General features: G+C 71.4%; 97 protein-coding genes, 1 tRNA gene and 1 pseudogene (2 of these 99 cut by a window edge). 29 read left to right on the top strand and 70 right to left on the bottom strand.

What is annotated here, in order from left to right:
- The 3 genes from AB0B50_RS06950 to AB0B50_RS06940 form a co-directional block, all read right to left on the bottom strand.
- On the bottom strand, positions 1–441 hold the 5' end (the start) of the coding sequence (locus tag AB0B50_RS06950) for a radical SAM protein (RefSeq protein WP_362326721.1). The gene continues 927 nt to the left of window position 1, outside the view; the window shows 441 of its 1,368 coding nt (coding positions 1–441); its start codon is at positions 439–441; the stop codon falls past the left edge of the window.
- Between the two features lie 107 nt (positions 442–548).
- Entirely contained in the window at positions 549–2,060 is a 1,512-nt protein-coding gene (locus AB0B50_RS06945; protein WP_362326718.1) for an alpha/beta fold hydrolase, read from the bottom strand.
- A complete protein-coding gene (locus AB0B50_RS06940) occupies positions 2,060–2,524 on the bottom strand; it encodes a hypothetical protein (protein WP_362326715.1) in 465 nt (154 codons plus the stop codon). Before AB0B50_RS06940 ends, AB0B50_RS06945 begins: the two co-directional genes overlap by 1 nt.
- A gap of 268 nt (positions 2,525–2,792) precedes the next feature.
- Between AB0B50_RS06940 and AB0B50_RS06935 the strand changes: the two genes are divergently transcribed.
- On the top strand, positions 2,793–3,962 hold the full coding sequence (locus tag AB0B50_RS06935; RefSeq protein WP_362326712.1) for a histidine kinase: 1,170 nt from the start codon (positions 2,793–2,795) through the stop codon (positions 3,960–3,962).
- Positions 3,959–4,639 carry a response regulator transcription factor gene (locus AB0B50_RS06930; RefSeq protein ID WP_362326709.1) on the top strand — a complete coding sequence of 227 codons (681 nt, stop codon included), beginning with the start codon at positions 3,959–3,961 and terminating at the stop codon, positions 4,637–4,639. Before AB0B50_RS06935 ends, AB0B50_RS06930 begins: the two co-directional genes overlap by 4 nt.
- Before the next feature lie 30 nt (positions 4,640–4,669).
- Here the strand turns inward: AB0B50_RS06930 and AB0B50_RS06925 are convergent, their stop codons facing one another.
- From AB0B50_RS06925 to AB0B50_RS06900, 6 genes are all read right to left on the bottom strand, one after another.
- Positions 4,670–5,692: a Gfo/Idh/MocA family oxidoreductase gene (locus tag AB0B50_RS06925; protein WP_362326706.1), complete on the bottom strand. Its 1,023-nt coding sequence runs from the start codon at positions 5,690–5,692 to the stop codon at positions 4,670–4,672.
- Positions 5,689–6,708 (bottom strand): Gfo/Idh/MocA family oxidoreductase, encoded by a 1,020-nt coding sequence (locus AB0B50_RS06920; protein ID WP_362326703.1) that lies wholly within the window; start codon positions 6,706–6,708, stop codon positions 5,689–5,691. Before AB0B50_RS06920 ends, AB0B50_RS06925 begins: the two co-directional genes overlap by 4 nt.
- 70 nt (positions 6,709–6,778) lie before the next feature.
- On the bottom strand, positions 6,779–7,615 hold the full coding sequence (locus tag AB0B50_RS06915) for a carbohydrate ABC transporter permease (protein WP_362326700.1): 837 nt from the start codon (positions 7,613–7,615) through the stop codon (positions 6,779–6,781).
- On the bottom strand, positions 7,608–8,555 hold the full coding sequence (locus AB0B50_RS06910) for a sugar ABC transporter permease (protein ID WP_362326697.1): 948 nt from the start codon (positions 8,553–8,555) through the stop codon (positions 7,608–7,610). The genes AB0B50_RS06915 and AB0B50_RS06910 overlap by 8 nt, the downstream gene beginning before the upstream one ends.
- Positions 8,552–9,808 carry a sugar ABC transporter substrate-binding protein gene (locus AB0B50_RS06905; protein ID WP_362326694.1) on the bottom strand — a complete coding sequence of 419 codons (1,257 nt, stop codon included), beginning with the start codon at positions 9,806–9,808 and terminating at the stop codon, positions 8,552–8,554. The genes AB0B50_RS06910 and AB0B50_RS06905 overlap by 4 nt, the downstream gene beginning before the upstream one ends.
- 67 nt (positions 9,809–9,875) lie before the next feature.
- On the bottom strand, positions 9,876–11,009 hold the full coding sequence (locus tag AB0B50_RS06900; RefSeq protein WP_362326691.1) for an ROK family transcriptional regulator: 1,134 nt from the start codon (positions 11,007–11,009) through the stop codon (positions 9,876–9,878).
- Between the two features lie 228 nt (positions 11,010–11,237).
- Here AB0B50_RS06900 and AB0B50_RS06895 point away from each other — a divergent pair, with 228 nt between their 5' ends.
- The 4 genes from AB0B50_RS06895 (at position 11,238) to AB0B50_RS06880 (ending at position 15,650) form a co-directional block, all read left to right on the top strand.
- Entirely contained in the window at positions 11,238–12,065 is an 828-nt protein-coding gene (locus AB0B50_RS06895; protein WP_362326688.1) for an SAM-dependent methyltransferase, read from the top strand.
- Positions 12,066–12,477: 412 nt separating this feature from the next.
- Positions 12,478–13,569 carry a mechanosensitive ion channel family protein gene (locus AB0B50_RS06890; protein ID WP_362326685.1) on the top strand — a complete coding sequence of 364 codons (1,092 nt, stop codon included), beginning with the start codon at positions 12,478–12,480 and terminating at the stop codon, positions 13,567–13,569.
- 103 nt (positions 13,570–13,672) lie between these two features.
- Positions 13,673–14,599, top strand: coding sequence for a cation diffusion facilitator family transporter (locus AB0B50_RS06885; protein ID WP_362326682.1), 927 nt, complete (start codon positions 13,673–13,675; stop codon positions 14,597–14,599).
- Between the two features lie 46 nt (positions 14,600–14,645).
- Positions 14,646–15,650 (top strand): YdcF family protein, encoded by a 1,005-nt coding sequence (locus AB0B50_RS06880; RefSeq protein ID WP_362326679.1) that lies wholly within the window; start codon positions 14,646–14,648, stop codon positions 15,648–15,650.
- Between the two features lie 9 nt (positions 15,651–15,659).
- On the opposite strand, the gene lipB is transcribed toward AB0B50_RS06880, so the two are convergent.
- Positions 15,660–16,322: a lipoyl(octanoyl) transferase LipB gene (lipB, locus tag AB0B50_RS06875; protein WP_362326676.1), complete on the bottom strand. Its 663-nt coding sequence runs from the start codon at positions 16,320–16,322 to the stop codon at positions 15,660–15,662.
- Between the two features lie 171 nt (positions 16,323–16,493).
- On the opposite strand from lipB, the gene AB0B50_RS06870 reads away from it, so the two are divergent.
- Positions 16,494–16,919 (top strand): hypothetical protein, encoded by a 426-nt coding sequence (locus tag AB0B50_RS06870; protein WP_362326673.1) that lies wholly within the window; start codon positions 16,494–16,496, stop codon positions 16,917–16,919.
- 12 nt (positions 16,920–16,931) lie between these two features.
- On the opposite strand, the gene AB0B50_RS06865 is transcribed toward AB0B50_RS06870, so the two are convergent.
- The gene (locus tag AB0B50_RS06865) at positions 16,932–17,303 is read right to left on the bottom strand and encodes a hypothetical protein (RefSeq protein ID WP_362326670.1); all 372 of its coding nucleotides are present in this window, start codon (positions 17,301–17,303) and stop codon (positions 16,932–16,934) included.
- Between the two features lie 197 nt (positions 17,304–17,500).
- On the opposite strand from AB0B50_RS06865, the gene AB0B50_RS06860 reads away from it, so the two are divergent.
- A complete protein-coding gene (locus tag AB0B50_RS06860; RefSeq protein WP_362326667.1) occupies positions 17,501–21,214 on the top strand; it encodes a BTAD domain-containing putative transcriptional regulator in 3,714 nt (1,237 codons plus the stop codon).
- Here AB0B50_RS06860 and AB0B50_RS06855 read toward each other — a convergent pair.
- On the bottom strand, positions 21,189–22,226 hold the full coding sequence (locus tag AB0B50_RS06855) for a LuxR C-terminal-related transcriptional regulator (RefSeq protein ID WP_362326664.1): 1,038 nt from the start codon (positions 22,224–22,226) through the stop codon (positions 21,189–21,191). The genes AB0B50_RS06860 and AB0B50_RS06855 overlap by 26 nt on opposite strands.
- Positions 22,227–22,491: 265 nt before the next feature.
- A complete protein-coding gene (locus AB0B50_RS06850; protein ID WP_362326662.1) occupies positions 22,492–23,148 on the bottom strand; it encodes a formylglycine-generating enzyme family protein in 657 nt (218 codons plus the stop codon).
- Positions 23,149–23,336: 188 nt separating this feature from the next.
- Here AB0B50_RS06850 and AB0B50_RS06845 point away from each other — a divergent pair, with 188 nt between their 5' ends.
- Complete coding sequence (locus tag AB0B50_RS06845; protein WP_362326659.1) at positions 23,337–25,079, top strand: ankyrin repeat domain-containing protein; 1,743 nt, start codon at positions 23,337–23,339, stop codon at positions 25,077–25,079.
- A gap of 63 nt (positions 25,080–25,142) precedes the next feature.
- On the opposite strand, the gene dctA is transcribed toward AB0B50_RS06845, so the two are convergent.
- The 4 genes from dctA to AB0B50_RS06825 all read right to left on the bottom strand — a co-directional run bounded on the left by dctA (position 25,143) and on the right by AB0B50_RS06825 (position 29,055).
- Complete coding sequence (gene dctA, locus AB0B50_RS06840) at positions 25,143–26,462, bottom strand: C4-dicarboxylate transporter DctA (RefSeq protein WP_362326656.1); 1,320 nt, start codon at positions 26,460–26,462, stop codon at positions 25,143–25,145.
- A 64-nt stretch (positions 26,463–26,526) separates the two neighbouring features.
- Positions 26,527–27,582, bottom strand: coding sequence for a tartrate dehydrogenase (locus AB0B50_RS06835; protein ID WP_362326653.1), 1,056 nt, complete (start codon positions 27,580–27,582; stop codon positions 26,527–26,529).
- Positions 27,583–27,711: 129 nt separating this feature from the next.
- Positions 27,712–28,581, bottom strand: a complete 870-nt coding sequence (locus AB0B50_RS06830; RefSeq protein WP_362326651.1) for a LysR family transcriptional regulator — start codon at positions 28,579–28,581, stop codon at positions 27,712–27,714.
- A gap of 48 nt (positions 28,582–28,629) precedes the next feature.
- A complete protein-coding gene (locus AB0B50_RS06825) occupies positions 28,630–29,055 on the bottom strand; it encodes a MerR family transcriptional regulator (RefSeq protein ID WP_362326648.1) in 426 nt (141 codons plus the stop codon).
- Between the two features lie 107 nt (positions 29,056–29,162).
- Between AB0B50_RS06825 and AB0B50_RS06820 the strand changes: the two genes are divergently transcribed.
- Positions 29,163–29,990, top strand: a complete 828-nt coding sequence (locus AB0B50_RS06820) for an oxidoreductase (protein ID WP_362326645.1) — start codon at positions 29,163–29,165, stop codon at positions 29,988–29,990.
- A gap of 165 nt (positions 29,991–30,155) precedes the next feature.
- Here the strand turns inward: AB0B50_RS06820 and AB0B50_RS06815 are convergent.
- Positions 30,156–30,229, bottom strand: a tRNA-Pro gene (locus tag AB0B50_RS06815).
- A 137-nt stretch (positions 30,230–30,366) separates the two neighbouring features.
- Between AB0B50_RS06815 and AB0B50_RS06810 the strand changes: the two genes are divergently transcribed.
- Complete coding sequence (locus AB0B50_RS06810; protein WP_362326642.1) at positions 30,367–31,089, top strand: transketolase; 723 nt, start codon at positions 30,367–30,369, stop codon at positions 31,087–31,089.
- 72 nt (positions 31,090–31,161) lie between these two features.
- On the top strand, positions 31,162–32,085 hold the full coding sequence (locus AB0B50_RS06805) for a transketolase C-terminal domain-containing protein (RefSeq protein WP_362326639.1): 924 nt from the start codon (positions 31,162–31,164) through the stop codon (positions 32,083–32,085).
- A 148-nt stretch (positions 32,086–32,233) separates the two neighbouring features.
- Here the strand turns inward: AB0B50_RS06805 and AB0B50_RS06800 are convergent, their stop codons facing one another.
- Together AB0B50_RS06800 and AB0B50_RS06795 are read right to left on the bottom strand one after the other, a co-directional pair.
- Complete coding sequence (locus tag AB0B50_RS06800; RefSeq protein WP_362326636.1) at positions 32,234–32,614, bottom strand: MmcQ/YjbR family DNA-binding protein; 381 nt, start codon at positions 32,612–32,614, stop codon at positions 32,234–32,236.
- Positions 32,615–32,707: 93 nt separating this feature from the next.
- Entirely contained in the window at positions 32,708–33,685 is a 978-nt protein-coding gene (locus tag AB0B50_RS06795; protein ID WP_362326633.1) for an alpha/beta hydrolase, read from the bottom strand.
- A gap of 422 nt (positions 33,686–34,107) precedes the next feature.
- Here AB0B50_RS06795 and AB0B50_RS06790 point away from each other — a divergent pair, with 422 nt between their 5' ends.
- On the top strand, positions 34,108–37,623 hold the full coding sequence (locus AB0B50_RS06790) for a ThuA domain-containing protein (RefSeq protein WP_362326905.1): 3,516 nt from the start codon (positions 34,108–34,110) through the stop codon (positions 37,621–37,623).
- Positions 37,624–37,762: 139 nt separating this feature from the next.
- Positions 37,763–38,581: a sugar phosphate isomerase/epimerase gene (locus AB0B50_RS06785; protein WP_362326903.1), complete on the top strand. Its 819-nt coding sequence runs from the start codon at positions 37,763–37,765 to the stop codon at positions 38,579–38,581.
- Here the strand turns inward: AB0B50_RS06785 and AB0B50_RS06780 are convergent.
- The 5 genes from AB0B50_RS06780 to AB0B50_RS06760 all read right to left on the bottom strand — a co-directional run bounded on the left by AB0B50_RS06780 (position 38,575) and on the right by AB0B50_RS06760 (position 42,628).
- Positions 38,575–39,060, bottom strand: coding sequence for a GNAT family N-acetyltransferase (locus tag AB0B50_RS06780; protein ID WP_362326901.1), 486 nt, complete (start codon positions 39,058–39,060; stop codon positions 38,575–38,577). The genes AB0B50_RS06785 and AB0B50_RS06780 overlap by 7 nt on opposite strands.
- A 68-nt stretch (positions 39,061–39,128) precedes the next feature.
- Positions 39,129–39,713: an XRE family transcriptional regulator gene (locus AB0B50_RS06775; protein ID WP_362326630.1), complete on the bottom strand. Its 585-nt coding sequence runs from the start codon at positions 39,711–39,713 to the stop codon at positions 39,129–39,131.
- Positions 39,714–39,779: 66 nt separating this feature from the next.
- On the bottom strand, positions 39,780–40,640 hold the full coding sequence (locus tag AB0B50_RS06770) for an ABC transporter ATP-binding protein (RefSeq protein ID WP_362326628.1): 861 nt from the start codon (positions 40,638–40,640) through the stop codon (positions 39,780–39,782).
- Between the two features lie 2 nt (positions 40,641–40,642).
- Positions 40,643–41,668, bottom strand: coding sequence for an ABC transporter substrate-binding protein (locus AB0B50_RS06765; RefSeq protein ID WP_362326898.1), 1,026 nt, complete (start codon positions 41,666–41,668; stop codon positions 40,643–40,645).
- 96 nt (positions 41,669–41,764) lie between these two features.
- Complete coding sequence (locus AB0B50_RS06760; RefSeq protein WP_362326625.1) at positions 41,765–42,628, bottom strand: ABC transporter permease; 864 nt, start codon at positions 42,626–42,628, stop codon at positions 41,765–41,767.
- Between the two features lie 519 nt (positions 42,629–43,147).
- Here AB0B50_RS06760 and AB0B50_RS06755 point away from each other — a divergent pair.
- Positions 43,148–43,756, top strand: a complete 609-nt coding sequence (locus tag AB0B50_RS06755; RefSeq protein ID WP_362326623.1) for a hypothetical protein — start codon at positions 43,148–43,150, stop codon at positions 43,754–43,756.
- Positions 43,757–43,776: 20 nt separating this feature from the next.
- Here the strand turns inward: AB0B50_RS06755 and AB0B50_RS06750 are convergent, their stop codons facing one another.
- Together AB0B50_RS06750 and AB0B50_RS06745 are read right to left on the bottom strand one after the other, a co-directional pair.
- Complete coding sequence (locus tag AB0B50_RS06750; RefSeq protein ID WP_362326620.1) at positions 43,777–44,913, bottom strand: PQQ-dependent sugar dehydrogenase; 1,137 nt, start codon at positions 44,911–44,913, stop codon at positions 43,777–43,779.
- A 160-nt stretch (positions 44,914–45,073) separates the two neighbouring features.
- Positions 45,074–45,739 (bottom strand): helix-turn-helix domain-containing protein, encoded by a 666-nt coding sequence (locus AB0B50_RS06745; protein ID WP_362326617.1) that lies wholly within the window; start codon positions 45,737–45,739, stop codon positions 45,074–45,076.
- Positions 45,740–45,904: 165 nt separating this feature from the next.
- On the opposite strand from AB0B50_RS06745, the gene AB0B50_RS06740 reads away from it, so the two are divergent.
- On the top strand, positions 45,905–46,693 hold the full coding sequence (locus tag AB0B50_RS06740) for an SDR family NAD(P)-dependent oxidoreductase (RefSeq protein ID WP_362326614.1): 789 nt from the start codon (positions 45,905–45,907) through the stop codon (positions 46,691–46,693).
- Here AB0B50_RS06740 and AB0B50_RS06735 read toward each other — a convergent pair.
- The 7 genes from AB0B50_RS06735 to AB0B50_RS06705 all read right to left on the bottom strand — a co-directional run bounded on the left by AB0B50_RS06735 (position 46,680) and on the right by AB0B50_RS06705 (position 56,151).
- Positions 46,680–47,588, bottom strand: a complete 909-nt coding sequence (locus AB0B50_RS06735; RefSeq protein ID WP_362326611.1) for a LysR family transcriptional regulator — start codon at positions 47,586–47,588, stop codon at positions 46,680–46,682. The genes AB0B50_RS06740 and AB0B50_RS06735 overlap by 14 nt on opposite strands.
- 120 nt (positions 47,589–47,708) lie before the next feature.
- Complete coding sequence (locus AB0B50_RS06730) at positions 47,709–48,908, bottom strand: glycine C-acetyltransferase (RefSeq protein WP_362326608.1); 1,200 nt, start codon at positions 48,906–48,908, stop codon at positions 47,709–47,711.
- A 54-nt stretch (positions 48,909–48,962) separates the two neighbouring features.
- The gene (tdh, locus tag AB0B50_RS06725) at positions 48,963–49,991 is read right to left on the bottom strand and encodes an L-threonine 3-dehydrogenase (protein ID WP_362326605.1); all 1,029 of its coding nucleotides are present in this window, start codon (positions 49,989–49,991) and stop codon (positions 48,963–48,965) included.
- Between the two features lie 123 nt (positions 49,992–50,114).
- On the bottom strand, positions 50,115–51,299 hold the full coding sequence (locus AB0B50_RS06720) for a Gfo/Idh/MocA family oxidoreductase (protein ID WP_362326602.1): 1,185 nt from the start codon (positions 51,297–51,299) through the stop codon (positions 50,115–50,117).
- Positions 51,300–51,559: 260 nt separating this feature from the next.
- Positions 51,560–52,303, bottom strand: coding sequence for a hypothetical protein (locus tag AB0B50_RS06715; protein WP_362326599.1), 744 nt, complete (start codon positions 52,301–52,303; stop codon positions 51,560–51,562).
- 168 nt (positions 52,304–52,471) lie between these two features.
- On the bottom strand, positions 52,472–54,703 hold the full coding sequence (locus tag AB0B50_RS06710) for a right-handed parallel beta-helix repeat-containing protein (protein ID WP_362326596.1): 2,232 nt from the start codon (positions 54,701–54,703) through the stop codon (positions 52,472–52,474).
- Positions 54,700–56,151, bottom strand: coding sequence for a M1 family metallopeptidase (locus tag AB0B50_RS06705; protein WP_362326593.1), 1,452 nt, complete (start codon positions 56,149–56,151; stop codon positions 54,700–54,702). Before AB0B50_RS06705 ends, AB0B50_RS06710 begins: the two co-directional genes overlap by 4 nt.
- Positions 56,152–56,405: 254 nt before the next feature.
- Here AB0B50_RS06705 and AB0B50_RS06700 point away from each other — a divergent pair, with 254 nt between their 5' ends.
- The 3 genes from AB0B50_RS06700 to AB0B50_RS06690 all read left to right on the top strand — a co-directional run bounded on the left by AB0B50_RS06700 (position 56,406) and on the right by AB0B50_RS06690 (position 62,262).
- Positions 56,406–58,898 carry a polysaccharide lyase 8 family protein gene (locus AB0B50_RS06700; protein ID WP_362326590.1) on the top strand — a complete coding sequence of 831 codons (2,493 nt, stop codon included), beginning with the start codon at positions 56,406–56,408 and terminating at the stop codon, positions 58,896–58,898.
- A 109-nt stretch (positions 58,899–59,007) separates the two neighbouring features.
- A complete protein-coding gene (locus AB0B50_RS06695) occupies positions 59,008–60,321 on the top strand; it encodes a M60 family metallopeptidase (RefSeq protein WP_362326587.1) in 1,314 nt (437 codons plus the stop codon).
- Between the two features lie 51 nt (positions 60,322–60,372).
- Positions 60,373–62,262: a DUF2264 domain-containing protein gene (locus tag AB0B50_RS06690; protein ID WP_362326584.1), complete on the top strand. Its 1,890-nt coding sequence runs from the start codon at positions 60,373–60,375 to the stop codon at positions 62,260–62,262.
- 25 nt (positions 62,263–62,287) lie between these two features.
- Here AB0B50_RS06690 and AB0B50_RS06685 read toward each other — a convergent pair whose 3' ends face one another.
- From AB0B50_RS06685 to AB0B50_RS06655, 7 genes are all read right to left on the bottom strand, one after another.
- Entirely contained in the window at positions 62,288–62,872 is a 585-nt protein-coding gene (locus AB0B50_RS06685) for a GAF domain-containing protein (RefSeq protein WP_362326581.1), read from the bottom strand.
- Positions 62,869–63,462, bottom strand: coding sequence for an ATP/GTP-binding protein (locus tag AB0B50_RS06680; RefSeq protein ID WP_362326578.1), 594 nt, complete (start codon positions 63,460–63,462; stop codon positions 62,869–62,871). The genes AB0B50_RS06685 and AB0B50_RS06680 overlap by 4 nt, the downstream gene beginning before the upstream one ends.
- Complete coding sequence (locus AB0B50_RS06675) at positions 63,440–63,811, bottom strand: DUF742 domain-containing protein (RefSeq protein ID WP_362326575.1); 372 nt, start codon at positions 63,809–63,811, stop codon at positions 63,440–63,442. Before AB0B50_RS06675 ends, AB0B50_RS06680 begins: the two co-directional genes overlap by 23 nt.
- 2 nt (positions 63,812–63,813) lie before the next feature.
- Positions 63,814–64,248, bottom strand: a complete 435-nt coding sequence (locus tag AB0B50_RS06670; protein ID WP_362326572.1) for a roadblock/LC7 domain-containing protein — start codon at positions 64,246–64,248, stop codon at positions 63,814–63,816.
- Between the two features lie 85 nt (positions 64,249–64,333).
- Positions 64,334–66,109, bottom strand: coding sequence for an ATP-binding protein (locus tag AB0B50_RS06665; protein WP_362326569.1), 1,776 nt, complete (start codon positions 66,107–66,109; stop codon positions 64,334–64,336).
- A 339-nt stretch (positions 66,110–66,448) separates the two neighbouring features.
- Positions 66,449–68,647, bottom strand: a complete 2,199-nt coding sequence (locus tag AB0B50_RS06660; RefSeq protein ID WP_362326566.1) for a hypothetical protein — start codon at positions 68,645–68,647, stop codon at positions 66,449–66,451.
- A gap of 34 nt (positions 68,648–68,681) precedes the next feature.
- Positions 68,682–69,857, bottom strand: coding sequence for an MBL fold metallo-hydrolase (locus tag AB0B50_RS06655; protein ID WP_362326563.1), 1,176 nt, complete (start codon positions 69,855–69,857; stop codon positions 68,682–68,684).
- Positions 69,858–70,024: 167 nt separating this feature from the next.
- On the opposite strand from AB0B50_RS06655, the gene AB0B50_RS06650 reads away from it, so the two are divergent.
- On the top strand, positions 70,025–70,597 hold the full coding sequence (locus AB0B50_RS06650; protein ID WP_362326561.1) for a carboxymuconolactone decarboxylase family protein: 573 nt from the start codon (positions 70,025–70,027) through the stop codon (positions 70,595–70,597).
- Here AB0B50_RS06650 and AB0B50_RS06645 read toward each other — a convergent pair.
- Positions 70,582–71,337 carry an SIMPL domain-containing protein gene (locus tag AB0B50_RS06645; protein WP_362326559.1) on the bottom strand — a complete coding sequence of 252 codons (756 nt, stop codon included), beginning with the start codon at positions 71,335–71,337 and terminating at the stop codon, positions 70,582–70,584. The two genes, AB0B50_RS06650 and AB0B50_RS06645, sit on opposite strands and share 16 nt — an antisense overlap.
- A gap of 241 nt (positions 71,338–71,578) precedes the next feature.
- Between AB0B50_RS06645 and AB0B50_RS06640 the strand changes: the two genes are divergently transcribed.
- Positions 71,579–73,477, top strand: a complete 1,899-nt coding sequence (locus AB0B50_RS06640; protein ID WP_362326557.1) for a propionyl-CoA synthetase — start codon at positions 71,579–71,581, stop codon at positions 73,475–73,477.
- A gap of 76 nt (positions 73,478–73,553) precedes the next feature.
- Here the strand turns inward: AB0B50_RS06640 and AB0B50_RS06635 are convergent, their stop codons facing one another.
- Together AB0B50_RS06635 and AB0B50_RS06630 are read right to left on the bottom strand one after the other, a co-directional pair.
- On the bottom strand, positions 73,554–74,387 hold the full coding sequence (locus AB0B50_RS06635; RefSeq protein ID WP_362326555.1) for an SGNH/GDSL hydrolase family protein: 834 nt from the start codon (positions 74,385–74,387) through the stop codon (positions 73,554–73,556).
- A gap of 85 nt (positions 74,388–74,472) precedes the next feature.
- Positions 74,473–76,281 (bottom strand): glycoside hydrolase family 36 N-terminal domain-containing protein, encoded by a 1,809-nt coding sequence (locus AB0B50_RS06630; RefSeq protein ID WP_362326553.1) that lies wholly within the window; start codon positions 76,279–76,281, stop codon positions 74,473–74,475.
- Positions 76,282–76,468: 187 nt separating this feature from the next.
- On the opposite strand from AB0B50_RS06630, the gene AB0B50_RS06625 reads away from it, so the two are divergent.
- Positions 76,469–77,266: a tyrosine-protein phosphatase gene (locus AB0B50_RS06625; protein WP_362326550.1), complete on the top strand. Its 798-nt coding sequence runs from the start codon at positions 76,469–76,471 to the stop codon at positions 77,264–77,266.
- A gap of 18 nt (positions 77,267–77,284) precedes the next feature.
- Here the strand turns inward: AB0B50_RS06625 and AB0B50_RS06620 are convergent, their stop codons facing one another.
- The 19 genes from AB0B50_RS06620 to AB0B50_RS06530 all read right to left on the bottom strand — a co-directional run bounded on the left by AB0B50_RS06620 (position 77,285) and on the right by AB0B50_RS06530 (position 98,434).
- Positions 77,285–77,401, bottom strand: coding sequence for a DUF6126 family protein (locus tag AB0B50_RS06620; RefSeq protein ID WP_362326896.1), 117 nt, complete (start codon positions 77,399–77,401; stop codon positions 77,285–77,287).
- 59 nt (positions 77,402–77,460) lie between these two features.
- Positions 77,461–78,105 carry an XRE family transcriptional regulator gene (locus AB0B50_RS06615; protein ID WP_362326547.1) on the bottom strand — a complete coding sequence of 215 codons (645 nt, stop codon included), beginning with the start codon at positions 78,103–78,105 and terminating at the stop codon, positions 77,461–77,463.
- Between the two features lie 76 nt (positions 78,106–78,181).
- A complete protein-coding gene (locus AB0B50_RS06610) occupies positions 78,182–79,567 on the bottom strand; it encodes an aspartate aminotransferase family protein (protein WP_362326544.1) in 1,386 nt (461 codons plus the stop codon).
- Complete coding sequence (dxs, locus tag AB0B50_RS06605) at positions 79,564–81,495, bottom strand: 1-deoxy-D-xylulose-5-phosphate synthase (RefSeq protein ID WP_362326542.1); 1,932 nt, start codon at positions 81,493–81,495, stop codon at positions 79,564–79,566. The genes AB0B50_RS06610 and dxs overlap by 4 nt, the downstream gene beginning before the upstream one ends.
- 25 nt (positions 81,496–81,520) lie before the next feature.
- Complete coding sequence (ispG, locus tag AB0B50_RS06600) at positions 81,521–82,687, bottom strand: flavodoxin-dependent (E)-4-hydroxy-3-methylbut-2-enyl-diphosphate synthase (RefSeq protein ID WP_362326540.1); 1,167 nt, start codon at positions 82,685–82,687, stop codon at positions 81,521–81,523.
- Between the two features lie 4 nt (positions 82,688–82,691).
- Positions 82,692–83,714: an adenosyl-hopene transferase HpnH gene (hpnH, locus tag AB0B50_RS06595; protein WP_055697310.1), complete on the bottom strand. Its 1,023-nt coding sequence runs from the start codon at positions 83,712–83,714 to the stop codon at positions 82,692–82,694.
- Positions 83,715–83,719: 5 nt separating this feature from the next.
- Entirely contained in the window at positions 83,720–84,373 is a 654-nt protein-coding gene (locus AB0B50_RS06590; RefSeq protein ID WP_362326536.1) for a 1-hydroxy-2-methyl-2-butenyl 4-diphosphate reductase, read from the bottom strand.
- Complete coding sequence (gene shc / locus AB0B50_RS06585) at positions 84,373–86,376, bottom strand: squalene--hopene cyclase (RefSeq protein WP_362326533.1); 2,004 nt, start codon at positions 86,374–86,376, stop codon at positions 84,373–84,375. Before shc ends, AB0B50_RS06590 begins: the two co-directional genes overlap by 1 nt.
- Before the next feature lie 104 nt (positions 86,377–86,480).
- On the bottom strand, positions 86,481–87,626 hold the full coding sequence (locus AB0B50_RS06580; RefSeq protein ID WP_362326531.1) for a polyprenyl synthetase family protein: 1,146 nt from the start codon (positions 87,624–87,626) through the stop codon (positions 86,481–86,483).
- On the bottom strand, positions 87,623–89,032 hold the full coding sequence (gene hpnE / locus AB0B50_RS06575; protein WP_362326894.1) for a hydroxysqualene dehydroxylase HpnE: 1,410 nt from the start codon (positions 89,030–89,032) through the stop codon (positions 87,623–87,625). The genes AB0B50_RS06580 and hpnE overlap by 4 nt, the downstream gene beginning before the upstream one ends.
- A 124-nt stretch (positions 89,033–89,156) precedes the next feature.
- Positions 89,157–90,107, bottom strand: coding sequence for a presqualene diphosphate synthase HpnD (hpnD, locus tag AB0B50_RS06570; RefSeq protein ID WP_362326529.1), 951 nt, complete (start codon positions 90,105–90,107; stop codon positions 89,157–89,159).
- A complete protein-coding gene (hpnC, locus tag AB0B50_RS06565; protein WP_362326527.1) occupies positions 90,104–91,003 on the bottom strand; it encodes a squalene synthase HpnC in 900 nt (299 codons plus the stop codon). Before hpnC ends, hpnD begins: the two co-directional genes overlap by 4 nt.
- Positions 91,004–91,350: 347 nt before the next feature.
- Positions 91,351–92,154 (bottom strand): ABC transporter ATP-binding protein, encoded by an 804-nt coding sequence (locus AB0B50_RS06560; RefSeq protein ID WP_362326525.1) that lies wholly within the window; start codon positions 92,152–92,154, stop codon positions 91,351–91,353.
- Entirely contained in the window at positions 92,147–93,085 is a 939-nt protein-coding gene (locus AB0B50_RS06555) for an ABC transporter permease (RefSeq protein WP_362326522.1), read from the bottom strand. The genes AB0B50_RS06560 and AB0B50_RS06555 overlap by 8 nt, the downstream gene beginning before the upstream one ends.
- A 95-nt stretch (positions 93,086–93,180) precedes the next feature.
- Complete coding sequence (locus AB0B50_RS06550) at positions 93,181–94,053, bottom strand: glycosyltransferase (RefSeq protein ID WP_362326891.1); 873 nt, start codon at positions 94,051–94,053, stop codon at positions 93,181–93,183.
- Between the two features lie 17 nt (positions 94,054–94,070).
- Entirely contained in the window at positions 94,071–94,850 is a 780-nt protein-coding gene (locus AB0B50_RS06545; protein ID WP_362326520.1) for a CDP-alcohol phosphatidyltransferase family protein, read from the bottom strand.
- Entirely contained in the window at positions 94,828–95,895 is a 1,068-nt protein-coding gene (locus AB0B50_RS06540; RefSeq protein WP_362326518.1) for an iron-containing alcohol dehydrogenase family protein, read from the bottom strand. The genes AB0B50_RS06545 and AB0B50_RS06540 overlap by 23 nt, the downstream gene beginning before the upstream one ends.
- Positions 95,883–96,635 carry a phosphocholine cytidylyltransferase family protein gene (locus AB0B50_RS06535; RefSeq protein ID WP_362326516.1) on the bottom strand — a complete coding sequence of 251 codons (753 nt, stop codon included), beginning with the start codon at positions 96,633–96,635 and terminating at the stop codon, positions 95,883–95,885. Before AB0B50_RS06535 ends, AB0B50_RS06540 begins: the two co-directional genes overlap by 13 nt.
- Positions 96,632–98,434, bottom strand: coding sequence for a DUF5941 domain-containing protein (locus AB0B50_RS06530; protein WP_362326888.1), 1,803 nt, complete (start codon positions 98,432–98,434; stop codon positions 96,632–96,634). Before AB0B50_RS06530 ends, AB0B50_RS06535 begins: the two co-directional genes overlap by 4 nt.
- 565 nt (positions 98,435–98,999) lie before the next feature.
- Between AB0B50_RS06530 and AB0B50_RS06525 the strand changes: the two genes are divergently transcribed.
- From AB0B50_RS06525 to idi, 3 genes are all read left to right on the top strand, one after another.
- The gene (locus AB0B50_RS06525; RefSeq protein WP_362326513.1) at positions 99,000–99,938 is read left to right on the top strand and encodes a cation diffusion facilitator family transporter; all 939 of its coding nucleotides are present in this window, start codon (positions 99,000–99,002) and stop codon (positions 99,936–99,938) included.
- Between the two features lie 268 nt (positions 99,939–100,206).
- Complete coding sequence (locus AB0B50_RS06520; protein ID WP_362326510.1) at positions 100,207–101,466, top strand: GNAT family N-acetyltransferase; 1,260 nt, start codon at positions 100,207–100,209, stop codon at positions 101,464–101,466.
- A gap of 145 nt (positions 101,467–101,611) precedes the next feature.
- Positions 101,612–102,205: an isopentenyl-diphosphate Delta-isomerase gene (gene idi / locus AB0B50_RS06515; protein WP_362326507.1), complete on the top strand. Its 594-nt coding sequence runs from the start codon at positions 101,612–101,614 to the stop codon at positions 102,203–102,205.
- A gap of 3 nt (positions 102,206–102,208) precedes the next feature.
- Here idi and AB0B50_RS06510 read toward each other — a convergent pair whose 3' ends face one another.
- Complete coding sequence (locus AB0B50_RS06510) at positions 102,209–102,685, bottom strand: ATP-binding protein (protein ID WP_362326886.1); 477 nt, start codon at positions 102,683–102,685, stop codon at positions 102,209–102,211.
- Between the two features lie 129 nt (positions 102,686–102,814).
- The gene (locus tag AB0B50_RS06505; RefSeq protein ID WP_362326504.1) at positions 102,815–103,462 is read right to left on the bottom strand and encodes an HdeD family acid-resistance protein; all 648 of its coding nucleotides are present in this window, start codon (positions 103,460–103,462) and stop codon (positions 102,815–102,817) included.
- A gap of 111 nt (positions 103,463–103,573) precedes the next feature.
- On the opposite strand from AB0B50_RS06505, the gene AB0B50_RS06500 reads away from it, so the two are divergent.
- Positions 103,574–104,326, top strand: a complete 753-nt coding sequence (locus AB0B50_RS06500; protein ID WP_362326501.1) for an enoyl-CoA hydratase-related protein — start codon at positions 103,574–103,576, stop codon at positions 104,324–104,326.
- 26 nt (positions 104,327–104,352) lie between these two features.
- On the opposite strand, the gene AB0B50_RS06495 is transcribed toward AB0B50_RS06500, so the two are convergent.
- Complete coding sequence (locus AB0B50_RS06495) at positions 104,353–104,985, bottom strand: DJ-1/PfpI family protein (protein ID WP_362326499.1); 633 nt, start codon at positions 104,983–104,985, stop codon at positions 104,353–104,355.
- A 7-nt stretch (positions 104,986–104,992) separates the two neighbouring features.
- Complete coding sequence (locus AB0B50_RS06490; protein ID WP_362326496.1) at positions 104,993–105,985, bottom strand: GlxA family transcriptional regulator; 993 nt, start codon at positions 105,983–105,985, stop codon at positions 104,993–104,995.
- Between the two features lie 125 nt (positions 105,986–106,110).
- Between AB0B50_RS06490 and AB0B50_RS06485 the strand changes: the two genes are divergently transcribed.
- The 3 genes and pseudogenes from AB0B50_RS06485 to AB0B50_RS06475 all read left to right on the top strand — a co-directional run bounded on the left by AB0B50_RS06485 (position 106,111) and on the right by AB0B50_RS06475 (position 109,746).
- Entirely contained in the window at positions 106,111–107,001 is an 891-nt protein-coding gene (locus tag AB0B50_RS06485) for a hypothetical protein (RefSeq protein WP_362326493.1), read from the top strand.
- Positions 107,002–107,097: 96 nt separating this feature from the next.
- Positions 107,098–107,226 (top strand): annotated as a pseudogene (locus tag AB0B50_RS06480) (LPFR motif small protein); the annotation flags it as partial.
- Between the two features lie 114 nt (positions 107,227–107,340).
- Positions 107,341–109,746: a Tex family protein gene (locus AB0B50_RS06475; protein WP_362326490.1), complete on the top strand. Its 2,406-nt coding sequence runs from the start codon at positions 107,341–107,343 to the stop codon at positions 109,744–109,746.
- 43 nt (positions 109,747–109,789) lie between these two features.
- On the opposite strand, the gene AB0B50_RS06470 is transcribed toward AB0B50_RS06475, so the two are convergent.
- From AB0B50_RS06470 to AB0B50_RS06460, 3 genes are all read right to left on the bottom strand, one after another.
- A complete protein-coding gene (locus AB0B50_RS06470) occupies positions 109,790–111,445 on the bottom strand; it encodes an ABC-F family ATP-binding cassette domain-containing protein (protein WP_362326487.1) in 1,656 nt (551 codons plus the stop codon).
- Positions 111,446–111,868: 423 nt separating this feature from the next.
- Positions 111,869–112,900: an oxidoreductase gene (locus tag AB0B50_RS06465; RefSeq protein ID WP_362326484.1), complete on the bottom strand. Its 1,032-nt coding sequence runs from the start codon at positions 112,898–112,900 to the stop codon at positions 111,869–111,871.
- Positions 112,901–113,104: 204 nt separating this feature from the next.
- Positions 113,105–114,559, bottom strand: the 3' portion of a protein-coding gene (locus AB0B50_RS06460) for a BCCT family transporter (protein WP_362326883.1). 228 nt of this gene lie beyond the right edge of the window; the window shows 1,455 of its 1,683 coding nt (coding positions 229–1,683); its start codon lies off the right edge, out of view; the stop codon is at positions 113,105–113,107.

The raw sequence follows: 114,559 nt of genomic DNA, 5'->3' as shown, positions 1-114,559 counted from the left end.
GCCGTTCTCCAGCGTGTGCCGGTAGTAGTCCGGCATCGGCGGCAGGCCCACGTCGGAGATGCGCACGCCGTCCAGGTAGAGGCCGAGCACGCCGTTGTCGTCGGCCGCGACCCGGTACGGAGACGACGGGTTCACGCGGACCGAGACGACGGTGCGGCGCAGCTCGTAGGGGCCGCCGGTGAGGACGATCTCCTCGGGCGGGCGGCGCAGGGCCGCGGCGCCCAGCTCGGGGAGCGTGCCGTGGTCGAAGGAGAAGATGAAGTACGACTTCGGCTTGACGTCGCCGGAAGCCTCGTTGGAGGTATCGCTGAGCGCCGACTCGTCGAAGGCGATGCCGCCGCGCAGCAGATCCTCCTTGATCACGGCTTCCCGCGGCACGTGCGGGAACCGCTCCATGAGTGACTCGATGAGTTCGGTACGGCTCTCGCTGCGGCTTGGCATGGGCCGGGCACCTCGGAATCCTGTCGGTCGATCTGTCCCGTCCACGCTAATACCCGCCCGATCCGCCGCGGATCCGACTCCGGTCGCAGGGCACATCCTCCGTAGGGCTAGGCTCCAGGTGGCGTGCCTCCTTCGATGACGGTGCCCGACTTCGGTACGTCGAGGTCCGTGAGATACCGCACGACCGTCTCCGCCTCCGCGCCGCCGTTGAAGATCTTCACGGCATGGCCCCATCCCGCGACCTCGACGAGCGTCGCCGCGTCGCCGAGCCGTTTCTTGGCCGAACGCGCCCAGTCGATCGGCGTGGCGTTGTCGTGACGGGCGCCGATGAGGAGCAGCGGCGTCTCGACCTCGGTCCGCTCGGTCGCCTTGGCGCTCGGTGCCGGGACGCCCTGGCAGAGATTGGCGTACGAGACGGTGTTCGGGGAGTGACCGAAGCGGGGCGCGGCCTCGCGGGCGGCACGCTGGTCGGCCAGATAGGCGCCGGCGTTCGGTGCGCGGAGGTTCAGGTCGGCGCAGACGGAGAGGTCGGCGCCGGGCAGCAGCTTCTCCCGCGGTGCGTCGCCCTCGTCGGTCTCCCACGCCTTGCCGCTGTCCAGGCTGTCCAGGTACTCGGCGACGGCGGGCCAGGACGGCGTGAGCAGCATCGCGTCGACCGTGCCGTCGAGCTCGGTGAGCGGGACGTCCTTGCCGCCGCCCCGCAGCTTCCCCTCGGCGGCCCGCGCCGCCAGGCGCTCGTACACCTGCCAGGGGTCCCGCTCTCCCAGCGCGCAGTCGCGGGTCCGCCCGCACCACTTGGCGAACTCGTCGAAGGCGCCTTCCAGCGCCTTCGCCCCGGTCACGCCGAAGGATCGGCGGCCGATCCCGGGGTCCATGACGCCGTCGAGCACGGCGGCCCGCACCCGGTCGCCGTGCTCGGCGGCGTACCGCTGGCCGTAGACCGTGCCGTACGAGTGGCCGTACAGGGAGATCGTGTCCTCGCCGAGCGCGGCGCGAATGACGTCCATGTCGCGGCTGACGCTGCCCGCGTCGGTGTGCCGGGCGACGGCTCCGGAGGTCTTCGCGCAGTCCGCGGCGAGCTCGGTCACACGCTTCTTCATCCGCACGAAGTCGCCGGGCGTCGCGGCGGGCCGCCTGTCCTTCAGCACGGCGGCCATCGGTCCGGCCGGGCACTGGACCGGACCGCTGAGACCGACGCCGCGCGGGTCGAAGCTCACGACGTCGAAGCGGCGCTCGGCACCGCCCCACTCCTTGGTCTGCGCGACGTTCTGGACGCCGGAGTTGCCGGGGCCGCCCGGCAGGAACATCAGCGTGCCGATGCGCCGGTCGGGGCGGGTCGCCTGCCGCCGGACCACCGCGACGTCGATCTTCTCGCCGTCCGGCGAGGACCAGTCCACGGGGACGCGGACGGTGCCGCACTCGGCGCCCTTGGGCGCCCCTTCGGTGGCGTCGGCCGGGCAGGCCTTCCACGTGATGCGCTGCCGCTCGGGGCCCGCCTTCTGGGGGCGCTCCGGTGTGCCGGAGGAGCAGGCGGCCAGCGCGAGCAGGGCGGCGCCCGTGGTCGCGGCGGTCAGCGCCCCCTTCGTACGAGGCCGCATCGGCTTCGTACGCGACCGCATCAGCCCTTCGCCTTCATCGCGACGTCGTTGTCCTGCCAGGCGTACAGCACGCCGTCCACCGTCGCGCCGGACCACGCGCCGCAGTTCGTGTCGGCCTTCGCGGCGAGGTCGGAGGGGAACCAGTCGGCCTTCAGGCGCGGCTTGCCCTGCGGGTCGCCCTTGGTGCACTGGGCGGGGAACTTCCCGTCCGGCGTCTTGAACGTGATGATCCGGTCGTCGCCGGTCGTCGACATGACGTACTTGATGCCGGACGCGTCGTCGGGCAGCCAGCGCGGCATGGACTTGCGGGCGCTCTTCGCCGCGGCGCCGTCCTGGTAGGACGCCTTCTCCTCGTGGTCGTCGAAGGGGTTCATCGAACCGCCGCAGGCCGTCAGGGAGAGGGCGAGGGCGGCGGCGCCGAGCGCGCAGAGCGTGGCGCGGACGGCTCGGGGGCGGAGCGAGGCCTGGCGGAGAGGTCGGTGCATCGTGGTCGCTTTCCTCGGAATGGGAGTGACTGGGTCGGTGCGACTGAGTCGGTGTGACTGGGGTCGGTGCGACTGAGTCGGGTGACCGAATCGGATTGATTAGGTCTGTTCGACTGAGTTGACTGAGTCGGGTGACCGAATCGGAGTGACTGCTTCCACGGTCGTCGACCCGGGTGTCCCCGCGCCTCGGCCCATCGGTCGATCGCCGACGCCCCGATCAGGCTTTCGGCTGATCCGTCCCGTACGACCTGATGCGTACATTCGGTACGTGGATGATCACCGCCCGCCGCCGGGGCCCGCCCGTACGCGCCTCGGCAGGCCCCTCCTGTTCGCCGTGCCCGCCGCGTTCCTGTGGATCGGCGACCTGGTGTCGAGCCGGCCCGACGGTCCCTGGGCGACGCTCGTCTCCGGGCCGCTGGCCGTCGCCGTGCTGCTGATGCGGCGCGGTCCGGGGATCGAAGTGCGGGCCGCCGTCGCGACCGCGGGGTCCGCGGCGCTGACGCTTGGCCTGTACCTCGCCTCCGCGACCGGCACCTGGGGGCTTCTGGAGTCCTTCGCGCTGCTCGCCCTGCTCACGGTCACCGCCCGCACGGCGCGGCTGCCCGCCGCGTACGTCCTGTGTCCGCTGCTCGCGCTGGCCGTCGCGGTCCTGCCCGTCCGGACCGGCATCCACTCCGACGCCGAGACCTTCGCGTTCATCCTCACGGTCGCGGCGGGCGGCGCCCTCGCGCTCGGCGGCTATCTGCGGTCCCTGGACAACCGGCGGGCCCTCGCGGTGACCGCCACGCAGGAGGAGGAGCGCCGCCGCATCGCCCGCGACCTGCACGACTTCGTCGCCCACCACGTGACCGGCATCGTCGTGCAGGCCCAGGCGGCCCGCGCCATCCGCGAGGTCGCCCCCGAGCAGCTCGACCCGCTGCTCGCCGGGATCGAGAAGGCCGGCGGCGAGACCCTCGACTCGATGCGGCGCCTGGTCCATGTGCTGCGCGCGGAGCCCGGCGCCACGACCAGGCCCGACGACCTGCTCGCCGAGCTGGCCTCGCTGGTCGCCGCGGCCCACGGCGGGGCGGCCACCCTGGAGGTGACCGCGCGGGCCCGCGCCGCCGCGCTCGCGCCCGAGGTCGAGACGGCCGTGCACCGCGTCGTCCAGGAGGCGCTCACCAACGTCACCCGGCACGCGCCCGGCGCCACGGACATCCGGGTGCGGATCGCCACCGAGGCCGGGGAGCTCGTCGTCGAGGTGGTCAACGGACCTGCGGGGCAGCGCCGTTCGGGAGACCGGACACCGCCCGGCGGCCACGGCGGCCTCGGTCTGATCGGGCTGCGCGAACGGGTCGCAGCGGTCGGCGGCGGCCTCGACGCGGGCCCGCTGCCGGACGGGGGCTGGCGGGTCCGCGCCACGCTTCCCGTGCTGCGCCTGCCAGAATCGGGGTCATGAGCAGCGGGACGCCGGTGAGGGTGCTGATCGCGGACGACCAGGAGATGGTGCGGACCGGGTTCCGCCTCATCCTGTCCGCGCAGCCGGACATCGAGGTGGTCGGCGAGGCCGCGGACGGCGCCGCGTGCGTGGAGCTCGCGCGGCGTCTGCGGCCCGACGTCTGCCTGGTCGACGTCCGCATGCCGAAGCTGAACGGCCTGGAGGTGACCCGCAAGCTCGCCGGGCCCGGCGCCGTCGACCCCCTGCACGTCGTGGTCGTCACCACCTTCGACCAGGACGACTACCTCGACGAGGCGCTGCGCGGCGGCGCCGTCGGCTTCCTGCTCAAGGACGCGGGTCCCGGGCTGCTCGTGGAGGCGGTGCGCGCCGCCGCCCGCGGCGACGCGCTCGTCTCCCCCGCCGTGACGCTGCGGCTCCTGGAACGCATGGCGGACCGGCACGGCCCGCAGTGCGGCGCGGCGGCCACCGTGCCCGCTCCCGGCACCCTCTCGGAACGCGAGCTGGACGTCGTCCGGCTCGTCGCGCGCGGGCGCACCAATCAGGAGATCGCCGAGGAACTGTTCATCTCCCTCGGCACCGTCAAGACCCATCTCGCGCACATCCAGACCAAGTTGGAGGTGCGCAACCGCGTGGAGGTCGCCGCGTGGGCCTGGGAGGCGGGCCAGGTCCGGCGCTGAGCGGCCGCGTACGGGGCCGCGTACGGGGGCTCAGCCTTGGCCCACCGGCACCGGGACCCCGCTGTGCGCCGAGGCGTAGCCGGCCGCCACCACCCGCAGGGTGCGCAGTCCGCCCTCGCCGTCGGCGACGTCCATGCCGCCTGCCTCCGGGCCGTACAGGAAGGCGCGGAGCATCCGTTCGTCCAGGTCGACGCCGAACGGCAGCTCGGTGCCGTGTCCTGCCCGTTCGCTGAAGCCGTGCACCTTCTGGTCGAAGGCGTCCATCTCCAGCGTGGCCCGCTCGCCGACGACGGTCATCTCCAGGCCGCCCCAGGAGTGGTGGGAGCGGGGGTGGGACCAGCTGCAGTCGATGGTGGCGACCGCGCCGTTGGCGTAGGTCACGCTGACCAGGCCGCTGGTCTCGGCGGCGACCTCGTCGGCGTAGAGGAGGTTGTTGGTCTGCGCGTAGACCTCCACGGGCGCCGCGTCCTCGCCGAAGAGGTCGTCGAGCAGGTCGGCGATGTGCACGGTGTGGTCCATCAGGGCGCCGCCGCCGGAGAGTTCGGGCTCCGCGAACCAGCGGCGGTCGCGGGTCGGCATGGCGCCGTTGTTCGCGCCGGAGACCGCGAGGACCCGTCCCGCTTCGCCCGCGGCGACGGCCGCCTTCACCGCCGTGTACGCGGGACTGAAGCGCACCGGGAAGGCGACCGCGAGCCGTACCCCGGCCGCGCGGCAGGCGGCGACCATCGCCTCACCGTCCTCGACGGACGCGGCCAGCGGCTTCTCGCACAGCACGTCCACGCCGTGCGCGGCGGCCAGTTCGACCAGGGGGCGGTGACGGACGTTCTCCGAGCAGACGATCACCGCGTCGGGGCGGGCCGCGAACGCTTCCTCGTACGTGTCCACGTACGCGACGCCCGACGCGTCGGCGAGCGCCCGTCCGCGCACCTCGCCGGGCGCCGCGAGGTCGGTGTCGGGGTCGCTGCCCAGGACCTCGACGCCGGGCATCCGGGCCAGCAGGCGCAGATAGCCCGCCGCGTGGACATGGGCGAACGACAGGACGGCGACCTTCATCGCGCTGCCTCCTCGATCTCGACGACACGGCCGGTGCGGCTGGACTCCACGGCGGCCTCGGCGATGCGCACCGCCTCGACCCCGTCCCTCGCGGTCACCCGGGGTTCGGGCCCGCCGTCCTGCCACGAAGCGGCGAACTCGCGCAGCTCCGCCAGGTAGGGGCTCTCGGACATGGGGGTGGACGGAATGCCTTCGTCGGCCGGGCGCACGCCCTGCGCGGTGATCCGGAAGCCGGGCACGGCGGTGGAGTCGTGGTGCAGCAGGCCGCCCGCTCCCGCGACCCGGAACGTCGTACGGAACTGCTGGTCGGGCAGGCCCCAGAGGCCGTTCACCTGGCTGACGGCGCCCGACGCGTGGGTGAGGACGGCGGTCGCGGTGACGACCTCGGCCGGGGTGCCGGTGGCGTGCTCGACGCCACGGGTGCGCGCATGCACACGGACCACGTCGCCCGCGAGCCAGCGGGCGATGTCGATGTCGTGCACCATCAGGTCCATGATGACGCCGCCCGACTGGGCCGGGTCGCCGAACCACGGCGCCCACTGGGGCCGCGCACTGGCACGGGTGAAGCGCAGCACGGCGGGCTCGCCGAGGTCGCCGCGGAAGACGGCCTCGCGCAGAGCCGCGTACGCGGGGAAGTAGCGCACCACATGGGCGGGGTGGAGGCGCACGCCCGCCGCGTCGGCGGCGGCCGCCATCTCCTGGGCGTGGTGGGCGGTGAGGGCGAGCGGCTTCTCGCAGACGACGTCCCGGCCCGCGGCGACGGCGGCCAGGGCGAGGTGCCGGTGGGTGGGGGTGGGGGTGCAGATGTCGACGGCGCGCACGTCCGCGAGGAGGCCGGTCAGGTCGTCGACGGCGCGGACGTCGTGGCCTCGCTCGGCGTACTCGGAGGCGAGCTTCTCCGCGGAACTGTCGACGGTGTACACGCTCACCCGGGCGCCGAGCGCCAGCCAGCCGGGCAGATGGGCGCGGGCGATGCCGCCGGCGCCGAGCAGGCCGATGTGAAGCGGTGGTGGCATGAAGGAGGCTGCCTTTCCGGAAGGAGGGGCTCAAGGGAGGGGATGCAGGGAAGGGCTCAAGGGAGAAGGCTCAGCTCTTGGAGCCGGACAGGGCGACGCTCTGGACGAAGTGCCGCTGGAGGAAGACGTAGACCAGCAGCATCGGCAGGCTCGCGATGAGCGAACCGGCCATCATCACGGGGTAGTTGGTCTCGAACTGCCCCTTCAGGGAGGTCAGTCCCGCGCTGATCGGCATCTTCGTCGGATCGGTGTTGACCACCAGGGGCCACAGCAGGTCGTTCCAGGACCACATGGCGGTGATGACGGCGAGGGCGGCCAGGGCGGGCCGGATCAGCGGAAGCATGATCGACCAGAAGATCCGGAAGGAGCCCGCGCCGTCGATGCGGGCGGCCTCCTCCAGCTCCTTGGGGAGGGTGAGGAAGAACTGGCGCAGCATGAACGTGCCGAAGGCGCTGAACATGCCGGGCAGGAACAGCGCGGGCGGGGTGTTGAGCAGGCCGAGGCCCTGGATGATGTCGTACTGCGGCAGGATCAGCAGCGAGCTCGGCACCATCAGGACGGACAGGAAGAGCGCGAACAGGACGTTGCGGCCGCGGAATCGCATGCGGGCGAACGCGTAGGCGGCGAGCGAGCAGAACACCAGTTGCCCCACGGTGCGGCCGACGGTGTTGAGCAGGCTGTTGGTGAGCATCTCCCGGAACGGCAACGCGGTGAAGACCTTCTCGAAGCTCGCCCAGTTCCAGTCGTCGGGCAGGAAGGTGGGCGGGACGCGCGAGGTCTCGGGGAGGGTCTTGAGCGCGGTGAGCAGCTGCCACAGGAAGGGGAAGACCATCACGAGCGCGCCGAGCGAGAGGGCGGTGTGGGTGGCGAGGGATCCGAGGTTCACACGCTTTCGTGTGTCAGGCATAGTGCACCCACCTCCTCTGGAGCCGGAACTGCAGATATGTGAGCGCCGCGATGATCAGCATGAGCAGGAAGGCGAGCGCGGCCGCGGCCCCTTGGGAATTCTCGATGAACGCCCATTTGTAGAAGAGCCCGACGACGGACTGCGTATCACCGATCGCGGGATTCTTCTCCGCCATCATGATGTAGATCAGGTCGAAGGTCTGCAGTGAATTGATCATGCAGATCACGGACGCGAAGAAGATGGTCGGGCTGAGCAGCGGAAGCGTGATGGTGAAGAACCGGCGCAGCGGCCCCGCGCCGTCGAGTTCCGCGGCTTCGTAGTAGTCCTGCGGAATTCCCTTGATGCCCGCCATGAAGATGACGAGGTAGTAGCCGGTGGTCGACCAGACCATCACCATGCCGATCGCGTAGACGGCGGTGGACGGGTCGGAGACCCAGTAGTGCCGGTCGATGCCGAACCATCCCAGGACTTCGTTGAGCAGGCCGAAGTCGCCGTTGTAGAGCCAGTTCCAGACCAGGCCGACGGCGACGGGCAGCGTCACGAACGGCACGAAGTACAGGGCCCGGTAGAGGGGAACGCCCCGCAGTCCGCGCCGGTTCAGGAGCGAGGCGACGACGATCGCGATCGGCAGGGCGGCGAGCCCGATGGCGCTGTATATCAGCGTGTTGCCGAGCGCCTGCCAGACGGTCACGTCCTTGACGACCCGTACGTAGTTGTCGCCGCCGATGAAGGTGTGGCCGCCGAACGCGCCGAACTCCGTGAAGCTGTAGTAAAAGGTCTGCAGCAGCGGCCAGAAGTAGAAGACGGCGAAGCCGATGCCGAGCGGCGCGATGAACCAGTAGGCGGCCCGTTGGTTTCCGGACCCGCGCCGCGCGCCGGGCACGGAGGCGCTGCCGCGTCCTGCCGCCTTCGCGGCCGCCGTGGCGGGAAAGACACTCATGAGGTGCGCTCCTCCTTCAGGACCCGGTCCATCTGCTCGCCCAGCGTGCGGGCGGCGCTCTCGATGCCGCCTTTTCCGCTGAACGCGGCGCCCAGCAGGGGGTATTGGAGGTTCTCCCAGACGGCGGTGCTCTTCGAGCTCGGGTAGGGGACCCCGTACTTCTGCATCTCGATGAAGTGCTTCAGGTCGAATTCGGGCATCGACTTGAGCCAGGCGTCCTGCGTTCCCGCGTACGAGGAGATGGTGACGCCCGCCTCGGCCTGGATCTCTGCGGCCTCGCGGCCCGCCATGAAGTGGACGAACCTCCAGGCCGCCTCCTTCTTGCGGCTCTTGGCGGAGATGACGTTCGCCAGGCCGTGGATGATGGTGGCCCTGCGGCGCCCCTTGGGCAGGACGGCGATGCCGCCGTGGTCCTTCAGCGCGGGCACGGCGTACATCTGGCCCGCCATCGCGGAGAGGTCGTAGTTCATGGCGACCTTCTCGGACCAGTAGCGCACACGTCCGATGGACTCCGTCATCGCGCTCTGCGGCGGCGACCAGCCCCGGTCGATCATGTCGGTCAGGAAGCGGAGGCCCTCGATGGAGCGCTCGTCGCCGAAGCCGGAGCGGCCGTCCTTGAGGACGTAGCCGTCGGCGCCGCACATGGCCGGATAGATCTTGATCTGCCGGTCCATCTCGGCGGCGAAGCCGTGCACTCCCTGCCGGGGATCGGTGAGTTCGGCCGCGGCGTCGCGGACGTCGTCCCAGGTCCAGCTCTCGTCCGGGTACGTGATGCCCGCCTTGTCGAAGAGCGCCTTGTTGTACCAGAGGCCGATGGTGTCGAAGTCCTTGGGGATTCCGTACTGCGTGCCGCGGTGGGAGTAAAGCTTGACCAGGGATTCCGGGTGGCGGTCCACGGGGGTGGCGTCGGCCTCGATGTGTCCGGAGAGCGGTTCGAGGACGCCGCCCGCCGCGTACAGCTGGAAGTTGACGGCGTTCATCCAGAACACGTCCGGGGCCGTGCCGCCCCGCATCGACGTCTTCAGGGTGGTCCAGTAACTGGCCCAGGGCGTCAGCTCGATCCGTACGGAGATGCGGGGGTTCCGCTTCTCGAACGCGGCGATGATCTTCTCCATGCCCGGCGCCTGCGCCGGGTCCCACATCCCGTACGAGAGCGTGGTCCCGCCCCCGCCGTCCGTGCCGCCGCCCCCGTCGGAGCAGGCGGCGAGCAACGGGGCCGCGAGCGCCCCGCCGAGCAGAGTCCTTCTGCGCATGTGCGCCTTCGCCTCCCAGGAAGTCGTCGGGCGCCGCGTCGGCACGCCACCGCGTCGGGGCGTGCGGTCACGACGCCGTGTCAGCGAGCAGTTCCTCCTCCACCCGGTCGAGCGCCTTGCGTACGGCGCCGATGGCCACGCCCCGCTCGCCGAGCGTGCTCAGGGCGATGCGCGGGACGTGCAGGGTCATGAGGCGCAGCCGCTCCTCCAGCAGCGGCACCAGGTGCCTGCCGACGGGGGTGGCCCCGCCGGTCAGGACGACCAGTTCCGGGTCGACAGCGAGGGCGAGGGCCGCGATGCCCGGCGCGATGCGGTCGGCGAAGTCCGCGACGGCGGCGAGGGCGCGGGGGTCCGCGGTGTCCGCGGCGCGGGCGAGCGCGGCCACTTCGGACTCCCCCGCGCGCCGCGCGCCCGGCCAGTTCAGGGCCTGGTGGGCGGTGTCCATGCCGAGCAGCGGAAGCATGCCGAGCTCGCCCGCGGCGCCGCGTCTGCCCCGGTGCAGGCGGCCGCCGATGGTGAGGCTGCACGCGACGCGGTGCCCGGTGAGCACGCACACCACGTCGCCCGCGAGGGCGGCCGCCCCCTGCCAGCGCTCGGCGAGGACCGCGAGGTTCACGTCGTTCTCGACGAGGGTGTGGCCCGGTTCGCCGTCCGAGAGCAGCCGCCCGAGGTCGACGCCGGACCACTCGGGCACCACCACGGAGGTGATGACCCCGCTGGTGTCGACCACTCCGGGCACGCCCACGCAGCGCGCGAGGACGGCGGCACGGCGCGGCACGTGGGCTCCGAGGAAGGCCTCCGTGCCGCGGCGCAGCAGGTCGAGGCGGTCGGCTCCGCTCAACTCCGGGTCGATGTCGGAGCGTTGGGAGGCCAGGACGGCGCCGCCCAGGTCGGCGAGGAGCAGCACCATCTTGTGCAGCCCTATGTCGGCACCGAGCACGTATCCGGCCTCGGTGCGGAAGCGGAAGCGGCGCGCGGGCCTGCCCGGCGCGCGTTCGCCACTCTCCCCGGCGGCCTCCCCGACGAGGCCCCGCTCGGAGAGCTCCTCGACGGCGGCCTCGACGGTGGGCCTGGACAGGCCGGTGCCCGCGGCGAGTTCGGCGAGGGTCTGGGGGCTGCGGCGGTGCAGCGCGCGCAGGACGACGGTGGTGTTGAGCCGCCGCAGCGCGATCAGATCGTGCCCGCGCGCCCGGTATCGCATCAGTGCTTCACCTCGAAACCGCAGGATGGCAGCCCTGTTGACAGCCCTGAACGTCCACCGGCCCCCGGAATTAGGGAGGAGACTTGCATATCCATGACGACCCGGGAAGCCCCTGGACGGCACGCGTTGGGAGGGTGGCGCGGCGAAGGCCCGGCCACGATGATCGGACGACACCCCATCAGCACCCCACAACCACCCATCAGCCGCCCATTTCAAGGGAGTTGACGCATGTCACCCGAGAGCTCACCCGATACCTCACCGGAGCCGCCGGCCGCCGTCGACACGAGCAGGCCCCACACCGCCCGGGTCTACGACTGGTACCTGGGCGGCAAGGACCACTACCCCGTGGACGTGGAGCTCGGCCTGCAGATCGTGTCGCTGGAGCCGCAGGCCAAGTACGTGGCGCGGCACAACCGTTGGTTCATGCAGCGCGCCACGCGCCACCTCGTGAAGGAGGCGGGCATACGCCAGTTCCTCGACATCGGCTCCGGTATCCCCACCGAGCCCAATCTGCACCGGATCGCCCAGTCGATCGCGGCGGACGCCCGGGTCGTGTACGTCGACCACGACCCCACCGTCCTGGCGCACGCGGGCTCACTGCTGAGCGGGACCCCCGAGGGCCGCACGGAGTTCCTCCAGGAGGACGTGCGCGAGCCCGAGAAGATCCTCGAACGCGCCGCGGCCGTCCTGGACTTCACGCGCCCGGTGGCGCTCTCGATGAACGCACTGCTGCACTTCGTCAGCGCCGAGGACGGCGCCCGCGCCCTGGTGGAGCGGCTCGTCGGCGCCCTGCCCGCGGGCAGCCACCTAGCGCTCTCGCAGGTCGCGGGCGACTACGACCCGGAGCGCACCAAGGAGGCCGTGGCGATGTACAAGGCGGGCGGCGTCACCCTCGTACCGCGCTCGCACTCCGAGGTGGCGGCCTTCTTCACCGGGCTCGACCTGCTGGACCCCGGCGTCGTATGGCTGCCGGACTGGCGCCCGGAACTCGCCGTCGACGAGGAACGGGACGGCTCGCCGGTGCCGATGTACGCGGGAGTGGCACGCAAGCGGTGACGCTTCGCGGCCACCGGCACCGCACGGTCGAGGGCGTCCTCGCGGCCGGTGAACGCCTGCGCGTGACCGTGGAGTCCGACCGGCTCGTCGCGTTCGGGGACGGCGTGGAGAGCGACGCCCTGGAGCTCGCCCGGGACAGACCGTGCGCCTCGGCGTCGCCGACACCGCGCTGCGGCTTGTCGGTTGACGGATCAGGCCAACCTGTGAAGATCCAGGTGGGGGTATGTGCGACCGCCGTGCACACATGCGGCAGGATGACGTCCGCGCCGGGCCGAGCCCTCGTCCCCGCGTGACCGCACTCCCCGGAATCGAGCAGGTATCACAAGGTGACGACACATCACATAGGCCGCGTGCGGGCGCATTCGCCCCGTCCCACGTCCCGTCCCGGCTCCCTCACGACGGGAGCGAACCGATGACCCGTGCGCTGACACTGCACGACTGGATCACGGCCGGGATCGCGGTGGTCGCCGGCATCGCGGCGGGGCTGCTGCTCCGCACCCTGCTGCGGTGGCTGGGCGAGCGCGCGAGCCGGACCCGGTGGAGCGGCGACGACGTCATCGTCGACGCGCTGCGCACCCTCGTCCCCTGCGCGGCCATCACCGCCGGGCTCGCCGCCGCCGCGGGCGCGTTGCCGCTCACACCGCGCACCGGGCGCAACGTCACCATGACGCTGACCGCGCTGCTCATCCTGGCGGCGACGCTCACGGCGGCCAGGATCGTCACCGGTCTGGTCAAGGCCCTCGCGCAGTCCCGCTCCGGAGTGGCGGGGTCGGCGACCATCTTCGTGAACATCACGCGGGTCGTGGTGCTCGCGATGGGCTTCCTCGTCGTCCTGCAGACCCTCGGCATCTCCATCGCGCCCCTGCTCACCGCGCTCGGCGTCGGCGGTCTCGCGGTCGCCCTCGCGCTGCAGGACACCCTCGCCAACCTCTTCGCGGGCGTGCACATCCTCGCGGCGAAGACGGTGCAGCCCGGCGACTACATCCAGCTCAGCAGCGGCGAGGAGGGCTACGTCGTCGACATCAACTGGCGCAACACCACGGTGCGTCAGCTCTCCAACAACCTCGTGATCATCCCCAACGCCAAGCTCGCGGGCACCAACATGACCAACTACAGCCGCCCCGAGCAGGAGCTGTCGATCATGGTGCAGGTCGGTGTCAGCTACGACAGCGACCTGGACCACGTCGAGAAGGTCACGATCGAGGTCGTGGACGACGTGATGACCGACATCACGGGCGCCGTCCCCGACCACGAGGCGGCCATCCGCTTCCACACCTTCGGCGACTCGCGGATCAGCTTCACGGTGATCCTGGGCGTCGGCGAGTTCAGCGACCAGTTCCGCATCAAGCACGAGTTCATCAAGCGCCTGCACCAGCGCTACCGCGCCGAGGGCATCCGGGTCCCGGCCCCCGCGCGCACGGTGACCGTCCAGCAGGGCGAGCTGCCCCCGCCGCTCGGCATCCCGCACCAGCGCGACGTCTCCGCCCCGCCGCGGGTGCACTGAGCCGACCGGTCGCGGATGCTGGGCCGGTCCGCCGCGGACGCACTGAGCCGACTGGCCGACCGCTCGGTGGCGACCCTCGGAGCCCCGTGTTCCACTCGCGGGCATGGGGCACGACCACGGCCCGTCCGCGGCGACGGCGGGCGGCACGCTCAGCGGCACGTACCGCAGTCGCCTGCTGTGGACCATCGGCATCAGCGGCTCGATCACCGTCATCCAGGTGATCGGCGCCCTCCTGTCCGGCAGCCTCGCGCTGCTCGCCGACGCCGCGCACAGCCTGACCGACGCGGTCGGCGTCTCGCTGGCGCTCGGCGCCATCACCCTCGCCCAGCGGGCGCCGACGCCGCGGCGCACCTTCGGCTTCTACCGGGTGGAGATCTTCTCGGCGGTCCTCAACGCCCTGCTCCTCGTCGCCATCTTCGTCTGGGTCCTGTGGTCGGCGATCGGCCGGTTCAGCGAGCCGGTGGAGGTCAAGGGCGGCCTGATGTTCGTGGTCGCGGTGGGCGGACTCCTCGCCAACCTGGTGGGCCTGTGGCTGCTGCGGGACGCCAAGGAGAAGAGCCTCAATCTGCGCGGCGCCTACCTGGAGGTCCTCGGGGACGCGCTCGGCTCGGTCGCCGTGATCGTGGGCGGCCTGATCATCCTGCTCACGGGGTGGCAGGCCGCCGACCCGATCGCCTCGATCGTCATCGGCCTGCTGATCGTGCCGCGCGCCTACGGCCTGCTCAGGGACTCCGTGCACGTCCTCATGGAGGCGACCCCGCAGGACGTCGACCTGGGCGAGGTGCGCAGGCACCTCCTGGCGGAGCCGGGCGTCGTGGCCGTGCACGACCTGCACGGCTGGACGGTCACCTCGGGGATGCCGGTCCTCACCGCCCATGTGGTGGTCACGGAAGAGGCCCTCGCGAGCGGATACGGGGAGCTCCTGGGGCGGCTGCGGGGATGCGTGGGCGACCACTTCGACGTGGCGCACTCGACGATCCAGCTGGAGCCCGAGGGCCACGAGGAGGACGGCGGGGCCCTGCACACCTAGGCGCAACCAGCCCTCGGCTCCCCTCGACCGCCCTTATTATTCGGACATGTTTGCCCATATCGGTGCCGCGCTGTTCTTCGTCCTCTTCGCCGTGGGCGTACTGCGCGACCGTCGCCGCTTCAGCAACGCCGTCTTTCTGGGCATCGCCCTCGCCTTTGTGGGCATCAGCTTCATCGGTGAGCTGAGCAGGGCCCCGATGGGCGTCGCGGAGGTGGTCATGGTGCTGGTCCTGCTGCTTCCGGCGCTCGGCACCCTCACCGTCGCCGTCTTCCTGGTGGCCAACGGCGTGAAGATGGTCCGCAAGGAGGGCAGACGCCCCACGAACCTCCTCTCCCTCCTCGCGGGGCTCGCGATCTTCGGCGTCATCGGGCTGCTCATCGCCTCGTTCAGTACCCGGTCGCGGCCGCTGATCATCGTCACCGGAACCACGCTCCTCGTGGTCTGTTACGTCTCCTTCCTCTTCCTGTGCTTCATCACGTACGCCTTCCTGTACGGCCGCATGAGGGTGCGCGGCACCGTGGACTTCGTGATCGTCCTCGGCTCGGGGCTGATCGGCGGCACGCGCGTGCCGCCGCTGCTCGCCAACCGCCTGGAGCGGGGCCGCGCGGTGTACGAGGCGCAGCGGGCGCGCGGCGGCGAGCCGCTGCTGATCACCTCGGGCGGCCAGGGGCCGGACGAAAAGCTCCCCGAGGCCGAGGCGATGGCCGACTACCTCGTCGAGCGCGGTTTCCCCGCGGACCGGATCCTGCGCGAGGACCGCTCCCGTACGACCGAGGAGAACCTGGCGTTCAGCAGGGCGCTCATGGACGAGCGGCGGCCCGGCAGCCGCTGCGTGATCGTCACGAACAATTACCACGCCTTCCGCGCCGCGCTCATGGCCCGCCGCACGGGCGTGAACGGCCAGGTCGTGGGCGCCCCCACGGCCGCGTACTTCTGGCCGAGCGCCACCATCCGCGAGTTCGCCGCCGTCTTCCTCTCCCACAAGACGGTCAACTTCGGCGTCTGTCTGATGCTCGGGGCGCTCGGCGCGGCGGCCTGGTGGAACGTCTGAGCCGCTCCGCTAGGCCGGGGATCCGGCGCGCCGCGCGCCGAAGGCCCGCGCCACCGCGTCCCGCACCACCTCGTCGCCGGGCGCCGCGACACCCCGCTCCGCGGCCATCTCGGCGAGGGAGGTCATCGCCACCTCGGGCAGCCCGCAGGCCGTGAAGCGCGTGAACTCGTCCAGGTCCGAAGCGACGTTGAGCGCGAAGCCGTGGCTCGTGACGCCGCCGCGGATGCGCATGCCGATCGAGACCAGCTTGTCGTGGCGCGGCGTCCACACGCCCACGAGGCTCTGCGCCCCGGACGGGGTGTCGCGCCGTACCGTCTCGAAGCCGAGCGAACCGACCGCGTCGATCAGCCCGTTCTCCACCCAGCGCACGATGTCGCCGGGCCCGCGCTCGCGCAGGTCGAGGATCAGATAGCCGACGAGCTGGCCCGGCCCGTGGTACGTCGCCCGGCCGCCGCGGTCGACCTCGACCAACGGGATCGGCGAATCCGCGCGCGGCAGTTCGTGCGTCGGCGTGCGGGTGCCGTACGTGATGACGGGCGGGTGCGTGAGCAGGACGAGACGGTCGCCGATCGCCCCCGCGCGGCGCTCCTCGACCCAGCCCCGCATCGCCTCCATGGCGTCGAGGTAGGGAACCTCGCCCAGATCCACACGTTCCAGCCCTTCGGCGCCCACTGCGCGGCCTCCTCGGATCGCTCGCTCGTCCGAGGGCTCCAACTGGCGCGCCGGGCGGAGCATTCCCGTAGGTCTCGTCGGCGTTCCTTTCACCCCATGCGCGTCGAATCACCACTGTTCGGGGCGTCTTGCCTATCTTGAGCCGTCACACGATCCGCACCGAAACCTTGGATGGGCACGTTGAACATGCACCGCGCGCAGTACGCCTCCCTCTCCGCACTCGCCGTCGTGGCCGCCCTCCTGGGCCCCGTGGCGGGCCTCGCGGCGGCGGCGCCGCAGTCGGCCGTGACCGCTCCCCCGGCCACGGCCGACCGCTCCCCCGTTCCCGCGCTCACCGCCAGTGCCACGGCGAGCAGTGTGCGGGCCTCTCAGCAGTTCCGTATCCAGGGCACGAGCCGGCACCTGCCGCCCGGCACCCCGATCACCCTGCAGCAGAAGCAGGGCGGACGCTGGGTGGACCTGCCCGCATCGGTGAACACCACGTCCCAAGGGACGTACACCATGCGGGTCCTGCTCGACCTCGCGGGTCGCAACGCCCTGCGCATGGTCGGCGGCGGCGCCGTCTCGCCCGTCGTGTACGTGACGGTCCGCCCCTGAGCGCCGACCGCGCTAGATGTGCGCCCGGAACAGGTATCCCCTGGCCGGTGACGTCGTCTTGACCCAGGACGTGCCCTTGGAGCTGACGCAGGTGTAGTTGTAGCGAATCGTCCTGCCCTTCTTGACGATCGTCTTGATCGGCGCGCGGCTCGACATCCCCTTGCGTATGGGGGCCTTCCGCTTCGTGTGCGCGATCTTCGTCCCCACGTACGCGCAGTCGAACCGCGGCGCCGCGTCGGCGGTCCTGTCCCCCGGGACCGCCTCCGGCGCGGCCGCCACGTCCTGATTCCGGTCCGCAAGCGCGGGACCGGAGGTGGCCGCGAACATCCCCGCCGCGATGGCGCAGACAGCGAATCCCCGCAGCGCCCTCCGCCCGTACCTCATGGATCTCCCTTCCGTTGTTCGACGGGTGCTGTCCCCTGCGCAGCACCGCTCCCCTCGTTCCTCACTAGTGTGATCCAGGCAGTTGGACGGATCACTGGTAGAAGCACTGGGCGGTTGACATGGGCGGCGGGAAGGTCGAGGGACCGTTACGGTTCTCCCTCTTGGGTCCGGTGCGGGCCCTGCGCGCAGGCGAACCCGTGGATCTCGGCGCACCGCGGCAGCGATCCGTGGCCGCGGCGCTCCTGCTTCGGGCCAACCGCCCTGTCACCCGGGGCCAGTTGATCCAGGCGGTGTGGGGAGAGCCCGCGCCCGCCTACGCGGTCAACCAGCTCCAGAAGTACGTCTCAGCGCTGCGGCGCGTCCTCGAACCCGAGAGGGAATCCCGCTCGCCCTCGGGGATCCTCAACTGGTCCGACAGCGGGTACGTCCTCGAAGTGCCGCCGGAGGCCGTCGACCTGACCGTCTTCGAACGCGGGGCGGGCCTGGCCCGGGAGGCCCGGCTGCGCGGCGACGCCGAACGCGCCGCGGACGAACTGCGCAAGGCCCTCGGTCTGTGGCAGGGCCCCGCGCTCGCCAATGTGTCGAGCGCCTTCCTGGACGCCGAACGCGGCCGTCTGGAGGAGTTGCGGGCCGCGGCCCAGGAGGAACGCGTCCAGGCCGAGCTCGACCTGGGCCGCCATCGGGACGTCGTGCCCGAACTCTCGCGCCTGGCCGCCGAGTTCCCGCTCCGCGAACGATTCACGGCCCTGCTGATGCTGGCCCTGTACCGGTCGGGCCGCCAGAGCGATGCCCTGAGCGCGTACCAGCGGACCCGCCGCAGCCTGCGCGAGGAGCTCGGTGTGGACCCGGGTCCTGAGGTCCAGGAGCTGCACGGCCGCATACTGGCGCTCGAACCGTCCTTGTCGCCCCGGCCCGCCGAGCCGCGGCAGGCACGACCTCAGGAGCAGCCGTCCGCCGCGGAAGCCGCGCAGGACCCCTTACCCACGCCGGAAGCCGTGCAGGGCCTGCATCAACTCCCCATGGACACACCCGAGTTCGTGGGCCGCGAGCGGGAACTGAGCGCGCTCCGGGAGCTGGCGGGTGACATCGGAGCCGTCGACGACCCCGGCGACAGCGGCGTGATCGTGGCCGTCGTCGAAGGCATGGCCGGGGCGGGAAAGACACGGCTCGCCGTGCACGCCGCCCACCGCCTCGTCGCCGCGGGACGCTTCACCGACGTACAACTGTGGGCCGACCTCAGGGGCTTCGCGCCGGACCGTGAACCGGCCGACCCCGCTGCCGTCCTGGAGGACTTCCTACGGCTCCTGGGCGTGCCCGGCGCCCACATCCCCGCACAGCTGGAGGCACGCGCGGCGCTGTTCCGCGACCGGCTCGCGGGCAAGCGAGCCCTGGTGGTCCTGGACGACGCGGCCGACGACGAGCAGGTACGGTTCCTGCTGCCCGGCACCGCGTCATGCCTGCTGCTCATCACAACTCGGCGTGTTCTGACCGGACTTGACGGCGCCCACACCTTCCGCCTCGGCGGCTTCGCGCCCGTCGAGGCGGTCGCGCTGATGCGGCGCGTCACCGGGCGCGAACAGCTCGGCCCCGATCCCGCCCCCTCCCTGCGCGTGGCCGAACTCTGCGGACACCTCCCGCTGGCGGTGGCACTGGCGGGACGCAGGCTCCGCAGCCGCCCCTCCTGGTCCATGGCCGATCTGGCGGCGCGCCTCGAAGCGGGCGAGCAGAGGCTGCGGCGGCTCGCCGTCGGCAGCCGGGCGGTGAACACCGCCTTCGCCCTCTCCTACCGCTCGCTTCCCGCCCGCCACCGACTGGCCTTCCGGCGCCTCGCCCTGCACCCCGGCGAGGACTGCACACCGGGGTCGGCCGCCGCGCTCCTGGACACGGACCACCGCGAGGCCGAGGACCTCCTGGAGGCGCTGCTCGACGAGCACCTGCTGGAGCAGCACACCAGCGGGCGCTACCGCCACCACTCCCTCCTGCGGCTGTACGCCCACGAGCGCCTCCGCGAGGAGGACGGCGCAGAGAGCGAGGACGGAGAGGACATAGAGGACCGGCAGGACCGGGAGGACCGGGAGGACCGGGAGCAGCAGTGCACGGCCGCCCTCCGCCGCCTCGTCCACTGGTACTGCGACACGGCCGAGGCGGCCCGGCACGCGCTCGAACCCTCGCGCAGCCCCCGGCACGAACCCTCGCGCCGCACGTGGCTCGAACCTTCACGCAGCCCCCGGCTCGAAGCGCTGGAGTGGCTGGAGCAGGAGCGCGCCAACCTCCTGGCGGTCAGCCACGAGGCCGCGCGGCGCGGCTGGCACGCCGCCACCTGGCGCCTCGCCGCGGCGGCCCATTCCTTCCTGGGGCTGCACGCGTACGGCACGGACAGCCTCACGGGCCTGCGCCTGGGCCTCGCGGCGGCCCGCGCGACCCGGGACCGGGCTCAGCAGGCACGCCTCATGTACGACCTGGGTCTCGTGTACGACGCTCTCGGCCGTCACCCGGAAGCGGAGGAGCACCATCACCACGCCCTGGAGCGGTTCGAGGAGATCGGCGACCTCCACGGCGCGGCCGACGCCCTGTACGGCCTGGGCCGTACCTCCGAGGCGTGCGGGCGGTACGAGGAGAGCGTCCAGTGGCACGAGCGTGCCCTTGCCCTGTTCCGGGAGACCGGCGACCGGCACGGCGAAGCGCGCGCCACGTCCGGCCTCGCCCTCGCCCACTGGTTCGCCCCCGCGGGACAGGACGAGTCGGAGGCGCGGCACCGCGACGCGCTCGCGCTGCTCCGGAAGACCGGGGACAAGCGGCGGCAGGCCCACGAGATCGGCAACCTGGGGCTCGCACACTGGTTCTTCGGCAACTACGCGGACTGCGCCCTTGAGCACCGCCGTGCGCTCGCGCTCTTCGAGGAGGTCGGCGACCGCAGGGGCCAGGCCGCCGCCCACCATGGACTCGGCCTGGCAGACTGGCACTTGGGCCGCCCCACAGAGGCCTGCGAGCATCACCAGTACGCCCTGGCCACCTACCGCGACCTCCGCGACGCGCGGGGCGAGGCCCGGACGCTGCAGCGCCTCGGATACGTCCACTGGACCATGGGACGGTACGCGGAGGGCGAGGCCGAACTCCGCGGGTCGCTCTCCCTCAGTCAGAGCACGGGCAACCGCAACACCGAGGCGTGGGCGCGCACTTCGCTCGGTTTCCTGTGTCAGCGGCTGCGCCGGGACCGCGAGGCCGAGGAACTGCTGCGGCAGGGGCTCGGCCTCTCCCGGCGCATCGGGGACCGGCACTCCGAGTCCAGCGCCCTGCTCGGTCTCGCCCTGGTCGCCCTGAACCAGGGCGAGTTGACGGTGTGCGAGGAGAGATCCCGGCAGTCCCTCGCCCTGACCCGGGAGATCCACAATCCGCACGGCGAGACCTGGGCCATGATCGGCCTGGGCCTCGCGCTCTGCTTCGGCGGCAGGTACGAGGAAGGCACCGCGTGGCACCTGCGGGCGGCCGCACTCGCACGGCGGATCCATGAACCCCACAGCGAGGCGATGGCACTCAACGGCCTCGGCCACGGCTGCACTCGCCTGGCGCGCCACGAAGAGGCCGAGCGCCACCTGCGCGCCGCGCTCGCGCACCGACAGCGCATCCTGGACCGCCACGGCGAGGCGGAGACGCTGACCGACCTGGCCGCCCTGCTGCGCGTCACGCACCGCCCGGAGGCGGCCCGCGTCGGGGCGGAGCGCGCGCAGGCGATCTACGAGGAGCTGCTCGCCGCCCGCCCTGACGCCCTGGGAAGTTCCCGGCAGCCCAAGGAACTTCAGGCGGACGAAGCCCCTGATACCCCTGGCCCCTCTGACGCCCTTGATACCCCCGATGCTCCTGACGCCCCTGATGTCCCTGATACCCCTAGGAGGCGGCCAGACAGGCGATGAGCTCCTCCCTGCTGGACACGCCGGTCTTGCGGTAGACCGCCTTGAAGTGGTCGTTCACCGTGTGCGGCGACAGGTCGAGGCGGCGGGCGATCTGCTTGACCGCCAGGCCTTGGAGGGCCTGCTCGACGACCGCCCGCTCCCTGCGCGAGATGCCGTACCACTGGGCGAGCGCGGGCAGCAGTTCGGCGGCCGGGGCGGGCCGCAGCGTGACCACCACCTCACCCTCCCGCGCCCCCTCCAACGGCTGCGCCTGCAGGGAGAACCACCCCTGCCCGGTGGGTGCGCGGGTGAGCGCGGGCGCGCCCGTGCGCCGTGCGGTGTACGTGATGTGCCGCAGGAAGCCGAACCGCTCCTGGTCGCCGGTGGGGTAGACCCCGGGCAGGAGCCCGCGCAGGGCGTCGCGTCCCGCCGCGGTCACGCCGGTGACCTCGTCGTTCCGGTCGACGATGACGACCCCGAGCGGGAAGTGCCCGTTCCCCGGGCGCAGCGGTTTGCCGGTCACGTACCGCTGCACGGCGAGGGCGAGCGGCTGGGCGAGCTCCGCGGCACGGACGGTCTCCGCTGGCGAGAAGGGCCGGGCCCCGCGCTCCCGCAGGAGCACCAACACGCCCCAGGTGACGCCCCGTTGATGCAGGGCGATGCACATCTCGCTGCCGTAGCTGTCGGCGGCCATGAGGGTGTGCAGCCTGCGCGCCTCGGGGCTCTCGTCACCTGCGCCGGAGCCGAGCACGGTAACGGGGCAGGGGCCTTCGATGAGGGCGGCGATGGGGCTCCGGGTCCTGCCGAGGGCGTCTTCGCTGTCCATGCGGCGCCGCGCGCTCGCGCCGTAGCTGTTCTCGCAGGCGAGGAAGCAGCGCGCGCCGGTGACGGGGTCGAAGCCGGAGAGGAGGTATCCGTCGTGCGGAACGAGGCGTTTCAGGTGGCGCGAGAGCTCTCCGCCGAGCTCCGCAACGCTGCCGGCCCGCGCCGCCGCTTCCGGCACCGAGCGGCCCACCGAGTCCACCGAGCCCACCGCGCACCCCCCTGTGGCCGCCCATGGGGTCCGACACGACCGGACGATCCAACTCCCATGATGCACCGGTTTGTTGGTCGCCATCCCTGAATTTCGGGATACCGGGGCCCGCCCGCGGCGACGTACCTTCGGTGCGACGGTTCGGGTCGACCGTCTTCACGGGGGAACAGCCCCGCGCTGGGGGAGCTCGGGCGGATCGTCGCCGCCGACGGCGGCGGTCCGCCCGGCAACGCAACGGACACGGCGCAAGCGGTACGGACGCGGCTCACAGGGAGCGCGCGACGCGGAACCCCACGTCGTCCACCCGGAAGGTCGGATGGCTGCGACGCCGCACGGAGGCCCGGCAGCTCCACCGCTCGTCGAACCAGCCGCCGCCGCGCAGCACCCGGTAACTGCCGTAGACCTCGGGGTCGTAGAAGTCCCAGCACCACTCCCACACGTTCCCGAGCATGTCGTGGAAGCCCCACGAATTGGGCCGCTTGCCGCCCACCTCGCGGATGCGCTCGTCCGAGTTGCCCCGGTGCCAGGCGATCTCGTCGAGCGGGCCGTAGCGCGGTCCGGTCGTACCCGCGCGGCAGGCGTGTTCCCACTCCGCCTCGGTCGGCAGCCGGTATCCGTCGGCCCGCGCGTCCCACTCGACGTCTTCGCCGTCGTCCTCCCCGTCGTCCCGGATGCGATAGGCGGGAGTCAGCCCTTCCTGGTCGGACAGGGCGTTGCAGAACCGGACCGCGTCCCGCCAGGAAACCCCCTCGACGGGCAGCGCGTCCCCCTCGACCGCGCTCGGTCGCTCCCCGGCGACCTTCGCGTACAGCGCCTGCGTGACCGGCTGCGCCGCGAGCCGGTGTCCCGCGAGGTCGACCGTCCAACTGCGCTGTGTCCGCCGGTCCGAGAGCGTGACCGCCCCCGGCGGGACCATGATCATGTCCAACTCCGCGTCCCCCTCGTGGCTCCCTGACTCCGTGGCTCCACGGTCCGACGATCTTAACGACGTGGATTGTCAGACCCTGCTGCCAGGATGCACGCATGGGATTTTTTGACGACTTGGTCTTACCCGAGGAACCGGCGGAACCGTGCGAGGCAGTGACACGCGAGGCAGTGACACGCGAAACAGTGACGCGCGAAACAGTGATCAGACAGGGCCCGCCGGGGCCGGACGCGGGCCAGGACCGGCCGCCCGTCGACTGGTTCGTGCCGGCGTTCGTGTCACAGATCGTGGTCGCCGGCGCCGGTCCCGCCGCCAAGGTGGTGGTGCGCGGCTGGTCCGTGTGGCCGCGTTCGGTGACGCTGCACCTGGCCGTGCACCGGCCTGTGCACCGGGGCGGCGACGAGGCGGGCAGGAGGTCCGGCCTGCGGGTGGGACTCCTGTTCTCCGACGGGCGCCGGGTCACGTCGTTGGACGAATCGCGGGAGGGTCCGATGGCCGTGGCCGGACCGCCCCACGTACGGGCGGCGTTCGCGGCGATGGAGGAGCCGACGGGGCTGATCCCGCTGGACCCCGGCATGGGCTATGAACAGCGCTCGCTGTTCAAGACGGACGTCGATCTGTACCTGCCGGAGCTGCCGCCCCTCGGCGAGACGCGGCTCGTGGTGGAGTGGCCGGACGAGGACGTCCCCGAGACCAGTACGCCGGTCGACGCCGGGGCTTTGCGCGCCGCGGCCGCACAGGCCGTCGAGGTGTGGCCGGACCTGCCGACTCCGGACCCGGCGTCCGAGCCGGAGTTCGTGATCATGGGGGGAACGAGCGGGCCGCCGGACTTCCTCGCCCCGCCGCTGTCCCGGCATGACCGCGCGGTGCTGCGGGAGCAGGAGGAGGCCAGACTGCGCTATGTGCCGCGCGCAGATTGGGGCGGCATGGGGTACCGGGACTGGGGCGACGCGGAGTTGATCCGCGCCCGGCTGTCCGGCGGCGCACCGCCCGACGCCCTCGACGGCCCCGGCACGGCACCGCTGCACCTGGCCGCGGAGCGCGGCGGCGCGGAGGCCGTCGCCGCGCTGCTCCCACACCTCACGCGCATCGACGCGCCCGACGACGAGGGGTTCACGGCCTTGTGGCACGCCGCCTGCGCCGCGGACGAACAGACCGTCCGGCTCCTGATCGATGCCGGAGCCGACGTCTGGACACCGCAGACGGGCCCCTGGTCGCCGGGCCGGCTGCTGTTGACGACCCCGCTCGCACCGCTCGTCGCGGGACTGCCGGGCGCGGTGGCGCTGCCGACCGACGAGGCATCGGCCTTCGCCGCGGCGGACGCGCTCATCAGGGCCTTCGGCGAAGGGGACTTGTTCACCGAGGGTCTCGGCATCGCCTTCGTCCGCGACCTGGACGAGGACGAGGTGATCCGGCGGCTCGGCGGGGATCCAGCCCTCTGCCCTCAAGTCGGCCCGGAGGAAACGCCGTTCGACGAAGACTTCGACGGGGAGGACGAAGACTACGACGAGGACTACGACGTCGAGCTCGACTTCGTGGCAGTGACCGCTCTGCCGGGCTCCCCCGGAGGCTGCGTCATCACACAACAGGCGTACATGCCCAACGACGACGGCGTACTGAGCGCGCTGTCGGTGGGCACCGCCGCCTACGGCGTGTACTTCAACCCCAAAGGCGGCAAGTTCGGCACCCTGGCCCGCGACGGCGAGATCATACGGAGCGAGGAGATCGGCCTCTCACCGGACGAGTCCGAGGCGCCCGCCCACTGGCACTTCCGCTTCTGGCAGCACGGCGACCGCGCCCCCTACGGTGCGCGGGACCTCGCATACGCCTGTGCCGCGGCCGGACTGCGCATCAGCGACGGGACGGCGGCTCTGGACCACGAGGCCCCGCGGCGCTGGGTCGAACTCTCCCCTGAGCTCCGCCGCTGAGCTCCGCCGCTGAGCTCCGCCCCTGAGCTCCGCCCCTGATCCGGAGCCGCGGCGCTCGCTCGCCTACTCCGCTGCCCGGTCCCTCCCGCGCAGCACGCGGTTGACCCTCTCGACGTCCAGGACGCCCTCCCAGCGGGCGACGACCAGGGTGGCCACGCTGTTGCCCGCGAGGTTCGTCAGGGCCCGGCACTCGGACATGAACTTGTCGATGCCGAAGATCAGCATGATGCCGGCCGCGGGGACCGTCCCCACGGTGGTGAGCGTCGCTGCCAGGGCGATGAACCCCGCGCCGGTGATCCCGCCGGAGCCCTTGGAGGTCAGGATCATGACCGCGAGCAGGCCCAGTTGCTGGCCGAGGCCGAGCGGGGTGTCGGTGGCCTGGGCGATGTAGACAGCGGCCAGGGAGAGGTAGATGGAGCTGCCGTCGAGGTTGAAGGAGTATCCGGTGGGCACGGTGAGGCCCACGATCTCGCGGCGTACGCCGAGCCCCTCGAGCTTGGCCATCAGCCGTGGCAGCACGCTCTCGGAGGACGAGGTGCCGAGCACGATCAGGAACTCCTCACGCAGATGGTGCAGGAGCCGCAGGATGTTGATCCTGAGCAGTGCGGTGACCGAGCCGAGGACCACAAGGACGAAGAAGAGCGAGGTGCCGTAGAAGAGCGCGATGAGCTGGCCGAGGCTGGTGAGGGTGGAGACGCCGTACTTGCCGATGGTGTAGGCCATCGCCCCGAAGGCGCCGACGGGGGCGGCCAGCATGACGTAGTGCAGGATCTTGAAGACGACGGCGCTGAGCCGGTTGACCCCGTCGACGATCGGCTGCCCGACCGGTCCGACCGCCTTGAGGGCGACGCCGAACAGCACCGAGAAGAAGATGACTTGGAGGATGTTGCCCTCGGCGAAGGCGCCGACGGCGCTGGACGGCACGATGTCGGTGAGGAAGTGCCACCAGCTCCGGTCCTTGCCGTCCTCGACGTACTGGGCGGCATCGCCCTCGAGCCGGAGGTCGCCGGGGTGGGCGTGCACCCCGGCGCCCGGCTGGAAGACGTTGACCGCGATCAGGCCCACGACCAGGGCCATGAGCGTGCCCGCCTGGAAGTACGCCAGCGACTTCAGCCCCACGCGCCCGACCCGGCGCAGGCTGTCGACACCGCCGATGCCCGCCACGATCGTCAGGAACACGATGGGCGTGATGAGCATCTTGATGGCGGACACGAAGGTGGTGCCGACCGGTTCCAGCGCGACGCCGACCGACGGCCACAGCCAGCCGGTCAGGATGCCGGAGGCGATGGCGGTGAGGACCCAGAAGTACAGCTGCTGGTACCAGGGGCGGGACGGCGTGCCGTCCGGGGGTGACACGGTGGGCGTGGACGCCGGCGCTGCCATGGCGTGACTCCTGTTACTCCTCGTCGAGGAACGGGGGACGCGGGGACACGGGGACACGGGGCGCTCAGAGCAGTTCGAGCACCTTGTCGGTGAACACGGCGGTCGTCGCGGTGCCGCCCAGGTCCGGCGTGCGGACGTCGGTCTTGGCCAGGACCGAGGCGAGCGCGTCAGTGACGGCCGCGGCGGCGTCGGCGTGGCCGAGGTGGTCGAGCATCATGGCGGCCGACCAGATGGCGCCCATCGGGTTGGCGGTGCCGCGGCCCGCGATGTCGGGGGCGGAGCCGTGCACGGGTTCGAACATGGAGGGGAAGTCACGCTCCGGATTGAGGTTGGCCGCCGGGGCGATGCCGATGGCGCCCGCCACCGCCGCGGCCAGGTCGCTGAGGATGTCGCCGAAGAGGTTGGAGGCGACGACCACGTCGAAGCGGGCGGGGTCGAGGACGAACTTGGCGGCCAGCGCGTCGATGTGCTCCTGGTCCCAGGTCACCCGCGGGTGCTCGGCGCCGCGTTCGGCGACCAGCTCGTCCCAGAAGGGCAGCGTGTGCACGATGCCGTTCGACTTGGTGGCCGAGGTCAGGTGCCCGCCGCGCCGGTCGGCCAGCGCGAAGGCGTAGTCGAGCACGCGGGTCACCCCGGCACGGGTGAACACGGCTTCCTGCAGGGCCATTTCCTCGGGGAACCCCCGGTTGATCCGGCCGCCGATCTCGCTGTACTCGCCCTCGACGTTCTCGCGTACGACGACGAAGTCGACCTCTCCCGCGGCGGCGGACCGCAGGGGACTGTCCAGGCCCTCGAAGACGCGGATCGGCCGCAGGTTGACGTACTGGCGAAAGCCCCGGCGGATCGGTATCAGCAGGCCCCACAGGGAGACGTGGTCGGGCACGGCGGGGTGGCCGACGGCGCCGAGCAGGATCGCGTCCTTGTCGCGCAGCCGGTCCAGGCCGTCCTCGGGCATCATCGCGCCCTCGCGCAGATGCCGTTCGCAGGACCAGTCGTACTCGGTGAAGGTCAGCCCGATGCCGTGGCGTGCGGCCACGGCCTCCAGGACCCGGCGCGCGGGCGGCAGCACCTCGGTCCCGATGCCGTCACCGGGGATGAGGGCGATGTGGTGGTTCGTCATGCGTCGATTCCAGCAACGGGGCCGTGCGGGCGTCCAAGACGTGCTGGTGATGTGCCTGATAGGCCAGACCTGTCAGTGGAACTCGGCAATGAGTCGCGGCGCCGAGCCGCGGCAACGAGCCTGGACAGCTCAGGCGGCACACTCCAGGAACGCCGCCGCGGCCGGTGAGAGCAGCCCGCGGCGGCTCACCAGCGCGATGCCCAGCTTCGTCTCGGGCTCGATGTCCAGGACGCGTACGCCGATCCGCTCGGCCGTCGTGCGCCAGGACTCCGTCACCACGGCGAGGCCCACCCCCGCGAGGACCAGCGGCAGGATCGCCACCCGGTGCTCGGTCTCGGCGGCGACACGGAAGGCGATGCCACGCTCCAGCAGCCCGTCGACGTAGGCCCGCATGCCGGTGCCGCGCTGCCCCACGATCAGCCGCTGCCCCGCCAACTCCTCGCAGGAGACGGCCTCTTGGGAGGCGAAGGGGCCGCCGGGCGGCGCGAGAAGGACGAAGCGCTGCTCGCCGACCGGACGCACGACGACCTCCTTGTCCGGCAACGGACCCGAGGCCGCGAGCAGCCCCAGCTCCGCGGCCCCCGTACGGACCATGTCGACGACGTCCCGCGAGGTGAAAGCGGCCTCGATGGCCACGGACACCTCCGGATGGCGGTCGTGGAAGGACCGGATCATCGAGGTCAACGGCTCGATCGCCTGCGAGGGCATCGCGGCCACGTCGAGCCGCCCCGACCGCAGTTCCCGCACGGCGGCGACGCTGGCCCGCGCCGTCTCAAGACCACGGACGGCGGCCCGCGCGGGCTCGATCAGCGCACGCCCCGCCTCGGTGAGCACGGCCCGCCGCCCGATGCGGTGGAAGAGATCACTGCCCAGGTCACGCTCCAGCGCCCGCACCGACTGCGACAGCGAGGGCTGCGACAGGTACAGGGCACTTGCCGCGCGGTTGAACCCGCCATGATCGACGATCGCCAGAAAGTACTCCAGCTGCCGGATGTCCATGGGCCGATTCTCACCTCCCGGGCTTCCCCCACATGCATGTGGTCGCGATCAGTCGTCGCGACCCTGCGCGGCGGCCGGGTGGGTCGGGTTCCAGAGGCGGTCGGCTTCGCCGCGGGCGAGGTGGTCCTCGTAGATCCTGACCTTGTACCGCATCACCTCCAGGGTGTCCTGCAGCTCGCGGATCTGCGCCTCCACACGGCTCTCGTGCCGACGCAGCAGTTCGAGGCGCTCGTGCTCGTTGCCCGGGCCCTGACGGGCCAGCTCGATGTATCGCCGGATCTCCGCCAGGGACATGCCGGAGGAGCGCAGCTTCGTGCAGATGGCCAGCCACTCCAGGTCTTCCTCGTGATAGACGCGGCGGCCGTTGGACAGGCGGCGCACCGGGTTGGCGAACAGGCCCTCCCGCTCGTAGAACCGCAGGGCGTGCACGCTCAGCCCGCTGCGCTGCGCCACCTCACCGATGCTCAGATCCATGAGCTCCCCTCCCCCACACAACCGTTCACACAACCGTTGATCTAGACCCGACTCTAGGTTCTAGCGTCTCGGTGTCGGCCCGTCGGGCCATGGAAACAGGGGAGAACATGAGCGTTTGGTTTGTCACCGGGGCATCGCGTGGGCTCGGCGCGGAGATCACTCGGGAGGCGCTGGACCGCGGACACCGCGTGATCGCCACGGCGAGGGACGCGTCGGCGGTGCTCCGGGCGCATCCGCAGGAGCCGGACGGGCTGCTCGCGGTGAGCGCGGACGTGACCGAGCCGGGGCAGCTGACGGCCGCGGTGGAGGCGGGCCTGGCGGCCTTCGGCCGGATCGACGTCGTGGTCAACAACGCCGGTTACGGCCTCGTGGGCGCGGTCGAGGAGGTCTCCGACAAGGCCGCCCGCGCGCTGTTCGACGTCAATGTCTTCGGCGCGCTCAACACCTTGCGGGCGACCCTGCCGACCTTGCGCGCCCAGGGCTCCGGGCACGTCCTGAACATCAGCTCCGTGGGCGGCTTCGCCACCGCGCCCGCGGTGGGCCTGTACGGAGCGTCGAAGTTCGCCCTCGAGGGCATCTCCGAGGCGCTGCACGGCGAGCTGTCGCCGCTCGGCGTCCGCGTCACGATCGTGGAGCCGGGCGGGTTCCGCACCGACTTCCTCAGCAGCTCCAGCATGCGGGTCGCACCGGCCTCCATCCCCGACTACGCCGTTGGCGCGGGCCCGGTGCGCGAGGCCCTGGCCGAGAACGACGGCCGCCAGCCGGGCGATCCCGCGAAGGCGGCGAAAGCCGTCGTCGACATCACCGAGGCCACCGAGCCTCCGCTGCGCCTGCAGCTGGGCGCGGACGCGATCGAGCGCGTCGAGGCGAAGCTGGATCTGGTGCGGCGCGAACTCGACCAGTGGCGCCACGTGGCGCTCTCCACCGGCGCCTGAGCGATCCCAGCCGGCCTCTCCCGGTCCGACCCGTCCGACCGGCCCCACCGGCTCGACCGGCTCGACCGGCTCGACCGGCTCGACCGGCTCGACCGGCTCCCGGAACGGCCGAAGGGCCGTATCAGATCTCTCTGATACGGCCCTTCGAACTGCGACTCTTACGAGTCGGGACGACAGGATTTGAACCTGCGACCCCTTGACCCCCAGTCAAGTGCGCTACCAAGCTGCGCCACGTCCCGTTGCCCGTGTGACCTGGGGTTTCCCCTGGCCGAACGCGCAGAGAAACCATACCGCACTCCGACTGGTGATCGCTCACCCCTTTCGTCGGCCGGGCCGCTGTTGACCTCAAGTGCGGTTTAAGTTGCACGCTCTCCGCATGACGACGACCACGGAACGCGCATACGGATACGGCGACCTGTCCGGCCTCATGGGCCTCATGACGGGGGACGAGAAGCACGGCCCCGCCGCGACGTCGACCCTCGACGCGCTCTGGGTGCTCTACGACCGAGTGCTCAGCGTCACACCGGAGCAGGTCGACGATCCGGCGCGGGACCGGTTCCTGCTCTCCAAGGGGCACGGGCCCATGGCGTACTACGCCGTTCTTGCCGCCAAGGGGTTCCTGCCCGTCGACTGGCTCGAGGGTTTCGGGTCGTACGACTCCCCGCTCGGACACCACCCGGACCGGCTGCTCGTGCCGGGTGCCGAGATCGGCAGCGGGTCGCTGGGGCACGGGCTGCCCCTCGCCGTGGGGACGGCGCTCGGCCTGAAGGCGCAGGGCCTCACCACGCCCCGCGTATGGGTGCTCGTCGGGGACGCCGAGATGGACGAGGGCAGCAATCACGAGGCCATCGCCTACGCCGGGCCCGCGGGCCTGGAGCAGCTGCACACGCTCGTGATCGACAACAGTTCGGCGAGCTACGCCAGGCCCGGCGGGATCGCCGCCAGGTTCGAGGCCGCCGGCTGGTCGGCCGAGACCGTCGACGGGCGTGATCACGAGGCGCTGTACGCGGCCTTCACCGCGCCGCATCCGGGACGGCCGCGCGTGGTCGTCGCGCGCGTCGAGCCCAAGGAGTACGCGCGCGAGCCGAAGCTCGCGTGAACCCTCGCCCACGAGCCCTGCCTCCCCTCACCCCACCCGTGCCTGCGCGCCTCCCGGAAGGACCCTTCTGCCATGGACACCATGCGTGACCGCTTCGCCCCCGTCGTCTCGCGGCTGCTCGACGAGGATCCCCGCGTCGCCGTCGTCCTCGCCGAGATCGGCAAGGACCCCTTCGAGGCGGCGATGCGCAAGCACCCGGACCGGGTGATCAATGTGGGGATCAGGGAGCAGCTCCTCGTGGGGGCGGGCGCCGGGCTCGCGCTCACCGGGCTGCGGCCCGTCGTGCACACCTTCGCGAGCTTCCTCGTGGAGCGGCCCTTCGAGCAGATCAAGCTCGACTTCGGGCACCAGGGCGTGGGCGGCGTCCTGGTGAGCGCCGCGGCGTCCTTCGACTGGCCCGCGGGCGGCTTCACGCACATGTCGCCGGCCGACGTGGCGCTGTTCGACACCCTCGACGACTGGACCGTGCACGTGCCGGGCCATCCCGACGAGGCAGAGACGCTGCTGCGGCACGCCGTCGCGGCGGGCGACGACAAGGTCTACGTACGCCTCTCGGTGCAGTCGAACGCGCAGGCACTGCCCGTCGACGGCGCGGGGTTCCTCACCGTGCGCGAGGGGCGCGGCGGCGTGGTGATCGCCGTCGGTCCGATGCTCGACGAGGTCCTCGCCGCCACGGAGGGGCTCGATGTCACCGTGCTGTACGCGACGACCGTGCGGCCCTTCGACGAGCGGACGCTGCGGCGGGCCGCCGGGGTCGGGGCCGCCGCCGATGTGGTGGTCGTCGAGCCGTATCTCGCGGGGACCTCGACCGCCGCCGTGAACGACGCGCTTGCGGATGTGCCGCACCGGGTGCTCGGGCTCGGCGTGGGGCGGCGTGAGCTGCGCCGCTACGGCCGGATCGAGGAGCACATGGCCGCGCACGGGCTCGACGCGGCGTCGCTGCGCGGGCGGATCAGCGCCTTCCTGGGCGAGCGGACCGCGGTGCGCCCTTCGTGACACCGGGGCGAGCGGCCCGCTCCGGGGTGTGCACCCGCCGCCCCTGACCAGGCCCCCTCCCCCAAGGCGCTCGCGACACGGTCCGCGAGCGCCTGCCCCACGGGCAGCACGGCGAGGAGACCGGCGCCCGCGACGGCCGCGCCTCCGGTCAGTCCGCGGACGGAACACCCAACTCCGGGTGTGCTTCGAGGAGTCGAGGCGGCGCCGCCTGGCGCCAGGAGTCGGCCAGGATGTCCTTGAGCTCCTCCTCGTCCAGCGCCGCGAGGCGCACCCGCACCCATGCCGAGGCCGCTTCGTGGGCGGCGACCCAGAACTTGTCCGGCTCCGCGAGGACCAGTTCGTCGCGCTCGACCTTCGGACAGCGCACCGCGAACGACGTCTCGTCGTCGGGAACCGTCACGAACATCTTTCCGGCCACACGGAACGTGGGCATGCTCCACGCGATCTTCTCCACCGTGTCCGGCAGGGCGAGGGCGATGCGGCGCACGTCATCGGAGGTGACGCGCGCACGGGATCTGGACTTCGACATGTGAAGAACCGTAGCCAACGCCACTGACAATCAGCCATCGGCCGACTCCTCCTCCTCCCTCCTCCTCCCTCCTCCTCCCACGGACGTCGCGGCTCACAGCACCCGCTTGTCCAGCCATGCCGTCAAGTCCTCCTGGACCTCATCCCGGTTGGTCTCGTTGAGGATCTCGTGGCGCGCGTCCCGGTAGCCCTTCCACGTGAGGTCCTCGACGCCCACGTACCGGAAGTCCTCCAGGAGTTCATGGACCAGCGTCATCCGCTGGTTGCACGGATCCTGCTCGCCGACCGCCACGTGGATCGGCAGATCGGCGGGCACGCGCGCGAGGTTGCGCGGATCGTTGATCTTCCGGATGCCCCGCAGCCAGTCCACGCTGAGCCCCGCCGAGAAGGCGAACCCGCAGCGCTCGTCCTGTGTGTAGGCGTCCACCTCGGCCTCGTCGCGCGAGAGCCACTCGAAGCCCGTGCGGTGGACGTACGGGGCGTTGAACGAGGCGAAGAGATCGGGGACGTACGAGGAGAGCGCGGCGCGGCCGTGCTCGGCGATGTCGCGCTCCAGCCGGGCGATGTCCCCCTCGGAATCGGCCCCCGGCAGCGACCGGAACGTACCCGAGAGGATCACGCCCGCGAGGCCGTCCGCGTACTCCTGGGCGTAGTCCCGCGCGAGCATCGCTCCGAGACTGTGCCCGAGGAGGAAGAACGGGAGGCCGGGGTGCAGGGTGCGCACCTGGTCGCCGATGGCCTTGAGGTCCTCGACGATCGCCCGCCAGCTGTCGGCGTCCTCGGCGCCGGATCCTGCGGAGGTCACGCCGTATCCGCCCGTGGACTGCGCGGTGGCCCCGTGGCCGCGGTGGTCGGAGGCCACCACTCCGTAGCCGTGCGCGGTCAGGTGGCGGGCCAACCTGTCGTACCGCAGGGCGTGTTCGGCGGCACCGTGCGCGATCTGCACATAGGCGCGCGGCCTGCCGTCCGCAGGCAGCCAGGTGTACGTGGCGACGGGCACGCCGTCCGCGGCGTTGAGCAGTCCGGCGGTGTACGCGGCGCTGGGGGTGGTGTCGTCGGCTCGGTCGGGCATCGCTGCGGCTCCCTGGGGGGTGCGGCTGGTTTCCACCGGGCAGCCTCCCCCGCGCGCGGGACGTCATGCGGCCGGAAGGAACACGGAGGGAGGGAACGCAGCAGAAGGGAACGCAGAGGGAGGGAACACGCAGGGAGGGAACACAGAGGCACTCCGAGGGACCCCGAGGGACCCCGTGCGACCCATTGACCCCCTGCGAAACCGGAACCTACCCTGAGTCCCGCATGGCGAAAGCGCTTTCTAAGTGACCTCTCGAACGCCCGGGTGACCTCCGAACCGCTTTCCCTCACGCGAAGACCCACACACGCGAGATCCCACGCACGCGAAGACCCACGCACGCGAAGACCCACGCAACTCACCGCACACCCGGCGACCGGCAGCCGGCCACCAGCCAAGCCAGCCCAGGGAGCGCCATGAGTTCCATGAGTTCCGCGGCACCGAAGAGCGCGCCGAGAGGCGCACCGGGACCCCTGCTCGTCCTTCTCGCCCTGCTCGCGCTCGTCGTGGGCCTCGGCCTCGCCGCCCCGCCGCCCGCCACGGCCGCGCCGACCTTCCGTGTCCTGGTCTTCTCCAAGGTCACGAACTTCCCCCACGACTCGATCCCCGCGGGCGTCGAGGCGATCGAGAAGCTCGGCGCCGAGCACGGCTTCGAGGTCGAGGCCACCGACGACGCGTCGGCGTTCACCGACGCCAACCTCGCCCGTTTCCAGGCGATCGTGTTCAACAACACCAACTCCACGCCGGAGAAGGGCGATCTGCTCGACGCCGCCCAGCGCGCGGCCTTCCAGAAGTACGTCCGGGCGGGCGGCGGCTGGGTGGGGCTGCACGCCGCGTCGGCGAGCGAGCGCGACTGGGACTGGTACGAGGGCCTGGTCGGCGCGATCTTCGACAAGCACCCGGAGGTGCAGACGGGGCGCATCAAGGTCCTCGACCACGCGCACCCGTCCACGAAGGGCCTTCCCGAGCTCTGGGAGCGCACGGAGGAGTGGTACAACTGGCGCACCAACCCCACGGGGAAGGTGCACACGCTCGCGCAGGTCAAGGTGCGCGACGGCGTGACGGGGCTCGACGAGGGCGTCGACCAGCCGTGGTCCTGGTGCCAGAACTACGACGGCGGCCGCTCCTGGTACACGGCGGGCGGGCACGCCACGTCGGCCTTCCAGGAAGAGGGTTTCCTGCGGCACATCCTCGGCGGCATCCAGTGGGCGGCCGGTGCCAAGTCGGGCGACTGCACCGCGACCAGGACGGGCGGCTTCCAGCGCACCCCGCTCGCCACCGCCGATCTCGCCGACCCCTTCGAGCTGGCCGTGGCGCCGGACCGCAGGGTCTTCTTCATCCAGCGCACCGGCAAGCTGAAGATCGTCGACCAGGAGTCGCTCAAGGTCTCCACCGCGCTCGACCTCGCGTACACGCCGGAGATGACGAGCCAGTCCGACGGGCTGCTCGGACTCGCGCTCGACCCGAAGTTCGAGGACAACCACTGGCTCTATCTGCTGCATTCGGACAAGACGGAGAAACGCATCAATCTGTCCCGCTTCACCGAGGCGGGCGGAAAGGTCGAACCGTCCTCCGAGAAGCGGCTGTTGACCATTCCCACGTGGCGCGGCGAGGGCCGGGCCAATTCGCACATGGCGGGCTCCGTCGCCTTCGACAAGAAGGGCGATCTGTACGTCGCGACGGGTGACAACACCGACCCCTTCGCGTCGGACGGATTCGCCCCGATCGACGAGCGCGAGGGGCGCCGCGCCTGGGACGCGCAAGGCACCTCGGGCAATACGAACGACCTGCGCGGAAAGGTGCTCCGGATCACGCCGAAGGACGACGGGACCTACGCCGTTCCCGAAGGGAATCTCTTCCCGGCAGGGACGGAGAAGGCACGCTCCGAGATCTACGCGATGGGCCTGCGCAACCCCTTCCGGATCACGACCGATCCGATCAGCGGGGCGCTGCTGATCGCCGACTACGGCCCCGACGCGAAGAAGGCGGTGGCGGACCGCGGCCCCGAGGGGACGGTCGAGTTCGACCGGATCACCCAGGCGGGCAATTACGGCTGGCCCTACTGCATCGGCGACAACACCCCGTTCAACGACTACGACTTCGCGACGAAGACGTCGAAGGAGAAGTTCGACTGCGCGAAGCTCGTCAACGACTCCCCCAACAACACGGGACTGCGGGAACTCCCGCCCGCCGAGGCCGCGAACGTCTGGTACGCCTACTCCGAGTCGAAGGAGTTCCCCGAACTCGGCACGGGCGGCGGCGGTCCCATGAGCGGTCCCGTCTACGACTACGACGCGTCGAACACGTACAGGACCAAGTTCCCCGAGTACTTCGAGGGGAAATGGCTCACCTACGAGCTCACCCGGCAGTGGTTCAAGGCCTTCTCGATACAGGAGAAGGACCAGACGTTCACCGATCCGCGCTTCGAGCCGGCGAAGGCGGGCGATCTGCAGTCCATCAACTCCGTCTTCGGCGACATGAAGTGGAATCAGCCCTTCGATGCCGACTTCGGTCCTGACGGGGCGCTGTACGTCATCGACTTCGGGCTCGGCAGCGGCACAGGACGCGGCGGCAGCAACGAAGGCTCCGGCATCTACCGCATCGACTACGTGGCGGACAAACGCCTCCCCGACGCCCGCGTCACGGCCTCCCCCGACAACGGCGGCGCCCCACTGACCGTGAAGTTCTCCAGCGAGGGCTCCGGCCTTCCGGACGGCAAGCCGGTCACGTACGCGTGGGACTTCGACGGCGACGGCACGACCGACTCCACCGAGGCGAACCCGACGCACACGTACACGAAGAAGGGGCAGTTCAGCGCCCGTCTGAAGGTGACGGGGCCGGGAGACCTCAGCGGGCTCGCCGTACGCGAGATCACGGTCGGCAACACCCGGCCGGTCGTGACGATCCAACAGCCGCCGAACGGCGGGACGTTCAGCTTCGGCGACACCGTTCCCTTCAAGATCAAGGTGACGGACAAGGAGGACGGGAAGATCGACTGCAAGCGGGTCGTCGTCCAGTCGCAACTGGGCCACGACTCCCATCTGCACCCGCTGGACAACTACACCGGCTGCGCGGGCGAGATCGTGACGGACGCCGGGGACAGTCACGGGCCCGGCCAGAACCTGTACTACGGCATCACGGCCCAATACGAGGACAGGGGAGGCAGGGGAGACAAGGGGGCCAAGGGGGCCAAGGGCTCGGGTGACGTGCCCCCGCTGACCGGGTCGGCGTCGCTGACGCTGCGGACGTCGTTCCGCGAGGCCGAGCACCGCACCGCGACGGGCGGCGCGCACGACGGGGTCGTCACCGGTGACCGCGCGGACGCCTCCGGCGGCAAGCGGCTCATCGAGATCGAGGACAAGGACTGGGTCTCCTTCGACCCGGTGCACCTCAGGGGCATCGACTCCGTGACGGTGGGCGCCGCGTCGGGCGGGCTCGGCGGCGACGTCGAGTTCCGGGCCGGATCGCCCACGGGCAAGCTGCTCGGCAAAGTGACCGTGCCGAACACCGGCGGGTGGGGCAACTTCATCTCGCCGACCACCGAACTCGCCGACCACGACGGCACGACGAATCTGTACGCGGTCTTCACCAACCCGCAGTGGTCGGCCGACAAGCCCGACCTGCTGACGGTGGACTGGCTGCGCTTCAACGGTCCCGGCGTGGAGAAGAACGCCGGTGCCGAGGTCACGGCGACCGCGGCTCCGGACAGTGGCGCGCCGCCCCTCGCGGTGAAGTTCACGAGCACGGTGAAGCTGCCCGATGGCCGCACCGCCGCCTCGTACCACTGGGACTTCGGCGACAACTCCAAGCCGTCCGGCACCGCGGAGGGGCCGAGCGCGGAGCACGCGTACGCGCGCGCGGGGACGTACACGGGGCATCTGACGGTGACCGACGACAAGGGCGACACGACGGCCGGCGCGGTCCGGATCACGGTGAAGTGAGGAGGCGACCATGAGCGGAACGAGGAACGGGACAAGGAACGAGACGAGGAACGGGACGAGGAACGAGACAAGGAACGGAACGAGGAACGGCATCTCGCTGCCGAGACCGGGCTCCCGGCGTGCCTTTCTCGGTACGTCGCTGGGGCTCGCGGCGGCGGTCGGCGGGGCCCTGCCCGCGCGGGCCGCGGAAGCGGGACACCGGCGCCGCATCCCGCGCGGCGGCATCGGTATGCACCTCTACACGATGCGTGACGCGCTGGCGCGGGACTTCGCGGGCACCCTGGAGCGGCTCGCCGACATCGGGTACGCGACGGTGGGCGTCAGCGGCCGGCACGGCCACGGCGCCGACGACATCCGGCGGATGCTGGACGCCGTGGGGCTGCGGGCGGTCCTGGAGCACGTCGCGTACACCACGCTGACCGGCAGCGGGCTCCCCCAGGCGCTCGACGATCTGCACACCCTGGGCGCCCGCCTGCCCGTGGTGCCGAGCCTGCCCGGCGCGCTGCACACGCCGGACGGGTTCCGGGAGGCGGCGCGGCAGTTCAACAGGATCGGGCGAGCCTCGCGGGAGGCGGGCCTCGGCCCGGTGCTCTTCCACAACCACGGCACGGACCACGTGGTGGTCGACGGCACGAGCCTGTACGACATCCTGCTCACGGAGACCGATCCGGAGCTGGTCGGCTTCGAGCTCGACGTGTACTGGGCGGTGAAGGGCGGCGCGGATCCGGCGACGTACTTCCGGTGTCATCCGCGCCGCTTCCCCGCGCTGCACGTGAAGGACATGGCGGCGGACGGCGGCTTCGCCGACGTCGGTTCGGGGACGCTCGGCTTCGCCGCGATGTTCGCCCACGCGCGCGTGGGCGGCGTCCGGCAGTGGCTGGTCGAACACGACACCCCTGCCGACCCGTTCGCGACGGCGCGCAACAGCTACGCCTATCTGGCGGCGCTGCGCTACTGACCGTCGGGCCCCTTGCCGAGCTTCTTGTAGAAGAACGTCGTCGGCTGGAGGGTCCCTGACGGGTCCAACGCGTAGTCGGGGATGATCCCGGACCGGGTCCAACCCGCCTTCTCGTAGAGGTACTCGGCGGGGCTGCCGGTCTCGGTGTCCAGGACCATGAGGGTCACGCCCGCGTCGGCCGCCGCTTCCTCCGCGGTGGTCAGGAGCGCGCGGGCGAGTCCCTGCCCGCGCGCGGAGCGGTGGACCATCAGCTTGATGATCTCGGCGCGGTGGCGGCCGTTGGGCCGGTCCACGAAGGCGACGCTCACGGTGCCCGTGACGCGTCCGGCGTCGTCGCGGGCCGCCCAGACGGCCAACCGCCCGTCGGCGACGGCCGTGTCGAGCCCCCGCCACCAGGCGGCCGCGGTGGCGCGGTCGAGGTCCGCGAGGAACCCGAGGGACGCGCCGCCGCGCACGGTGTCGAGCAGCAGGTCGGCCAAGGCATCGGCCGAGGCGTGGAATTGCTCCGCGTCAAGACGGGCGACGCACGCCCGCTTCGGAGAGACGGTCACGGCTTGACCACCACGAGCGCGTACCGCACGGCCTCCTCGCCCAGGCAGCGGAACCGCGAAGCGCCCCACAGCCGGTAGCGCAGGCAGTCGCCGGTGCCGATCGCGTGGGCGTCCCCGTGGACCGTGACCTCCAGGGTCCCTTCGAGTACCCAGATGTGCTGTTCGAGGCCGGGCACGGCGGGCCGGTCGTAGGCGATGTCGGCGCCCGGCTGCAGCCGTCCCTCGACGAGCTCGCCGCGCATACCGATCTGCGGCGGGGAGACCTGCCAGCGCATGAAGCCGGCGTCGTCGTCCGCCCAGACCGCCTGGTCGACGGCGCGCACCAGCTGTGCGGGCTCCGCCTCCACCTCGCTGAGGAGCTGCGACATGGTCCGTTCGTAGACGGCGCAGAGCCGGTTCAGGAGGGCTGCCGTGGGGCTGATCTCCGCGCGCTCGGCACGTGACAGGGTGGAGCGGCTGATGCCGCTCAGCTCGGCCAACTCGCCCAGGGACCAGCCGCGTTCGGCACGCAGCTCGGACAGCCGGGCGGCGAGGCGCGCGTCGACTCCTTCATGTTCCATATTCGGCACGCTATCCCGCATGTGGGACGACAACAAGCGTGATCTGCCTCTCAGCCCTCCCTCGCCCTTCGGGCGGCCTTCCGTCCCTCAGTCGTGCGCGGAGACCGCCCCGAGCAGCTCCCTGATCCGGCCGGTGGCCGCCCGGAACTCCCGGGACGCGAGCGTGGTGGCGTACTCCCGTTCGGCCGGCAAACCCACCTCGATGGCCTCCGTCACCGTGCCGGGACGCGGGCTCATCACGACGACGCGATCGGCGAGGTACGCGGCCTCGGCGATCGAGTGCGTCACCAGCAGCACCGTGGTGCCCGTCTCGCGCCAGATGCGGTTCAGCTCGACGTTCATCTGCTCCCGCGTGAGGGCGTCGAGCGCGCCGAACGGCTCGTCCATGAGCAGCACGGGCGGCTCGTGCAGCAGCGCCCTGCACAGCGCCACGCGCTGCTGCATGCCGCCGGACAGCTCGTGCGGGTAGGCGTCCTCGAAGCCGTCGAGCCCTGTCATGCGGATCAGTTCGTCGGCACGCGCGCGTGCCTGTGCGACGGGGATCTTCCTCATCTCCGCCTGGAGCAGGATGTTGCGCCGCGCCGAGCGCCAGTCGAGGAGGGCGGCGCGCTGGAAGACGTATCCGATGTCGCGCCGCGGCGCCCGCACCGCCTCACCACCCAGGAGCACCTCGCCCGCCGAGGGCGCGAGCAGCCCCGCGATCAGCTTGAGCAGCGTGGACTTGCCACAGCCCGAGGGTCCGACGATCGCCACGAACTCGCCTGCGCCGATGTCGAGCGAGACGTCGCGCAACGCGGTGACGTCCTTCTTCTTCGTACGGAAGCGGACGGCGACGTCGCCGAGCCGCACGGCGGGCGCGGCCGCATCGGCGCCCGGACCGGCCGCGCCCCGGCGCGTGGCGTCCTTGTTCAGGGTCGCGTCCTTGTTCAGCGTCGCGTCGTTGGGCATGCTCACCCCTCGATCCCCTTGACCGAATCCCAGTACTCCGTCACGGACTTGGGGTTCTTGACCATGCCCGCCTCCGCGAAGACGTCGATGGTCTGCTTCCAGTCCGCCTCCGTGTTGGCCCCCGGCACCTTCCCCTTGGTGGCGTCGGTGTGCAGCAGCGTCAGCGTCGTCCTGAACTGCTCGGACAGCACGTCCTTGGGCGGGAGTTGCCCGGAGGCGCCCTCCATCGCCGCGACCGCGGGGCCCGGCTTCTTCTCGGCGGCCGCCCATGCCTCGCTGACCGCCTGGGTCATCCGCTCGGCCAGATCACCCCTGCCCCGCAGGGTCTTGGCGCCCGCGATGAGGCCGTTGGAGTAGAAGTTCAGGCCGTGCTCGGAGAAGCGCAGGTACGAGACGTCCTTCTTGGCCTTGCTCCGCATGGTCGGCCCCTGGTCGCTCGCGTACCCGAGCAACCCGTCCGTCTTCCCTGAGATCACCGCGGCGATCTTCCCCGCGGGGTCGGTGTTCTGGATCTCGACGTCCGAGACGTCCATGCCGTTCTTCTCCAGGAAGATCGGGAAGGTCTTGGTGAGCGCGTCGCCCGCCGTGCCCGCCACCGTCCTGCCCTTGAGGTCGTCCGGCGCGGCGATGCCCTCGGCCGCGAAGGACTGCACGGACGCGGGCGTGGTCTGCAGGAACACCCCGAGGCTCTTCACCTTGACGCCCTGGTCGACACCGGCGAGCACCGCCGGGGTGTCGGCCCAGCCGAAGTCGGTCCGCCCGGCCCCCGTGGCCTGCACGGTCTTCTGCGAGCCCTGACCCGCCCTGATCTCCAGGTCGATGCCGTGCTCCTCGAAGATCTTCTGCTTCTTGCCGTAGTAGAACGGCGCGTGCTCGCCGTAGGGATACCAGTTGAGCGTGAGGGTCACCTTGTCCAGCCTCTTGCCGGAGTCGCTGACACTCGTCTTCTCGTCGTCGCCGCACGCCGTCGCGGTCGCCGCGACGAGCGCCAGGGGGACGAGGCCGGTGAGGAGTCTGCGCGCGTGCATGGGACGGCCCTTCTCGCGTACGGGGTACGAGGACATCGCGGGGACGTGCGTCGGTGCATGGCGGGGACGTGCGTCGGTGCATGGCAGGGGCGTGCGTCAGTACGTGGTGGTGGCGGCCGGGTCCCTGCGGCTGGCGTGCCACGGCAGCAGCAGCTTCTCGGCGATCTCGACGAGCACGAAGAGGACCACGCCGATCAGCGACATAACGAGCAGCCCCGCGAAGAGCATCGGGGTGTCGAGATTGCCGTTGGCCTGGAGGATCACATAGCCGAGGCCTTCGTTCGCGCCGACGAACTCGCCGACGACGGCTCCGGTGACGGCGAGCGTGACGGCCACCTTCAGACCGGAGAAGAGGTACGGCAACGACGCGGGGAAGCGGATCTTGAGGAAGGTCTGCCAGGGCCGCGCACCCATGGTGGCCGAGAGCTGGAGCATCTCGGGGTCCACCGCCTTCAGTCCGGTCACCATCGAGATGACGACGGGGAAGAAGGCGATCAGGACGGCGATGAGGATCTTCGGGGCGATGCCGAAGCCGAGCCAGACGACGAACAGCGGCGCGATGGCGATCTTCGGGACGACCTGGGCGAAGAGGAGGATCGGATAGAGGGTCTTCTCCACGGTCGTCGAGGCGACCATCAGGACCGCGGAGGTGATGCCCACGACCACCGCGATGCCGAACCCGAGCAGCGTCTCGTACGTGGTGACCCAGCTGTGCTGCCAGAGGTAGTCGGGCTTGTCGAGGACCACGTCGAGTGTCGCGCCGGGCGAGGGCACCAGATAGGCCTCGACCGCCCCGGTGGCGGCGATCGCCCACCAGACGCCGAAGCAGACGATCAACAGCGCGAGCGGGCGCCAGCTCTTCTCGGCCGCCCCGGCCGTACGCCGCCCGAGGCTCGGGCGTTCCCGTTCGGCAACTCCCGCCGTCTTCACGGGAGTTCTGGACAGTGCGCTCTGGCTCACGTTGAACTCCCCTGACATTCGGCGAACTTCGGAGGCAGTTACGGAGAGCGAATGCGGAAGCATCGTCGGAAAACGCTTTCAGAAAGCGCTTTCTGATAGACTGTCCGCCACGCTAATGACTGGCTGACCGCAGGGTCAATAGGTCGGACCTGAGTTTTGGGTCGACCCGAGTTTCGGATCGGACCCTTGTTCCGCGGCGCGCCACGGCCCCGGGGGAGTGCGGTGAGGGAAGCCGAGCGAGGACTGCACATGACGCTGGACGCGGTCGCGAGGACCGCCGGGGTCTCGCCCGCCACCGCGTCCCGCGCTGAACGGCACGGCGCGGGTCCGCGACGATCTGCGCAGCCGTGTCCTCGCCGCGGCGGACCGGCTCGGGTACATCCCCAACGCCCATGCCCAGGCCCTCGCCAGCGCCTCCAACAACACCGTCGGCGTCATCTGCCACGACGTGGGTGACCCCTACTTCGCCGCGATAGCGAGCGGGGTCATGGCCGCGGCGGCCGAGCGCGGCTGCTCGTCATGCCGGCCAGCACGTTCCGCGAACCGGGGCGCGAGATCGCGTACGTCTCGATGCTGCGCGCCCAGCGGGCCCGCGCCATGCTCCTGATCGGCTCCGGCTTCCAGGACCCTTCCTGGGAGCGGGAGTTGGCGGCCGAGCTCACGCCCTACACGCGCGCCGGGGGCCGGGTCGCCGTCGTCAGCAGGCACCGCAGCCTGCGGGTGGACACGGTACTTCCGGAGAACCACGCGGGCGCTGCCGCGCCGGCCCGCGCGCTCCTCCGGCTCGGCCACCGGGACTTCGCCGCCCTCACCGGGCCCCAGCCCCTGACGACGGTCGCCGACCGGCTCGCAGAGTTCCGCGAGACGCTCGCGGAGGCCGGGGTGGATCTGCCGCGGGAGCGGGTGGTGCGGGGCGACGTGTGCGGAGCGAGACCTGCAGAGCGAGGCGTACGGAGCGAGACCTGCAGAGCGAGCGTGCAGAACGACGCCTGCAGAACGAGGCCTGCGGAGCGGCACCCCGAGAGATGCGAGGTGCCGCCCCTTGCCTGCTCGGCGCGAGTCGCCAGGCCGAATCGCTGGGCCCGTTGGCCACGCCAATTCGCCACGCCCGCCAGCCACGCCCGTTAGCCACGCCGGGACCCGAGCCGCTACGCCGGTTCGATGCGGAAGACGCTTCCGGCGATGTCGAACACGTACAGCTCGCCGTTGCCGCCCTGCGCGAAGGAGATGACCTCGCCGCCGTTGACTCCGAGGTCGTTCACGCCGGTCACCTTGCCGTTCTTCATCTCCAGGGAACGGACGGTGCCGTCGCAGTAGTCGCTGAAGACGTACTGCCCCTTGAGGGCCGGGATCGCCTTGCCCCGGTAGACGAATCCGCCGGTCACGGAGCAGCCGAGGCCGGTGCGGTCGTACTCGTGCACCGGCGGCACGTGGTTCGCGGGCTCGGTTCCCTCACGGAAGGGGTGGCTGCCCTCCATCTGGTTCCAGCCGTAGTTCTCGCCGCCCTCGCTCTTCGCCGGGGCCCAGTCGATCTCCTCCCAGGCGCTCTGGCCGACGTCACCGATCAGCAGATCGCCCGTGCCCGCGTCGAAGGAGAAGCGCCATGGGTTGCGCAGCCCGTACGCCCAGATCTCGCCCTTCGCCTTCGGGTCGCCCACGAACGGGTTGTCCGAGGGGATCGCGTACGGCTTGCCGCCCCTCGGATCGATCCGCAGCAACTTGCCGAGCAGCGTGTCCAGGTTCTGCCCGTTGCCGTGCGGGTCGCCGCCCGAGCCGCCGTCGCCCAAGGCGATGTAGAGGTAGCCGTCGGGGCCGAACTTGATGTCGCCGCCGTTGTGGTTCGCGTAGGGCTGCGTCTGGGTGATGACGGTGCGCCGCGTCTCGGGCCGGAGCTTGCCGTGCCGCACGGCGAACTCGTCCACGGTGCTGGTGCCTTCGAGGTTCGTGTACGAGATGTAGAAGTGCGCGAGCTTCTTGTCGAACGCGATGCCCAGCAGGCCGCGTTCGCCGTCGGTGGTGGTCTCCTTGGAGATGTCGAGGACGGGCTTCCCGAGCCCCTGACCGCTCAAGACCCTTACCGTGCCCGCGCGTTCGGCTATCCAGAGCGTTCCGCCGGGACCGGCCGCGCCGGCGATCGGCGTCTGGGCCGTCGCCACCTTCTTGAGCGCGACCTTCGGCGCCGGGCGCGGGGCGGCGGACTCGTCGGCGGACGCCGTGGTCAGGGCGAGCGAGGCGACGAGGCAGATGGTGCCGATGATCGCCGTGGTTCTCGTGCGAACTTTCACCGTGATCCTCCTGGAGGCGGCGAATGGGAGGTCACCCGGCTGCCGGGGCAGAGTTGGGTGGGCAGCGCCCGCGCCAGCACGCAACCTGGGTGGGGGGTGGTGTGCCACCGGCCACGGCTGAGGATACTGGGACTGCGGAGGCTGGTATAGACCTACCGGGTCAGGAGCCGACGACACCTGACTGACCGCCACCGATACCGCGCAGCAAGGTGTCGACCACGAGTGTCGCCAGCGCGTCCACGTCGTCGTCGGCGCCTTCGCCTTGCCCCTGCGCTTGCCCCTGCCCTCTCTCCTGCTCCTGCTCCTCGCGGCTCTGAGCCGCCTCATGGATGAGGGCGTAGTAGGCGCGGCGGGCCCACGCCAGATCGGTGTCGGGGCGCAGCACACCCGCATCGCGCGCCCGCCTGAAGAGTCGGTCGCACTGGTCGAGCACGTCCGCGTGCGCCTGCGCCACCTCCGGGTCCTCCGGGGTGGTCCTGCTCATGGCGAACCCCCAACTGATCTTCACGCGAAGGACGTTGGCGGTCGCCTGGTAGAGGGCGATCAGCGGCGGCGCACTGTCGGGACGGGCGCTGGTCACCGCTTCGTGGAACTGACGCGTCGCCCATGCCGTCAGCGCGTCCACCAAGGCGTCGCGGCTGGTGAACCGGCGGTGCACGGTGGTGCGCGCGACGCCGGCCTCCGCCGCGATCTGCTCCATGGTCGCCGCCGGGTTCGCGCCGAGGACGCGCTCGGCGGCCTCCAGGATGGCGCGCACGGTCCGCTCCGCGTCCGCGCGCAGGGGCCGCTGCCCGTCGCCGCGCCGCTCCTGTCGGGTGCGCTCCACGTGACTCCTTCTTTCGCCGATCGACCTCGCCAAGAGGTTACGGCAAAGGTGCCAGTGCAGAGCTACTTGCAACACTAATGTTGCAAGTTCTATGGTTCACGCAACGCTCACGATTCACCTATGGACTCAGAACACAGAAAACAACCTGGGAAACAGGAGAACTCCATGGATCTGCAGCTCACCGGCAAGACCGCCCTCGTGACCGGCGCGAGCCGCGGCATAGGCCTGGCCACCGTCTCCGCCCTCCTCGACGAGGGCATGCGCGTGGTGGCGGCGGCCCGCACGATCACGCCGGAACTCAAGGCCACCGGCGCGATCGGCATCTCCGTGGACCTGTCCACGGCCGAAGGACCCGCCCTTCTCGTGGAGCAGGCCGTGGCCGAACTCGGCGGGATCGAGCTCCTGGTCAACAACGTGGGCGGCGGCGACTCGGGCGAGGGGTGGACGGGCGGCTTCCTCACCTTCACCGACGAGCAGTGGTACGAGACGTTCGAGCTGAACTTCCTCGCCTCGGTCCGCACCACACGGGCCGCGCTGCCCCACCTCACGCGCGGTGGCGGCGCGATCGTCAACGTCTCCTCGACCAGCGCGCGGACCCCGCACGCGGGACCCATCACGTACAGCACCGCGAAGGCCGCGCTGACCGCGTTCAGCAAGGCGATCGCCGAGGAGTTCGGCCCGCAGGGCGTACGCGTGAACACCATCTCGCCCGGCCCCGTCCGCACGGACATGTGGGAGAGCCCCGACGGCTACGGATCCGAGGTCGCCAAGGCCATGAACGTGCCCCAGGAAGAACTCCTCGCCCAGCTCCCGGCCACCGCGGGGATGGTCACGGGACGGCTCGTGAGCCCGGCCGAAGTCGCCTCCCTCATCGCCTACTTGGGCTCGCCGCTCGCAGCCAGCACCACCGGGGCGGACCACGTCAACGACGGCAACTCCGTCAAGACGGTGTGAGCGCCGCGTCCCCCAAAGCGTCCAGCACCGGACGGATCAGCGGGTGCTCCTCCGCGCCGCACCGCACCGCCGCAAACACCCGGCGCGTGGGGGCCGCGCCCTCCACCGGGCGCACCACGGCCCCCGACACGTCCATGCCCCGCAGCGCAGAGCGCGGCACGAGGGCGACTCCGGCGCCGGCCGCGGCGAGGGCCACCACCGCCCGGAAGTCATCCGACCAATGCTCCAACATCGGCTGGAATCCGGCCTGTTCGCAGGCGAGCATCACCACGTCGTGGCACGGGTTGCCCGCGAAGGGGCCGATCCACGCGCCCTTGGCGAGCTCGGCGAGCGGCACCCGCTCGGCGTCGGCGAGGCGGTGGCCGAGCGGGAGCACCGCGTCGAAGGGCTCGGCGTACAGAGGCACGCGGGTCAGCCGGGGGTCGTCCGCGCCCGGCGCCCCCCGGTACTCCACGGCAACCGCCACGTCCACCTGCCGGTCGAGCACCATCGGCAGGCTCGCGTCGCCCTCGGCGTCCTGGACGCGGAGCCGGATGCCGGGTGCGGAATCGGCGAGGCGGGCCAGGGCGGGGGCGACGACCAGGCCGATCCCGGTGGCGAAGGCCGCGACGGTCACCGTGCCCGCCTCACCGGAGCTGTACGCGGCGAGCTCGGCCTCGGCGCGCTCCAGCTGGGCCAGGACCGCGTTGGTGTGCGCGAGCAGGATCTCGCCCGCCGCCGTGAGCCGCACCCCGCGCGCCGAGCGCTCGACCAGGCGGTGGCCCGTCTCCTGCTCCAGGGCGGTGAGCTGCTGGGAGACCGCGGACGGGGTGAGGTAGAGCGCGGCGGCAGCGGCCGTGACCGTGCGGTGGTCCGCCACCGCACGGAGGATGTGCAGCCGCCGTGCTTCGATCATGCGGATGATTCTCTCTCACCGGGAGCCGCCCGCGTACCTACAGCCCCATGAGGGGCGCGGGGAACTGCGCGACAAGCCCCCGCGGTCCCGCAGACGAAAGACCCCGCCCCCTGCCCCGAGCTACCCCTCCAGCTCAGCCCGTGCGGCGACAAACGCGTCCACCGCGCGGTTCACGTCCTCCGTGGAGTGCGCCGCCGAGAGCTGGACGCGGATGCGGGCCTGGCCCTGCGGCACCACGGGGTACGAGAAGCCGATCACGTACACGCCCCGCTCCAGGAGCAGCTCGGCCATGCGTCCCGCCACGGCCGCGTCGCCGATCATGACCGGTGCGATGGCGTGGTCGCCGGGCAGGACGTCGAAGCCCTCCTCGGTCATCCGCGAGCGGAACAGCGCGGTGTTCGAGGCGAGCTGCTCGCGCAGGTCACCGGCCGACTCCAGGAGGTCGATGACCTTCAGCGAGGCCGCCGCGATCACCGGGGCGAGGGTGTTCGAGAAGAGGTACGGGCGCGAGCGCTGGCGAAGGAGCGCGACGATCTCCGCGCGGGCCGCGACATAGCCGCCCGATGCACCGCCGAGCGCCTTGCCCAACGTACCCGTGATGATGTCGACGCGGTCCATCACGCCGTGCAGCTCGGGGGTGCCGCGGCCGCCGGGGCCCACGAAGCCGACGGCGTGCGAGTCGTCGACCATCACCATCGCGTCGTAACGCTCGGCGAGGTCGCAGATCTCCCCCAGCGGGGCGACGTACCCGTCCATGGAGAAGACGCCGTCGGTGACGATCAGCTTCCGGCGGGCGCCGCCCTCGGATGCCTCCTTCAACCGCTGCTCCAGGTCCGCCATGTCGCGGTTCGCGTACCGGAAGCGGCGGGCCTTGCTCAGCCGGATGCCGTCGATGATCGACGCGTGGTTGAGGGCGTCGGAGATCACCGCGTCCTCGGCGCCGAGCAGCGTCTCGAAGACGCCGCCGTTGGCGTCGAAGCAGGAGGAGTAGAGGATCGTGTCCTCCTGGCCGAGGAAGGCGGACAGACGCGCCTCCAGCTCCTTGTGCACCTCCTGCGTACCGCAGATGAAGCGCACGGAGGCCATGCCGTAGCCCCAGCGGTCCAGTGCCTCGTGGGCGGCGGCGACGACCTCGGGGTGGTCGGCGAGGCCGAGGTAGTTGTTCGCGCAGAAGTTCAGCACCTCGCCGGGGCGGCCGCCCGCGGTGACGGCGACCGTCGCGGACTGCGGGGTGCCGATGACGCGCTCGGGCTTGTGCAGCCCCGCGGCGACGATCTCGTCGAGGGTGGCCTGGAGGTCTTCGCGTACGGAGTCGAACATGCGTGATTCCTTAGGGGAGTTCAGGGGGCACGGGGCCGGTGCGAAGGGCGGTGGTCAGGCGGTCCAGTCGAGGATGACCTTGCCGCCGCGGCCGCTCGCCGCGTCGTCGAAGGCCGCCTCGAAGTCGCGGTGGCCGTAGCGGCCGGTGATCACGGGGGCCAGGTCGAGGCCGCCTTCGAGCAGGACGGACATCGCGTACCAGGTCTCGAACATCTCGCGGCCGTAGATGCCCTTGATCGTGATCATCGAGGTGACGATCCGCGCCCAGTCGACGGCGAACTCCTCGGACGGCAGGCCGAGCATGGCGATCTTGCCGCCGTGGGTCATGTTGGCGACCATGTCGCGCATCGCGCGCGGGTTGCCGGACATCTCCAGGCCGACGTCGAAGCCCTCACGCAGACCGAGTTCGCGCTGCCCGTCGGCGATCGTCGACTCCGCCACGTTCAGGGCGAGACCGGCGCCGAGCTTGCGGGCGAGCTCCAGGCGCTCCTCGCTGACGTCGGTGACCACGACGTTGCGGGCGCCGGCGTGCCGGGCGACGGCCGCCGCCATCAGGCCGATCGGCCCGGCCCCCGTGATCAGCACGTCCTCGCCGACCAGCGGGAAGGACAGGGCCGTGTGCACGGCGTTGCCGAAGGGGTCGAAGATCGCGGCCACGTCGAGGTCCACGGGGACGCGGTGCACCCATACGTTCGACGCGGGCAGCGCGACGTACTCGGCGAAGGCGCCGTTCCTGCCGACCCCGAGGCCGATCGTGGCGCGGCACAGGTGGCGCCGCCCGGCCAGACAGTTGCGGCACTTGCCGCAGACCAGGTGGCCCTCGCCGCTGACCAGGTCACCGGCCTTGATGTCGGCGACGTCGCGGCCGGTCTCGACGACCTCGCCGACGAACTCGTGCCCGACCACCAGGGGCGCGGCGATCGTCTGCTGCGCCCAGCCGTCCCAGGCCCGGATGTGCAGGTCGGTGCCGCAGATCCCGGTGCGGAGCACCTTGATCAGGACGTCACCGTGGCCGATCTCCGGCTCGGGCACGTCCATGAGCCGCAGACCCGGCTCCGCCTTCTCCTTGACCAGCGCCTTCAACGCAACGGCTCCTGTCGTACGTCGCTTCTTCCTCCGACGACACAGGAATCTTCCCTACGGCGGCGCCCCGGTCCATCGAGGATTTCTTAAGCGCCGCCGCAGCTTTCCTTCAGACCTGGCGGGTCAGCGGGTCTGACCGCGTTCGAAGTAGGCGATCAGCTCAGGGTCGAGCGCGGGCACCTCGCGCGGCGTCCCGCCGTCCCGCAGCGACTGCGTGGCCCGTACGCCGGCCGCCACCGCCATGCGGGCCGCGACGGGCGAGGTGTCGGTGCGTCCTCCCTCGCGTACGAAGCGGACGAACTCGTCGACGAGCAGCGGGTCGGCGCCGCCGTGCCCGCCGTCGTCCTGCACGTCCGGCACGGGGTACGCGGCGTCGGCCTCGCCTCGATACCCGGAACGGCGCGAGTTCCACACCTTCACCACTCCCCCCGGCCCGTCGCCGAAGTTCTCCAGGCGCCCCGCGTCGCCGATGACGGTGTAGTTGCGCCAGTAGTCCGGGGTGAAGTGGCACTGCTGGTAGGCCGCCAACACCCCGTTGTCCAGACGCATGTTGACCAGCGAGACGTCCTCGACGTCGATGACGGGATTGAGGTCGCGCTGGGTGTGCGGCGGCCAGTGGCCGTCCTTGGTGTACCAGTCGTCCGTCTTCGGCTCGCCCGGCGCGCGGCGGTGCGGATTGTCGCCGTAGACCATCAGGTCGCCGAGAGCCTGCACCTGCCGGGTGTAACCGTTCGCCAACCAGTGCAGTACGTCGATGTCGTGGGCGGCCTTCTGCAGCAACAGGCCTGTGGTGTACTGCCGTTCGGCGTGCCAGTCCTTGAAGTACCAGTCCCCGCCGTAGCCGACGAAGTGGCGCACCCAGACGGTCTTGACCGCGCCGATCTCGCCGCGCTCGATGACGTCGCGCATCAGCCGGACCACGGGCATGTGCCGCATGTTGTGCCCGACGTACAGGCGCGTGCCCGTCTCGTACGCGGTCCGCAGGATCTCGTCGCACCGCTCGACGCTCGTCTCCAGGGGCTTCTCGACGAAGACGGGCTTGCCCTCGCGCAGCGCCTCGCAGGCGAGTTCGGCATGGGTGTGGTCGGGGGTGAGGACGACGATCGCGTCGACGTCGGGGTCCTCGACGATCTTGCGGTGGTCGGTGGATATCTGTGCGCCCGGGAAGGCCGCCGCCGCCTCGGCGCGGGCGGTGGCATCGTGCTCGGCCAGCGCGGTGACGCGCGAGCCCGCTCCCGGCCGGTGTGCGGTGCGGGCGAGCGAGCCGCGCAGTCCGTAGCCGAGAACGCCGAGACGGAGGTCGGTCATGGAACTTCCTTCGCTTGTGCCGGTGTTGCGGGTGCGTGGCTCAGGGATTCCCGTGGTGTCTCGTAGTGATTCCCGCGGTGATTCCCGTGGTGCGGATGAGCTTGATCCTTATCTATCCGGCCCCGACTGTCCGTGTCGAGGAGTGTGCGCGGGTCAGTAGTGGGTGAGTACGGGGAGGACGCACGAAGGCCCGGCCCCCCAGCAAGTAGGGGCCGGACCTCCGCGGCTTCGTGGGGCGCTGAGCCCGTCGGCTTCGTCCGTCAGAGGATGCTGACGCTGAGGCCGAGGTCCAGGTCGAGGGAGACGTCGATGTCGGCGTTCAGCTCGACGTCGACGTCGAGGCCCGCCGCGACCGCCGCGTCCAGGTCGACGCTGAGGTCGGCGGCCAGGGCCGCGTCCAGGACCACGGCCGCGCCGATGGACCCGGTGAGCAGGGTGTCGCCCTCCTCCAGCTGCACGCCCAGAATGCCGTGCAGCCGCGCCGCGGCGTCCGCGCCGAGCACGATGTTGTTGTCGTCGACCAGGCCGATGACGACGTACAGCAGGTCCGAGCCCGGCTCCGAGCGCAGCCGCAGGCTGCTGGTGTCGATGGTGCCGAGGATCATCGCCTTGCCCGCGACGGTCGCCCGGACGGTGCCCGTGGCGATGTCGATGGAGATGTTCTTGACGCTGGCCAGGTTGTTGCCGGCCTTGAGGGTGACGGAGCCGCTGAGCCTGACGGTGCCGCCGGTGATGCGGTTGTTGCTGTGGATCAGGTTGCCGCCCCCGACCTTCAGGTTGGCGGCGCCCTCCAGGTCGAGGAGGGAGTCGACCTCGAGCGAGGTCGGGCCCGAGGCGATCGGAGTGGTGTCGCCCGGCAGGGACGCCGGGGCGGCGGCGCGTGCGCTCACGGGGGTGGCCGAGGCGGCGGCAGCGGGTCCCGCGAGCGCGGCGACGACGGCGACCGCCGCGGCCAGCGAGGCGGTCCGCAGCAGTCGGGAGCGGTGGCCTGAGGAGTGGAACATGAACCTCACGGTTCCCTTCGTGGAGTGCTTGACGTCGGGTCGTGGAGTGCTCGACGTCGGGAGCGATAGTGCGACTGGTCACTTAGTGGGACAATTCCCTCGCCGCCGACCGCTCCGCTCCCCTCGGCCGCCTCTTCCACCCATACGGCCCCAGCGTTCCGCCCTCGGCTAGGGATGGACGAGCACGTGGGAGAGGCCCACGCGTCCGGTGCCCGTCAGCCGGATCCTCACGAATTCGGCCGTATCGCCCCCGCCGAATTCCAGGAGGGTCGGGCGCAGCGCCTTCCCGCTCACGTGGCGGGTTTCCGCGTCGGTGAAGTCCGCGGTCCGCGACAGCTGCACGTCGAAGTCCGCGGTCGTCATCGAGGCGTCGTTCCACACCTCGATCTGCCGCACGCGCCGGGCGCCACCGAGGTCGACCTGCCACCAGGCGCCCGGCTCGGCGAGCGTGCGGGTGTCGGTGGAGGTGTCGCCGTCGATGGCCTCGGCGGCGCGGGCCGCGCCGTCCGTCGACGACTGGGTCGCGGTGCCCGCACGGGCCAGGTCGGGGCGCAGCTGTTCGACCCGCTCCGGACGGGAGCCCGCGCGCTCCGCCACCGCGAGGGCCTGTGCGGGAAGCCGGTCGAGCTCGGTGCGGTTGCCGCTCGCCGTCGAGCCGGTGCCGGCCAGGGCCGGTGCGTCGGTGTCGGTCCAGTTGCCTGTGGCGTGGTTCTTGATGCCGTAGTCCGCCCAGTTGGAGACCCACTTGTAGCCGACACGGGTCAGGACGTTGCCCTCGACGCGGATGTACGAGGACTGCTCATCGAGGTATATGCCGTTGCCGTCGCGCTCGGTGTTCCCGTACGCCGAGCGGTTGATGTAGTTCCCGGAGACGACCGTGCCGGGCTGGGCACCCTGGGTGTAGACGGCGCCGCCGTCGTGCTGGTCGTGCTCGACGCGCATGACGTCCGTGATGCGGTTGGCCGTGACGCGGTTGTCCCGCAGGACGGACTCCCTGGCCTCGGGCTGGTTCCAGCCCCAGCCGACGGAGATCCCGGAGTAGGGCAGGTCGTCGAGGGTGTTGTGGTCGACGCTCAGCTCCGCCTCGTACCCGGCCCAGATGCCCACCGAGTCCGTGTACTCCACTCCGGTGCGCCGGATGGTGTTGTACGCGACGGTGTTCCGCTCCCCCGCGAGCTCGGGGTCCGGCTTCGGTTCGGTGTCGCCGACGTAGACCGCCCCCGAGGAGAGATCGGTGAAGCGCGAACGGCTGACCACGGAGTCCTCGGTGCCCGCTTCGAGCACGACACCCGCACCGCCCAGGTGGGCGAACTCGGCCCGGGTGACGACCACTTGGCGTCCGCCGCGCACGGTCAGCGCCGCGGTGGGCTTGGTGTAGTACCGGCCCGCGTGGTCGACGGGCCCGGTGGTCCCGGTGAGGGTGAGGCCCGCCTGGGTGCCCGCGTACCCCTCGTCGGTGGAGGGCTGGTGATAGGCGGCGTACGCGAAGCCGATGCCGTCGACGCGGACGTCGTGGGCGCCGTCGACGACCATGAGCCGCTCGGTCGCCGGGGTGACCACGCGCGCGTGGCGCAGATTCTCGCCCGCGCGCGGGAGGTAGGTGACGGTGCGGTCCTCGGCGTCCCACACGAACTCGCCGGGCTTGTCCAGAAGTTCATGGGCGTTCTCGAAGAAGGCGACACCGCGGTAGCGGGCCGAGTCGACGGTGGTGGAGTCCCAGGCGGGGCCCGTGCGGTTCGTGCCGCTCGCCGAGTTGGCCCAACAGGGCTGCGCGAAGCTGATGTTGTCGCCCTGGACGCCCGTGACACGGCAGCGGTAGTTGCGCCAGCGGACCTTGATGACGGCCTCGGCGGCGGTGGGCTTCCGCCACTTCGCGACCCCGGTGGCCTCGGCGCCCGTCATGCCGGCCTTCGTGGCGTCGCAGGTCGCGGCGGAGCAAGCCGCGCCCCGCGCGCGGACGGCACGGCGGCCGTCGACGAAGAGCTGGCGCGGGGTGACCCCTTCGGCAACGGCGGCCGTCCAGGTGCCGTCGGAATTCCTCGCCCAGCCCTCGACCGTGCGCCCGCCGGAGAGCACGGGGTCGGCGCCGGGCGCCGCGGCCCAGGTGACCGTGTGCCCCGAGCGTCCGGAGTCGGCGGCCCCCAGCTTCAGGGGCGCACTCAACTCATACGTCCCACCGGCGAGTTCGATCCGCACATCACGTCCGGTGACGGTGCGCGCGGCGTCCCTGGCACCGGTCGGCGAGCAGGGCCGTGCCACGCTGCACACGTCGCCGCCGCCGTGCGGGGCGGCATGCAGGACGCGCGGGCCGGGCTCCGCGGCGGCCCCCGGGGCGGCCAGGGTGCCGAACGCGAGCACGGAGAAGACGGCGGCCGCGAGGGCCGATGGCCGCCGCCTCATCGGGCGACACCCCAGTCCGGGTGACCGGGCATGGGCGGGTTGTCGAGGTCGAAGAGCCAGTGGCGCAGGAAGGCGCCGACGGACGCGTCGCCCGTCACCTCCACCGCGTTGTCGATGAAGTCCTCGGTGGAGGCGTTGCCGTGCCGGTGCTTGCTCAGCCACGCCTTCATGACGGCGTCGAACTTCCCTTGCCCGATCTGCTGGTTGAGGGCGTAGAGGGACACGGCGGCACCGTCGTAGATGTTGAACCCGCCGAGCCCGGTGGGCTTTCCGGGCGGACCGTCGCTCTTGCGGACCGCGTCGAGCTTCGCGTACGCGGTCTTCATCTTCTCCTCGACGGGCTGGAATCCCTTCCGGTCCGCCCACACGGCCGCGTAGTACACGGCGGGCCCCTCGTTCAGCCAGGCGTCCTGCCAGGTCGCGGGCGTGACGGAGTCGCCGAACCACTGATGGGTCAACTCATGGACCATGGTGGTGGAGTAGGTGGGGCGGTCGAACCAGCCGGGCCCGAAGAGGGAGAGGGTCTGGTTCTCCAGGGCGTCACCGTAGCCGTCGCGCACGATCTGCACGCCGTACGTGTCGAAGGGGTAGCGCACCCCGAGGGTCTTCTCCAGCCAGGCGAGCTGCCCGCCGGTCTCCTCGACGATCGGGCGGTACTTCGCGAGCCGGCCCTCGGGGACGAGGTGACGCAGCTTCACGCCGTGCGGCCCGCGCCCGTACACGTAACGCTGCTTGTTCACGGAGATCCCCAACAGCTCGGGCGCCATGGGCGACTTGAGGGAGAAGTCCCAGACCTCCTTACCCCCGCGGGCGGCACGCCTGCCCGTGAGATCGCCGTTGGCGGCGGGCGTCCAGCCCTTCGGCGCGGTGAGGTGGAAGGCCCACGACGCCTTGTCGGAGGGGTGGTCGTTGACCGGCGCGAAGGTGTCGGCGCGGGAGGCCTGCGCGGCGGAGGCGAAGCCGCCGTCGGACATGTACCGCCAGCCGGACAGGCCGATCGGCTTCGTCCTGCCGTTGCCGTGGTAGGTGACCTCGACGTCGAAGGCGCGGTGGTCGCGCAGCGGGCGGGCCGGGGTCACGGTGAGCTCCTGGCCGGTCCTGCCGAGGCCGATCGCCCACGTCGCCTTCTCCCCGTCGACCTCGATGGAGTCGATGGCGAGCGAGTCGACGTCGAGGTTGAAGGACGACAGGTCCTGGGTGGCTCTCGCCCGGATCTTCATCGTGGCGGCGAAGTCGTACGTCACGGGCGTGAAGTCGAAGGAGAGGTCGTAGTGGCGGACGTCGTACCCGCCGTTGCCGAGCGTCGGATACAGCGGGTCGCCCACACCGTCCGAGCCGGGGGTGGGGGTGAGGGGCTTCGCGTGGACGGGAGCGGCGAGCGCGAGGGTGGCGGCCGCGGCCGCCGTCGCGACGACGGCACGAGCGGTTCGGGTCCTTTTCTCAGCCATGGGGCGGCAACGTAGTAATCGCTTACTGCCGGAGTCAACACCCCGAGTTCCGCCTCCTCTTGGACATTTCTCCGCCGCCTCGCCGACGCCAGGACAAGGGGTTGAAACACCGTCACGCCTACCCCGGCCGGGCGCATCCCCCTGGCGACGCAGAAAGAACGTAGAAAGATTCCGGCCCCTCTTGCGCTCCATAGCAACCGCTTACATGCTGTCGCGGGATCGCCTCATGTGCCCCGACGCCTCTGGGAGTTCGCATGCCCACGCCAGTCTCCGACTCCACCGGGCCCAGTCGTCGCGCACTCCTCGCGGCCGGGGCGGCCGCCGCCGTCGTGTCGTCGGCGGCGGCGGTGACGACGGTGACCGCGACCGGCACCGCCTGGGCCGCTCGGCGTGAGGACGCCGCCGATGACGCGTACGGCACGCTGCTCGCCCGCGCCGCGGACCAGCTCACCGGCGGCGCCTTCGACGCCACGGACCCCGACTTCGCCACCGCCCTGAAGACCCTGGACACCCAGGCGTCGGCCTGGTGGCGGCAGTTGGACCGCTCGGCGGGCAGGGCAGCGCTGTGGTCCGACCTCTCCCCCGCCGCGGACCCCGGCAACTTCGGCCAGAGCTACACCCGGCTGCGCACCCTCGCCACCGCCTGGGCCACGCCCGGCACCTCGCTCAGCGACAGCACGGAGACCGCGGACGCCCTGCTCGACGCCCTGCGCTTCCTGCACTCCGCCGCCTACCACCCGGGCCGTCCCGAGTCCGGCAACTGGTGGTTCTGGGAGATCGGCGCACCCCGCGCGCTCATGGACACCTGCCTCCTGCTGCGGGCGCGCATGCCCGCCGACGACCTGGCCGCGTACACCGCGACGGCCGCGAAGTTCTGCCCCGACCCGGACCGCCGCACGAACGCGCCCTCGCTCTCCGAGACCGGCGCCAACCGCGCCGACAAGGCGGTCGTCGTGGCCCTGCGCGGACTGCTCGCGCGGGATGCGGCCACGGTCTCTCTCGCCCGCGACGGCCTGTCCGACGTGCGCGACGGCGGCCGCAACAGCCTTTTCCAGTACGTCACTTCGGGCGACGGCTTCTACGAGGACGGGTCGTTCGTGCAGCACGGCTCCGTCGCGTACACAGGAACGTACGGCAGTGTCCTGCTCGGCAGCGTGGGCCAGCTGATCGCACTGCTCGCCGGCTCCGAGTGGGCGGTCGAGGACCCGAAGACGTCCGTGCTGTACGAGGCGGTGGACCGCACGTTCGCGCCGGTGCTGTTCGACGGGCTGATGATGGACGCCGTGCGCGGCCGGGCGATATCGCGGGAGAGGGCGCGGGACCACAACGACGGAGCCGTGACGATCTCCCACATCCTCCAGCTGGCGTCCGGCGCCCCGGCCGCGTACGCGCGGCGCTGGCGGGCGCTCGCCAAGGGCTGGATCCACCGCAACGGGAACACCCCGTACCTGGGCCTCGTCGGCATCCCCGCCGTCGCCCGCGCCAAGGCGGTCCTCGACGACGCGTCGGTGCCCGCCACCGCGCGGCTCACCGGGCACTTCGTGTTCGCCGACATGGACCGCGTGGTCCACAGGCGGCCCGGCTGGGCCCTCGCCCTGTCCCTCTCCTCGCAGCGGATCGCCGCGTACGAGGCGGGCAACGGCGAGAACCTGCACGGCTGGTACACCGGCGACGGCATGGCCCATCTCTACGACGGCGACGACCTCGGGCAGTTCGGGGACGGCTTCTGGGCCACCGTGGATCCGTACCGCCTGCCGGGCACGACCGTGGACACGCGGGCGCGGGCCGACATCGGCTCGGGCGGCGGCACGGGGACGTACCGCCCGAAGAACGCCGTCGCGGGCGGCGCGGTCCTGGAGGGCCGATACGGCGCCGCCGCCATGGAACTCATCGCCGACGGCAGCACCCTGCGGGCCCGCAAGGCGTGGTTCTGCCTCGACAACGCGGTCGTCGCGCTCGGCGCGGGGATCGACGCGAGCGACGGCCGCACGGTGGAGACGGTCGTCGAGAACCGCAACTTGTACGCTGCCGGGCGCGTCCGGCGGCTGACCGTCGACGGCCGCCCGCAGCCGGACCGGCAGGGCTGGTCGGCGCGGTTCGACCGGGCGCGCTGGGCCCACCTCGAAGGCACCGGCGGCTATGTCTTCCCCGACCATCCCGGCCGCCCCGGCCACTCCGACCGCCCCGACCGCGCTGTCGACCTCGGCCTGCGCGCCCTGCGTGAGGAACGGGTCGGCGCGTGGCGGGACATCAATACGGGCGCGGACACCGGGGGGAGCGCGACGCCGGTCGCGCGACGGTATCTGACGCTGTGGCTGGACCATGGCGTCTCCCCTGCCGGGGCGTCGTACGCCTATGTGCTGCTGCCCGGGGCCAGTGCGGTTGCGACTGCCGTCTGGGCTGCGGGGCGACCGGTGCGGGTCGTCGCCAATGACGCGACCGTGCAGGCCGTCGAGGCGCGGCGGGAGGGGGTGTTCGCGGCGCACTTCTGGGCGCCCGGGACCGCGGAGGGTCTTTCGTCCTCCGGGCCCGGCACGATTCTCCTGCGGCGCGGGCACCAGGGTCTTTCGGTTGCCGTTGCCGACCCCGGGCGGACCGAGCGGACGCTGACCGTCGAGCTTCCCTTTCCCGTACGGAAGGTCGTCCGTGCCGATGACACGGTGACGGTCACGCCTGGGCGCAGACCCGTCGTGACGGCCCGTGTCGGCGGCTCCCGAGGGCGTACCCATTCGGCAGAGTTCGTCTGATGTCCGGGGGCTCCCGCCGGTTCGGCACGTGCGGGTGCGTCTCGGCCGCTCGCACAGTTCCCCGCGCCCCTAACGGGGCGCTCTCCCACCCGACAAGGAGTGCAACCCCATGAGACACACTCCCCTCCCCCGCCGCACCGTCCTCACCGGCCTCGCCGCAACCACCGGAGCCGCCCTGCTCCCAGGCACCGCCCACGCGGCGCGGGCCGAGGCTCGCGCCACCGCCACCGTCCAGCTCACCGCCCGCGTCTCCGCCGAGTCCCAGCGGATCCGGCTCGGGGCCGCCCAGCGCGCCAGTGACTTCTTCACCACGGCGGCCTACGCACCCGCGGGCACCGCGGTCACCGTCACCGTGTCCGCGCCCGACGGCGTCCTGCCGACCTTGTACGTCGGCATCCCCGACTACTACGCCACCCCCAACGCCCCGCGCGCGTATCCCCTCAAGGCCGGGACGAACACCGTCACGGATCCGCACGGCGGGCCGATCCACCTCACCATGACCGGCAGCGGGCAGCGCGCCACCGTCACCCTCGGGGCCGGGTCCGTGCCCATGCCCACCTTCACGCACGGCTCGACCTCGGAGTCCGCCTTCCAGTCCCAGCTGGACTCGTACGCCTCGGCCGGTTACGTCCAGCTCCGCTCCGCGCACGCCATCGTCACGCTCTCCCGCGCCACCGCCCTGCAGTACCGGTCCGAGAGCCACGCCTCGCTCCTGGACACGTACGAGCAACTCCTGTCCTCGCACGCCACGTTCAGCGGACTCAGCGGCACGAGCGGCACGCACGCGCGCAATCCGCTGCCGTACCACTTCGTGAACGTCACGAAGGTGGCGTCGGGTGTCGGCGCGTACGCGACGCACGGCTACACGGGATACCCGAGCGGCGCCATGACGTACATCGCGGGCGTGAACGGGCTGCGCACCGGCGGCTGGGGCATGTACCACGAACTCGGCCACCAGCATCAGCAGTTCGCCTACAAGCCGGGCGCGCTCACCGAGGTCACCTGCAACCTCTACTCACTCGCCGCGCAGCGCACGCTCGGCCAGACGTCACGGCTGCTCGTCAAGGACTCCACCGGCAAGGACGTCTACGACCGCGCCTTCGCGGCCCGCGACGGCGGCAGCGACTACGCCTCCCTCGACGTGTGGCAGAAGCTCGTCCCGCTGTGGCAGCTGCGGCTCGCCTTCGGCACCGGCGTCTGGCCCGAGCTGCACCGCCTGATCCGCACCGACAACCCGGCCGCAGCCACGGAGGCGGACCGCTACGACCACCTCGCGGTCTACGCCTGCCGGGCCACCGGCCGCGACCTCGGTGACTTCTTCGTCGGCACGTGGCGCTTCCCCGTCACCGCCGCCGGAAAGTCCCGCATCGCCGCGCTCGGCCTGGACAAGCCCACCGTCGACGCGAGCACCTACCGCGAATAGGGTCGCCGCCCTCGCCCGACCCGCGTCACCCATCGAGGAGTTACGGACCCCATGCCCGCACCGCACCTGCCCCTGCCGCCCACCGACCGCGTCCTGTCCCCGCTCACCGGCTGGACCAGGGCGCACTGGGAGGCCCTCGCCGACCGGCAGTTGGAGGCGCTCGTCCCCTACGCGACGCCGGGTCTCGCGCAGTACCGCCTGCCGGGGCGGGGCAGTTGGTCGGGGGTCGTGTCGGACGGGCTCGAAGGGTACGCGCGGTCATTCCTGCTTGCCTCCTTCCGGATCGCGGGAGCGGGCGGCGAGGTGGACCCCCGTCTCACAGAACGCTACGCGCGGGGTCTGACAACGGGCACGGACCGCGGCAGCGGCGAGGCCTGGCCCGAACTCACCGACTGCTCCCAGCAGATGGTGGAGGCGGCGTCGATCGCGATCGGGCTGCACGAGACGCGCCCCTGGATCTGGGACAAGCTCGACCCCCGGGTCCAGGAGCGGGTGGTCGACTGGTTCTCCGGGTTCGTCGGCGGCAGGACCTGGGACAACAACTGGCGACTCTTCCAGGTGGTGTCCGAGCAGTTCCTCGCCTCGGTCGGCGCCCCGTACAGCCAGTCGGACATCGACGGCGGCCTCGACCGCATCGAGGACTGGTACCGCGGCGACGGCTGGTACAGCGACGGCGACGGGCGCAACTTCGACTACTACATCGGCTGGGCGATGCATCTCTACCCGCTGCTGTGGGCCCGCATGGCCGGCGAAGACGACGGGGGCCGCGCCAAGGTCTACCGCGAACGCCTGACCCAGTTCCTCGCCACGTACCCGCACTTCTTCGGGGGCGACGGCGCCCCCGTCCATCAGGGCCGCTCCCTGACGTACCGGTTCGCGGCGGCCGCGCCCGTGTGGATGGGCGCCCTCGCCGACTGCACCCCGCTCGCGCCCGGCCTCACCCGGCGGCTCGCCTCCGGAACGGCCCGGCACTTCGTGGAGCGCGGCGTGCCCGACGAACGGGGGCTGCTTCCGCTCGGCTGGTACGGGACGTTCCTGCCCACGACGCAGGCCTACTCGGGCCCCGCGTCTCCCTACTGGGCGAGCAAGGGCTTCCTGGGCCTGCTCCTGCCCGCCGACCACCCGGTGTGGACGGAGCGCGAAGTCCCGCTGCCCGTCGAGGAGTCCGACCGGTACACCGCGCTCCCCCGGCCCGGCTGGCTCCTGCACGGCACCCGGCACGACGGCATCGTCCGCCTGGTCAACCACGGCAGCGACCACAACCCCCTGGAGGGCCCCGCCCAGGACGACCCCCACTACGCCAAGCTCGGCTACTCGACGGCGACGGCCCCGGAGACCGCCCCGCGCGCGTGGGAGCGCACCGTCGACGGCCATCTGGCGCTGCTCGCCCCGGACGGCATGCCCTCGCGCCGCCGCCGTATCCACCCGCTGCGGTGCGAGGGCCGCGTCGCCGCGTCCCGCCACGACGCCGAACTGCCCGACCAGGAAGGCGAGGTGTTCCCGATCGAGACGACCAGCGCGCTGCACGGCCCGTGGGAGATCCGTGTGCACCGTGTGCAGGCCCCGGCCGGAGCGGGCGTCCGGGAGGGCGGATACGCCGTCGCGGACGCGGCACGGCCGCACGCCGAGCAGGGCCCCGGCTGGGCGCTCGCCCGTACGACCACGGGTCTGACCAGCGCGGTCGTCGCCCTGCACGGCTGGGACGAAGAGGCGGGCATCGCCCGCGAGGTGGCCGCCAACGCGTACGGACCGCACTCCGCGACGCCGTTCCTGACGTCGAGGGACCACGCCGGGGGCGCGAGCGTCCACGTCACGCTGGTCGCCCTGTCGCAGGACACGGTCCACCCGCGGGCGCTGCGGGAGTCCATCACCTGCGACGTGACCGACGACGGCGTCCATGTCCGCGTCCGGTTCCCCGACGGGGCCGAACTCGACCTCTGAACCGGCCCGGGGCGCCGGGCCCCGGTCAGATCCCGCCGTCCTCCCGTCGGTGGATCTGCTCGACCAGCTCCGCGGCCATGGACTTGATCGTGTCGAGCCCCGCCCTGCCCCAGCGGCGCGGCTCGACGTCCACGACGCAGACCGTGCCGAGCACGATCCCCGTCCGGTCGATCAGGGGAGCGCCGAGGTAGGAGCGGATGCCGATCTCGTCCACCACGGGGTTGCCCGCGAACCGCGGATACTCGCAGACGTCCTCCAGGACGAGGGCCTTGCGGCGCACCACGACGTGCGGGCAGTAGCCGTGGTCGCGGGCCATGTAGCGGCATGCCTCACCACCACCGGCGGCGGGCGCGCCGGCATCGGCGGACGGCTCCGCGCCGAAGCACGCACCCTCCGGAGTGTGCAGCCCGGCGAAGAACTGCCGCTCCACGTCGATGAAGTTGACCATCGAGTACGGCGCGCCGGTCAGCTCGGCGAGCCGCTCGGCGAAGGCGTCGAAGGCCGGTTCGGGACGCTGCCCGATCCCGAGCCCGCGCAGTCTCCGCACCCGCGCGGGCGCCTCCTTGTCCACGGGGGTGAGAAGCAGGTGCCCGGTCGGGTCGTACATCACGTGTGGGCTCCGTAGGTCGGCGCCGGGGCATGGTTGAGCAGGTGTTTGACGAGGGTGAGCAGCGTCTGGATGCCGGAACTGGAGATCCGTGCGTCGCAGCGCACGACGGGCACTTGAGGGTCGAGGTCGATCGCGGAGCGCACCTCCTCGGGTTCGTAGCGGTAGGCACCGTCGAATTCGTTGATCGCCACGATGAAGCCCATGCCGCGCTGCTCGAAGAAGTCCACGGCGGCGAAGCAGTCCTCCAGGCGCCGGGTGTCGGCGAGGACCACGGCGCCGAGCGCGCCTTCGGAGAGCTCGTCCCACATGAACCAGAACCGCTCCTGCCCCGGCGTGCCGAAGAGGTACAGCACGTGTTCCGGGTCGAGGGTGATCCTGCCGAAGTCCATGGCGACGGTGGTCGTGGTCTTGTTCTCCACGCCCGACAGGTCGTCGGTGCCCTCGCTGACCGTGGTGAGCAACTCCTCGGTGCTCAGGGGCGCGATCTCGCTGACCGCACCCACAAAGGTCGTCTTTCCGACCCCGAAGCCACCGGCGACCAGGATCTTCAGCGCGGTGGGGAAGGGGTCAGAGCTGTCGTCGTAATCCATCGAGCACTGCCTCCAACAGGGACCGGTCAGTGGGGTTGTGGTAGAAGTCCGGGGCCTTCGTGGTGAGGACCCCGCAGTCGAGGAGATCGGAAAGGATCACTTTGGTCACGACCGCGGGCAGCTTCAGCTGCGCCGCGATCTCGGCGACGGAGACGGGCGCCTCGCACAGGGCGAGGGCCTCGGCGTGCTCGGGCCCGAGGTAGCCGAGGGGGGTGGATCCTGTCGCCATCACCTGGGAGAGCAGGTCGAGTTGGCTGGTCGGTCTGGTCCGTCCGTTGCTGACGGTGTAGGGGCGGACGAGCCGACCCGCGGCGTCGTCGAGCCAGGGCCCGTCGTGCGGGGCCGCCATCCTCAGTGCCTCATCGGCGCGGGTTCGCCGGCGGGTTGCCGGGGCGCGGTGATCAGGTACGGGCGGACGCTCTTGACCAGCATGGCCATCTCGTAGCCGAGCACGGCCGCGTCCGCGTCGCGCCCGGCGAGTACGGCCAGACAGGTGCCCGAGCCCGCGGTGGAGACGAACAGGAGCGTGGAGTCCAGCTCCACGACGACCTGGCGGACGTCCCCGCCGTCACCGAACCTGACCCCCGCGCTGCGCCCGAGCGAGTAGAGCCCCGAGGCGAGGGCGGCCATGTGGTCGGCGCTGTCCGGGTCGAGGCCGTGCACCGACTTCACGAGTCCGTCGGAGGAGAGCAGGACTGCGCTGTGGGTGTGCGGCACGCGCTGGACGAGGCCGCTCATCAGCCAGTCGAGATCGGATACATGGCCGGTCGGCGCATCGCTCGCCATGGTGGATCGACTCCTTGGAGGTACGGACGTACGTGGGTCTGCCGGGGCAGAGGTGGTGGGGGGTGATCGGGCCTGGTGGTGTGCGTCAGCCGCCTTGTCCGCTCCCGTCATGAGGGACCCCGGCCCCGTGTTCCCGGGGCACGGGATCGCGCGCTTCCTGCGCCTGGGCGAGGCCGATGCCGCGCTGGAACGCGGCCATCAGGCCCGGGTCGTGTCCGACGACGTGCTCGCTCTCGGGGCGCGGCGCCGGGGAGTCGCGCAGCTGGGGCGCGATGTGCTCCTGGGCGCGGCGCTTGGGGAGTTGGGGCCTGCCGACGCGGCCGCGCACGGCTCCGCCGCCCCGCGGGACCGGCGGCGTCCCCGCGTGCTCGGCGGCGGCCTGCCTGTCCTCCGGCCTGATGCCGGGGACGGCGTCGGCGGGCGTCGGCCGCTCCTGGCGTGCGCCGCGCACGGGGAGGGGGGCCGGCGCGGTGCCGTTCGCGGCGCGTGGCTGGACCGGGACGGGGGCCGGTTCGGGGCGGGGCTCGGGGCGGGGCTCGGGGCGCGGCTCCTGCTGGACTTCCGGGCGGGGCTCGGGGCGGGGCGGGGGCTGCGGAGCGGTGCGCGCCTGCGCCGGGGCTTCGTCCCTCGCCTCTCCGCGCGCGTCCGGCTGCGGTTCGGCGCCGAGGAGTTCCTGCGGCAGGATCAGCACGGCCTGGACGCCGCCGTAGATGTTGGTCTGCAGCCGGACCGCGACGCCGTGCCTGCGGGCGAGCGCGGACACCACGAAGAGCCCGATGCGCCCGTCCTGCAGGAGACTTGCGACGTTGACCTGGTCGGGGTCGGCGAGCAGCCGGTTCATCTTGTTCTGCTCGGTGAGCGGCATGCCGAGGCCCCGGTCCTCGACCTCGACGGCGAGCCCGGCGGTCACGAGGTTGGCGCGCAGCAGGACTTGGGTGTGCGGCGCGGAGAACACCGTGGCGTTCTCGACGAGTTCGGCGAGCAGGTGGATGACGTCGGCGACGGCGTGCCCGCGCAGGGTGCCGTCGATCGGCGGCACCAGCTTGACGCGCGAGTACTGCTCGACCTCGGCGATGGCGGAGCGCATCACCTCGGTCATGGAGACGGGGTTGCTCCACTGGCGGCGCGAGACGGCGCCGCCGAGCACGGCGAGGTTCTCGGCGTGCCTGCGGATGCGGGTCGCGAGGTGGTCGACGTGGAAGAGGCCCTTGAGCAGTTCGGGGTCCTCGACCTCGTTCTCCAGGTCGTCGAGCAGGGAGATCTCGCGGTGCACGAGCGACTGCAGCCGTCGGGCGAGGTTCACGAAGACCTCGACCTTCTGTTCGCTGCCCGCGTGGCTGGAGAGCTGGGAGGCCTGCACGACGGCGCCGACGGCGACCTCGTGGGCGCGTGTGAGTTCCCCGGCGAGCAGGTCGAACTCGTCGCCGCCGGGCCTGATCCGCTCCGGCGCCCTGCGGACGGGCGGCTGCTCGCCACGGCGCAACTGCTCGACCACGGTCCGCAGTTCGGACTGGCCGCGCGCGGTGACACGGCGCAGCGCGCCGACGCGGTCGCGCACGGCCCGCGCCGCGCGGTCGGCGGCCACACCGGCGATCACGATGCCGGCCAGGCCGACCAGACCGGCGGCGCCGAGCACGGCGAACAGGATGGGCCCCGGCCTGGTGGCGGTCGAGCGCAGCGTGAACAGCACGGCCGCGCAGGCGCTCAGGCCCACGGCGACGGCGGGCAGCACCGCGATGCGCAGGAGTTGGGGCCGTATGTGCGTCTCGGGCAGTGCGGCGGCGGTACGGCCACCGGTCCTGCCGTGCCGGCCGCCCTCACGGCGGTCTGCACGGGCGGCCGGTGCGCGTAGGTGAGACATCAGCGTCCTCGGTACGTTGCGACGAGGGTCCAGCGGTCGGCCGACTTCGTCTTCTCGGCATGGTTGAGGCGTCTTTGTTGCGGCGTTTTTCGGCATGGTTGCGGCATCGCCGTGCCGGTCGGCAGGTCGCGATGTCAGCCCTGGCTCGTGATCCCTGCGTCGCCCGACGGCCACACACGGTAGTCGGCAACGCATCATGTGCGGTGGGCAGTTGACAAAGTCTGCGGGGCAGCATCCCGCTCTGGTATGACGCATCGCACGGGGGTCCGATTACCGTCGTACGCAGGTCCGATTCACTCGTCGGACGTCAGTTCCCCGCATCCTTCCGACTCCGCGGGCTCAGCCCCAGCGGACCGCGCCACTGCCGCCGTACGCGCGCCCGTCGGCCGTCACGACCTCGGCGGGACCCTTCGCGCTCAGCCGACCCGAGCCGTCAGGACGAACCGTCAACACGCGGCTCTCGAAGAACCCTCCACCGTGTACGCGGAGTTGACCCGTGGGGGTGGGTTCGACGCCCAGCAGGCGCAGATAGGCGAGGAGCGGCTGGGCGTGGCTGTGCAGATTGGCGACCGGCCAGGCCTGCATGGCGACGCCGACGTCCGGCATCGCCCAGGTGTGCCCGGCCCGCCCGGACTCGGGCGGCAGATAGGCGTCGGGGCCGGAGAGCGTGCCCTCCCAGATGTCCGGGTACGCGGCCGCGTGCGCGTGGAGCGTCATGCGGCGCCAGTGCTCCCGCGCGAGGCCGGGCTCGACGCGGGCGGCCGCCCAGACCAGCGTCTGGCTGATCGCGTACCAGATGGTGCCGCGGTCCGCGGGGGCCGAGCCGTCGGCCGCGGGCCCGAGCAGCCGGGCGCCGAGCGGGGAGTCCTTGGCGCACAACTCTTCGACGGTGCCGAGCAGTTCACGCGCGCGTGCGGCATCGGCGGCCCCGCACAGGATCGCCCAGGGCTGCACCTCCAGCCACAGCTCGTGCTCGCCGACGGGCGAGGCGCCGGGCCCGTGGGCGCGACGGAACCAGCGGCCGTTCCACTCCCCCGCGACCGCCTGCCGCAGCCGCTCCCCGAACCCGCGCGCCTCGGCGGCCGTCTCCGCGTCACCGAGCCGGTCCGCGAGGCCCGCGTAGACGGGCAGCACCCAGGCGGCCATCGCGGAGTTGAGCACGGACTCGCCGCGCTCGATCATCGTCTGCCTGTCGATGCCGGTGTCGTCGAGGACGAGGTCGTTCCAGTCGGCGTTGCGGATCCGCAGATGCCCGCGCTCACCGACGCCCACGACATCGCGTACGTAGTGGAACTGGCGCCGCAGGTGCTCCTTGAGCGGCACCTCGGGCGCACCGTACGAAGGGTGGAAGCCGACCGGCTCCTCCAGCGCGGCGAGGTCGCCCGTCCCCGCCGCGTACTCGGCGGCGAGCCACAGCGCCCACAGATTCTGGTCGGAGGGACGGTAGAGATCGGTGCGGGGCTGCTGCGACGGGTCGAGGGCGTAGGGGAGTTCGCCGTCGGGGCTCGCCCAGGCGCAGGTGTTGCGCAGCACGGACAGGGCGAGGTCCGGCTCGGTGTACACCAGGGGCAGCGCGTGCTGCAGCGGATCGCGCGCCGCGCCGTTGAAGCCGTGCCGGAAGGAGTAGGCGGAGCCCTGGTCGAGCGTGTGCCCGCCGAGCAGCCCGTCCGCGCAGGCCCCTCCGGTGAGCAGGGCGGCATGCCAGGGGATCTCGACGGCGGCCTCCGGCATCCCGTCCGCATCCGCGCGTGGGAGGCGGTCGCGCAGCGCGCGCAGGCTCGCTTCGTACGTCGCTTCGGGATCACCCCCGAAGTCGGCTCCGGCCACCCCGCACCGGAACCACACGGTGCGCCGCTCCCCGGGCCCCAGGTCGAGCACGCACGCCACCCTCAGCGTCCCGCGATCGGCGGTGCGCCGGGCGCGGCCTCCCTTCGCGCCGAGCAGCTCGACGACCAGCGGAACGCCGCCTTCGCAGGGGATCGTCTCGGGGCGCGGCCCCACTTCGAGGTACGCCAACTGCCGCTGCCGTACGTCCCATTCCTCGACGAGCCGCCACCGTGCGGCCTGCGCACCGCGGTTGACGACCTCGACACGGACGAGCACCCAGGGGTCCTCCCCCTCCGGGCACAGGACGGTGCGCTCCAGCTCCGCGCCCGGCGCGACAACCCGTACGCGCGCGTAGGCGGGCCCGAAGACCACCTCGCCGCCCTCGTCGTCGGAGCGCAGCACCTCGTCGGAGCGCAGCGTCTCGTCGGAGCGCGGCACTTCGGGAGACGACGCTTCCGCGCGCTCCAGCACGCTCACACCCGTGCCGCGCGGCTCCGGTTCGGTGAGCCAGCGCAGCCCGTCGTGCTCGTCCCACAGACCGCTGCGGCCCTCGGTGTCGGCGACGAGCGTGACGCGGCGGTTGCCGAGGTGGATCCAGCGGCGCCGGGTCGGCGGGTCGAGGACGCGGTCCCACTCCGTGCGGGGCGCGTCGGGGCGCAGGGCGAACGCGGGCAGGCCGTGGTCCTCGATCCAGCCGCCGTACGCGCTCATCCCTGCCTCCTCGGCGTCGTGGGGCCGTGAACGGCTATCCGACGGGCGCCGCCTCCGGCTCCCCGCTGGCCATCGTCACCGGCTCGGCCCACCCGCCGTCCGGCTCGACGGCGACGCCCCTCCACCACGGGGCGCTCGGCAGGTCCTCGGCGGCGGGCTCGAAGGGCTCACCGGGGCAGGGCAGCGCGATCCTGGCGCCCATGCGGCGCGCGGCGGCGACGGTCTCCTCGCCGGGCTCCGACCAGGCGTGCGGGGCGAGGTTGAAGGTCCCCCAGTGGATCGGCAGCATCACGCCCCGCGGCTGCCCGCCCTGGAGGTCCAGGTGAGCCCGCATGCCCTCGTCGGGCGTCATGTGGATGTCGGGCCAGAAGTCGCTGTACGCGCCGATCTGGATCATCGTCGCGTCGAAGGGGCCGTACTGCGCGCCGATCTCCGCGAAACCCCGGAAGTACCCTGTGTCACCGCTGTGATACACGCGGTGCTCCGGCCCCGCCACGACCCAGGAGGCCCACAGCGTGTGCTGCTGGTTGCGCACGCCGCGGCCGCAGAAGTGCCGCGCGGGCGTGGCCGTCAGGGTCAGCCCGGCGACCTCCGCGCTCTCGTGCCAGTCCAGCTCGCGCAGCCGGTCCGCCGGCACGCCCCAGCGCTCCAGGTGGGCGCCGACGCCGAGCGGCACCGCGAAGACCGTGTCCGTCCCCGCGAGGGCCTTGATGGTCGGCAGGTCCAGGTGGTCGTAGTGGTCGTGGGAGATCACGACGGCGTCGACCGGACCGAGGGCCTCCAGCGGCACCGGTACCGGGTGGAGCCGCTTGGGCCCCGCGAAGGAGAACGGAGAGCACCGCTCGCCCCACACCGGATCGAAGAGCACGCGCCGCCCGTCGATCTCGGCGAGGACGCTGGAGTGCCCCATCCAGGTGATCCGCAACCCGCTGACCGGCGGCTTGGCGAGGTCGGCGAGGGTCGTGGCGTGCACCGGTACCGTGCCGGCCGGGCCCCTGCGGACGCGCTCCTCCTTGCGGAAGTAGATCTTCGCGAACTCCACCGAGGAACCGGACGGCCTGGTCCGCGCCCCCACGGGGTTCCGGAAGGAGCCCTCGGCCACGGAGAAGTTCGGTGACCTGCGGATCCGCGCCAGCCGCGGGCCCGCTGGATCCGCACCGAAAGCAGCGGGGCGCAGCGAGCGGAGCCCGGGGATCAGGGACCGGGACACGGGACCTCCTGAAGGGGGGTGGATGGGCCTCCCCATTATGTCCACCACCCCCGATGTCACATTCCCGGAGCCCCGATCCGTCGCATCAGTGATCCGGTGACCACCGCCGGAGAACGACGAACGACGTACGGCCAACAGCGTACGAAGTACGACATCGGAGGCATTCCATGGCCCGCATCTCGCTCACCCCGCGCCGCACCCTCTTCTTCCGCCTCATGGAGTGGTACTCGAAGCGCGCCTACAGCCAGGTCCTCGACCCCGGCAAGGCGATGGCCCACCACCCGCGCCTGCTCTGGTCGTACCTCCGCATGGAGCAGGGCGCGGCGAAGTGGAACAAGCTGGACGCCGACCTCAAGGAGCTGGCCGTGATGGCATCGGCGGCCTCGATCGGCTGCTCGTGGTGCATGGACTTCGGCTACTGGGAGTCGCACAAGCGCGGCATGGACCCGCAGAAGCTGCGCGACGTGCCCGCCTGGCGCGAAAGCGACGTCTACACCCCGCTGGAGCGCGACGTCATGGAGTACGCGGAGGCGGTGACCGCGACCCCGCCCACCGTCGAGGACGACCTCGCCGAGCGCCTGCGCGTCCGGCTCGGCGAGCCCGCCTTCGTCGAGCTGACCACGATGGTCGCCCTGGAGAACCTCCGCTCCCGCTTCAACTCGGCCATGGGCCTGACCAGCCAGGGCTTCAAGGACTCCTGCGACCTGCGCGACCGCGGAGCGCGTCAGCGCATCTCGTAGACCGCCGTCACCGAGACATCGTCCTGGATCTGCCCCGGCGCGATGGGCACGCCCTCCTTCGCGAAGGCGGCCACCGGCATCGCCACGGGGCGCGGGCGGCCGCCGTCGCTCTCGTCGAGGGAGACCAGACGGCCCAGGCGCCGCCCGGTCAGCTCGGCGTACTGGGCGGCCTTGTCCCGTGCGTCCTCGTACGCCGCGTCGCGCGCCTTGGCCCGCAGCTTCCCCGCGTCCTCGATGTCGAAGGCCACCGCGTGGACGCGGCCCGCGTCGCCCGCCGCGTCCACGACCGCCTGCACCACGGACCCGGTCTTCTCGATGTCCCGGATCTTCAGCGAGAACACCTGCGAGGCCTGGTAGCCGATGAGCTTCGCCGTGCCGTTCTCGTCGCGGTAGACGGCGGACAGGGCGAGGTTCTCCGTCTTGGTGTCCCGCTCGGCCACGCCCGCCTTGCGCGCGGCGGCCAGGAGCGCGTCGGCCGCGGCGCTCTGCGCCGTGAGCGCCTTGCCCGCCGTCGGCTCGGTGACCTCGACGCCCGCGGTGAGGATCGCCATGTCGGGCGCGGCGGACGCGCTGCCCGCGCCGGTCACGGTGACGGTCGTCGGCGCGGGGGCGGGCGCGGGCGCGACGGCCGGGGCGGCGGGGGCGGACTCGGCCGCCACGGCGGGCGCCGCGGGCAGCCCGAGGGCGGCAAGGGTCACGGCGGCGGCGCTGACGGAACGTACTGAACGTACTGAACGCATACGAGGGGTCCTTCCGGCTCTCCGTCCCTCCAGGGACGATTCGCCGTCATCCCAGCACCGGCCCGCACGCCCTCGTCCGCGCCACTCCCGCCCTGTCACCTCACCGGTCGAGTACGGGATCGGATCGCCGGTTGCGTACGGGATCCGATCACCGCTCCCGCTCCTTCGTGCCCTCGAATCCCTTTACGATGACGGGCGTTCGCCCTCAGGCGCGCGCCCCGCAGATGATCGGAGTGACCGGTTGCCCAGTCCGACGAGCTACGAGAGTCTCCACCGCGAGAGCCTCCAGGACCCGACGGCCTTCTGGGGCCGCGCCGCCGAGGCCGTCGAGTGGTCCGTGCGACCGCGCACGATCCTGGACACCGACGCGCCCGCCCGGCCCCGCTGGTTCGCCGACGGCGAGCTGAACACCTGTCACAACGCCCTGGACCGCCACGTCCTGGCGGGTCACGGCGACCGCCCCGCGCTGATCCACGACAGCCCGGTCACCGGCTCGGTCCGCACCTTCACGTACCGCGAGCTCCTCGACGAGGTGGCCCGCACCGCCGGAATGCTCGCCCAACTCGGCGTCGGCAAGGGCGACACCGTCGTCCTGTACCTGCCGATGGTCCCTGAGGCAGTCGTGGCGATGCTGGCCTGCGCCCGCATCGGCGCCGTGCACTCCGTGGTGTTCGGCGGCTTCGCCGCGCCCGAACTCGCGGCCCGCATCGACCACGCCCGTCCCAAGGTGGTGCTCTCCGCTTCGTGCGGCATCGAGGTGGACCACGTCATCGCGTACAAGCTGCTCCTGGACGCGGCCCTCGACCAGTGCGCGCACCGCCCCGACGCCTGTGTGATCCTGCAACGCCCGCAGAACCGCGCCGAGTTGCGCGAAGGCCGCGACCTGGACTGGGCGACCGCGCTCGCCGCGGCACCGGCCGTGGACTGCGTACCGGTGGCCGCCACCGATCCGCTCTACATCCTCTACACCTCGGGTACGACGGGCGCCCCCAAGGGCGTGGTCCGCGACAACGGCGGGCACGCCGTGGCACTGCGCTGGTCCATGGAGCACATCTACGACGCCCGGCCCGGCGAGGTGTTCTGGACTGCGTCCGACGTGGGCTGGGTCGTGGGCCACTCCTACATCGTGTACGCCCCGCTGCTGACCGGCTGCACGACACTTCTGTACGAGGGCAAGCCGGTCGGCACGCCGGACGCGGGTGCCTTCTGGCGCGTGATCGAACAACACGGCGTACGGACCCTGTTCACCGCGCCCACGGCGATCCGCGCCATCAAGCGGGACGACCCGAAGGGGGAGCTCAAGGCCCGCCACGACCTCTCGTCGCTGCGCTCCCTGTTCCTCGCGGGCGAGCGGCTCGACCCCGACACCTACCACTGGGCCCGCGACCTCCTCGAAGTCCCCGTCGTCGACCACTGGTGGCAGACGGAGACCGGCTGGCCCATTGTCGCCAACCCGCTCGGCATCGAGGCGCTGCCCGCCAAGTCGGGGTCGCCCGGCAGGCCCGTGCCCGGCTGGGACCTGCGGGTCCTCGACGAGGCGGGCGCCCCCTGCCCGCCGGGCACGGACGGCACCCTGGCGCTGCGCCTGCCGCTCCCGCCGGGCAGCCTGACCACGCTCTACCGCGACGACGAACGGTACGCCGCCACGTACTTGAGCCGCTTCCCCGGCCACTACCTGACCGGCGACGGCGGCCACCTCGACGAGGACGGCCATGTCTTCGTGATGGGCCGCCTCGACGACGTCATCAACGTCGCAGGGCACCGCCTGTCCACCGGCGCCATGGAGGAGGTGCTCTCCGACCACCCGGACGTGGCGGAGTGCGCGGTGGTCGGCGTCGCGGACGACCTCAAGGGCGAGTTGCCGCTGGGGCTGGTCGTCCTGCGCCAGGGTGTGGAAAGGGCCGCCGCCGAGGTCGAGCGCGAACTGCGCACACTCGTACGCGAACGCATCGGCGCGGTCGCCACTCCCCGCCGTGTGATGACGGTGGCTCGGCTGCCCAAGACCCGCTCCGGCAAGATCCTGCGCGGCACGGTCCGTGCGATCGCCGACGGCCGCGACTGCACCACGCCCGCCACGATCGAGGACCCCGCGGTCCTCACCGAGATCAGCGCATCACTGGCAGCCCTCCGCACGGAGTGACCGACGACGCCGAAGTCGCCCCGAGCGGGGCGCCTTCGGCGTCGTCGATGTCGCAGAGCGGAGTCGTGCCGGTCCGTCAGGAAGCCGCCTCGATCTGCATCTTGATGGTGTGGGGGTTGCGGAAGCCCTTCGCCTCGACGTGGTCCCCGGAGCTCTCACCCCGGATGCGCCGGCCGATCCACGGGACCAGGTACTCGCGCGCCCAGTGGATGTCGTCGCGCCGCACCTCCAGCGTGCCGCGCGGAGGCAGCGGCGGCCACGGCTGGTCGGGGTCGGCGGGCACGTCGAGGCCGAGGACCTGACCCGCGCGCAGCGCCACGCGCGTGTGCCCCTCGGCGGAGAGGTGCAGCCGGTCGCCGTCCCAGGCACGACGGTCCTGCACGGTCTTGAGGGACCACAGGTCGAGCACCGGGCAGCCGTACCGGTCGGCGATCGCGCGGACGTGCATGTTGTACGTGGCGATCTTGCCGCGCAGGTGCTTGAGCACCGCGACGCCACGGGTGTCGAAGCCGGTGGTCACCATGACCGTGCCGACCGCGGACGAGAGGTCCGCGACGGCCCGCTCGAAGCGCTCGGCGAGCTCGTCGGGGTCGGTGCCGGGGCGGATGATGTCGTTGCCGCCGGCACAGAACGTGACCAGCTCCGGGGCGAGCTCCTTGGCGCGCGGCACCTGGTCCGCGACGATCTGGTCGAGGAGCTTGCCGCGGACGGCGAGGTTCGCGTACCGGAAGGTGTGCTCGGGCACCCGGTCGTCCAGCAGGACGGCGAGGCGGTCGGCCCACCCGACGAACGCGCCGTCGGGCCCCGGGTCACCCACGCCTTCGGTGAAGCTGTCGCCGACCGCTGCGTAGGAGTTGAATACGCCGTTGTTGATGGGGTGATTGATGAAGGATGTCGACTCTGCGCTCACGAAGTCACATCTTTCACCTCCCTAAGTGACCTACGCCACCGTAGGGAGGGGTTGACGGGGCGTGAGATAAGCCATTGGTCAAGATTCACCCAAGCCGGAATAACCGCCGCAACCGGAACACGGCCGCGTCGGCGTCGCCGCCCAGACCGGTCCGCAACCCTCGGTGCAGCAGCACCGCCCCTCGGTACGACTCCCCCGTGTCCGCGCACGAGTACACCGCCGCCGGGTCGAGCCCGCGCAGCCGCAGCGGCCCCGGTTCCTCCCCCTGGGCCCGCTCCGACAGCAGGGCGAGGACGACGGAGTGGTCCCCGATGACGTATTGCACGGCGCTCAGTCCTCCGTTCGGGGGCCGCAGCCGGTACAGGTCGCCGAACTGCACCACGGGCCTGATCTCCTTGTGGAGCTCCACCCAGTCGCGGGCCTCGGCCAGCTCGTCCTCGCACCAGTGCGTCAGGTCCGCGCCGATGCCGAGCGCCCCCGCCATGGCGCTCACGAACCGGCAGGAGAGCGAGCCCGCCCGGTCGTTCACCCGGGTGGCCAGCATGTGCGCGGGGTACAGCTGGCCCAGGCCGTGCCGGGAGAGGGCGTCGAGGTCGCCCCGGCCGCCGCCCCAGCCGGGTTGGAAGGTCACGGCAGGGTGATCCGTGCGCAGCCGGTGCAGCAGGTCGTCCGCGTGCTCTCGACGGGCCACCGGATCGTCCCACGTCACGTGGTCGACCGGCGCCGCCGCGAGCACGGCGCGGAGCCGGCGCCGCAGCCGTACGTGGACGTCGGCGAGCGAGAGGCCGCCGTCGGGGTCGACCGCCTCCAGCTCCACCCGCACCCCGAACCGCATCCCCAGCGCGTGCACGGCGTCGGCGAGAGCCCTGAGTCCGCCGTACGTCCCTTCGGGCCCGCCCAGCTCCCCTTCGGGCCCGCCGTACGTCCCGTCCACGACGAACAGCTCGACGCCGAGCTCCGCCGCCTTCACTGCCAGCGCCCGTTGCCGCTCCTCGGACAGGCCCGGCCCTGCGGCCTCTTGCGCCTCGTACAGGACGGGCCGCACCTCGTCCGCGTCCGGGAGGACGTGCTCGCGCTGGTAGGCGTGCCAGGCGCGGCTGGCACCGCCGAAGCCCGCGCCGCTCCACAGCCCGGCGAAGACGGGCGCGACGATCGCGGTGCGGGGCTCGAGGACACGGGCACCGAAGCCGTCGTACCCCGCACCGCCGGTGATCTGCACGGCGCCGTCGGGCAGTTGACGCACGGCGATCCGCCAGGGCTCGGTCCAGGCGAGCGCGCAGCTGTACACCTCACCGCTCTCCTCGTCCGCCCCCTCCGCGTCGAGCGCCACCCACGGCAGATACGGATGTCCGGCGCGCCCCCTGCCGCCGATGACCTGCTCCCCGTACGCGAGATCGCTCCGCACGAGCCGCGACCACGACCGCGCCCCCACACCGCCCTGTCCGCCGTGCAGCTGCGAGAGCCGCCAGCGCCCGCGCCGGGGCAGATTCCAGATCCCGGAGTCGGTGCGCGGCAGTTCCACGTCCGGTGCGCGGTGGTCGCCCTCGTGGACGAGGACGGCGTACCGCTCGATGACGTCGCCCCGCAGCCGGTAGGCGAGGGTCGTCTGCAGATGACGCGGGGCGTCGCGGAAGTGCACCTGGAGTTCGTCGTCGTTCACTGCCGCGTTGTAGTACCGCCACTCATGGGAGTCGATGTCGAAGGGGTACTCCGCGTTGTTGGCGAGCGGCGACGCGAACTCCCGCTCGGCGGCGAGCGCCTGCGCGTCCGCGAGCGCGATGCGCGGCCCCCAGTACAGATGCCTCAGCTCGTCCCGCTCCGTGAGCCGCAGCGCGTAGCTGCTCGTGGGCCCCGACAGGAGCCAGGTCCGTCCGTCCTCGCCGACCTCGACCATCAGCCCCCGCAGAGCCCGCCTGCGATCCGGACAGGTGACACGCGCGCGTACCTACGCACATGGTCAGGGCTGTGTTCCCGTCCGGGCAACCGTCACGCGGGGGTGATTGCCTCAGGAACCCATGTCGTATCGTCGAAGGCGCAACCACCGGCGACCAGCGCCGGACGCAGATCATGAGGGAGAGCCCGTGACGCAGCAGGTCCCGTCGACCGAGCCCGAGCTGGCCGGAGTGCGCAACTTCCGCGACGTGGGCGGACTGCCGACGGTGGACGGCCGCCGTGTCAGGACCGGCCGGCTGTTCCGCAGCGGCCACCTCGCGCACGCCACCGAGACCGACGCCGCGTTCCTCGCCTCGCTGGGCCTGCACACGATCTTCGACTTCCGCAACGTCGCCGACCAGCGCCTGGAAGGCCCGGACGTGACGCTGCCCGGCGTGCGCAACGTGAATCTGCCGCTGAGCGACCCCGCCGACGGCGCCGAGTTCTGGAAGATGGTCCGCGACGGCAACCTCGACGAGCTGCGTGCGCTCCTGTCGGACGGCAAGGCCGCCGACCGGATGTCGTCCTCGTACCGCTCGATCATCAAGGAGCGCACCGCCGAGCACAGCCAGGTGCTCCACGCGCTCGCCGAGGACAGCGTGCCCGCCCTGATGCACTGCGCGGCGGGCAAGGACCGGGCGGGCCTGTCCATAGCGGTCACGCTGCTCGCCGTCGGCGTCGAGCGCGACGCCATCGAGGCGGACTACCTGGAGTCGAACGCGGCGCACCGGCGCTACAAGGTGCACCGCACCGACGACTCCCCGAACGCGATGTCCCCCGAGGTCATGGAGCTCCTCAACCCGCTCTTCGACGCCCGCGCCGAGTACCTCGCGGCGGCCTTCGAGACGATCGAGCTGACCTGGGGCGACACGGACACGTACCTCTCCGAGGGCCTCAAGCTGAGCGCGGCGACCCGTGAGCGGCTCCGCGAGCGCCTCCTCGACTGAGGCGGGAGCCGGGGGGCGCTACTGGTTCTGCGCCCCCAGCTCGAACAGCAGATAAATGAAGGCCGCGAAGATGTGGCCCACCGCGACGTAGATGATCAGGCGGACCCAGAGCGCCCGGGGGAACTTCTCCTCCATGCGCATCGCCTTGCGGGCGGGCTGCTCCGGAGCGGTGGGTCCCTGCGGTTCCGGTTCCGTCATGTCGGGTCTCCCTGAGTAGGGCCGCCGAGGCACAGCGCGGTGGCGGGACTCTGCAGCAACGTGTGGACGAACAGGAGATCGGCGCCGCCACGGTCGGCGGCGGCGATCCTGTGCGGGGTCAGCGAGTCGAAGTGCGCGCTGTCCCCCGGGCCGAGGGTGTGCGCGGTGTCGCCGAGGGTCAGGCGCAGCCGCCCCCGCAGGACGTACAGCCACTCCTCACCGGGGTGGACGCGCACGATGTCGCCCTGTGCCCCGTGCGGGACGTGGACGCGCAGGGCCTGCATACCGCGGCCCGGTGCGCCCGCCTGCCAATAGGTCCAGCCGCCGGCCCTGGTCGGCTCCATGTCCGCGGCGCGGACGACCGCGTCCCGGTCGGCGACCGTCTCGCCGAGCAGCTCCGAGACCGTCGTACCGTAGACGCGGGCGAGCGCGAGCAGCATCGGCAGCGACGGCTGGCGCTGCCCGGTCTCCAGGCGGGACAGATGGGCGGGCGAAAGCCCGGCGGTGCGGGCTGCGGCCTCCAGCGTGAGGGACGCGCGGCGGCGCAGCTCACGCAGCTGGGGCGCGACGGCGGGCAGCGCTTCGGCCGCCTGTGTCGGCTCGGCTGGCGCGGCGGGCTCGACGGGCTCGGCAGGGCTCATACCTTGATTGAGCCAGAGCCTTGCCTCTCGGGCAACTTTCTTGCCCGAGAGGCAAAAGACCCCCGTGGCGCCCGCCTCAGCGGTTGGCGACCGCCTGCTTCACCAGCGTCTTGCCGAAGTCCCACATCAGCCCGCCACCGCTGTGTGCCTCGTCCATGACCGCGGTGAAGGCCTCGACGAAGCGGTCCACCTCCCGCTCCCCCACGGTCAGCGGCGGGATCAGCTTGATGACTTCCAGATGGTCACCGGAGACCTGCGTGAGGATGCGGTGCTTCTGCAGCAGCGGCACGACGACCATCTGCGCGAACAGCCCCTTGCGGGCGGCCTGCAGCATCGTCCAACGGCTGCGCAGCTTCAGCGACTTGGGCCGCCCGAACTCGATGCCGACCATGAGGCCGCGGCCGCGCACCTCGCTCAGGAGCTCGTAGCGGTCCACGAGCGCGGCGAGCCGCGACTTGAGCAGCTCGCCGGTCACCCGGGCGTTCTCGACGACCTTCTCGTCCTCCATCACGGCCAGCACGGCGAGCCCGGCCGCCATGGCCTGGGCGTTGGAGCCGAAGCTCGCCGAGTGCACGAGCACCCGGTCCATCGACGAGTAGACCTTCTTGAAGATCCAGTCCTTGCCGAGCGTCGCGCCGCAGGGCACATAGCCGCCGGACAGCGCCTTGGCGACGCACACCAGGTCGGGCTCGACCCCCTCCTCGTGCTGATAGGCGTAGAAGTCGCCGGTCCTGCCGAGGCCGGTCTGCACCTCGTCGGCGATCAGGAGCGCCTTGTGCTTGTGCAGCAACTCCTGGGCGGCGCGCAGATATCCGGGCGGCGTCTCGTGCACGCCCTTGCCCTGGATGGGCTCGACGATGAGCCCGGCGACGTCCCCCTTGCCCAACTCCCGCTTCAGGGCGTCCAGATCGCCGAGCGGGACGGCCGTGTCGGGCAGCAGCGGCGCGAAGCCGTCCCGGAAGCCGCTCTCGCCGTTGACCGAGAGCGACCCGGTGGTCAGGCCGTGGAAGGCGTGCGCGCAGTACAGCACCCGGGGCTTCCCGGTCGCGTACCGCGCGAACTTCAGCGCGGTCTCGACGGCCTCCGTCCCGCTGTTGCCGAAGAAGACCCGGTCCAAGTGCGGGCTGTGGACGAGCAGTTGCTCGGCGAGCAGGCCGGGCAGCGGCTGGCAGTCGAAGCGGGTGAGGTCGGCGAGCGAGGCGTCAAGGACGTCGTGCAGGGCCTTGCGTACGACGGGGTGGTGCCGACCGAGGCCCATCACGCCGAACCCGGCCAGCATGTCGAGGTAGTCGTTGCCCTCCGCGTCCCAGAAGTACGCGCCCTCGGCCCGCTCGTAGACCTTGTCGAAGCCGATGGTGTGCAGCATGCGCGGCAGTTGGTGGTTGAGGTGCCTCGCGTGCAGTTCGTACCGCTCGGCACCCCGCTCGGCGAGGAGCCTGCCGAGGTCGAACTCCTTGGTCATGCGCTGTGCTCCTTGCCTGGGTCCGGCTCCCCCGCGCTCTCCTTGCTCTCCTTGGCGGCCAGGGCGGCGCTGATCCGCCCCGCGATCTCGACCGGCGTGAGCCCGAGATCCGCGAGGACCTCGCCCCGCTTGGCGTGCGCGAGGAACTGCTCGGGGATCCCGAACCGCTTGACGGGTACGTCCACTTCGGCCTCGTCGAGCGCCAGCGCGACGGCCGCGCCGACCCCGGCGGCCCTGCTGTTGTCCTCGACGACCGCGACGACGCGGTGGCGCGCGGCGAGCCCCGCCAGCGCGGCGTCGACCGGCTTGACCCAGCGCGGGTCGACGACGGTGCAGCGCAGACCGCGCTCCCGGAGCAGCTCGGCGGCCTGCAGACAGACCGGGGCCATCACCCCGACCGCGACGAGCAGGACGTCGTCGGCGCCGTCGGAGTCCTGCTCCCGGAGCAGCACGTCCATGCCCCCGAGCCGGTCGACCGCGGGGATCGCGGGCCCCACGGACTCCTTGGGGAAGCGGATGAGCGTCGGCGCGTCGTCCACCGCGACCGCCTCCCGCAGCTGCGTGCGCAGCTGGTCCGCGTCGCGCGGCGCGGCGATCCTGAGGCCCGGCACGACCTGGAGGATGGAGAGGTCCCACATGCCGTTGTGCGAGGCGCCGTCCACACCGGTCACCCCGGCCCGGTCGAGTACGAACGTCACCCCGCACCGGTGCAGCGCGACATCCATGAGCAACTGGTCGAAGGCGCGGTTGAGGAAGGTGGCGTACACCGCGACCACCGGATGGAGCCCGCCCGTGGCGAGCCCGGCGGCCGACACCGCGGCGTGCTGCTCGGCGATGCCGACGTCCCACACCCGGTCGGGATAGGCCTCGGCGAACTTCGTCAGGCCGACCGGACCGAGCATGGCCGCGGTGATGGCGACGACGTCCTCGCGTTCGGCGCCGATGCGGACGATCTCGTCCCCGAACACCGAGGTCCAGGACGGGCCGTTGGACGGTGCGAGCGGCTCGCAGGTGAGCGGGTCCATGACGCCGACGGTGTGGAAGCGGTCGGCCTCGTCGGCGAGCGCGGGCTCGTACCCGCGCCCCTTCTCCGTCAGGCAGTGGACGAGGACGGGGCCGTGGAAGCGTTTCGCGCGTCGCAGCGCCGACTCCACGGCGCCGGTGTCGTGCCCGTCGATCGGCCCGACGTACTTCAGGCCGAGGTCCTCGAACATGCCCTGCGGGGCGAAGGCGTCCTTGAACCCCTTCTTGGCGCCGTGCAGGGACTCGTAGAGCGTGCGCCCGATCACGGGCGTGCGCTGGAGTATGTCCTTGCCCCAGGCGAGCACCTGCTCGTAGCTGTCGGTCGTGCGCAGCGTGGCGAGGTGGTTGGCGAGACCTCCGATGGTCGGGGCGTAGGAGCGCTCGTTGTCGTTCACGACGATGATCAGCGGCCGGTCCTTCGCGGCCGCGATGTTGTTCAGCGCCTCCCACGCCATGCCGCCCGTGAGCGCGCCGTCCCCGATGACGGCGACCACATGGCCCCGCTCGCCGAGCACCTGCCGCGCCTTGGCCAGGCCGTCGGCCCAGCCGAGCGCGGTCGACGCGTGGCTGTTCTCGACGATGTCGTGCTCGGACTCCTCGCGCGAGGGATAGCCCGAGAGGCCGCCCTTGCCGCGCAGCTTGGAGAAGTCCTGCCGCCCGGTGAGCAGCTTGTGTACGTAGCTCTGGTGGCCGGTGTCCCACACGATGCGGTCGACCGGCGACTCGAAGACCCGGTGCAGGGCGATGGACAACTCCACCACCCCCAGGTTGGGCCCGAGGTGTCCGCCGGTCCTCGCGACCGCGTGCACCAGGAACTCCCTGATCTCCTCGGCCAGTTCGCCGAGCTGGGCCTCGGTCAGCGCCTTGAGGTCGCGCGGCCCCCGAATGGTGTCGAGAATGGTCATGCTCGGGCCCCCTCTCTGATTGCTCTCAGCTCACGGTGACGTCGGGCACCCCTGAAGGGACGCCGGCGTCCTCCATCTGCGCGGCGATCTTCATCGCCTCTTCGATGAGGGTCTCGACGATCTTCGACTCGGGGACGGTCTTGATGACCTCGCCCTTGACGAAGATCTGGCCCTTGCCATTGCCGGACGCGACCCCGAGATCGGCCTCGCGGGCCTCCCCGGGGCCGTTGACCACACACCCCATGACGGCGACGCGCAGCGGCACCTCCATGCCGTCGAGCCCCGCCGTGACCTCGTCGGCCAGCTTGTAGACGTCGACCTGGGCACGCCCGCAGGACGGGCAGGAAACGATCTCCAGGCGGCGCTGCCGCAGCCCGAGCGACTCCAGGATCTGGATGCCGACCTTGACCTCCTCGGCGGGCGGCGCGGACAGCGAGACACGGATGGTGTCGCCGATGCCCTCGGAGAGCAGCGCGCCGAAGGCCACCGCCGACTTGATCGTGCCCTGGAAGGCCGGACCCGCCTCCGTCACGCCCAGGTGCAGCGGATAGTCGCAGGCCGCCGCCAACTGACGGTAGGCGTTGACCATGACCACCGGGTCGTTGTGCTTCACCGAGATCTTGATGTCCCGGAAGCCGTGCTCCTCGAAGAGCGAGGCCTCCCACAGCGCCGACTCGACGAGCGCTTCGGGCGTCGCCCTGCCGTACTTGGCGAGCAGCCGCTTGTCGAGCGAGCCTGCGTTGACGCCGATCCGGATGGGCGTGCCCGCGTCCTTGGCCGCCCGCGCGATCTCGCGCACCTTGTCGTCGAACTGCTTGATGTTGCCCGGGTTCACGCGGACCGCCGCGCACCCGGCGTCGATCGCCGCGAAGACGTACTTCGGCTGGAAGTGGATGTCCGCGATCACCGGGATCTGGGACTTCCGCGCGATCGTGGCGAGCGCGTCCGCGTCGTCCTGCGTCGGACACGCCACCCGCACGATCTGACAGCCGGACGCGGTCAGCTCGGCGATCTGCTGCAGCGTCGCCCCGATGTCGGACGTACGCGTCGTGGTCATCGACTGCACCGAGACCGGCGCACCGCCCCCCACGGCCACCGGCCCGACCTCGATGCGCCGCGAGACGCGGCGCTCGGCGATCGGCCGGACCGGCAGCTCCGGGAGACCCAAAGAGACGGGCTCTCCAGGGGTCATGACGTCACCCGCGGTTTCCGGAGACCGTCTCGCGTGCCGCGCGGATGGACTCCTTGAGGGAGCCCATGGTGGCGAGGACGGCGGTGGGTTCGTAGCCGCAGTGCGCCATGCAGTTGGCGCAGCGCGGGTCCTTGCCACGGCCGTACTTGCTCCAGTCGGTCTCCTCGATGAGTTGCCGGTACGTGGGGACGTAGCCGTCGCTCATCAGGTAGCAGGGGCGCTGCCAGCCGAACAGCGAGTAATTGGGGATCGCCCACGCGGTGCACGGGAAGTCCGCCTTGCCCTCCAGGAAGTCCAGGAAGAGCGGCGAGTGGTTGAGCCGCCAGCGGCGCCGGTTGCCGCCCGCGAAGGCCTTCTTGAAGAGCTCGCGGGTCTGGTCCACGCCCAGGAAGTGCTCCTGGTCGGGGGCCTTCTCGTAGGCGTAGGCGGGCGAGAGCATCATCTCGTCGACCTGAAGGTCGTCATTGAGGAAGTTCAGGACCTCGATGATGGTCTGCGGGGTGTCCGTGTTGAAGAAGGTCGAATTGGTGGTGACGCGGAAGCCGCGCCGCTTGGCCTCCTTGATGGCCGCCACCGCCTCGTCGAAGACGCCTTCCTTCGCAACGGACTCGTCGTGCCGCTCCCGCATGCCGTCGATGTGCACGGCGAAAGCGAAATACGGCGAGGGCTTGAACTTGTCCATCTTCTTGCGCAGCAGCATGGCGTTGGTGCAGAGGAAGATGTACTTCTTCTTCGCCACCAACTGCCGCACGATCTCATCGATCTGAGGGTGCATCAGCGGCTCGCCGCCGGCGATGGACACCATCGGCGCACCCGACTCCAGAACGGCGCCCACGGCCTGGGCGACCGGCATGCGCTGCTTGAGCACACCGGCCGGGTGCTGGATCTTCCCGCAGCCCTCGCACTTCAGGTTGCAGGCGAAGAGCGGCTCCAATTCGACGATCAGCGGGAACTTGTCCCGCTTGCGCAGCTTCTGTTCAAAGAGATACGTAGCGACCTTGATGGACTGGCGCAGCGGCATGGCCATCTGGCTCACCTCCGAGGGAGCAAAGAAGAACGGTGCCATTCGAAGAAAGCGGGGAGCACGGCACGCAGGACGCGGAAAGCTGATATTCCACCGCGCACCGTGCCGATACGGACGAGTTCGTGCTGTGGGGCGTCCACGACCACCCGGACGGCCGCAACGGGCCGCCGTCCGGCGCGGACGGCGCTGTGCAGCGTCGCGGCCGACTCCATGTCCACGGCGATCGCGCCGGTGGCCAGGAGATCGCCGCGCTCATGGCCGCGGACGACGTGATCGGAGCCGGTGAGCGGTCCGGTGTGCACGGTGCGGCCGGGCACGGCCCGCACCAGCTCCTTGACCAGCAGACCGGTCCCCGTACAGGGGGTGCTGCCGCGCGCGTCCCTGGTCTCCTCGGCGACGACGAGGTCGCCGGGGTGCATACCGGGGGCGAGTCCGGCGCAGAAGCCGGTGGCCAGGACGGCCGCGTCGCGCAGGGGCTCCTTGCCGAGCGCACCGCTGACGGCGCGCTCGGCGTTCCTTGGGCCCATGCCGGTGCGCAGCACGGTCATGGCTCCCGGCGCGCCGCTGCGGTCTCCGGTGCGCAGGGCGAGGTGCTCGATGCCGAGCGCGCAGGCGATCAGCAGCGGCGCGGGGCCCGGCCGGGGGGCCGGGGTCGCGTCCATCAGCTCCCCTTGCCGAAGTGATCGGAACCGCTCGCGAAGGGCTCCCCGTTGATGTACCGGCCGAGGGCGGTGAGGGGGAACACCTGCCGGTACAGGTGGTAGTTGATGGAGAAGTCCCACGGGAAGCCGGTGCCGGTGAAGTACGGCTCGTCCCAGGAGCCGTCCTCGCGCTGCGTCTCGGCGAGCCAGGCGATGCCCCGCTCCACGGACTTGGCCTCGCGCTCCCCTGCCGAGAGCAGCGCGAGCAGCGCCCAGGCGGTCTGCGACGCGGACGACGTGCCGTGGCCGACCCAGCCCCGGTCCCGGTAGGAGCGCAGGTCCTCGCCCCAGCCGCCGTCGTCGTTCTGCACCGACTCCACCCAGGCCACGGCGCGGCGGATCGCGGGGTGCGCGGCGGGCAGCCCCGCCGTGACCAGCGCGGGCACCACCGACCCTGTGCCGTAGATGTAGTTGACGCCCCAGCGCCCGAACCAGGCGCCGTTCTCCTCCTGTTCGGCGAGGAGCCACTCGATGCCGCGCCGGGTGCGCGGGTCGTGGGACCTGCCCTCGACGGCGAGCATCTCCACCACGTGCCCGGTGACGTCGGCGGACGGCGGGTCGATGACCTCGCCGAAGTCGCAGAACGGCAGCCGGTTGGGGAAGGCGCTGGTGTTGTCGACGTCGAAGGCACCCCAGGCGCCGTTCTTCGACTGCATGCCGAGGTTCCAGCGCACCCCGCGCTCGATCGCGTTCTCCAGGCGGGCCTTGTCCGGGTGCTTGACCCGGCGCAGCGCGAGCGCGACCTCCGCGGTGTCGTCGATGTCGGGGTAGTTGTCGTTGTGGAACTCGAACGCCCAGCCGCCCGGCGCCAGTCGGGGTCTGCGCACCGACCAGTCGCCGGGCCGCACGATCTGCTCGCCGAGCATCCAGTCCGCGGCCTTGACCAACTGCGGGTGGTCCGCGGGGAGTCCGGCGTCCGCGAGCGCGATGGTGGCCAGGCAGGTGTCCCACACGGGCGACTGGCAGGCCTCGATCATCCGCGCGCCGTCCTCGCGCCACACGGCGAAGCGGTCGAGGGACGCGAGCCCCGCCTTGAGGACCGGGTGGTCGAGGTCGTAGCCGAGCAGGTGCAGCGCGATGACGGAGTACACGGCGGGCGGCTGGATCCCGCCCCAGCAGCCGTCGTTCTCCTGCCGCTCGACGATCCAGCGCGCGGCGCTGTTCATGGCGGCCTTGCGCACCGTGCGCGGCGCGACCTTGTGGTACAGGTGCAGCGCTTTGTCGAGCCGCTGGAAGACGCCGTCCCAACTCGCCACCGGGGCAAGGGGCTTGGCGGGGCGCGGGTTGCGCGCGTCGGTGTGCAACTCGTCCAGGGCGAAGGGCGCGGGGCGCACCGGGCGCTTGGCGGAGACGATCGTGAGCGGCACGATGGTCTGCCGCGCCCAGCAGCCGAAGTCGTAGATGTTGAGCGGGAACCACTTGGGGAAGTAGATGAGCTCCGGCGGGAGTTCGGGCAGGTCGTCCCACTTCCACCAGCCGAACAGGGCAAGCCAGATACGGGTGAAGACCCGGCTCGCGGCGATGCCGCCCTGGTCACGGATCCACGCGGAGGCCTTGGCCATGTGCGGCGCGTCGGGCAGGTCGCCGGCCAGGCGCAGCGCGACGTACGCCTCGATGGTGGTGGAGAGTTCGCCGGGTCCGCCGAAGAAGGTGGCCCAGGTGCCGTCGTCACGCTGTTCGCCGCGGATGAAGAGGGCGGCCGCGTGCGTGGTCTTCTCGTCCCTGATCCCGAGGAACTGCCGCAGGAGGAGGTCCTCGGCGTCCATGGTCACATTGGTCTCGAGGTCGCCCTTCCACCAACCCTGGGCGTCCTGTCGGGAGAGCAGGAACTCTGCGGAGCGTTGTATGGCGCGCGCGGCGGCGTCGCGTGTGCCTGCCGCCGCGGCGGTCGTCTCGATGGGCTGGCTGGCCGAGGCTGCGCGGGGCGTGGCCGCTCCGGTGCTTCCGTCGGTCGTCGCTGTCATGGCTTCCCCTTCGTGCAGTGCAGTGGCTACGTCTGCTGTGGGTCCGCCGTCGGCCGACGCGAAGCGCCGGCCGGCGACTGCGAGTCATATCCGCGCGATAGTGATCATCTCTTTCGTACGACGACGAAGTCGGCGAGCGCGACGAGCTGCGCCCGTACCCGGTCCGGCATCTGGACGGTGTCCAGCGCCTCGATGGCGATGGTGTGCTGGCGCCGGGCCTCCTCGGCGGTCCACTCGCGGCCGCCCGCCTCTTCGATCAGGGCGGCGCGCGCGGCGAACTCCTCCTCGGAGAAGTTTTCGAAGTCACTGCTCTTGGCGTCGGCGGCGAGCAGCTCGCCGAGCCGCTCGGACGCGGGGCCGCCCGCGGCGAGCGCGGCGACGACCGGCAGCGACTTCTTGCGCTGCCGCAGATCGCTCCATGTCTGCTTGCCGGTGGCCTCCGGGTCGCCCCAGATGCCGAGCAGGTCGTCCACGGCCTGGAAGGCGAGGCCGAGGTGGTAGCCGTACTTCTCCAGGGTGTCGGCGGTGCGGTCGTCCGCGCCGCCGAGCACGGCACCGATGGAGACCGCGCAGGCGAGCAGGGCGCCCGTCTTGTTGCCCTCCATCTCCAGGCACTCCTCGACGGTGACCCGCTCGCGGTGCTCGTACGAGATGTCCTGCGCCTGGCCGTCGATCAGCGCGCGCGTGGCGGTGGTCAGGCGGCGCGTGGCGCGGCCGGCCTCGACGGTGCCGAGCTCCAGGAGGACTTCGTTGGCGAGCGCGAAGAGGGCGTCGCCGACGAGGATGGCCTGCGCGGGGCCGTGGACCTTCCACACCGTGTCGCGGTGGCGGCGCTGCTCGTCGCCGTCCATCAGATCGTCGTGCAGCAGCGAGAAGTTGTGCACGAGCTCGACGGCGACCGCGCCGGGTACGCCGACCTCGGGCGCCGCACCGGCGGCTTCCGCGGAGAGCAGCGCGAGCGCGGGGCGCACGGCCTTGCCGCCGTCGCCGTCGGAGGGGTTGCCGGCGGCGTCGATCCAGCCGAAGTGGTAGGCGGCGACGGTGTCCATGGGTGGCGCGAGGCGGTCCACAGCGGCCCGCAGCACCGGGGTGGCCAGGGTCCTTCCGCGCTCGAGCAGTGAGGCCACGTCCACCGTGTCGGCAGCCGTTTTTTCGGCCGAGGGCACAGTCGGCACAGTTTCTCCTCTTGTTCCGGTGCTTGTTCCGGTGCGAAGTTCCTGGGGACCTGACCCCAGAAGATCCAGCTTCACGCCGCCGCCTCCTCGAATGCGAAGAGGTGATCACGGGGGCGGTCGAGGGTGGAGAGGGCGGCTTCGGCCGCGCTGATGCCGCTGCGTACGGCGCTCTCCATGGTCGCGGGCCATCCGGTGGCGGTCCACGCGCCCGCGAGGTACAGGCCGCGGGCCTTGGTGCGGGCCCCGGGCCTGAGCCTGCCGACGCCGGGCGTGGGCGCGAAGGTGGCGGTGCGCTCGCGGGTGACGAAGAAGTCCCGCACCTCGGCACCGTGCGCGGCGGGCAACAGCCGCTCCAGCTCGGGCAGATAGCGCTCGCGCAGCGCGGCGACGGGCGCGTCGATCTCGTCCTGGGCGGCCGACTGCGACAGCGCGAGGTACTGGCCCTCGGCGAGGCCGGAGGCCTCGGTGCGGTCGAAGACCCACTGGATCGGCGTGCCGAGCGCGGCGAAGAAGGGCCGCTTGAGGACCTTCCTGTCGTACACGACGTGGATGTTGAGGATCGGCGCGTCGTCGATGTCGAGCAGCCGGTCGGGCCGCTCGAGGGCGCCGTCCGGGAGCAGATCGTGCGTCTCGTGCTGCGGCACGGCGAGCACGACGGTGTCGGCCTCGATGGACTCGCCGGGAACCTCGACGCGCCAACCGCCGTTGTCCGTACGGGAGATGGAGGTGACGCGTGTCTTCAGTTCCGTACGGACTCCCGCGGAGTCGAGCGCCTTGCGGGCAAGCGTGTCGTGCAGATCACCGAGGGGCACCCGGGACCAGCCGATGTCGGCGGCGCCCGGGTCCGAGAGCAGCCCGGTCTTGAACACCATCGCGGCGAGCCCCAGCGAGGCATCGCCCGCGACGGCGTTGAGGGTGGCCACTCCCACGAGGTCCCAGAGGGCCTCGATGGCGCGCGCCGACTGGCCGTGCCCGGCCAGCCAGCTGCCGAAGTCCTGGCCGTCGAGCACGGGATCGGCCGGGTCGAGTCCCTTGAGGGCGAGCGCCGCGCGCCCCACCTTGGCGCGCTCGGCGACCGACAGATGCGGGTACGTGGCAAGGCTCGCCGCCAGATGCAGCGGCACGGGCAGCGCGGTGCGCCGCAGCCGTCCCAGCCGGTTCCGGTCGGCGTCGAGCACGGGCACGTCGAGACGTTCCTGCAGGGGTGCCAGATGCGCACCCTCGATGCGGTCGAGGAACCAGCGGTATGCGGTGCAGCAGCGCAGATAGACGTGCTGGCCGTTGTCGACGGTCAGCTCACCGCGCCGGAAGGAGAACGCGAGCCCGCCGAGCCGCGGCCGCCCTTCGAGCAGCGTCACGCGCAGCCCCGCGTCGGCGAGCGAGAGCGCGGCGGTGATGCCGGCGAGTCCCCCGCCGACCACTACGGCGGCCGCCCCACCAGGGCGGCCTTCGGCGTCCGCGATCAGCCCCTCGGGCCGCATGTCGTCGCTCTTCATGCACCCTCCCCTTCGGCCGTTGCAGTCTGTGACGCGACCATAGAGCGGAGGGTTGCCCGCCGCTTTGCGAAGGTTGTCCCAGCTGCCCCACGATCATCCTGGATGCGCATCACACACGCCTCCTGATGGTCTGTCGTGACACGTTCCGCGCGTCGAGGCCGGACAGGCCGCGCACGGCGACGTACGCCTTCTCGCGACCCGGCAGCGAGACACGGCCCCGCAGGACCGCCTCCGGCTCCCGCTCGATGCGGTCGAGGAGGCGGCGGTAGATGCCCGCCATGGCCGCCACACAGGCACCACTGCGCCGGTCCAGCATCGGCAGCAGGCGGTAGCCCTCGGCGAACAGGGTACGGGCGCGGCGCACTTCGAAGTGGACGAGGCCCGCGAAGTCCGACCCGGCGGGCGGCTCGGAGCCCGAAAACCCGGCAGAGCAGCCGAACTTGGCGAGGTCCTCTGCGGGCAGATAGGTCCGCCCGCCCTCCGCGTCCTCGCGAACGTCCCTGAGAATATTGGTGAGTTGGAGCGCCAGACCGAGCGTGTCCGCGTACTCCGGCGCGCGGTCGGCGTGGAGCGCCCCCCGCTCCGTACCGAACACGCCGAGCGAGAGCCGCCCGATCGCCCCGGCCACACAGCGGCAGTAGACCTTCAGGTCCTCCCACGTCTCGTACGTCTCACCGCGCACGTCCATCAGGACGCCGTCGATGAGTTCGTCGAGGCCGCTCAGCGGGATGGGGAAGTGCGTGGCGGCGTGCGCGAGGGCGACCGCCACCGGGTCGGTGTCGTCCTCCTCCACCTCGCCCGCGCGGATCCGGGCGAGCAGCGCCCGGGTGTCGTCGAGCCGGTCCGCCTTGACGTCCGGCGCGAGCGCGCCGTCGCCGATGTCGTCCACCCGCCGAGAGAGCGCGTAGAGCGCGGACATGGCACGCCGCTTCGGCGTCGGCAGCAGCCTGATGCCGTACGCGAAATTGCGCGCCTGCTGTCCGGTCACGGCCTCGCAGTAGCTGTACGCGGCGAGCACCGGCGCGGACACGTGCGGAACGGTCTCCACGGTCCGGCTCACCCCTCTCCTCGCAGAACCGCCCCTGCTTCACGCAGCATTCGGGGCTTGGTGGGCTTGGGTGGTCCAGGAAGCACGTCGTATCGGGCAGCAACGATCGCCTGGACCGCCGCCCTCCCCCCTGCCACGAACCCCGCAAGCAGCAGCTTCAGCCTGCCGTGGACGCTACCCACCAGGGGGGTGCCTTCATTCAGGAGGCCGCGGGCGCGTTCTGTTTCGAATGCGACCAGCGCGCGCACCGAAGCGCCCGCTGTCGGCCGGGTCAGATCGGACTCGCTCACATGGAATCGCTTCATGTCCTCGGCGGGCAGGTAGATGCGGTCGCGCCGCAGGTCCTCGGCGACGTCCTGGAGGTGCTCGACGATCTGCAGACCGGTACAGACGGCGTCCGACCTGCGAATACGCTCGGGCGTCTCCGTGCCGGTGATGGCGAGCACGAGGCGGCCGATGGGGTTCGCGGAGAGCGCGCAGTACGCGACGAGGTCGTCGTAGGTCTCGTAGCGCGAGACGAGCTGGTCCTGGCGGTTGGCGGCGATCAGGGCCAGAAAGGGCTCCGCCGTCACGCCCCCGCGCTCGGCGGTCGGCCGCAGTGCCCGCAGCAGCGGGTGACCGGCGCCGGTGCCGTCGAAGACCCTGCGCAGGTCCGCCTCGACCGCGTCGAGCAGCCTCAGCGGATCCTCGGCGGCCGCGCCGTCCACCCCGAGATAGCGGGCGTGGGCGGCTTCGGGGGCGAGATCGCCGTCGCCGATGTCGTCGATGAGGCGGACGACGCCGTACACGGCCATGAGGTCGTCGCGCCAGGCCCGGGGCAGGAAGAAGGGCGCCACGGGGAAGTTCTCTTCCGCGGCCTTGTCGAGGACGGCGGATGCATCGCGGAGCTGGAGATCATCCGTAGCCATTGCCGTCACATCTCCCGTTCTACACTGCCGACCGAATACATCCTATTTCGGACACGCCGCCCGGCTCTCCGCGACGCGGACCACGCTCCGGGCCGGGGCGCCGCGCGATATCGCCCCACTTGCCGCGAATCAGCACCGGTACAGCTTACGTTGTACAACCCATGGCGCATCGTCGGGGTGTTCCGCACATCACAACAACGCACCGATTGGCGTCAATCTTCCCTGGGCCAGGGCGAGTTGAGAGGCCGGTGGGACAGCCGGGACCCCAGGACACGACAGGGCCCCGCCGGATGCTCCCCGGCGGGGCCCTGCTGCCGAACGGGTGGTGGCCCGATGGCTCGATCGGGCTACTTGCCCGTGAACTTCTCGTACTCCTTGATGACCTCGTCGGTCGGGCCGTCCATGCGCAGCTCACCGCGCTCCAGCCACAGCACGCGGTCGCAGGTGTCGCGGATCGACTTGTTGTTGTGGCTGACGAGGAAGACCGTTCCGGCCTCCTTGCGGAGCTCGCGGATGCGGGCCTCGGAGCGCTTCTGGAACTTGCGGTCGCCGGTGGCCAGGGCCTCGTCGATCATGAGGACGTCGTGGTCCTTGGCGGCCGCGATGGAGAAGCGCAGACGGGCCGCCATGCCGGAGGAGTAGGTGCGCATCGGCAGGGTGATGAAGTCGCCCTTCTCGTTGATGCCGGAGAAGTCGACGATCTCCTGGTAGCGCGCCTTGATCTGCTCGCGGGACATGCCCATGGCGAGCCCGCCGAGTATGACGTTGCGCTCGCCGGTCAGGTCGTTCATCAGGGCCGCGTTCACACCGAGCAGCGAGGGCTGGCCGTCGGTGTAGACCTTGCCCTTCTCCGCGGGGAGCAGGCCCGCGATGGCCCGCAGCAGGGTGGACTTGCCCGAGCCGTTCGAGCCGATCAGGCCGATGGCCTCACCGCGGTAGGCGGTGAAACTGACCCCGCGCACGGCGTGCACCTTGCGCACGCCGCGCTCCTCGCCCCGCCTGAGAATGCGGCTCAGCGCGGAGGTGGCGCTGCCCTTGCCCGTCTTCGCGCCGTTGACGCGGTAGACGATGTGCAGCTCGTCGGCGATGACGGTGGGGATGTGCCCCTTGGCTGTGTTCTGGTCGGTCCGGTCGTTCTTGTCGTCAGCCACGGCCGTACCGCTCCTCAGCCTTCCAGAAGTACACGAACCCGCCGACGGCGAACAGCACGGCCCAGCCGGCCGCGACCGCCCAGACGTGCGGCGGCAGGTTCTCGGAGCCGTAGCCGTCGATCAGGGCGAAGCGCATCAGATCCATGTAGATGGCGGCCGGGTTCCACTGCAGGATGTCCGCGATCCACTGCGGCTTGTCCTCCAGCATGACCGGGATGGAGAACATCACGCCGGACGCGTACATCCACGTACGCATCACGAACGGCATCAACTGCGCGAGGTCGGGGGTCTTGCTGCCCAGGCGCGCCATGATCATCGCGAGCCCGGTGTTGAAGAGGAACTGCAGGACCAGGACCGGGACGATCAGCAGCCACGACAGCTTCGGGTAGCTGCCGAAGCCGATGGCGATGACGAAGAGCACGATCATCGAGAACAGCAGCTGCTGGAGCTGCTGCAGCGAGAACGAGATCGGCAGCGAGGCGCGCGGGAAGTGCAGCGCGCGCACCAGGCCGAGGTTGCCCGAGATCGCACGGACGCCCGCCATCACCGAGGACTGCGTGAAGGTGAAGACGAAGACGCCGGTGACCAGGAACGGGACGTACACCTCCCGGGGGAAGCCGCGGTCGGCGCCGAGGATCAGGCCGAAGATCAGGAAGTAGACGAGCGCGTTCAGGAGCGGCGTCGCCACCTGCCACAGCTGGCCGAGCTTGGCCTGGCTGTACTGGGCGGTCAACTTCGCCTGCGAGAAGGCGAGGATGAAGTGGCGCCGTCCCCAGAGCTGGCGGACGTACTCGACAAGTCCGGGCCGTGCGCCGCTGACGGTCAGACCGTACTTGGCGGCGAGGTCGGCCCGGGAGAGCCCGTCATCGGGCGGCGGAGTCGACAGGGATGCTGTCACGGCGACCCCGCCGTCATGCGTTGTCTCACTCACGAGTGGAAACTTTCGTCTTCAGATGCGCAGCCGGTCGGGCGTAGGCGTGGGCCAGGGACCGGGGTATGGCCCAGATGCTCTCAGACCCGAGCTTGTCAGATGACAGGAGGTCGGCCCAGTCGGGTCAGCCGCCACACCGTACGCCACTTCATGGGCTTGCGCGGTCCGCAAGGCGTGGTCCAGCCCTCCTTGAAGCCGCCGAACCAGGCCTTGAGGGCAGGGCCCGAGGGGCGCCGGGCGAGGGTGAGGAGCAGCCAGACGCCGAGGTAGACGGGGACGAGCAGTGCGGGGAGGTTGCGGCGGGCGAGCCAGACGCGGTTGCGGGCCACCATGCGGTGGTAGACCGCGTGCCGCGACGGCGCGGTCGTCGGGTGGAACAGCACCATGTCGGAGCGGTAGTCGATCATCCAGCCCGCGTTCAGCGCGCGCCAGGCGAGGTCGGTCTCCTCATGGGCGTAGAAGAACTCGTCCGGAAGCCCGCCCACCTCGGCGATGACCTTCGTACGGACGGCGTTGGCGCCGCCGAGGAAGGTGGTCACGCGCGAGGAGCGCATCGGGTCGGAGGCGCGCAGGCGGGGCACGTGGCGGCGCTGGGTCTCGCCCGTGTCCGGGTCCGCGATGCGGAAGCTGATGATGCCGAGCTCGGGATCGGCGGCGAAGGCCTCACGGCACAGCTGCGCCGTGTCCATGGTGGCAAGGAGGCCGTCGTCGTCGAGGAAGAGCAGGATGTCGACGTCGGTGCCGCCGGGGCCGAAGGCCTCGATGCCGACGTTGCGGCCGCCGGGGATGCCGAGGTTCTCGGGCAGCTCGACGGTGCGGACGCCCGAGGGGACGTCCGGCACGGGGGCGCCGTTGCCGACCACGACCACCTCGACCGGGTCGCCGTCCTGCTTGGCGACCGAGTCGAGGAGGGCGCGCAGCTCCTCCGGCCGGTTGCCCATCGTGATGATGACGGCGCCGACCTTCAGCTTCTGTGCCGGGGTGTTCACTTCAACCTGCTCGATACGAGGATGGACACGAGGTGGAGCAGGGTCTGCAGGAGCGCGATGCCCGCGAGCACCGCGACGCCGAGACGCGAGAAGAACAGGTCGCCCCTGGCCTGGTCCACGATCGCGAGGACCAGGATCAGCAGGGACGCCTCGACACCGAGGATGAGGCGGTGGAACTTCAGCGCCGCGGCCGCCCTGCGGGCCAGCGCCATGCCGGAGGAGCGCGGCTCGGACGCCGCTTCCTTGACCGGCGGCTTGCCCGTCTGGTGACGGGCGACGCCGACGAGGTCCGTCTCGGCCTTGATCAGGATCGCGCCGAGGGCGGCCAGGGTGCCGAGGAAGGCCCACAGCCAGTCGATGCGCCCGCTGCCCCACAGGTCGGCGGCGCGCAGACCGAAGCCGACCAGGACCGCGGCGTCGCACAGGTAGGCGGCGACCCGGTCCAGGTAGACGCCGGCCATCGAGTACTGCTTCTTCCAGCGCGCGATCTCGCCGTCGACGCAGTCGAGCAGGAGGTAGAGCTGGACCGCGAGCACGCCGAGCACGGCGCCCGTGATGCCCGGCACCAGCAGGGCGGGGGCCGCGAGGGCGCCGGCGACGGTCATCACGTAGGTCAGCTGGTTGGGCGTGACCTTCGTGTTCACCAGGTGCCGGTCGATGCGCAGGGAGACCTCGCGCATGTAGAGCCGGCCGGCCCAGTGTTCGCCGCTCCGCCGGTCCTTCACCCCCGGGGGGTGAACGACCGGGCGGAGCTCAGCTACCGATGGCTTTTGCATAGTCGGCGTATGCGTCCCTGATCTGGTCGGTGGACAGGTCGAGGTGTTCGAGGATCGTGTAGCGGCCCGGACGGGTCTGCGGAGCGAACTCCACGACCTTCACGAACTCCTCCACGGTGAAGCCGATCTCCTCGGGCAGCACGGGCAGGCCGTGGCGGCGCAGGACCTGGGCCATGAACGCCGACTCCTCGCGGGCACCGCGCAGGTGCATCGCGAAGGCCGCCCCCAGTCCGCACTGCTCGCCGTGGCTGGCCGCGCGCTTGGGGTAGAGGAGGTCGAAGGCGTGGTTGATCTCGTGGCAGGCGCCGGACGCCGGGCGGGAGTCGCCCGAGATGGACATGGCGATGCCCGTGAGGACCAGGCCTTCGGCGAGGACCTGGAGGAACCCGTCGTCGCCGACGCCGCCGGGGTGGCGCAGCACGGCCTCGCCGGCCTGGCGCGCCATGGCGGCCGCGAGGCCGTCGATGTCCTCGCCCCGCTCGCGGGCGGCCAGCTCCCAGTCCGCGATCGCGGAGATGTTGGAGAGGGCGTCGCCGATGCCGGAGCGGACGAAGCGCACCGGCGCCTCGCGGATCACATCGAGGTCGATGACGACCGCGATGGGGTTCGGGACGCCGTACGAGCCGCGGCCCGCGTCGTTGTCGAGGGTCGCGACCGGCGAGCAGAGCCCGTCGTGCGACAGGTTCGTCGCGACGGCGACCAGCGGCAGGCCGACGCGCGCCGCGGCGAACTTGGCGCAGTCGATGATCTTGCCGCCGCCGAGGCCCACGATCGCGTCGTAGCGGCCCGACTTCCTGATGGCCTCGCCGAGCTTGATGGCGTCGTCGAGCGTGCCGCCACCGACCTCGAACCACTCCGCGCCGCTCAGCGAGGGCGAGAGCCGCTCGCGGAGCACCGCACCGGAGCCACCGCTGATGGCGATGGCGAGCTTGCCGGTCGACGAGCAGATCCGCTGGTCGGCGAGGACACCGGCCAGGTCGTTGAGCGCCCCCGGCCGAATGTCGACGACGACCGGCGAGGGGATGAGCCTCGTCAGTACTGGCACGCGATCTCCCGGCCCTTGGCGAGGTCGTCGTGGTTGTCGATCTCGACCCACTTGACGTCGCCGATCGGCGCCACGTCGATCTTGAAGCCGCGGTTGACGAGCTCCTGGTAGCCGTCCTCGTAGTAGAGGTCGGGGTCGCGCTCGAAGGTGGTCTTCAGCGCGTCGGCGAGCTCGTCGGCCGCCTCGCCCTCGATGAGGGTGACACCGATGTACTCACCGGTGGCCGTGGCCGGGTCCATGAGCTTGGTGATCTTCTGGACGCCCTTCTCGGGGTCCACGATGACCTTCATCTCCTCGTCGGCGAGGTTCTTCACCGTGTCGAGGGCGAGGATGATCTTCTTGCCGTCGCCGCGGGCGGCGAGCAGCGTCTTCTCGACGGAGACCGGGTGCACGGTGTCGCCGTTGGCGAGGATCACCGAGTGCTTGATCGAGTCGCGGCCGCACCACAGGGAGTAGGCGTTGTTCCACTCCTCGGCCTTGTCGTTGTCGATCAGCGTGAGCTTGAGGCCGTACTTCTCCTCCAGCGCCGCCTTGCGGTCGTAGACCGCCTCCTTGCGGTACCCGACGATGATCGCGACCTCGGTCAGGCCGATCTCGGCGAAGTTCTTCAGGGTGAGGTCGAGGACAGCCAGCTCGTTCTCGGTTCCCTCGCCCACGACGGGCACCAGCGCCTTCGGCAGCGTTTCGGTGTAGGGGCGCAGACGCCGGCCGGCGCCGGCGGCCAGGACGAGGCCGATCATGCGGGTTCTCCTTCATCGTGTACGGCGGGTGCGCCGAGTTTGTGGGCGGTCACCCAGAAACGGATGCTCTCGACGAGCACCACGAGTGCCACGGCCACGGCGAGCGCCGTGAGCGCGACGGTGAAATCTGCGGTGGGCAACAGGGCCGCGGCCAGTGCGACCACGAGGGTCCTGCCCTCCTGGCCGCCGATCGCCCGCACCAGCCAGCGCGGGGGTGCGCCGGTGCCGCCCTTGATGCGGTACACCGTGTCGTAGTGATGGTAGGCGACCGCGGCCACGAGCCCGAAAGCCGCGGGAAGCGCTCCGTTCACATCGGCTTTGGCCGCCAGTACCAGGACCGTGCCGTACTCGGCGGCGCGGAAGAACGGCGGAACCAGCCAGTCCAGGGGGGCCTTCAGGGGGGTCCCCAGAGCGAGGCCCGACAGGATGACGTACCCCACCGCGGCCACCACGACCACGGGGCTGCCGTAGGAGTTGGCCAGTGCCGTGCCGACGACCGCGGCACCTCCGGCGAAGGCGATGACCGGCGCGGGGCGCAGCCAGGGCCGACGGCCGAGGGCGGCGAACGCGGAGGCCAGCGGGCCGTTGTCGGCGAGGTCACCGAGGGCCTGCGCGGCACGGTCGGTGCGGGTCGCCTTGCGGGTCAGCGAGCGCAGGACGCGTCCCGCCGTGGTGTAGCAGGCGGCGAGCGCGCAGCCGACGAGCAGGACGATCAGGGTGACGCGCGGGGTGGTGAGCGCGGTGAGCACGGCGATCATCGCCCAGCGCTCGCCGATCGGCAGCACTATCATCCGGCGCACCCAGACCGTCCACCCGACGCTGTCGAGCTTGTCCGAAAGGGCCGCGGTGGGGCTGGTGTTGGCGGTCGCGTCGTGGTTCGCCTCGTTGAAGGAGAAGTCCACGACGTGCCTGCAGGTCTGCAGGATCATCGCGCCGAGGGCCAGCGCCCATACGTCGTCGCCGCCTCGGGCGGCGCCGAGCGCGAGGCCCGCGTAGTAGGCGTACTCCTTGGCGCGGTCGAACGTCGCGTCCAGCCAGGCGCCGAGCGTCGAGTACTGCAGGGAGTAGCGGGCGAGCTGCCCGTCCGTGCAGTCCAGGACGAAGGAGAAGAGCAGAAGGAGGCCCGCCGCGACGAAGCCGCCGCGGGTGCCGGTCGCCGCGCAGCCCGCCGCGATCAGGGCGGTGAGCAGCGAGGCGGTGGTGACCTGGTTCGGGGTCAGCCCCCGCCGGGCGCACCAGCGGGCGATGTAGCGCGAGTACGGGGAGATGCAGTACGTCGTGAAGAAGCCGTCCCGCGACTTGACCGCCGTACGCAGACGCACGGCTTCGTCGTCGACGGCGGCGACGGCCTGCCGAGCCTCGTTCCGCGCCTGCGGATCGGTGGGCACGGTGGCGACGAGGGTGCCGAGCTCGGGACGGTGCACGTCCGTGGCCGTGGACTCCATGGCCGCGGAGATGTCGTCCGGCAGCGCGTCGAGCGTCACGACGCCGCCCGCTGTGCCGGCCGTCGCGCGCAGGGCGCGGGCCAGGTCCTTGCGAGCCTGGGGCTGTGCGGTGACGGCGCCGGTCACGGCGGACGCGGCGAAGCGGGGGTCGGTGAGACCGAGGCGCAGGGCGTGGACGTGACCGACGAAGCGCGCGTCGACGACCGCGACCCGTTGGTCACCCGGTACGGCGGCGAGCAGCGTCTCGACGTCCGCCGCGTCGGAGGCGACCCGCACGTCGAAGCCGAGGGACCGCAGATCGCCTTCGAGCGGCGACCCGGGGACCGGCTGACCGGTGAGGATGGCGGTCGACAGACGAACTCACTCCTTGAGTCCCGGCGCGGCTCGCGCCGGGCACATGCGTAAGGGGGGCGCCCCTGGCCCACAGCGGCCGGGCGGCACGTCGGCAGAGGCTATCGGATGATGGGAAGCGGGCGTTCATCACCCGTTCACGCCCCGATAAGGGCGGCCTGCGAGGGCCTGGGCCTTGGCGATCATCATGGTGGAAGAGGGGCCGCGCCCACAAACCGCGCCCGCACGGCGCCCGGCTTGCCCGCATAGCGCCCACCTGGTGCCCTGCGCCGATCGAAGACGTTCGGGGTACGCGAATGATCACCCTCATCGGTGAGGTGCGCGCGGACGACATCGGGAAACCGATCCCCGCAGCGCTCCCGGCACGCGCCGCCGCACCCCGGACCTGATCGTTCCGAGGCCCTGACCTGCACCCCTCCCCTTGCCGGTAATCATTGCCATTTTCGCAGGTCAGAGCATATGACAACGGTGTTCAGTGCCGCGTTGCCAGATACCCCCCACCCGTAGTTCACTGTGGTCGCGCGACCAGCGAACAGCAGACCGATGACCGACGCGGGAGGGCGGCTCCATGGGGGCTGGGCACGATCACGGACATACGCACGGGGCACCGACGACAGGGACGGCGGCCAACGCCTACAAGGGGCGGCTCCGGATAGCGCTCAGCATCACGATCACCGTCATGCTGGCGCAGATAGTGGGCGGCATCCTGGCCGACTCCCTCGCGCTCGTCGCGGACTCGGCGCACATGGCGACGGACGCGCTGGGCCTCGGCATGGCCCTGTTCGCGATCCACTTCGCCAACAGGCCCGCCACCGAGAACCGCACCTTCGGGTACGCACGTGCCGAGATCCTCGCCGCGCTCGCCAACTGTCTGCTGCTGCTCGGCGTGGGCGGCTATGTGCTGTACGAGGCGGTACAGCGGTTCATCACGCCCGCCGAGACGCACGGCGGCCTCGCCATCTACTTCGGTGCCTTCGGCCTCGTCGCGAACATGATCTCGCTCTCGCTCCTGATGCGCGGCCAGAAGGAGAGCCTCAATGTGCGAGGAGCCTTCCTGGAGGTCGTGGCGGACACCCTCGGCTCGGTCACGGTCATCGTCTCGGCGACCGTCATCATGCTCACCGGCTGGCAGGCGGCGGACCCGATCGCCTCGCTCGTGATCGGCTTCATGATCGTCCCGCGTACGGTGAAGCTTCTGAAGGAGACCCTGAACGTCCTCCTGGAGTCGGCGCCCAAGGGCGTCGACATGAGCGAGGTGCGGGCCCACATGCTGGAGCTTCCGGGCGTCGAGGAGGTCCACGACCTGCACGCCTGGACGATCACCTCGGGTCTGCCCGTGCTCTCCGCCCACGTGGTGGTCAGCTCCGACACCCTCGACGCGATCGGCCACGAGAAGATGCTGCACGAACTGCAGGGCTGCCTGGGCGACCACTTCGACCTGGAGCACTGCACCTTCCAGCTGGAGCCGAGCGGGCACGCGGAGCACGAAGCGAAGGTCTGCCACTGAGCGAGGCGAAGGTCTGCCTCCGGGCGACGGGACGGAAGCACGGCCGACACGTTGCGTGTTATCGTGGCCAGAGATTCTTGAGGACTGAGGAGGTGGGTTGATGACTGCCGTGACGAGCGCTGCTCTCGCACTGCGCAGCGACACGCGCATCCCCACTTCCCGGGCCCACGGCTGACGTCCCTCACCTTTCACAGGTCTCTTCTTCGTACGTCTTCACACGTACGTCGAGCGCGTCCACCGGGCCCTCTCATCTCAAGGGTTTCCTACGTTGAGCGACAACGCTTCTTCCCTCACCGACGCCTTCTTCGCCCTGCACCACGGGCTTCCCCGGCAGGGCCCCGGCTCCGACGACACCACCCGGCAGCTGCTCTCCCTCGTGGGTGCGCTGCCCGAGCGGCCGCGCGTGCTCGACCTCGGCTGCGGACCCGGCCGGGTCTCGCTCCTGCTCGCCGCCGAGGCCGGCGCCGAGGTGACCGCCGTCGATCTGCACGAGCCGTTCCTCGACGAGCTGCGCGCGTCCGCACGGGCGCGCGGGCTCGAAGGGTCGATCACCGCCGTCAACGCCGACATGTCCGAACTCCCCTATCGGGACGGTTCGTTCGATCTCGTCTGGGCCGAGAGCTCGGTCTACGGCATCGGCTTCGACACCGCTCTGGGCGCCTGGCGGCGCCTGCTCGCCCCCGGTGGGGCGCTCGTCCTCACCGAGTGCGAATGGACGGCCGCCGAGCCGTCCGCCGCGGCACGCTCCTTCTGGGAGCGGCACTACGCGCTGCGTACGGGCGGGGAGAACATCCGGGCCGCCACCGGCGCCGGGTACTCCGTGCTCGGCGTGCACGCGCAGCCCGAGTCCGACTGGGACGAGTACTACGTCCCGCTGGCCGCCCGCGCGGACGCCGCGGATCCGGGCGCTCCCGGCATGGCCGAGGCGCTCGCCGCCACCCGCGAGGAGATCGCGATGCGGCGCGAGCACGGGACGGAGTTCGGCTACACCGGCTACGTCCTGCGGCCCGAGGGCTCCTGGCCGACCCGGCCGGAGACCGCGGCCGACGCCGCGGCGGTGCACGCCGTGAACACCGCCGCCTTCGGGACCGAGGCGGAGGCCGACCTGGTCGACGCGCTGCGCGCGGACCCCGAGGCCTGGCTGCCCGGCCTGTCGTTCGTCGCCGAGGCGCCGGACGGCTCGGTCGCGGCGCACGCCCTGATCACCCGCTGCCGGGTGGACGGGGCTCCCGCGCTGGCGCTCGCGCCGTGCGCCGTGCTGCCGGAGCACCAGCGCACGGGGGCCGGCTCGGCCGTCGTGCGCGCCGTGCTCGATGCGGCACGCGCGCGTGGGGAGCGGCTCGTCCTCGTCCTCGGGCATCCCTCGTACTATCCGCGGTTTGGTTTCAAGCCCGCTTCCGGGTACGGAATCCGGCCAGGGTTCGAGGTGCCCGACGAGGCGATGATGGCTCTCGTCCTGAACGAGTCCGACGGTTCCGTTCCGCTGCCGCAGGGCACGATCAAGTATCCGGCCGCTTTCGGGGTCTGAGTCCCTGAGGGACGCTTCTCCCCAGAGGCGTCCCCGCATGTCCCGTCGCGCCCTCGCGCGGCGGGACATGCGGGTCCTCGGAGTGCCGGGAGTGTCCGGAAAGTACGGCAGACTTGAGGTTCGAAGACCGAAGCGAAGGATGGGTATGCCGATCACACCTGCCACCGCGGCGAACAGCTCGTCGAACGGCACCGGAGAAGCGATCTTGCTGGAACTCGTGGACGAGGACGGCAGGACGATCGGCACAGCGGAGAAACTCTCCGCGCATCAGGCGCCCGGACAGTTGCATCGGGCGTTCTCCGTCTTCCTCTTCGACGAGCAGGGACGGCTGTTGCTCCAGCAGCGGGCCCTCGACAAGTACCACTCCCCCGGCGTCTGGTCGAACACCTGCTGCGGTCACCCCTACCCGGGCGAGGCGCCGTTCGCCGCCGCGGCCCGGCGCACGTACGAGGAGTTGGGGGTCTCGCCGTCGCTGCTCGCCGAGGCGGGCACGGTGCGCTACAACCACCCGGACCCCGACTCGGGTCTTGTCGAGCAGGAGTTCAACCACCTGTTCGTGGGCATGGTGCAGGCGCCGCTGCGGCCCGACCCCTCCGAGGTCGGCGCGACCGCCTTCGTGACGGCGCAGGAGCTGGCCGTGCGCCACGAGGAGGGGCCGTTCTCCGCGTGGTTCATGACCGTGCTCGACGCGGCACGGCCCGCGATCAAGGAGCTGACCGGTCCCTCCGCGGGCTGGTAACCGCTAGACGCCGTCGGGCTTCAGGGGCAGGGCGGCCCAGATGACCTTGCCCCCGCTCGCGGTGTGCTCGACATCGCAGGCACCGCCCGCCTCCTGGGTGATCTCGCGTACGAGAAGGAGTCCCCGGCCGCCCGTCTGCCCGTGGTCCGCCACCAGGGCCGTCGGTCGGTAGGGGTGGTTGTCCTCGACGGACACCCGCACCCATTCGGCGCCGACCGCGACCTCCACCGCGAGCATCGGCGAGAGCAGGGCCGCATGGCGCACCGCGTTGGTCACCAGCTCCGAGACGATGAGCAGCAGGCCCTGGATCAGGTCGTCGGGTGCGGGGACGCCCTGCCGGGCCAGCAGGTCCCGCACCGCGTGCCGCGCCTGGGGCACGGAGGCGTCGACGGCGGGGGCGGTGAAACGCCATACGCCCTCGTACGGCACCGGTCCGTCGCACCTGGGGAGCGGGCCGGAGCCCCTCCCGTCGTTCTCCATCGTTCGGTCGCCGCCCTTGCGCTCGATTGTCACCACACATCGAGTGTTGGTAATGCTCTGGTCCGGACCGCGCTACTGACCAGAAGTCAGCGACTATCGACGGGATTTGATCGGTGGCGTATGACAGGGTCAGTTGTGTGACTGGTCCTGCTCTCCTTGTTCTGCCTTCGCGCGTTCTTCAGGTTGTACGAGGCTGACGATGCGGCGCCCGCCGACGCCGGTGGCGATCAGGCCGAGGCCGTCGACGAGCAGTTCCAGGGAGAAGAAGAACCCGATGACGTACTGACTGCTGCTGGGCCAGTCGGCGAGGACCAGGATGCCGATCAGCAGGCCGAAGGCGCCCTGCAGCAGGGTCATGGCGAACTGCGGACCCCGCACCACCAGGCTGCCGACCAGGCGGAACACGCCGCCCGTGAGGAAGAGCAGGGCGGCGAACATGGTCAGCGCCTCCGCCGCCACGTCGGGCCTGCGGATGATCACGACACCCGCCGCGAGGTTCAGCGCGGCCACCACGACACCCAGCCAGAAGAAGCTGGTGCCCCGCGACTGGACGGCGTGCAGCAGGCCGACGATGCCGCCGACCAGCAGGAGCCAGCCGAAGAGCAGCATCGAGGTCAGCGTGGCGACGCCGGTGTAGACGAGGCCGACGAGACCGGCCACCGCCAGGATCACGCCGAGCAGCGCGAGCCAGCCGAAGCTGCGGCTGAGGCGTGCGCCCTGGGCCCGTGCGTTCTCGCTCCCGGGGTCGGTGGGCTTGGCGTCCTTGAGTCTGGCCATGAGCGTCTCCGTATCGCTCGGCGGAGCGTTATATGCCCTATCTTCCTTGTACGCCTTTCGTTCCACCCCTTCTTGATCGTACGTTCGAGGGGTGCGGATAGCATCCGGCGCATGGAGCCGCAGCTGAGGCACACCGTCACGGACGGCGTCGCCACCGTCGTCATCGACCATCCGGCCAAGCGCAACGCCATGACGGCGGACATGTGGCGCCAGGTGCCGCCGCTGTTCGCGGGGCTCGCCGCCGACCCTGCCGTGCGCGCCGTGGTGCTCACCGGCGAGGGCGACACCTTCTGCGCGGGCGCCGACATCTCCTCGCTGCGCGAGTCGGGGAGCGCGGCGCAGGAGCTCGCGGTGCTCGCCGAGGAGGCCGTCGCGGCCTTCCCCAAGCCGACGCTCGCCGCCGTGCGGGGCTACTGCGTGGGCGGCGGCTGTCAGCTCGCGGGGGCGTGCGATCTGCGGTTCGCGGACGAGGGGGCCTCCTTCGGGATCACCCCGGCGAAGCTCGGCATCGTCTACTCCGCGTCGTCCACCCGGCGCCTCGTCTCCCTCGTGGGGCCCGCCACCGCCAAGTACCTGCTCTTCTCCGGGGAGTTGATCGACACCGAGCGGGCGCTGCGCACCGGCCTGGTGGACGAGGTGCTGCCCGCGGGCGAACTGGACAAGCGGGTCGCGGAGTTCACCCGTGTCCTCGCGGCGCGCTCGCGGCTGACGCAGGCCGCCGCCAAGGAGTTCGCCGCGGGGCGTACGGATCGTGACGCGTACTGGGCGCGGCAGGCGCGCGACAGCGGCGACACCGCCGAGGGTGTCGCCGCCTTCCTGGAGCGCAGGCAGCCGCGCTTCACATGGACTGTCCAGGGCGACTGAGCCGCCGCGGGACCGTCACCGGGCCGTCACTGGTCGAAGCGGCTCCCGTCGCGGAACTTCGCGACGATGTGCGCGGGGGCCTTCTCCGGGGATCCGGCGTCGTACGGCGGCTGGGGGTCGTACTCGGTCAGGAGCTGGACGGTCTGCGCGTGCTCGTCACCGGCGATCCTGCCCGCCAGGGCGAGCCCCATGTCGATACCCGCGGAGACGCCGGCGCCCGTCACGTACTTGCCGTCGAAGACGACCCGCTCGCCCGTGGAGTGGACGCCGAGCCGGTCGAGCTCGGCCAGGGCGAGCCAGTGCGAGGTGGCGCGGCGGCCCTTGAGGAGCCCTGCCGCGGCGAGGGCCAGGGAGCCGGTGCACACCGAGGTCGTCCAGGTCGTCGTGGCGTCGACGGCGCGGAGCCAGTCGAGGAGCGGGCCGTTCTCCATCTGGTCGCTCTGTCCGGGGCCGCCGGGGACGACCACGATGTCGGGGCGCCGCACGTCGGCGAAGGTCTTGCCCGCGACGAGCGAGAGGTTGCCGCTGTCGTCGCCCACCGGGCCCGTCCGCTCGGCCACGAAGACCGTCTCGGCGCCGGGGAGGCCGCTGAGCATCTGGTACGGGCCGATGGCGTCCAGGGCGGTGAAGCGCTCGTACAGGGCGATGGCGATCTGCATGGTGTCCCTATCGGTGAGTGGCGGATGTGGCGGTCTGTGTCCGTGCGGGGTGGAAGCGGCGGCGGTACTCGGCCGGTGCCGTGCCGAGCGCCTTGACGAAGGCGCGGCGCATGGCCTCGGGCGTGCCGTAGCCGCAGGCGCGCGACACCTCCTCCACGCCGTCGGAGGTGTCCTCCAGAAGCCTGCGCGCGTGTTCGACGCGGACGCGCTCGACGTACTTGCCCGGTGTCAGGCCGGTCTCCGACTGGAAGGCGCGGGCGAAGTGGCGGGGCGAGAGGCGGGCGCGCGCGGCGAGTGCTTCGACCGAGAGGTCGTCGTCCGGGTGCTCGGTGATCCACTGCTGGACCTCGCGCAGCGGCTCGCGCCGCGCGGTCTGCGTGGCGAGCTGGACGCTGAACTGCGCCTGGTTCCCCGGGCGTCGCAGGAAGACCACGAGGTACCTGGCGACGGTGAGCGCCACCTCGCGGCCCAGGTCCTCCTCCACGAGCGCCAGGGCGAGGTCGATGCCGGCGGTGACCCCGGCGGACGTGGCGACATGGCCGTCGCGCACGTAGATGGGGTCGGGGTCGACCTCGATGCCCGGGTGGTCCTTGGCGAGCTGCTCGCAGGACGCCCAGTGCGTCGTCACCCGGCGGCCCTCGAGGAGGCCCGCCTCGGCGAGCGGAATGGCGCCGGTGCAGACCGACACCAGGCGCTCGGCGCGCGGGCCGTTCGCACGCAGCCAGTCGATGAGCCCCAGGTCCGCGCCGCGGGTGCCGCTGCCGCCCGGGACGAGCAGTGTGTGCGGCACGGGGGCGTCGGGCAGCGCGAAGTCCGGGACCAGCGTGAGACCGCTGGACGTGCGCACCGGGCCGCCGTCCAGGGAGGCGGTGCGGACGAGGTAGCCGCCCTCGGGGTCACCGAGGCAGGTTCCCGCGCCCGTGAACACCTCCACGGGGCCTGTGACATCGAGGCTCTGGACGTCGTCGAAGAGGACGACCAGGACGGTGCGCTGCTCCATGTCCTCGATTCTTGGCCCGTCGCGCGATGGCTGCAATGACGAGTACCCCACCTTTCCTGCCATGGCCGACCTTCAGTGACGCAGGCCTCGCGCCCCGCATACCAACCAGTAGGTACCGTGCCCCCATGACCTCTTCGACGACCTCGTCATCGGCCGCCGCGCTCCACCCGCGCGCCGGACGCCGCTGTCACAACGTGCTCAACTCGCTGCACTCGACGCACTACTTCTCGTCCGACGTGACGCGGGAGCTGGGCGAGCTCGGGATAACCCACCCCAGTGCGGTCAACTTCGCCGTCCGCTCCGCGGCGCTCGGCGCCGTCGGCCCCGGCACCGTGGCCGCCGCGTTCTACAACTACAAGTACGAGCTCATCGCGGCGCACGTCCCCGAGGTGTGGCGCAAGGCCTCCCCCGCCGACGTGCTCGCGGCCCGCCTGCGGGGCGTCGACACGACGCTGCGGCGCCTGCTCGGCGAGGAGCTCGTCGCCTCGCCGGAGATGGCCGAGGCCGCCGCTCTCGCGCTGCGCGCCGCCGAGGCCTGCACCCGCGGCGCTCGTCCGCTGTACGCCGCGCACGCCGACCTGCCCGTCCCCGATGAGCCGCACCTCGCCTACTGGCACGCCGCGACGCTGCTGCGCGAGCACCGCGGCGACGGGCACCTGACCGTCCTGCTCGGCGCCGAACTCGACGGCGTCGAGGCCCTGGTGAGCCACACCGCCACGGGCAAGGGCATGACCCCGAAGTGGGTCTTCACGACGCGGGGCTGGAACCAGGAGGAGTGGGACGCCGCCGTGGAGCGGCTGCGCGGCCGCGGACTCCTGGACGGCGAGGGCGAGTTGACGGAGGACGGCGAGGCGCTGCGCCGGGACATCGAGGCGGAGACAGACCGTCTGGACCGGGCGCCCTACGAGCACTTGGGAGCGGCGGGCGTCGAGCGCCTCACCGAACTCGGCACCACGATCATCGGCACCGCGCTGCGGGCCGGCGCGTTCCCCGCGGATCTGCTCGGCAAGCGCTGAGCCCCGCGGCAGGCATGGCGGCGGGCGTGCGCGGTACCCGTTCGTCTCCCGGAGCCGCCGACCCGGCGGCTCCGGGGCGACGAAAGGGGAAACTTCATGTTCCGTGCCATCGCGGACGTCCTGCGACAGATCGGCGCCGCCATCGCCACCGTCGTCACGCTGCCGTTCAGGGCGCTGGCCCGGCTGTTCGGCGGAGCCTCCCGTTCCGCGGGGCGGGGCGGCAGGGGCGCCGGTCGTCGGTCGGGGCGTACGGGCCGGGCCCGCCGGGTCTGATCACCCGTTGTCGGCGCCACCTGCCACAATTGCCCGGCAACCTCAGTGAGAAGGCGGTACCGGAACGTGGCAGCTTTGACGACGTCCACTCCAGCGTCCATCGAAGGCAGGATCGCCGAAGAACTCGGCGTGCGGGAGCGGCAGGTGAAGGCCGCCGTCGACCTGCTCGACGGCGGCTCCACGGTGCCCTTCATCGCGCGCTACCGCAAGGAAGCGACCGAGATGCTCGATGACGCGCAGCTGCGCACGCTCGAGGAGCGGCTGCGCTATCTGCGCGAGCTGGAGGACCGGCGCGCCGCGATCCTCGACTCGGTCCGTGAGCAGGGCAAGCTCACCGACGAACTGGAGGCGCGGATCCGCGAGGCGGACACCAAGGCGCGCCTGGAGGACATTTACCTGCCCTTCAAGCCGAAGCGGCGTACGAAGGCACAGATCGCCCGCGAGGCCGGCCTCGAACCGCTGGCGGACGGACTGCTCTCCGACCCGACCGTGGAGCCGCAGGCCGCCGCTGCCGCGTTCGTGGACGCCGACAAGGGCGTCGCGGACCCGCAGGCCGCCCTGGACGGCGCCCGCGCGATCCTCGCCGAGCGGTTCTCGGAGGACGCCGACCTGATCGGCGAGCTGCGCGAGCGCATGTGGGTGCGCGGCCGCCTCGCCGCGAAGGTCCGTGACGGCAAGGAGGAGGCCGGCGCCAAGTTCGCCGATTACTTCGACTTCGCCGAGCCCTTCAAGGAGCTGCCCTCGCACCGCGTCCTCGCCATGCTGCGCGGCGAGAAGGAGGAGGTCCTCGACCTCGTCCTGGAGCCCGAGGAGGCCGACGCCTCGCCGGGGGTTCCGTCTTCGTACGAAGGCATCGTCGCCCACCGCTTCGGCATCGCCGACCGCGGCCGCCCCGCCGACAAGTGGCTCCAGGACACGGTGCGCTGGTCCTGGCGCACCCGGATCCTCGTGCACCTCGGCATCGACCTGCGGCTGCGGCTGCGGACCGCCGCCGAGGACGAGGCGGTGCGGGTCTTCGCGTCCAACCTGCGCGACCTGCTGCTCGCGGCCCCCGCGGGCACGCGCGCGACGCTGGGCCTCGACCCCGGTTTCCGTACGGGTGTGAAGGTCGCCGTGGTCGACGCCACCGGCAAGGTCGTCGCGACCGACACGATCCACCCGCACGTCCCCGCCAACAAGTGGGACCAGTCCCTGGCCACGCTCGCGAAGCTCGCCAAGGAGCACGCGGTCGACCTGATCGCCATCGGGAACGGCACGGCGTCGCGCGAGACGGACAAGCTCGCCGCCGAACTCATCGCCAAGCACCCCGAGTTGAAGCTCACCAAGGTGATGGTCTCCGAGGCGGGCGCCTCCGTGTACTCGGCGTCGGCATTCGCCTCCCAGGAGCTCCCTGACCTCGACGTGTCCATCCGCGGCGCCGTCTCCATCGCGCGGCGCCTTCAGGACCCGCTCGCCGAGCTCGTGAAGATCGACCCGAAGTCGATCGGCGTCGGCCAGTACCAGCACGACCTGTCGGAAGTGAAGCTGTCCCGCTCGCTCGACGCGGTCGTCGAGGACTGTGTGAACGGCGTCGGCGTGGACGTGAACACCGCGTCCGCCCCGCTGCTCGCCCGGGTCTCCGGCATCGGCGCGGGCCTGGCGGAGAACATCGTGGCGCACCGCGACGCGAACGGCCCGTTCAAGAACCGCAAGGGCCTCAAGGACGTCGCCCGGCTCGGCCCGAAGGCGTACGAGCAGTGCGCGGGCTTCCTCCGCATCCGCGGCGGCGACGACCCGCTGGACTCCTCCAGCGTGCACCCCGAGGCGTACCCCGTGGTGCGCAGGATGGTGAAGTCGGCGGGCGGCGAGGTCGCCTCGCTGATCGGCAACACGGCGACGCTGCGCTCTCTGCGGCCCGATGAGTTCGTGGACGAGGTCTTCGGGCTGCCGACGGTCACGGACATCCTGAAGGAGCTGGAGAAGCCCGGACGCGACCCGCGGCCCGCCTTCAAGACGGCGACCTTCAAGGACGGCGTCGAGAAGATCTCCGACCTCGCCTCCGGCATGGTGCTCGAAGGCGTCGTCACCAATGTGGCCGCGTTCGGCGCCTTCGTGGACGTGGGCGTCCACCAGGACGGTCTGGTGCACGTCTCCGCCATGTCGAAGACGTTCGTCAAGGACCCGCGGGATGTCGTGAAGCCCGGCGACATCGTCAAGGTGAAGGTCATGGACGTCGACATCCCGCGCAAGCGGATCTCCCTGACGCTGCGCCTCGACGACGAGGCGGCCGCCTCCGGTGAGGACCGGCCGAAGCGGGGCGGGCGTCCGCCGCAGCAGCGGCAGCAGGGGCAGCGGCAGGGCCAGGGCCAGCGCGGTGGCGGACGGGGCGGCAAGGGCGGGCAGAAGCCGCAGCGCCAGGCGCCGCCGCCCGCCAACGACGCGATGGCCGAGGCGCTGCGGCGGGCCGGGCTGGTCGACCCGAAGCGGCGCTGACGAGGCGGAGGTCAGAGGGGCCGTGTGGTCCCTCGGGCGGAGGTCAGAGGGACAGTTCGGTCACTTTGCCCTCCGCCACCTCCAGGCGGCGCGTCACGTGGACGGCGTCGAGCATCCTGCGGTCGTGCGTGACCAGGAGCAGCGTGCCCTCGTAGGACTCAAGGGCCGATTCCAGCTGCTCGATCGCCGGCAGGTCGAGGTGGTTCGTCGGCTCGTCCAGGACGAGGAGGTTGACGCCGCGGCCCTGGAGCAGGGCCAGGGCCGCGCGGGTGCGCTCGCCCGGTGAGAGCGTCGCCGCCGAGCGCAGTACGTGGTCGGCCTTCAGACCGAACTTCGCGAGCAGCGTGCGGACTTCGGCCGGTTCGGTGTCGGGCACGGCCGCGCAGAACGCGTCGAGCAGGGACTCCTCGCCGTGGAACAGGGCGCGGGCCTGGTCGACCTCGCCGACCAGGACGCCCGAGCCGAGGGCGGCGTGGCCCGCGTCCGGCGTGACGCGTCCCAGGAGGGCGCCGAGCAGCGTCGACTTCCCGGCGCCGTTCGCGCCGGTGATCGCCACGCGGTCCGCCCAGTCGATCTGCAGGGTGACCGGGCCGAGCGTGAACGCGCCGCGGCGCACCTCCGCGTCGCGCAGGCTCGCGACGACCGCGCCCGAGCGCGGGGCCGATGCGATCTCCATACGGAGCTCCCACTCCTTGCGGGGCTCCTCGACGACCTCCAGGCGCTCGATCATGCGCTGCGTCTGGCGGGCCTTCGCCGCCTGCTTCTCGCTGGCGTCGCTGCGGAAGTTCCGGCCGAGCTTGTCGTTGTCGCCGCCGGCCTTGACGGCCTTGCGGCGGGCGTTCTTGACGCCCTTGTCCGCCCAGGAGCGCTGCATCTGGGCGCGGCTCTGGAGCGCGGCCTTCTTGTCCGCGTACTCCTCGTAGTCGTCGCGGGCGTGGCGGCGCGCCGTCTCCCGCTCCTCCAGGTAGGCGTCGTAGCCGCCGCCGTAGAGGTTGATCTGCTGCTGGGCCAGGTCGAGTTCGAGGACCTTGGTGACGGTGCGGGTGAGGAACTCGCGGTCGTGGCTGACGACGACCGTGCCGGCGCGCAGGCCGCGCACGAAGCTCTCCAGGCGCTCCAGGCCCGCCAGGTCGAGGTCGTTGGTCGGCTCGTCCAGGAGGAACACGTCGTACCGGGACAGGAGGAGGGAGGCTAGGCCCGCGCGGGCCGCCTGGCCTCCGGAGAGCGACGTCATCGGCTGGTCGAGGCCGACGGCGAGGCCGAGGGAGTCGGTGACCTCCTCGGCGCGCTCGTCGAGGTCCGCGCCGCCGAGCGCCAGCCAGCGCTCCAGGGCGTCGGCGTAGGCGTCGTCGGCGCCGGGGGCTCCGTCGACCAGGGCCTGCGTGGCCTCGTCCATGACCCGCTGGGCCTCGGCCACGCCGGTGCGGCGGGCCAGGAAGGCGCGGATCGTCTCGCCGGGGCGGCGGTCCGGTTCCTGGGGGAGGTGGCCGACGGACGCGGTGGGCGGCGAGAGCCTCAGCTCGCCGCCCTCCGGGGTGTTCAGGCCCGCGAGCAGCTTCAGGAGGGTGGACTTTCCCGCTCCGTTGGCGCCGACCAGGCCGATGACGTCGCCGGGGGCGACGACCAGGTCAAGGCCGGAGAACAGGGTGCGGTCGCCGTGGCCGGCGGCGAGATCTTTGGCGACGAGGGTTGCGGTCATCAGGGGGTGATTGTAAGGCGCCGGTGGTTGGCGGCGGGCGTCGCGTCGGCTCGGCGTCGGGTTCGCAGCGGCTCGCGTCCGGGTCGTCGGGGGGTTCGCAGCGGCTCGCGTCCGGGTCGTCGGGGGGTTCGCAGCGGCTCGCGTCCGGATCGTCGGGGGGTTCGCAGCGGCTCGCGTCCGGATCGTCGGGGGGTTCGCAGCGGCTCGCGTCCGGATCGTCGGGGGGTTCGCAGCGGCTCGCGTCCGGATCGTCGTGGGGCGGGGCCGCGGGGGTATGTACGTCCTCGCCATCCGCAGCGTCGGCCCTTTGTTCCTTCGGCTCTCCGCGCTGCAGCCCTGTGCTCCGGGCGCACATACCCCCACGTCCCCTCGCGTCGGCTCAGCGACTGCGGGTTGTCGGGTCTTTCGGCCCCCGTGGCTCCCCTACGCCGACGTCGGCGTGACCAGGACGCTCGTGGAGGTGCGGGCCACCACGTAGGAGTCGCCCTTGGTGGCCTTGTGCTCCAAAGGGACCTGGTGTTCGCCCGGTTCCAGGACCGCGTCGAAGACCTCGTGGACGTGGGTGCGCGACAGGCGGTCCATGCGGTACGCGGTCAGCTGGACCCGGCAGGTCGACGTGACCTCCAGCTCCGCCGAGCGGGGGCCCGCGGCGAGGCGGGTGAGGCGGCGTTGTTCCTGGGGGCTGCGGTCCAGGGCGTACTCGATCTGGGCCACCAGGAGCGGGATGATCGGGGCGAGGCCGTCGACGTAGGCGACCTGGACACCGGCCCGGTCGAACGCCTCGCGCACGGAAGTCCGGGTCTCGTCGGGGACCGCGCGGCCGAAGGCGACCGCGCCGTACGTGCGCAGTTCGTCCGGTGGGACGCCCGCCGCGTCCGCCGCGATCTCCGCGCCGATGCCGATCGTGCGGAGCGCCGCGGCCAGCTTGGCGAGGACCGCGACACGGGCGCCGATCAGCAGGACGCGGCGGCGGGCCTGCGGTTCGCCCTCCGCGAGCAACTGGCCGAGCGCGTCGCGGTATTCGGTGCCCCTGAAGCGAAAGGGCCCTATGCCGTGGTAGCCGTTGAGGGTCAGGTCCGCGGGTTCGGCGGTCTGCCAGGCGAAGTCCCGCCAGACGAAGTCGTCGGTGCCGTCGGCGGCCTTCTCGATCACCGCGGTGACCGCGCCGCAGTCCAGGCCCTCGCATTCGGGGCAGCCGTATATGACGTACCGGCCGTCGCGCAGGGGGGCATCCGCCTCCAGGAGCAGTCTGCGGACATGGGCCGTGAAGATCGCCGGCGGGATGTCGGCGGCGAGGGGGGAGACGGCGTCGAGGTCGGACAGTTGGAACAGCAGGGGGCGCCCGTTCACGATGAAGTCGACGAAATCACGGTGCACTTGATAACCACCGTCGGCGAGGACCCCACCGGCGCGCATGGCCGGTGCCAGACCGAAGGTCGCGTACTCGGCAGACATGCTGTGAGTATCCCCACCAGATGTGTGATGTGAGCACGGCATCGCACATTCCGCTGCGCGCGCGGAGCCTTCACCGTCTGTGGGCGAGGAGTCGGCGGCTCGGCGGCGCACGGATGGTCGAGGGCGTACCTGCCGGGACACGGCTGGACACGCCGATGGCCAGGAGGCGGCGCGGATGGTGGGCGCCGCCTCCTGGGCTGCCGGTCAGCGGGTCTCGACCGGGTCGTTGTCCCTCTCGGGGCCGTCGCCGTTGTCGTCCTGGGCGGGGCCGATCTGGAGCTCGAACTCGCCGTCGTACTGCTCGTGACCGGCGATCACGGCCTTCTCGACGGCTTCGGTGCCGTGCTCGCCGCGCACGATCAGCGGGTCGTGGCGCAGGTCCCGCATCAGGGCCACGCACATGCCGATCATCACGAGAGTGAAGGGCGCCGCGACGAGGATCGTGAGGTTGCGCAGGCCCGTGAGCGCGTCGTCCTTTCCGTCGCCGATCAGGAGCATGATCGCGCCCACGGCGCCGGTCACCATGCCCCAGAAGATCACGACAAGGCGGCCGGGTTCCAGGGCGCCCTTCTGCGAGAGCGTGCCCATCACGATGGACGCCGCGTCCGCGCCGGACACGAAGAAGATGCCGACGAGGATCATGACGAGCAGGCTGGTGACCGTGGCGATCGGGTACTCGTGCAGGAGGCCGAAGAGCTGTGCCTCAGGCGTCGTCTCGTCCTTGAGGCCGCCCCGGCTCGCGACCGTCATGGCGGTGCCGCCGAAGACGGCGAACCAGATGAGGCTGACGGTGCTGGGCACCAGGATGACGCCGCCGACGAACTGACGGATCGTACGGCCGCGGCTGATGCGCGCGATGAACATGCCGACGAAGGGCGTCCAGGAGATCCACCAGGCCCAGTAGAAGACCGTCCAGCCGCTCAGCCAGTCCGCGACGCCCTTGCCGCTGGACGCCTCGGTGCGGCCGATCAGCTGGGGCAGGTCGTCGAGGTAGGCGCCGATCGACGTCGGCAGCATGTCGAGGATGATGACGGTGGGGCCCGCGATGAAGACGAACACCACGAGCAGCAGCGCGAGCACCATGTTGATGTTGGAGAGCCACTGGACGCCCTTCTCCACACCGGAGACGGCGGACGCCACGAAGGCCAGGGTCAGCACGGCGATGATCACGACGAGCAGCCCCGTGCCCGCGTTCTCCATCCAGTCGAGCACCTCGATGCCGCTGCCGATCTGCAGGGCGCCGAGGCCCAGCGAGGCGGCCGAGCCGAAGAGCGTGGCGAAGATGGCCAGGATGTCGATGACCCTGCCCCAGGCGCCGCTCGCGTGCTTCTTGCCGATGAGGGGCTCGAAGACGGCGCTGATGGTCTGCCTGCGGCGGCGCCGGAAGGTGCTGTACGCGATGGCGAGGCCCACGACCGCGTAGATCGCCCAGGGGTGGAGCGTCCAGTGGAAGAGCGTGGTGGCCAGCGACGTCTCCATCGCCGCGGCCTTGTCCGCCGGGTCGGTGCCCGGCGGTGGCGTCATGAAGTGGGCGAGCGGTTCGCTCACGCCGTAGAACATCAGGCCGATGCCCATACCGGCGCTGAACATCATGGCGACCCACGAGACGGTGCGGAACTCCGGCTCCTCGCCCTCCTTGCCGAGGGTGATCTTTCCGTA

It is taken from the genome of Streptomyces sp. NPDC041068, from assembly GCF_040647455.1.
GTDB lineage: Bacteria > Actinomycetota > Actinomycetes > Streptomycetales > Streptomycetaceae > Streptomyces.
This window is presented reverse-complemented; position numbering and strand designations above follow the sequence as displayed.

Coding starts and splice junctions, on each gene's coding strand:
- AB0B50_RS06945 (WP_362326718.1), bottom strand. CDS start 2,060: ATGCGGTCGCGTACGAAGCCGATGCGGCCTCGTACGAAGGGGGCGCTG.
- AB0B50_RS06940 (WP_362326715.1), bottom strand. CDS start 2,524: ATGCACCGACCTCTCCGCCAGGCCTCGCTCCGCCCCCGAGCCGTCCGC.
- AB0B50_RS06930 (WP_362326709.1), top strand. CDS start 3,959: ATGAGCAGCGGGACGCCGGTGAGGGTGCTGATCGCGGACGACCAGGAG.
- AB0B50_RS06925 (WP_362326706.1), bottom strand. CDS start 5,692: ATGAAGGTCGCCGTCCTGTCGTTCGCCCATGTCCACGCGGCGGGCTAT.
- AB0B50_RS06920 (WP_362326703.1), bottom strand. CDS start 6,708: ATGCCACCACCGCTTCACATCGGCCTGCTCGGCGCCGGCGGCATCGCC.
- AB0B50_RS06915 (WP_362326700.1), bottom strand. CDS start 7,615: ATGCCTGACACACGAAAGCGTGTGAACCTCGGATCCCTCGCCACCCAC.
- AB0B50_RS06910 (WP_362326697.1), bottom strand. CDS start 8,555: ATGAGTGTCTTTCCCGCCACGGCGGCCGCGAAGGCGGCAGGACGCGGC.
- AB0B50_RS06905 (WP_362326694.1), bottom strand. CDS start 9,808: ATGCGCAGAAGGACTCTGCTCGGCGGGGCGCTCGCGGCCCCGTTGCTC.
- AB0B50_RS06900 (WP_362326691.1), bottom strand. CDS start 11,009: ATGCGATACCGGGCGCGCGGGCACGATCTGATCGCGCTGCGGCGGCTC.
- AB0B50_RS06895 (WP_362326688.1), top strand. CDS start 11,238: ATGTCACCCGAGAGCTCACCCGATACCTCACCGGAGCCGCCGGCCGCC.
- AB0B50_RS06890 (WP_362326685.1), top strand. CDS start 12,478: ATGACCCGTGCGCTGACACTGCACGACTGGATCACGGCCGGGATCGCG.
- AB0B50_RS06885 (WP_362326682.1), top strand. CDS start 13,673: ATGGGGCACGACCACGGCCCGTCCGCGGCGACGGCGGGCGGCACGCTC.
- AB0B50_RS06880 (WP_362326679.1), top strand. CDS start 14,646: ATGTTTGCCCATATCGGTGCCGCGCTGTTCTTCGTCCTCTTCGCCGTG.
- AB0B50_RS06870 (WP_362326673.1), top strand. CDS start 16,494: ATGGGCACGTTGAACATGCACCGCGCGCAGTACGCCTCCCTCTCCGCA.
- AB0B50_RS06865 (WP_362326670.1), bottom strand. CDS start 17,303: ATGAGGTACGGGCGGAGGGCGCTGCGGGGATTCGCTGTCTGCGCCATC.
- AB0B50_RS06850 (WP_362326662.1), bottom strand. CDS start 23,148: ATGATCATGGTCCCGCCGGGGGCGGTCACGCTCTCGGACCGGCGGACA.
- dctA (WP_362326656.1), bottom strand. CDS start 26,462: ATGGCAGCGCCGGCGTCCACGCCCACCGTGTCACCCCCGGACGGCACG.
- AB0B50_RS06835 (WP_362326653.1), bottom strand. CDS start 27,582: ATGACGAACCACCACATCGCCCTCATCCCCGGTGACGGCATCGGGACC.
- AB0B50_RS06830 (WP_362326651.1), bottom strand. CDS start 28,581: ATGGACATCCGGCAGCTGGAGTACTTTCTGGCGATCGTCGATCATGGC.
- AB0B50_RS06825 (WP_362326648.1), bottom strand. CDS start 29,055: ATGGATCTGAGCATCGGTGAGGTGGCGCAGCGCAGCGGGCTGAGCGTG.
- AB0B50_RS06820 (WP_362326645.1), top strand. CDS start 29,163: ATGAGCGTTTGGTTTGTCACCGGGGCATCGCGTGGGCTCGGCGCGGAG.
- AB0B50_RS06810 (WP_362326642.1), top strand. CDS start 30,367: ATGACGACGACCACGGAACGCGCATACGGATACGGCGACCTGTCCGGC.
- AB0B50_RS06805 (WP_362326639.1), top strand. CDS start 31,162: ATGGACACCATGCGTGACCGCTTCGCCCCCGTCGTCTCGCGGCTGCTC.
- AB0B50_RS06800 (WP_362326636.1), bottom strand. CDS start 32,614: ATGTCGAAGTCCAGATCCCGTGCGCGCGTCACCTCCGATGACGTGCGC.
- AB0B50_RS06795 (WP_362326633.1), bottom strand. CDS start 33,685: ATGCCCGACCGAGCCGACGACACCACCCCCAGCGCCGCGTACACCGCC.
- AB0B50_RS06790 (WP_362326905.1), top strand. CDS start 34,108: ATGAGTTCCGCGGCACCGAAGAGCGCGCCGAGAGGCGCACCGGGACCC.
- AB0B50_RS06775 (WP_362326630.1), bottom strand. CDS start 39,713: ATGCGGGATAGCGTGCCGAATATGGAACATGAAGGAGTCGACGCGCGC.
- AB0B50_RS06770 (WP_362326628.1), bottom strand. CDS start 40,640: ATGCCCAACGACGCGACGCTGAACAAGGACGCGACCCTGAACAAGGAC.
- AB0B50_RS06765 (WP_362326898.1), bottom strand. CDS start 41,668: ATGCACGCGCGCAGACTCCTCACCGGCCTCGTCCCCCTGGCGCTCGTC.
- AB0B50_RS06755 (WP_362326623.1), top strand. CDS start 43,148: ATGCCGGCCAGCACGTTCCGCGAACCGGGGCGCGAGATCGCGTACGTC.
- AB0B50_RS06740 (WP_362326614.1), top strand. CDS start 45,905: ATGGATCTGCAGCTCACCGGCAAGACCGCCCTCGTGACCGGCGCGAGC.
- AB0B50_RS06735 (WP_362326611.1), bottom strand. CDS start 47,588: ATGATCGAAGCACGGCGGCTGCACATCCTCCGTGCGGTGGCGGACCAC.
- AB0B50_RS06730 (WP_362326608.1), bottom strand. CDS start 48,908: ATGTTCGACTCCGTACGCGAAGACCTCCAGGCCACCCTCGACGAGATC.
- AB0B50_RS06720 (WP_362326602.1), bottom strand. CDS start 51,299: ATGACCGACCTCCGTCTCGGCGTTCTCGGCTACGGACTGCGCGGCTCG.
- AB0B50_RS06715 (WP_362326599.1), bottom strand. CDS start 52,303: ATGTTCCACTCCTCAGGCCACCGCTCCCGACTGCTGCGGACCGCCTCG.
- AB0B50_RS06710 (WP_362326596.1), bottom strand. CDS start 54,703: ATGAGGCGGCGGCCATCGGCCCTCGCGGCCGCCGTCTTCTCCGTGCTC.
- AB0B50_RS06705 (WP_362326593.1), bottom strand. CDS start 56,151: ATGGCTGAGAAAAGGACCCGAACCGCTCGTGCCGTCGTCGCGACGGCG.
- AB0B50_RS06700 (WP_362326590.1), top strand. CDS start 56,406: ATGCCCACGCCAGTCTCCGACTCCACCGGGCCCAGTCGTCGCGCACTC.
- AB0B50_RS06695 (WP_362326587.1), top strand. CDS start 59,008: ATGAGACACACTCCCCTCCCCCGCCGCACCGTCCTCACCGGCCTCGCC.
- AB0B50_RS06690 (WP_362326584.1), top strand. CDS start 60,373: ATGCCCGCACCGCACCTGCCCCTGCCGCCCACCGACCGCGTCCTGTCC.
- AB0B50_RS06680 (WP_362326578.1), bottom strand. CDS start 63,462: ATGGATTACGACGACAGCTCTGACCCCTTCCCCACCGCGCTGAAGATC.
- AB0B50_RS06675 (WP_362326575.1), bottom strand. CDS start 63,811: ATGGCGGCCCCGCACGACGGGCCCTGGCTCGACGACGCCGCGGGTCGG.
- AB0B50_RS06670 (WP_362326572.1), bottom strand. CDS start 64,248: ATGGCGAGCGATGCGCCGACCGGCCATGTATCCGATCTCGACTGGCTG.
- AB0B50_RS06665 (WP_362326569.1), bottom strand. CDS start 66,109: ATGTCTCACCTACGCGCACCGGCCGCCCGTGCAGACCGCCGTGAGGGC.
- AB0B50_RS06660 (WP_362326566.1), bottom strand. CDS start 68,647: ATGAGCGCGTACGGCGGCTGGATCGAGGACCACGGCCTGCCCGCGTTC.
- AB0B50_RS06650 (WP_362326561.1), top strand. CDS start 70,025: ATGGCCCGCATCTCGCTCACCCCGCGCCGCACCCTCTTCTTCCGCCTC.
- AB0B50_RS06645 (WP_362326559.1), bottom strand. CDS start 71,337: ATGCGTTCAGTACGTTCAGTACGTTCCGTCAGCGCCGCCGCCGTGACC.
- AB0B50_RS06630 (WP_362326553.1), bottom strand. CDS start 76,281: ATGGTCGAGGTCGGCGAGGACGGACGGACCTGGCTCCTGTCGGGGCCC.
- AB0B50_RS06620 (WP_362326896.1), bottom strand. CDS start 77,401: ATGGAGGAGAAGTTCCCCCGGGCGCTCTGGGTCCGCCTGATCATCTAC.
- AB0B50_RS06615 (WP_362326547.1), bottom strand. CDS start 78,105: ATGAGCCCTGCCGAGCCCGTCGAGCCCGCCGCGCCAGCCGAGCCGACA.
- AB0B50_RS06610 (WP_362326544.1), bottom strand. CDS start 79,567: ATGACCAAGGAGTTCGACCTCGGCAGGCTCCTCGCCGAGCGGGGTGCC.
- dxs (WP_362326542.1), bottom strand. CDS start 81,495: ATGACCATTCTCGACACCATTCGGGGGCCGCGCGACCTCAAGGCGCTG.
- ispG (WP_362326540.1), bottom strand. CDS start 82,687: ATGACCCCTGGAGAGCCCGTCTCTTTGGGTCTCCCGGAGCTGCCGGTC.
- hpnH (WP_055697310.1), bottom strand. CDS start 83,714: ATGGCCATGCCGCTGCGCCAGTCCATCAAGGTCGCTACGTATCTCTTT.
- AB0B50_RS06590 (WP_362326536.1), bottom strand. CDS start 84,373: ATGGACGCGACCCCGGCCCCCCGGCCGGGCCCCGCGCCGCTGCTGATC.
- shc (WP_362326533.1), bottom strand. CDS start 86,376: ATGACAGCGACGACCGACGGAAGCACCGGAGCGGCCACGCCCCGCGCA.
- hpnE (WP_362326894.1), bottom strand. CDS start 89,032: ATGCGGCCCGAGGGGCTGATCGCGGACGCCGAAGGCCGCCCTGGTGGG.
- hpnC (WP_362326527.1), bottom strand. CDS start 91,003: ATGGCTACGGATGATCTCCAGCTCCGCGATGCATCCGCCGTCCTCGAC.
- AB0B50_RS06545 (WP_362326520.1), bottom strand. CDS start 94,850: ATGCAAAAGCCATCGGTAGCTGAGCTCCGCCCGGTCGTTCACCCCCCG.
- AB0B50_RS06535 (WP_362326516.1), bottom strand. CDS start 96,635: ATGATCGGCCTCGTCCTGGCCGCCGGCGCCGGCCGGCGTCTGCGCCCC.
- AB0B50_RS06525 (WP_362326513.1), top strand. CDS start 99,000: ATGGGGGCTGGGCACGATCACGGACATACGCACGGGGCACCGACGACA.
- idi (WP_362326507.1), top strand. CDS start 101,612: ATGCCGATCACACCTGCCACCGCGGCGAACAGCTCGTCGAACGGCACC.
- AB0B50_RS06510 (WP_362326886.1), bottom strand. CDS start 102,685: ATGGAGAACGACGGGAGGGGCTCCGGCCCGCTCCCCAGGTGCGACGGA.
- AB0B50_RS06505 (WP_362326504.1), bottom strand. CDS start 103,462: ATGGCCAGACTCAAGGACGCCAAGCCCACCGACCCCGGGAGCGAGAAC.
- AB0B50_RS06500 (WP_362326501.1), top strand. CDS start 103,574: ATGGAGCCGCAGCTGAGGCACACCGTCACGGACGGCGTCGCCACCGTC.
- AB0B50_RS06495 (WP_362326499.1), bottom strand. CDS start 104,985: ATGCAGATCGCCATCGCCCTGTACGAGCGCTTCACCGCCCTGGACGCC.
- AB0B50_RS06490 (WP_362326496.1), bottom strand. CDS start 105,985: ATGGAGCAGCGCACCGTCCTGGTCGTCCTCTTCGACGACGTCCAGAGC.
- AB0B50_RS06485 (WP_362326493.1), top strand. CDS start 106,111: ATGACCTCTTCGACGACCTCGTCATCGGCCGCCGCGCTCCACCCGCGC.
- AB0B50_RS06470 (WP_362326487.1), bottom strand. CDS start 111,445: ATGACCGCAACCCTCGTCGCCAAAGATCTCGCCGCCGGCCACGGCGAC.
- AB0B50_RS06465 (WP_362326484.1), bottom strand. CDS start 112,900: ATGTCTGCCGAGTACGCGACCTTCGGTCTGGCACCGGCCATGCGCGCC.